This is a genomic window from Chryseobacterium sp. CS3K3.1, assembly GCF_059515165.1.
The window spans coordinates 1-115,343 of the sequence record NZ_JCAKRV010000015.1 but is presented as its reverse complement, the minus strand read 5'-3'; the positions used below and the strand labels follow the sequence as shown (position 1 = coordinate 115,343).

Genomic DNA, 115,343 nt, shown 5'->3' with positions numbered 1-115,343 from the left:
TAAGTAAACCAAATTACGAAATAATTTTGTATTCTATTACAGTAAATATGTTAATAAACCTATATGTGTGTTAATTTTTGATTATCTTCTAGGAATTCTGAAGTTATATGGAAGTAATAAGAATTATGAAACAAAATGCACCATATAGGAAATATGATGCTTAGTGGGTAGATCCGGATGAATATAAGATATTGATTATGTGTTTTCTTAAGGCCTGACGATTGATAAAAAAGTCCATTCCCTGAAAAATACGGAAATGGACTCACCACTTATCATCATCCAAATCACAACTATACTATGAACAGGGAAGCAATGGCCTGTGCATCGCTGCCGCTTAAAATTTCGTCGTACGCTGCAGAACCTGCTGCAGCACCAAATAAAGTTCCGGTATTATAACCTGCCTGGTTGGTATTTTCTTCTCCTGCATAAACAGGATTGGTGGCGGAAGGCATACTTCCTCCGTTGGCAAGCTCAATCCATCCTTTGTTCGCCCTCATTCTTCTTACCTGTGAGGCATGTCTGGCTTCAACGGAGTGAATCTGTAACGCTGCCTGCAGAACCACTTTGTTGGACATCACATTTCCTGCCTGCCCTTTGTAAGCCCTCACTCCGGTATCTTCAAAAGCCTGCGCAAGGATAAGAAACTGGTTATAATCTGTAAAAGGCATAAAGTTTCCGCCGGCTGTAAAATCAAAAATAGGTTTATTTCCGGGAGTTGTTCCTAAAGAAGTCAGTGTACTTTTCAGAAAACTTACATGAGCGGATTCATGCTTTGAAATCTGCATAAAGACGGTTCTGTCTCCATTGGGAATCAGTCCCGGGGTTGACAATCCTATGCTGTAATATTCATTTTCAAGATATTCCAGTACCAGCGCCAGTTGTAAAGCATCTGTAAGGGTACTTTTTAAAGCAGTACCTGTTAATGCTGTTTTGGTAGTTTCTGCTTTGGCAGGGGTGGTCATCATAGCTCCCAAACCAAGGGGTACAGCTGCTGTCGCTGCTTTTTTTCCAAATAATGAAATATCAGTAATCGTTTCTAATCTTGATGCTTCCCTGGTGAAAAATTTATCATCAGAAAGCTTATCCAGTAATCTAAGAATATTCATAATGTGAGTTTTTAGGGTGATGTTTAGTTGATTCCTCTTTCTTTCCAGGTAAATGGTGTCTTGATAAAAGCTCCGGCAGCCATTACGATATCTTTGGGCTCTTTGGCAAGATCAAGTCCGTTAGCATCGATCACATCATCTCCTGAAAAATCTGCAGATCCGGGATTGATTAAATTTCTGATGGCAGAAGCATGTCTGGCTTCCACAGAAACTATCTTACCGGCAATCACGAGATAAGCGGGATTGGAAATGTATTTTCCTGCTCCATTGTACGCTGCAACACCGGTGTCTTCCAATGCCTTTGCTGTAGCCAGTACTGAATTTCTATCATTAAAATTTACATTCGGATACTGGAATTCAAGCTTAGGAAGCACATGATCTGTAGCACCACTAATAGCAACTTTGAAAAAATCCCTGTGAATCACTTCGTGATGATAGAGGTCTGTAAAAATCTCTTTTTCAATACTGGAAATTCCTGTATAAAAATTGTTCACCACTTTTGTATAAAAATCTGCTTCAAGCTGTTCCAAAGCATAGGCATAATTTAATACCCCTACATCTCCGGTTCCAAGATCATACTTTGATTCTTCTATAATCTGGAAGTCATCATCATCATTACATCCGATGATGGTAAGGCCTGCAATAGCCAATCCTACTCCACTTAGTTTTAAAAAGCTTCTTCTGCTGGTATCAAGGGTTGCACCCTGATTAGAAACCTGAATTGTTTTTTTCATAGTATTTATTTTTAGTGTTGGATAAAAAGGAGATAAAAACAGCACATTGGAATATGCTGTCTGAAACTTAGAATTTGTTATGGCATCAATACTGTATCGATTACATGAATCACTCCATTAGACTGGTTTACATCAGCAATCGTTACTTTGGCGCTGTTTCCTTTTGCGTCTTTTATGTAAAGATTTTTACCTTTTGTCCAGAATGTAAGATCTTCACCCTGTACAGTTTTCATCATGCTTTTTCCGTTTCCTGCTTTTACAGCGGCCCATATTTCTTTAGTGCTATACCTTCCTGGAAGAACATGATAGGTTAAAATAGAAGTAAGCATCGCTTTATTTTCAGGTTTTACAAGGTTTTCTACGGTACCTTTCGGAAGTTTGGCAAAGGCTGCATCTGTAGGTGCCAATACGGTAAAAGGTCCTGCACCCTGTAATGTTTCTACCAGACCGGCAGCTTTTACGGCAGCTACAAGGGTTTTATGATCCTTTGAGTTGACCGCATTCTCAATAATGTTCTTAGAAGGATACATGGGAGCTCCCCCTACCATTACTGTTTTTTCTTTCATCGTTTGTGCAGTTACCTTCCCACTGAAAGCAAATGATAAAACTACCATTGCTAAAACTGTGATTCTTGACTGTGTGTTCATTACGTTGATTTTTAGTTAATTATATTGAATGTGTTTTTAAAATCATTTACGAGGCCGGTTTTGTTTTAGATTGAAAAAAAACAAAATAAATTGTAACTATATGATTTTCAGTGTATTATTTTTACTATAAAATAAAATTAACTCCTGAAATATAATTTTCGTATTGAATATTTTTCAATAATTTTCAGGAAAACATGTACGAAATAAATGATGTATTGGATTTTGTTGATTATGTCTTTTATTTTATTACATTTGAACAGAAAAATAAATATTATTAAAACAACCTATTCTGAAGAGGAGCTTATCGTTTTATTAAAAGAAAAAAACGAAAACGGTTTTCATTATCTGTATGACCACTATTCCGGTGCGTTGTATGGAATTATTCTTCGGATCGTTCAGTCTAAGGAATATACCGAAGAAGTGATTCAGGATGTTTTTGTTAAAATATGGAACTCTATCCATCAGTATGATGCTTCCAAAGGGAGGTTTTATACCTGGATCATCAATATTGCCAGGAATACAGCCATTGATTATTTAAAATCAAAAGCTTTCCAGAATGAGCTTAAAAACCAACCACTTCCGGATTTCGTATATAATACTGCCGAGCTTTCAACGACTAACCATTCTTCCGATTATATCGGATTTAATAACGTGCTGGAAGGTCTGGAAACAGACAAACAGGAGCTCATCGACCTTGCTTATTACCAGGGATATACCCAACATGAAATATCAGAAAAACTGAAGATACCGCTGGGAACGGTAAAAACGAAAATGCGGAATGCACTGATGAAATTAAAGGATTTGCTAAAAGATTATCAATAAATTGAACACTAAAGAATACATATCATCCGGAATTATAGAATCTTATATTCTTGGCCATGCTTCTCCCGAGGAAGCAGGGATTTTGGAGTGTGTGATGAAGAATAATGCTGAAGTAAAAGAAGCTTTTGAAGAAGCGCAGAAAACTTTGGAACATCTTGCTACAGCTCAGGCTGTAACACCTCCTGGTGATTTGAAATCGAAGATCTGGAACAAAATTCAGCAGGAACAGGTGGTTGAAGAAATAACTCCTGCTCTTTCACCAGATATTCCTGAAGTAAAAAGAGAAACAGAAAGTGCTATAGAGAGAAATGATTTCAGGAAAAATACTCCTTGGAAAACCTATGCTATAGCAGCTTCGGTATTATTTCTGGTAAGTGTTGCCGGAAATGTATTCTGGATGAACAGCCAGTCTGCCAGCCAAAAAGAAATAGCTTTAATGATAGCTGATAAAAAGCAGAAGGATCAGGCTATGGAAAAAATGAATCGAAAGATGGATATGATTTCTAATCCCGATATGCAGATGGTGATGCTGAAGGGCGTAGAAAAGCATACAGACGCCAAAGCCATGGTTTTCTGGGATAAAAAAACAAAAGAAGTGTATCTGAATGCGGAAAAACTTCCTAAAGCCCCTGAAGGTATGCAGTATCAGCTTTGGGCCATAGAAGATGGAAAACCGGTCAATGCAGGAATGTACACCGAAGATAAAGACAGCAGAATTGCTCTGGCCAGTATACCGGAAGCTCAGGCTTTTGCTATTACGCTTGAAAAAGAAGGCGGAAGCAGCGTTCCGACTATGGAAAATATGTTTGTAATGGGGGAAATCTAAACCCCTGTTGATACAAAACAAGGCGGACACAATCAATCCGCCTCGTATCTCCCAAATAATTAAATATGAAAAAATATGAATGTCTATACCAGACAGACCTTCAGCATCAGATCATGAAGGTCTGTATTTTTAATAAACGGCTGTAAAAGCTCGTTTCCGGGGCCATAAACCGCTACTTCCACGTAATCTCCGGAATGATCCATGCTGATCCACCCCACAGAATTCCTGCTTTTCTGAATTTCTGAATACAGTTTAAAAGGCAGTTTTTTGTAATTATAAAGTCCTGCTTCCTCTTTTTCAAGACCGTTGTAGAAACTTAGCATATGCCTGGCTTCATCGTCATTCAGAGTAATCTTGTTGCCTTCATAAATCCAGTCTTTAATATCTTTTACCGAATCATCTTTGTTAATCTTGTTCAGAATGTATTCATTGGTGTATTTGTATTCTGAAATGCTGTTAAAATGTGTAGTAGCCTCTGCTCCGTAAATAGTTCCCGGATTAGCATTTCCATGGTCTGTAGTGATGATGACTAAAGTATTTCCGTCTTTTTCGGCAAAATCCATGACGGTTTTCACCGCTTCATCAAATGCCAGCTGATCATGGATGAGTGCCGCTACATCATTGGCATGGGCAGACCAGTCTACTTTTCCGGCCTCGATCTGAAGGACAAAACCTTCGGGATGATCTTTCATCTGACGGATAGCAGTATTGGCCATTTCAGCAAGAGTAGGTGTATTTTTATATTCCGGAAGATGAGTTCTGTCGATGCTGTAAGGAAGCGCTCCTGTATTGAAAATACCTAGCAGCTTCTCTCCTTCTTTGATTTCTTTCAGGTCATTTTGTGTTTTCAGAATTCTGTATCCTTTTTTGCTGTAAACAGAATAGAGGTCTTTTTTGTCTTCTCTTTTGGAGGGATTAAAAAATTCATCTCCACCACCTAACAGCACATCGAGTTCAAGTTCGGCGTACATTTCAGCAATTTGGGGTTCAGCATTTCTTTTCGAAGAATTTACACAGAATCCGGCAGGAGTAGCATGAGTAATGGTTACCGTAGTCACGCAGCCTGCTTTTTTTCCTGCTTTTTTATATTGCTGCCATATCGGAAGATGTTTCTCTCCGTTAGCTCCGATGTTTAAAACTCCGTTTTTCACTCGGATTCCTCCTCCAAAGGCTGAACTTGCGGCAGCAGAATCTGTTACAACAGAACTTGCTGAAGCGGTATCCATCAAAGCACGGGTTACCTTTTTATCATGATACAGATTAAGCCAGTTACTTCCTTTTCCTAAAATATTCCGTGAATACAGATCTGCCATTGAAAGCGTTCCAAGGCTCATCCCGTCACTGATCATAAAAATAATATTCTTAGCTTTTCCTTTCCTGTGCAGTTCGGTATTCTTCCCGAAGCTCCAGAGATCAGATGGCGATAAGGTTAATAATCCTGAAAGTATTGCAGATCCTTTTAGAAATTTTCTTCTGTCCATATTGTTTTTGAAATAATGCCGAAAGTTATCATATTTAATTCTTTATCGTAACTTTGTTGCATTAATTAAAAGTTAATTTTAAATATTCTTTGGGAACGGATCCTCAAAACTTAGTTTCTTATCGAATTGTTCCTTTTCTTTTTCATTAATAAGACATTGCTGAAGATCTGCCAGCATCTGATCTTTGTCCAGATTCTGGCCGATAAACACCAGTTCGTTGATCCTGTCGCCCCAGTTTTTATCCCATCTGCTTTCTATAAACTTCTGATTGTCTGAAAATGATGAATACTGAACCCTGTGGCTCATCGGCATGCTGCACCACCAGACTCCTGCTTTTTCAAGTCTGAAAGAACCTCCTGCCTGAGAAAAATTCAATGCATCATCAGGTCTTGAAGCCAGCCAGAACAGGCCTTTTGCTCTGATGGTTCCTTCCGGATAATGATGATTCAGATATTCCCAGAGTCTTATGGGATGGAAGGGTTTTTTATCTCTGAAAACCAGTGAACTTATTCCATACTCTTCAGTTTCCGGGGTGTGATGATCAGCCTGTAATTCTTTTTGCCAGCCAGCGGATGACTTTGCTTTTTCGAAGTCAAAAAGCTGCGTATTCAAAATCTTTTGAGGATCAATTTTTCCAAACTCCGATTGTAAAAGGGTCGCCTCCGGATTTAACTTCCTGATTGCTGCTTTTAAAAAGCCCAGTGTCTCAGTATTGATAAGATCTGTTTTGTTTAAAATAATCACGTTGGCAAATTCAATCTGATCAGTCAGAAGATTAACAATCGTTCTGTAGTCGCCTTCCATATCAGTAAGATCGCGGTCCATCAGTAGTTCATTAGATCCAAAATCTTTCATGAAATTGAAACAATCGACCACCGTTACCATTGTATCTACATAGCTGAAACGGGAAAGATCTATTCCGCTCTCTTCATCAATATAAGTAAAGGTCTGGGCTACAGGAATCGGTTCACTGATTCCCGTACTTTCAATAAGGAGGTAATCAAAACGGTTTTCCCGGGCAAGACGTTCCACTTCTACCATAAGATCTTCACGAAGTGTACAGCAGATGCATCCGTTACTCATTTCTACCAGTTTTTCTTCTGTTCTTGAAAGGGTATTTTGATTTTCAACCAGGCGTGCGTCGATATTAATTTCGCTCATATCGTTCACTATCACAGCTACTTTTAAACCTTGTTTGTTATGCAGAATATGATTCAGTAGTGTCGTTTTACCCGCTCCCAGAAATCCGCTGAGTACCGTTACAGGAAGTTTCTTAGTCATGTTTTAATGTTTATGATTTTTAAAATTGATGATATGGCCTGTAATCAAACCGACAGCTCCGATATAGATCAGAGGAAGATGAACTTCAAACAGAAAATCTGTCAATATAGACATGAAAATAAGGCTTAATGATATCCAGAACAGAAACTTCAGCCACCGTTTTTCCATTTTCTTTGTTATTCTCAATACTACAACGGCTCCAATAAAAAGGAAAGCAAGGTCAATATAAGGATTATGGGAAATTCCCAATGGAACAATTAATAGCAGTGGAAAGACAATACAATGAATCAGGCATAAAACAGCAGCGGAGATTCCTACAGCATCAAGAATTTTTGATTTCATAATAGTATGGATTAATTTTCTTATCGTAACTTTGTTGCAAAAGTAGAGATAAAAATTTAAATAACGCAACTTTGTTGCACTAAAATATGAAACAGGTCAGAAATACTCACGCCAAAACTGAAATTTTAAACCTTATTAATAGTTCGGATGTTGCCCTTACCCATTCTGATATTCAGAAGAAACTGGGAGATCTGTGCAACAGAGTAACCATCTACAGGGTTCTGGAAAGGCTTGAAAACGAAGGTGCAATACACAAGATCGTCAATATTGATGGTGTAGTGAATTTTGCAAAGTGCAGTGGAAAATGTACCCATGAACAGCATTTTCATAATCATGTACATTTTAACTGTAAGGAATGTCATTCCGTGACGTGTATTGAAAACGCTATTCCGGAAATCAGTCTGCCGGAACATTTTATCGCGCAGGAATATAATTTTATCATCAGCGGGATATGTCCGAAATGTGCCGATGCTTAAAAAGTAAAAAGGCAGAAAAGCGAATATGCTGATCTGCCTTTTATTGTATTGAAATATAAATTCTGTTATAAAGAAGAAATATAGACTTCTATCTTGGTACCATCATAATTGAAGGTTCCGTCAGAATTCTTTTTACCCAGTACCCATTTCATATCTACAGGTACATTCCATGCTGATCCCAATGAAAAACCGTTAACAGATCGGATTTCATTACCATTTCCCGTAGTAATAGCCGAATGAAAGAATGTTTTGTCGATAAGCCTGTAAAAACCAATGGCTTTTCCTGCCGGAATAGGGGTATATCCATCCCACTTTTCTCCCGCCGGATAATTGAATAAGGTTAACCATTTTTGTCCTGCCGATTCTGCAAGCTGAGTAGGACTTATGCTGGCACCACGCATATATAATGCATAAGCAACCACATCATGACATACTCCACTGTTGTATTTCGAAATGTTCTCTTTCCCAGAGAGAATAGCATGAGCAACGGGTGCTCTTTCAGATAGGGATAGCTGAGCCTTCCTGGCTCCTTCCGGTGTTATAAATGACATATTGTAATATTTTGTTTGGTGACGTAAAGATACGGCTTTAAAATTTAATCACTTATGTTAGAAAATATTTTAAGTTTCGGCTAAAGCCAATGGAAGGATACTTTATAAAATAAGCGGGCTAAAGCCCGCCTCTATTGATATATAAATCAGGGATTAGCCCGCCTCTATGATAATAATAATTTAAAAACTTTTAACAATAATACATGCATTCATAGCTGAAAAGCTTCCCCTCTTTAAAAGTAAAAATAAAGAGCCCGGCATCTCCATTCTGAATGTGATATTCGTGCGGAGAAGAAATCCAGCGTGTTGAGAGTAAATTTCCAAAATGGTTGACAAAGTCCTTTTCGTTATAATTAGAATCCATACGTTCATTTCCCAGAATCACAGCTTCGCCATTGTTGAAGGACATTTTGTAAATGCTTCCGGAAACTTTTCCTTTATATTCTTCAAAAGCAACCATCATATCAGAGGTTCTGTAAAAATATTGAGGTTCCCATCCGCATTCAGGGGTATTGGGAATGTCTTTTACCTTCTGCATCTCCAGCTGTTTCATCTGCGTATCAGTGATTTTGCCGTCAAAAAGCTGGGTTTCTTTCCACACAAAATGCATGTTTAAGGCTTTCAGCTTTTTTTCATAAGCTTCAGTTTCTGGTTTTTTTGCCAGTTGATCTGCCAGAAGAAGTTCAAAATCGATATCTACTTTTGGATTTTCTATGCCGGTATTGGATTCTTTCCAGTACTGTAATGCTTGTTTAAGGTTTTTATCTTCCTGCCATGCAATTTCACGTAATCTTCCCACCTGAGCCAGTTCTTTTTCCTTGTTTTTACCTTTAACTGCAAGATAATCTTTCAGAATCCTGTCGTAAGTAAGTCCGGTTCCCAGATATTTCATTTGAATATATTCCGGATTGTCATGAAAGTGATCCCCGATATAAATCCAGCCATCCTCATATAAAGGAACATAATCTATACAGACAAGTTCGTTTAAAGCAGCCCTGCGTATGGCTTTACTTTCTGTGGTAGGCGCTTTTCGTACACGCAGCTCAGATACCTGCACATAAAAATGCGGACATTGATGTCCTTCTGTTCCTCTATAAAAATACTGAGCGGGTTCGCCGGCAGACTTTTTCCCACGCATGCTTTTTTGTAACGGCTGACGGTCTATAAAACCAATATCACCGTTGCTTACCTGTACTTTGTATTGTGTTTGGGTAGAATCCAGAACATAAACAGGTGCTTCGGTAGAAAATATTCCTAAAAGATCTTTATTTTTTCCACTTTCACGAAAGAGATGTCCCCATTCTGACGTATAAACAGGGCGTTGGCCAGGGCTTTGTGCCATGGTATTATAAAAGCAGCACTGAAAAATGCCGGCTGCCAATAGTATCTTATTCAACATATTGTAATGGGTATCCACAAAAACGATCCTGTTTTTTGCAGATGGTTCATAATGGTTTCTGTGGTTATTCCTTCAAAAATAATGAAAAATCAGGGTTTATGCCAAAGTTATTGTTATTCAGAATGGGTATAAATTCCATCCTATTCATCTGTTCCCATTGGGTAAAGTAAATAAAAATACTATTTTTATCGGCCAAAAAAGTAAAAACTCATTATGCCCACTGATGCTTCTCTTAAGCTGATTCCGATGACAACTTTCGTGCTGGAATATTATTCACACGAAGGATATGCCGATCTTCAGATTTTGAATCTGATGAATAATTATGCCAATTTCTTAAAGAAGCGTTTGACTCTTGGAATGTTTGTCCCTGTAGACCGTAAAGGGAATATTCTGAAAGAACCGAAAAATTATACCGCATGGAAATCTCTTGACCATAACGATGGAAGAAGAACGGATATTGTAGGTTTCGAAGAATATGCAGAGTATCAGAAGGCCGAGCAGAACTGTATGTTTGAAGGCTTTAAGGTAGATTATAATGGATATTCAAAAGTGAGAATCATTGCTTCATACGACCCTTCTATTGAATTGTCTTTTAATAAAAATGACCTGATTCCTACAGGCTTCAATGATGTGGAATCACTGACGGTGTTTGATGATATCTTTTTAACATCCAGTGCATTAAAAGCGATTGGGATAAAACGATAAATTATAGTTGTACCATATAAAAAACCTTTATCAGCACTGATAAAGGTTTTTTTGTTTTCTTATTTTATCTGACACATTCTCCCGAATGGCAGTGGTAGCCTGATGGACAAAGCCCGTTGATGCAGGGGCCGGCAGCATCAGGATAGCACCTTTCATCTGCACGGCAATGAGAGTGAGGAGGGCAAAGAGAAAGCAGATTGCCAAGGCAAACGCCTACAGGAAGAGGAAGATTCAGTTCTATTCCAATGGCTCCGATCATGTTTTTTAATGTTTTTCTGTTTAATTTTTTCATGGTTTTTGTTGTTAGGTGTTAGTGATTTTTTAATATACTTTCAAGTTCTGTGATGAAATCTTTCTGTGCCGGATTGATCCGTTTTTGAGCTTCTTCTGAAGCAAACCATTCCCATTGGTCCACTTCGGGAACTTCAATTATTTTGCCGGATTTGGGCGGCCATTCTAATGGAAAACTATTGCTGTAAAGGTCTGAAGTATCAATATCTCCTTCCAGGGCCCATGCATAAACTGTTTTTCCTCCTTTTTGTCTGATGGGTGATAATTCTATGAATTGGCCTTCTGCTGTTGTACCTGTTTCTTCTTTAAATTCCATTAATGCCCTCTCCAAGGGATCTTCATCGGGAAGAATCTCTCCTTTGGGGATAGACCATGCGCCAGAATCTTTATTTCTCCAGAAAGGACCACCGGGATGAACCAGAAAGTAATACAGACTGTCTTTTTCTTTTTTAAAGAGCAGAATCCCGGAACTCGTTTTCATGGGTTTAAAGATTTGATTATTAAAGATATGAAAAATATATAATCAGATGATCAATAAGATCAACCTTTCTTTTTAAACTGAGAGGGTGACATTTGTTTGTACGTTTTGAATATTTTATTAAAATGGCTGGCATCATTGAAACCCAGCCTGTCGGCAATTTCACTGATATTATAATGGCTTTGCAGTAAAAGCTTTTCAGCAGTCTTCAGCTTATGCTGTATGATGTGCTGTTGTATCGAGAAACCTGTCTGTTTTTTAATATAAATGCTGATGTAATTTGGAGAAAGCATAAATTCTTCAGCCAGGTTATCAATTTTCATTTTATCAGCATCCAGAGCATTGACATTGATATAATACAGGATCTTTTCAATTCTGTTTAGATTTTGAGTGAGCCGGTTTTTGGCATTAGCATTTTGCATCGTATTCCGGATCAGAATAGTCATGATACCCGAAAACAGATCAGTAGTTATCTCTTTGTTATAGGTGTTTTTATGGCTGAATTCATACAGAAGAATCCGGGCAAGCTGTAAAAGATGCTCCCTGTCTGTTTTACTCTTAATCGCTGATTCATAAACGAAGGAATGATCTTCCATCAGGAGCTGTACAGCCTTTTTAAGTTCATTCTTTTTGTTGGGCAGTAAGTTTTCCCAGATATACTGTTCTGTGAATTTTATATAAATGAATTTCGTTTTGTTTTTAATTGAAAATTCATGACCGTCACTTGGTCTGAGCAGAAATACATCCCCCTTTTTATACGGGAAAGTAATGCTGTTGAGGTGATGAAATCCTTTTCCGCTTTCTATAATGATCAGTTCATAAAAATTATGATTGTGATACTCAACATCCCAGTTTTCCTTTTCAATACTGAAAACATTGAAAGAGTTGAAATTAACGATTCGTTTCATAGAAGAATGGATTTTTACAAATTTACCATTAATTTTTACAATATATGCCAATGGATTATTGATGAATTTTGCCTTATCAATACATTCAAAATGAAATATATAAAACAATCAGTATTGCTGCTTGCCTCAGCAATTGTTCTGATGTCCTTTTCTGATCATGAAAGGGGTACAACAGAAAAAAAGCAGCAGCATGAAAGACAGACCCAAACAAAAAAATACTGGCCCAATGGTGCTCAATTGGTTATTTCCGTTTCCATGCAGTTTGAAACGGGTGGACAACCGGAAGGCGCTGAAAGTCCTTTCAGTGGAACTCCTCTTCCCAAGGGACAGCCGGACCTTCCCGCAGAAAGCTGGTACCGCTACGGAGGAAATGAAGGAATTTACCGTATGCTGGATTTATGGAAAAAATACGACATTAAAGTTACCTCTCATGTCGTAGGAAGTGCTGCTGAAAAGTATCCTGAAGTCGCCAAAGCTATTGCAAACGGAGGTCATGAAATTGCCGCTCATGGTTTTACCTGGGATAACCAGTGGAATAAAAATTATGCTGACGAACTGAATTTCGTAAAGAAAGGTGTGGATGTTGTAGAAAAGATTACAGGACAGAAAGCTGTTGGTTATAATGCCAACTGGCTGAGAAGAAGCCCGAATACACTTAAAGTATTGCAGGAACTGGGTTTTCTGTATCATATCGATGACCTGAGCCATGATGAACCTTTTATAACTAAAGTAAAAGGAAAAAACTTTGTGGTCGTTCCTTATACGCTTCGTAACAATGATATTGTCAATATTGAAGGGAAACACTGGAGCCCGGAGCAGTTTTTGGCCCAGCTGAAATTTGAATTTGACCGTTTGTATGAAGAAGGAGCTTCCAAAAGGAGAATGATGAGTATCAGTTTTCATGACAGAATAGGTGGAACTCCTGCAATGGTACATGCCATGGAGGAATTTATTCAATATACACAACAAAAACAGGGAGTCGTTTTTATGAGAAAAGATGATATTGCTAAAATGGTGATGAACGATCCCGATACTCCGGTTGACAACAGCGAAGAAAAGTTTAATAAGTAAGGAAGCGGGAAGCTGGAGGAAGGAAGTTATCGAAGTCTGTAAAAACAATTACAGAATAATTGAATAATGATGAACACAATAAAAGTGTATCCCAACAGATTTATATCTTCCAGCATCCGGCTTCCCGCTTCCATCCTAAAAAAAATACCTTTATGAATAACACAAAAACAGCCTATTTTTTCCTTCGTGTGTCGATGGGAATCAACTTTTTGGGACACGGATTGGTTCGTCTCGTGAAATTGCAGGACTTTGCATCAGGAATGATGAAGGGTTTTGAAACAAGCTGGCTTCCGCAGCCATTGGTACACCTGTTTGGTGTCACTCTCCCCTTTCTCGAATTTATAATCGGCCTTCTGCTGATCATTGGTTTTAAAACCCGTATTGCGGCGATGGCCGGAGCTTCTCTCATTATTCTGTTGCTTTTTGGAAGCAGTACTGTTGAAAACTGGGAAGCAATGGGCATTCAGATGATCTATGCAGGTCTGTTCTACATTCTGATCAGCAGAATTGAGGATAATTATCTGGCATTGGATAGAAAATAAAAACAGTAAGGCTGAAAAAAGTAAAGAATTACCTGATTATTATAATTTTTTTTACTCTTTATCCAACCACAAAAGTCACAAAAGGCTTCATTTTAATACACTTAAGTTTATTTAGGTAAAATGATATCGCAGTAAAGTTCACATAAGATGAAAATCTTTGATTTCACAAAACTTTGGTGTACTTATTACGCACAATGTTTGGCTCTGAAAAAATTGAAGTATTTAAAACTTTTGTGCCTTTTGTGGTTAAGAATGATTCAATGCTGTATTTTTATTTTCTCAGCCTAATTATTTTCTGCTTTTTTACATTGTTCAGAGATTATGTTACAACTTCCTTAGATTCAGTTACTCTGTTTTTATAGTTAAAGCTCGCCTTAAAGATTCCCGGAATTTAATGTAACTACCTACAGACAGGGAATTGAACAAATTAAAAAAGAAAAACAATCTGTAAAATAAAAAGTGCTTATAAAAAACGCAAAGTTTTAATGGTTCAGATTTCTACTAAAATGAGTAATGGTAGTGCCCATAAGGTGCATCATTAATTTTCCCCCTGATGCCTCAAAATAAAGTAAACATTAAAATCTCTGCGTTTAATACTTTCTGATGTATACTTGTTCTTATGAGAAGATCGATTTTGTTATCGTAATAAGGCTCATGGCAATAACCACCATTCCTACCACCACAAACATTTTCTTTGTTGGAAGTTTTGCCGTAAGCATCGCAGAAAACGGGGCGGTAAAGACACCACCCAATAAAAGTCCCAGAACAATATTCCAGTGGTGGATACCTATGGTAAAAATAAAGGTAATGGCACTGGTAATGGTTAGTAAAAACTTGGCAACAGTAGAACTTCCCACTACATATCGGGGAATCCTTCCCTCTTTGATCAGCGTTCCGGTTACCAAAGGTCCCCAGCCTCCGCCGGCAAAAGAATCTATGAAGCCGCCTGCCAATCCTAATATTCTGAGATTGGTTCTACGTTTGGCTTTCGCTTGTCCGGATTTTTTATCTTTAAATGCATTGTTTAAGATATTAATTCCAAGATAGAGCGTGTAGCAGGCAATAATTGGTTTTACGATGTGAGCATAATGTTCACCATAATGAGACAGTGTTAAAGCACCGATAACAGAACCCACAATAGCCAATGGAAACAGCACCCAGACCATTTTTTTATTCACATTTCCCAGTTTATAATGACTGAAACTCCCGGCTGCTGTGGTAAACGATTCAGCAGAGTGAATGCTGGCACTTACAACGGGAGGCGGAACATTCAGCAGTAAAAGGATGGTAGTACATATCACTCCGTAGCCCATTCCCATTGATCCGGCGACAATTTCTGCCATAAAGCCCGCAAACAGCATCCAGTAAAAAATATGGCCATCTTTGTTCAGAAAATGCTGAATATCATCAGATAAACTGAACTGATATACGACAAGGCCAAATAAGCCGAAAAGAAGTAAAACACCAATGATGGCCAGATAAATATTGGCTTTTCTCTGGGCTGTTTTGGTGATACTGATCAGCTTTTGAATTTCCATATCCGGTTTTGCAGCAACTTTTCCTTCGGACAGATATTCTGTTGTAATCTTATTAAGTTCTTTTACTTTATAATTAAAATCGCCTGTCAGTTGATTACGGATATGCTGCATGTTGTCCAGTACATGATCCATTTCGTCAGGAATCACTTCGGTAAAGGTTTCTCTTAATCTTTTAGCGATAGTCGGAGATTTTCCGTTGGTGGAAATAGCTATTTTAAGACTTCCCTTTTTAACAATAGATCCTAAATAAAAATCACAAAGATCAGGTTTATCCGCAATATTGACCAGTACACTTTTTTGTTGGGCTTTTTCTCTGATTTCCCCGGCCAGATCAATATCATTTACTGCAATAATGGCGAGATCAGTATCGTTAAAATCGTGGTCATGATATGCTCTTTCATGAATAGTTATATTGGAAAACTGATTTTGTAAAATTCTGACCTCAGGAATAATTTCTTTGGCTACCAGTTTGATAGATGTTTCCGGTGAATTGCCCAGAACAGATTCAAGTTTTTCAAGGGCAACCTTGCCTCCGCCAATGATCAGCAGCGACAGGTTTTCAAGTTTTAAAAAGATGGGATATAAAGAATTGCTCATCCTGATTACAGTTTTAAGTCATACGTAAAAGCGAGATAATACAGTCCTCCGATTTCAGGGCCTGCTGCATACTGGAAGTAACGGCGGTTCAGTAGATTGGTAGCTCCGACTTTAATATGGGCATGAATTTCAGGCAGTTTCCATGTAGCCTGTGCATCAATGGTGTAATAAGCAGGAATTTGGCCTGAGGCTAAAGGACTTTCCCACATAAAGCTGCTCTGCCATCTTGCGACAATGGTAAACCCTATGTTTTTAACAATTTCTCTGTTTCCAACACTTACATTCACCATCCATTTCGGGGTGTTGAAAGCGGTGATAAATAAGTCTGAGTTATTATTGGAAGCCAGATCATTATAAGAAACATTAGTATTTACATTATAATTTCCTGTGATATTATAACGAATTCCTAAAGAGGTTCCATAACTTTTATACGTACTGTTGCTGTTCGTATAAACCCTGTATCGGTCCTGTTTACTTCTGTCGAGCATTGCAAGTACGGCTGCACTGCTTCCTACCTGGCTGTTTTTAGGAACAGCCACCTCTACCTGACCAAGGAATCCTTCGTAGATATTGTAATAAAAATCCCAGTCCAGCACCAGTTTATTATTGAAAAAAGTAGACTTATACCCTACTTCAAACGAATTGATTTTCTCCGGCTGTAACTTCTGCAGATTGGCTACCGCTAAAAGCTGCTTATTATCCTGGGCTGCCTGAGCCTGGGTTTTTCCTGCGTCAACATCAGCGTTTACTGCTGAGGTGAATTTATCAATGGAAGCCAGCGTATAGGAGTTTTCCAGATAACCTAATCCGTCATTTACTTTGGACAGACCTCCTACTCTTCTTACATTTCCGTTATTCACGAATGAAAGGGCTTCAAATAAAGATGGAAAACGATAGCCGTTCTGGAAAGATGCCCTGAAATTATGCTGTTTTACAGGGGAATACACTACACTTATTCTTGGATTGAGTTTAGCTTCAAATTCCGGGTTTCTGTCGATCCGTAAAGCGGCATTGATTTTTAATTTATCATCAAAGAAAAGCCTGGTAATCTGTGCAAAAGCCCCATATTTCTGATAGGTAACATCTTTCCCGAAAGTACCATTGGCTAAAGGAATGTTTCTTTCATTCACGGGACGATTGAAATCGACAAAATTGTTTCCATCCGGAGTAATGCTGTACAGGCGGTAATCTACACCAGCCAGAAGGCTGAATATCTTCACAAACCTGCTGAAATCATAGGTCAGTTCTCCCTGATAAAAGCGGGATTTCTGTTCCAGTTTTGCCCCGCCTGTTGCCGGAGCTCCTGCTACGCCTCCATTGGCCGAATCCCAGTTATTAATTCCGATAATGGTATTTTTTAGCTGTTCAAAGGCTGCGGTTCCCGGTACAACCCTGTTTTTATCAGCTTCCTGACGGGCGAGAGTAAATGCTTCATTAAGATTGGTTCCGGCATTCAGGCTGTTCTGAAGCGCGGTCTGGAATATATTTTTCCAGTTGGTATTGGAAAGATTCGTCAGATCAAGATTATCTGCCAAAGGTTTGAGATTATAGGAATCTCCTGTATTTTCTATCGATACATAAGCTCTGAAGGTTAATTCTCTTCCTGTGAGTTCTACTTTATGATTCTGAACCGTAGCATTCTGCAGACGGATTTTATTTCCTCTCTGGAAAGTTCCGTCCAGCAAACCATAACGATATACATAAGATGTTCTCCACTGATCTCCGAAACGGTAATATAATCCAGCATCGAACTTGATGTTCTTCACATCAGGACTTACCAGATCTTTTTCCAGATATCCGGTTCTTGAAACATTGAATGTGGTTGGTTTTCCGTTATAATCTACTTTTACGGCAACACGGTTGTTTCTTTCATCTCCATACTTATTCCAAAGATCTTCAGCCGGATTGTTGGCCAAAGCAAAATTAGGATTGGCTGTAACCAATGATCCCGGATTCTGATCGGTCAGATTATTCGATATCCAGTCGGTTCCACTGAAATAAGAGGCATTGACTTTCACTGCAAAGTTTTTATTGATCACTTTTGCAAAACGGATAGCACTTTCTCCCAGAGAACTTATTTTATGGTTCACATTGTCTACATGATTTACTCCGCCACGGAAATAAACACTTATCCCCTCAGAGGTAAACGGATCTTTAGTCTGTAAACTTGCCAGTCCGTTGATGGCATTCATCCCGTATAATGCAGATGCTGCTCCCGGAGTCACTTCCATAGATTGGATATCCAGTTCCGTAGGTCCTATCGCATTTCCCAACGGTACTCCCAACGTTGCCGATTGTACATCTACGCCATCTACCAGCTGCATAAAACGGAAATTATTAGGTGAGTTGAAACCTCTTGAATTAGGGATTTTCAACGTAAGGCTTGATGTTAAAAGCTGAAGCCCTTTTACATTTTCCAGTGTTTCATAGAATGAAGCTGCCGGACTTTCCCTGATGGTTTTTATATCAATTTTTTCAATGGCGATCGGCGATCTTAATATTTTTTCAGGCACTCTGGAGGCTGAAATCACAACATCATCAATAATGGTATTCTGAGGATTAAGACCTACCGTTATTTTGTTGGAAGGTGAAAGTATTTCAACTGTCTGACTGGTAAAGCCATCTTTCCGAATCACCACCCTGAAGGGAATGGTGACCCTTGTTCTGATTTTAAAATTACCTGCCTGATCCGTTAATGCGGTATCCTGTGTATTTTCGATCTGTACTTTTACGGAGTCAAGACCTTTGCTTGTTCCTGTGTTTTTGATGCTTCCACTAAGCTCTATAAGTTGCTGCTGAGCTTCTGCCAGGTTAAAAAATAGAAATGTAAATGCAATAATACCTGCTTTTGGTAGAAAATTTCCCTGCTTTTTGTTTTTCATTTTTTCTTCATTTTTTAGGTTGAAAATGAAGCTGTTTGAATTTTTACATTGATTATTTTTACCACAAAAGGTACAAAAGTTTTCATTTTAAAACACTTTAGTTCAATTATGTAAGTTTAAAATGACACTGTAGAAAAGTTTACATTAGATGAAAATCAAAGATTTTACAAAACTTAGGTGTACTTATTATGCACAAAGTTTGGCTCTTAAAAAGCTTAAGGGTTTAAAACTTTTGTGACTTTGCGGTTTTGAATCGAAAAACTTCAAACAGCTTTGTTTGTATTGTTATTTAAGAATCAACAACACATACACATTCGTCCGCTTAAATGAAGAGGTTGAGCTTTTTTGTTTTTTTTCAGATCATAATGAAAATCAGCCATATAATTAATTTAAGGTAGGTAAATAACGGTATGAAAAATCACCAAATGTTTCCTCTGCAAGTCTTTTCTGTACATAAATCCCGAAAAGTTCATCCAGGGTGGTCAGAATTTCTTCTTCACCAATATTTTCTTTAAATTTTGTATTCAGTCGCATTCCTAAGCGGTCTCCACCAATGTGAAGATTGTATTTCCCATAGGCTGTTCCCACAAATCCGATTTCAGCATTGGGAGATCTTCCGCAGCCGTTAGGACAGCCGGTCATACGGATCGTGATATCTTCTTCAAGTAGGCCATATTTTTCAAGAATAGGTTCTATTTTGGTGACCAGTGAAGGCAGATAACGCTGTGCTTCTGCCAGAGCCAGTGAACAGGTATTCAAAGCGACACAGGCAACAGAGTTTTTACGTAAAGCACTTGCTCCGTCGGTATGTTCTGAAATTCTGTACTCTTTTAAAACAGCTTCAATTTCAGCTTTATCCTTTTCATCAATATCAGCAAGAATAAGGTTCTGGTTGCAGGTAAAACGGAAATTGGCTTTCCCTGTCTGTGCAATTTTTAACAGTCCTGATTTTAAAGGATATCCTTCAATATCAAGGATTCTTCCATGCTCTACAAATACGGTGTAAAACCACTTTCCTTCATGATTCTGTATCCAGCCGTAGCGGTCTTTTCTTTGTGTAAACTTAAATTCACGGGCCGGCTCAAAACTGAAGCCTGCTCTCTTTTCTACTTCAGCTCTGTACTGATCGATACCTAATTTATCAATGGTGTATTTTAATCTTGATAATTTCCGGTCGCTCCTGTTTCCAAAGTCTCTTTGTACCGTGATAATTTCGTAGACGGCTTTCAATACTTTTTCTTCGGTATCCACAAATCCAAGGATAGAAGCAAGACGGGCATACGTGGCTTCATTTCCGTGAGTGGCGCCTAATCCTCCTCCGGCAGCAATATTATATCCTACGATTTTATTATTTTCGATAATCGCAATTAAGGCAATATCATTGATGAATACATCCACATCGTTATTGGGTGGAACGGCAATTCCTATTTTCAGTTTTCTTGGAAGATATCTGTCCTGATACAATGGATCTTCCTCTGCTTTACGGTCTACCAGAAGTTCATCATCAATCCAGATATCATAATAAGCTTTGGTTTTCGGAAGACACATTTCACTGATTTTTCCGGCCAGTTCATAAGCTTCCTGCTGTAAAGGCGATTCCGAAGGATTGGCTGTACAGGTTACGTTTCTGTTGACATCTCCACAGGCCGCAATAGAATCCAGATGCTGCAGATTGAAGCTCTGGATGGTAGGTCTTAAATGAGATTTTAAAATACCATGCAGCTGAATGGTTTGTCTTGTCGTTACTTTAATGGTTCCTGTGGAATGATCTTCAGCGGTTTCATTCAATCCAACCCATTGTTCCGGAGTTAAAAAACCGCCGGGAAGTCTTAATCTGATCATATAAGAATACAGCCACTCCAGTTTTTTGGAGACACGCTCTTCCCTTCTGTCTCTGTCGTCCTGCTGGTACATTCCGTGAAATTTGATCACAGTCTGGTCATCTTCTCTGATGGCTCCGGTGAAGTTATCTGCAAGACTTTCCTTTAAAGTTCCTCTGAGTCCGTTACTGCCGGTTTTAATTTTTTCTACCGGTGAAAGGTTCTCTTTATTGTTGTTCATAATTGTTTCCTTTAATTTTTACGGGTACTTCTTTTTAATACACATCTTTAGCATATCTGCCGCTCAGTTCCATTTCTTCCAGGTAGGTTACAGCATCTTCTTTGCTGCGTTTTCCTTCATTCTGTATAATGGTGAGAAGCGTTTGTTCTACATCACGGGCCATGGGTTCTTTAGCACCGCATACATACACCGATGCTCCGCCTTCCAGCCAGTAAAATACTTCCTGGGCTTTTTGTTCCAACCTGTGCTGAACATATACTTTTTCAGCTGTATCTCTTGAAAAAGCGAGATCTAAATGCGTCAGACTGCCTGTTTTGAGAAAATCCTGCAGCTCTGCCTGGTAAAGGAAATCGGATACAAAGTTCCTGTCCCCGAAAAACAGCCAGTTTTTTCCTCCTGCTCCTGTGGCATCACGTTCCCAAAGGAATGACCTGAAAGGCGCAATCCCTGTTCCCGGACCAATCATGATGATATCTTTATCCGCTTCCGGCAATTTGAAATGTCCTGCTTCCTGAATATAAAATTCCAACGCTTCCCCTTCTTTGAATTCACTCAGAAAACCACTGCATAACCCATTATGTTTCTGATGGTCAATAAAGAACTCAGATTTAGCAACCGTAATATGAATTTCCGTATCACCATGCGCTTCCACAGAGGAGGAAATGGAATACAGACGCGGCGCCTGAGCGGTTAATATCTGTATGATTTCTTCAAATTCATCTGCATTTTTTACAGGGTAAATCCTAAGCAGATCAAGAAGGCTTAATCTAACTTCCGGAATGGAATGTCCTGTTATTTTTGCATATTGAGCCACCACAGATTTAAGTAAATAGCTGATGTTAAGATGCTTGTGCAGGAGTTCTTCCACAGTGTCTGTAACTTTTGCTGTTTCAACCTGTTTTTTAGGATTAATTCCTGTGAGTGTAATAATCTCATCTACAACCTCTTTTGAATTGAAAGGGATCACTCCCAAAGCTGCACCGGGGCGGTAACTAAGCGCTTCTTCAGTTTCAATTTCAATATGATAGGTTTCTTTTTCTGAGGTAATATCGTTAAGGTTGATGATGGCTGAAACTTTTCCCTGATATTTCTTTCTTCCGGTAGAAACCTTTGGAGCTGAAGCATTTTTTGTACTCTGACCAGCACTTTTATGCACTGTTTCAAATACATGTTCTATCCAATGAGAAGCTTCCTGTTCGTAATCAATGTCACATTTCTTTAATGGAATAATACGGTGGGCACCTAATATTTCAAAACGTGAATCCACATCTTCTCCGGTTTGGCAGAACAGAGGATAACTGCTGTCTCCCAATGCCAGAACTCCGTATTTAAGTCCGCTGAGATCAATTTCATTTTCATGAATATAATCGTAGAATTTTTTAGCAAGAGCAGGCGGTTCACCTTCTCCCTGAGTGCTGATGACAATAAAGAAGAATTCCTCTTTTGTAAGATCTTTAGGCTTGTATTGGGAAAGGTCAGCCAGCTTTACCTGAAGTCCCTTTTTCTTCACTATACCGGCCAGTGCAGTAGCCAGTTTCTTACTGTTTCCGGTTTCTGTACCGTAAGCCAGCGTTATTTTCTTTACAGCATTCTGTGTAGTGGTATTCGCTTCCAGTGGTGGCAGAACGGCCGTAATTGAGGACCCTCCGGCAATACCCGCAAGATATCCGCTTGCCCAGATGGCTTCGTCTCTGGAGAGGTCTCCGGAGATTTGTTTTAATACATTTAATTTAGATTCAGACAGCATATTCAAAGAAATTTTGAGTGGTAGGGATTAGAGTTCCGTTTTCTACTGATTTAAAATAAAGACCTTCCTGCTCGGCATTTTCCAACCATGAAAATTTTTCATGCAGATTGACAATTTTGCCAACCACAACTAAAGAAGGAGATGCAAAGGTTTTATCTCCGAATTTTTCGTTAAAATCATCAAATGATGAAGTGTACACCTTTTGGAAAGGCGTTGTAGCCTGTTCAATGACTGCAATTTTTTTATCACCTGAAATCTGAAGTGCTTTCAGCTTTTCCACAAGAGGAGTAAGATTTCCTTTAGACATGTAGAAAACAAGGGTATCATTGGTTAAGGCAAGCTCTTGCCAATACTCTTCACTCACGATTTCCGATTTATAATACGTCAGAAAACGTACAGATGTAGAATATCCTCTTGCCGTTAAAGGCATCCCTGCAAAGGCTGCTGCCCCTAAAGCCGCTGTAATTCCCGGAATGATTTCGTAAGGAATATGATTTTCTTTTAAAGCCTGTAATTCATCAAGAATATTCGAGAATATGGAAACATCCCCTCCTTTGAGTCTTACAATCGTTTTATTCTGACGGGCATATTCCACCATCAAAGTATTGATATGAGATTGAGGGGTGGAAGCATTTTTGCTGCATTCTTTGCCTACATAAATGATTTCTGTGTTTTCATTAACGTAGGTTTCCAGAATTTCAGGACTTACAAGGCGGTCGCATAAAACAACGTCAGCTTCTGCGATTGCTTTTACAGCTTTTACAGTGATCAGTTCAGGGTTGCCGGGCCCTGCACCGATAAGGAAGACCTTTGGTGATTTTATATTTGTTTTCATTGAAGTAGTTGTTAATTAAGGAATTAGAAAAGTCCTTCTACCGACAGATATCTCTCTCCGGTATCGTAATTAATCGTCAGGATTTTAGCGTTAGGTGGTATTTCCGGTAAATGTTTGGCGATGGATGCTAAAGCGGCTCCTGTGGAAACTCCGACAAAAAGACCTTCTTTTTTAGCTGCGTTAAGGGCATATTCATAAGCTTCTTCTTTGCCTACTGTAATCACTCCGTCTAAAAGAGTAATATCCAGAATGGAAGGTACAAAGCCTGCTCCTAATCCCTGTAACGGGTGTGGTGCCGGGTTTCCTCCACTTAATACAGGAGATAATTCCGGTTCTACAGCAATTACTTTTACGTTAGGAAATTTTTCTTTAACCACTTTTGCTATTCCGGTGATATGTCCTCCGGTTCCTACTCCGGTAATGATATAATCAAGTCCCTCAGGAAAGTCTTTTAAAATTTCCTGTGCTGTGGTTTCTACATGTACTTTTACATTGGCTGGATTGTCAAACTGTCTTGGAATCCATGAATTGGGTGTTTCTTCAGCAAGTTCATTAGCTTTTTCAATAGCCCCTTTCATTCCTTTTTCTCTTGGAGTAAGCACGAATTCTGCTCCATAAGCTTCCATGATTTTACGGCGTTCTATACTCATGCTTTCCGGCATGACAAGGATTAGCTTATACCCTTTTACGGCAGCGGCCAGAGCGAGTCCTATTCCCGTATTTCCGCTGGTAGGTTCTATAATAACACTGTCTTTATTTAATAACCTTTTGGCTTCTGCATCTTCAATCATCGCCAGTCCGATTCTGTCTTTAATGCTTCCCCCCGGATTGTTTTTTTCAAGTTTGATCCAGACTTCATGATCTGAACCGAAGAGTTTGTTGATTTTCACGACGGGTGTATTCCCAATCGTTTCTAATGCATTCTGAAATTTCATATCAATGTACTTTTTATTTTTGTTTTTTTAGATCACAAAGGTTAATGATTCCGGTAATGAAGAATTATCCTTTATTTTTATTTCACTTTTGTGGTACACCAGAGAGTTGGCAGGAACATCCTGTGTAACCCAGACATTTCCTCCGATAATACTTTCTCTGCCTATGGTAGTTTCGCCTCCCAGAATAGTAGCTCCCGAGTAGATAATCACATCATCTTCAATATTGGGGTGTCTTTTCTGATGGGCTTTTTCTTTGGAAACATTCAAGGCTCCGAGGGTTACTCCCTGATAGATTTTGACATTGTTTCCGATAACCGTTGTTTCTCCGATCACAATTCCTGTTCCGTGATCAATGAAAAAAGACTTTCCGATGGTGGCTCCCGGATGAATATCAATTCCCGTTTTACTGTGGGCATATTCTGAAATCACACGGGGTAAAATCTTTACCTCCTGACTCCAGAGCTGATGCGAGATACGATAAACATACGTGGCAAAAAAGCCGGGATATGCCAGGTATACTTCTTCCAGTGAGTCAGCGGCAGGATCAAATTCCAGAATGGATTTTGCATCCAGTACCAGCTGATCATAGAGTTGTGGTAAAGCTTCAAAAAAACGATTAACCTGTTTTTCGGTAATAATTTTATCTCCCGTTACCGTATTGATAAGGTCTGAAAGTGTTTCCTGGAGCACTTCAAAATTTCTTTTCAGCTGATCTTCAGTATTGTCATCCTGAGGAAGGAAAAGTGTTTCGTACAAATCCTTCACCCATTTTTTTGTCTTTATTTTATCAAAGAATCCATGAATATTATTTTGCTTGGTCTGATGAATTCTCTCTGTTAATTGATCGGAAATTGCCATTTTTCTATTGAATTATACAGGCTGCTACCGTTGAATTGGACGTCTCATCCACCAGAATGGCAGAGCCCGTTGTTTTGTTATTGGTAAAGCTGTCATAGACCAAAGGCTGTGCCGTTCGCAGGGTAACTTTCACAATTTCATTCAGTTTGATCTCTCCATCGGCCTGTTCTCTGATAAGGGTATTGACATTGATCTTGTAATCTACCTCTTTTACTACTGCTTTTATCAGTCTGCTGTTCTGCTGCAAAAGGTATTTGTTTCCTTGCTGCAGCGGTTTCTGATCAAGCCAGCATAAAAGGATTTCAAGATCTTTTTCAACGGTGGGAACATGTTCTTCCGTAGCAAAAATATCTCCTCTGCTGATATCTACATCATGAGCCAAATGGATAACGGCTGGCTGGCCTTCAAAGGCTTCTTCTTTTTCAATGCCATTGATCTCAATTTTAGTGATTTCAGTGGTCAGGTCCGCCGGAAGAATGTGAATTTTATCTCCTTTGGTGAACTTTCCGCTTAATATTTGTCCGGCATATCCTCTGTAATCATGCAGTTCTTCGGTTTGAGGACGAATCACGTACTGAACCTGAAAACGGCTTCCGTTATTTTTTTCTTCATTGATTGTTACTTCTTCAAGATATTCCAGTAAAGAAGCTCCTTCATACCAGTCTGTTCTGGAAGATTTTGAAACAATATTATCTCCTTTTAATGCTGAGATGGGAAAATAACTTACGTCATTCAGTCCAAGATTTTCAGCAATTTTTGCATATTCTGATTTTATATTTTCAAAAACTTCTTCGGAATAATCCACCATATCCATTTTATTGATGGCTACAGCAACTTTCTTTAATTGTAATAAAGAAGCGATGATAGAATGTCTTCTGGTTTGTTCAATCACTCCTTTTCTTGCATCAATCAGAATAACCATCAGATCTGAGTTGGATGCTCCGGTGATCATGTTGCGGGTATATTGTACATGCCCGGGAGCATCGGCGATGATAAATTTCCTTTTTGCCGTTGAAAAATAACGGTAGGCAACATCAATGGTGATTCCCTGTTCTCTTTCTGCACGGAGACCATCTGTTAAAAGCGCGAGATCTACCCCGTCTTCATTTTTGTTTTTAGAATGTTTTTCAAGGACTTCCAACTGGTCCTGTAAAATGCTTTTGCTATCGTAAAGCAATCTGCCGATAAGGGTACTTTTACCATCATCCACGCTTCCTGCTGTTATAAATCTTAATATATCCATCCGATGTTAATTATAAATGATAAGTGATAAATTATGAATGATAATTGATGAAATACTTTGTGTAATCATTGATCAATTATCTTTTATCATTGATTAAAAATAGCCTCCTTTTTTTCTGTCCTCCATAGCGGCTTCTGTTACCCTGTCATCAATTCTGGTTTCGCCACGCTCAGAGATTCTTGTGGCTACAATTTCTTCGATGACAGCATCTATCGTTAAAGCATTAGATTCCACAGCTGCAGTACAGGTCATATCTCCTACGGTACGGTAACGTATTTTTCTGGTGGTAATAATATCTTCCGGTTCCAGTACAACATGGGAAGAATTGGCCAGCCACTGTCCGTTGAAGTCAATGACTTCTCTTTCATGCGAGAAATAGATGGAAGGCAGTGCAATTTTCTCTCTTCGGATATAATTCCAGATGTCAAGCTCTGTCCAGTTGCTGATTGGGAAAACTCTTACATTTTCTCCTTTGTGGATTCTTCCGTTGAAGATATTCCACAGCTCAGGACGCTGAAGCTTAGGATCCCACTGCCCGAATTCATCACGAACGGAGAAGATTCTTTCTTTTGCTCTTGCTTTTTCTTCATCTCTTCTGGCTCCTCCGATGCAGGCATCGAATTCAAATTCTTCAATGGTATCAAGAAGTGTGTAGGTTTGAAGCCAGTTTCTGCTAGGGAATTTCCCTTTAGCCTCGGTTAATTTTTTACTTTTTATCGTGTCCTCCACTTTCCTCACTACCAGATTGACATCTAGCTGTTCTACCAGCTGATCACGGAAATCCAATACTTCCGGAAAGTTGTGGCCTGTATCTACGTGAACAAATGTAAACGGAATTTTTCCGTGGAAGAATGCTTTTCTTGCAAGATGAGCCAGTACAATACTGTCTTTTCCTCCACTGAATAACAACGCCGGACGTTCAAACTGGCCTGCGACTTCTCTTAATATATAAATAGATTCGGCTTCTAACTGATCTAAATAATTTAAATGATGTATTGACATGTTTTTCTTTTTTATTGATGAATATGCAGACCGCATTCTTTTTTATTGGCATCTTCCCACCACCAACGGCCTGCTCTGAAATCTTCTCCTTCCTTGATCGCTCTGGTACAGGGCTCACATCCTATGCTCACAAATCCTTTTTTATGAAGGTGATTGTAAGGTAAATGATGATCTTTTACATACGTTGTCACCTGTTCTGTCGTCCAGTGAAGGATGGGATGAAATTTGATGATTTTATTATCAGGATCCCACTCCAGCTGAGGCATATTCTGTCTGTTGGGAGAATGTTCGGATCTCAGACCTGTGATCCAGACTTCATAGCCTTCCAACGCTTTTCTTAAAGGATGAACCTTTCGGATGGTACAGCATGCTTTCCTTTTTTCTACAGATTGATAGAATGAATCAGGGCCGTTTTCTGTGACAAATTCTCTGAGCTCGTCCGTATCCGGATAATAGGCTTTGATGTTCTTTTTAAAAAATGCCTTCGTAGAGGTCCAGGTTTCATAGGTTTGTTCAAAAAGTCTTCCCGTATCCAGAGTGAATATTTCAATATTTAAATCTTTAATCAGATGAGTGATAACCTGATCCTCGTAACTGAAACTGGTTGAAAAGATCACTTTACCCGGGAATCTTTCAGTCAGTATTTGCAGTGCATTGGTTTGAAAAGAAGCTTCATCAGCCTCTTTTACAAGATTTTCGAATTCATTTTTCAGACTGTTTTCCATTTTGAATTGAGATTTAAGTCTTGCAAATATATATAAAATTCTATAACTCCTATCAAAATAGTAGAATTTAAATAAAAAAAATTTTATTCTTTATTGATGAACTTGGTTAAGGTAGCTTCCATCATGCTTTTTCTGGTCTTTTCACGAACGATCATTAATTCTTTCCTAAGATAACATACCGCTTCATCCACACAATCATCACATGCTTCGTAAAAATTTAAAGAAACGCATGGTGTTAGCGCAATAGGACCGTCGAAAATACGGTAAATATCTGCTAATGAGACCTCATCAGGTGATTTTAAAAGGTAATACCCTCCTACTTTGCCTTGCTTGCTGTTGACAAGTTTTGCTCTTTTAAGTTCAAGAAGGATTTGTTCCAGAAATTTTTTGGGAATGTTCTCGTCCTGTGCAATAACGGAAGTTGGCAGAAAGCCCTGGTTATAATTCCTTGCTAATCTGACCATTGCTTTAAGCGCATATTTGCAACGTTTCGACATCATAATTCCTGCAAGTTATGATAAATTATCTGATAAATGAAATGTTTTTATAGCTGAAAACTTTGTATTTTAACCACAAATCGAAGATTCGACGAAGTCAAAAGCCACAAAAGATAAAAACACTTAAGTTGATTTTAAGTACAGATAAACTGCTGACAAGTTCACTTAAGTTTAAAAATCGAAGATTTTTATAATACACAAACATCTGTGTAAATCCGTGAAATCTGTGGGAAAAGCTAACCACCCCGTCAAAAATTCTTTGAATTTTCGCCATCCCTCCACAAGATGGGAATTCTAAGTCCTCCGTTTGTAATATGAGCCACAAGTTTACTCTTTCTGTAAAACAAAATACGCCAGTTCCCTATCTTCTCGTGCAAGATTTTCAACTCTTTTAAAGCCGCTTTTCAAAAGTACTTTTTGGGACCCGATATTATCAAGATCCGTTACTGCTACGATATCTTTCTGATGATTTATTGATAAACAGTGGTCAACAAGTGCTTTACAGACTTCGGTTCCGAGACCTTTACCCCAGTATTTTTCATCTAAAGTATAGCCTATTTCCATCTGATCAGGATTGTCAAGAAAGGTTCTGGCAAGGCACATTCCTACAAAATCATTGTTCTGGGGATGGAAAATTCCCCATCTGCTGAATGGTCCCTCTTTATAATCTGCCAATGCTTTGTCAAACATTTCCTTATATTCTTCCGGGGTTTTATAGGGCAGATATCGGGTTACATTTTCATTTTCAAAAAGAGTGGAAAATAATGAAAATTCTTCAGGGGTAAATTCACGGATAATGATCCTGTCGTTTTTATAATGCATGGAATATTGTTATCAAAGAATAAAATTACATAAATAAATGAAGAACTGCTCATAAACAGGATAAAAAAATTGGGCTTACAATGAAGCCCAATCAACTGTATATGAATACGAAACTATTTTTTAATGAATTTTTGGGAAGATTTCCCTAAAGAAGTTTCAATATCAATTAAATAAGTTCCGCTCAGGAAGTGTTTAACCTCAACCTTATCACCAATAACTTTTGCATTCATTTTTCTTCCAAACATATCATAAACAGAAATTGATTTAATTTCCCCTTTTGTTTTAATATTCAATACATCAGAAACCGGATTTGGATAGATGGAAGTTTCTGAGTTGGTTGTATCAACGTCTGCAGTGGAAAATGATAATGCACAAGGTGTTGTAATACTGCCATTTGGTTGTGTATTATATGCAAACTCAGTGACAGAATAATTTGAACCATTGGCCCCAACGCTCACTTTGAAATAGCCGTTAATATCGTAGCCTTCGAATTGGTTTCTAAAACCAACATAAGCGGTTTTACCAGACCAGGTAGTATAGGTAGGAGTATACACATCCAGTTGTCCGGGAGTCCAAGTTGGATACCCTATATTATTTGCATTCGTTATAGTGGTGCAGGCTGGAATTAAACTAATATTTCTTGTTCCTGTTTGGCACACTAATCCTTTCCAATAAGTTTCCAATTTTAATTGATTGGCTCCATAGTACCAGGCGCCATATCCAGCATCATCACTAAGCTCCGGGTTAATGATAAAATATTTCCAAGTTGCCCCTGAGTTGGTGGTTACTGTTGTTGGTGTTGGGTTGGCATAACTTTCCAGAGGAGTTCCTGTAACTATTTTGTAAGGATCTTTATAAGAAAAAGTTAATGCCAAAGCTGTTGTTGATCCTAGTGAAGTTGTTCCTCCTGCTATAGCCGGATTCAGGAATGTAATTGATGAATTCAGGACCTGGCTTTTAGAATGACTGGTTGCAGCACCATTGATGGTAAGTGTAGCTGTAGTAGGGCTTGTAACTACTATACTTGCAGTTAATCCTGCTGGCAATGAAGACGTGAAATGAGTTCCTGAAGTAAGAGTTGTTCCATTTGGCAGGGCAAATGTTGCTCCGTTTAGCGTAATCTTTGATGCAGGGGCAGATGCTACTGTTCCATCTAATGACACGGCTCCATTATTGTTTAAATTCTCTGTAAATGTACTGTTGCTAAGGGTTAGCCTAGGTGGCGTATTGGCAACTCCGGTTGCGGCTAAGTTGGCAGGCTGCCATAAATTTATTCGCGAAGGATGGTTTAATGCTGCCAGCATTCTGTTAACCTGTCCGTTGGTAAACATTTTATAACAGCCGGAAGAGCCGTTGTATCCCATATAGTTTTCAACGTTTACTTTTTGTCCAAGACAATTGTTACCAGCGTTACATCCCAATCCGGAAGATGCATTTTCTACAGGGGTGTCAGCAACTCCATCCCCATCATTACCAGGGTTTGTAGTTGAACACAGAACATTGAACGTGTGCTGAAGATTTAGCCAATGCCCGAATTCGTGAGTGAATGTATCAGAAAACTCGTTTGAAGCTACTGTTCCTGCAGCATTAAATATATAACGTCCGTTATAAACAACTCTGGCTGTATTTACTGAAGTCATGTATGAATCCGGATACCAGGCAACTCCTGACTGATATAAATCTTTATTAGCATACAGGTCATTTTGGATATACACATTCATATACTTTGTATTATCCCAGGCATCCGTTCCAATTTGTGCATCATATCCGCCTCCGTTGCCATATCCGCCTTTGAAGGGGTGAAATACCACTCCGCTTGTTGCTTTTCCGGTTGGATCAATTTTAGCTAATCGAAATTCAATGCTTAATGCTCCTCTGATAGATTGAAAGTCAGGATCTACAGTATTTGAATCAGTGTTGATTCCATTGAAATTTAAGTTGATCTGTTCCAGTAAGTCAACTACTTTTTGGTAATTTACTTTTACATTGCTCTGAGATTCTCCATACACATGAAAAACCACAGGGATGATGTAAGTTGGATTGCTGATCCTGCTATTATTCAATGAATTTTTGTCCGATCCCATTTTTTTTATGAACTCTTTGGTGTATTTCTCAAAGTTTTCATATTCAGCCTTAGATTCAGGGTGCAGTTCAAAATGTTGTTTCATCATTTCATCTGCTTTACACTCACGAGGTCTGTTTTCCTGAGCAAAACCTATTGCTGGAAATAGGGAAACAAGTAATAGTAATTTAAATTTTTTCATAATTTTTTGGATTTGGTGGTTAATAAATTATTTAAATGATCAAATTGTTTTGGGTTTAACTTGGTGTGTTATGTGATGTTTTTTAACTAAATCTCTCAGGGTTGAATATCTTTATATCAACCGTTGCCTTTTGGTCATTGGCAAGTTCTGAAACTGTTTTTCCAAAAATGGGTCCCAAGCTTAGTCCCATCATACCGCCTCCGCCTGCGATAATCAGGTTCTTCAATTGGGAAGACCGTCCTAAATACGGAAGTCCATCCGGGGCACAAGGCCTGTATCCGAACCAGATTTCAGATTCTTTTGGGGTTTCAACCTTGAAGTCGGGTAAATAGTTGGGAATAGACCGGATAATTCCTTCTACCCTTTTCATATTAATTGTATCCTGATGGGAAGCCAGTTCCATCGTTCCGCCAAAACGGATCTGTCCGTTCATTGGAGTTACTGCTACTCTGGCTTCGAGTAATAAAGCGGCATGCTCCAACCTATTAAGTGGATTTTCCGGTTGGTGCATCAACGAATATCCTTTTCCAGGCATTAAATGGATTTTAAGACCTGCTTTCTGAGCAAGTTCAGGCAAGAATGAACCTCCCGTCATGATAAATTGGTCTGCAGTAAATTCTTTACCATTTGCTATGACCGTTTTAATCTTGCTGCCGGAAGTTTCAAAGTCTGTTACCCGATGATGGGTATGAAAAATGACATCATTATTTTTAAGATAAGAAATCATTTGTTTCATCAGTTTCATGGGATTCATGTGGCCATCGCATTTATAATTGATTCCTCCGATAACATCCAGTTGAACATTGGGTTCAAGTTCCTGAATTTCTTTTTTACCCAGAATATCAACGGGTAAACCCATACTGATTGCCTTGTGGGCAAGTTCTGTTTCTTCTTCCGCAACTTTCTCGGTTTTATAGAGCATTAAAATACCATTCTGATTCAGCTCAAAATCAAATTCATCTTTTTGCGCGATCTCATTATAAAGCCTGCTGCTCGCCAGGTTAAGATCCCTGATGGCTGCTGCAGAATAGTCAACATGTTTCTGGTTGGAATGTTTTAAAAATTTCAATCCCCAGGATATAAGTCTCGAATTGAGTGAAGGTTTTACATAAAACGGACTTTTACTGTCGAACATCCAGCGTATTCCCTGTGCTACAACTCCCGGTGCTGCCAATGGGGTAAAATGACTGGGTACAATCATGCCTGCATTGCCATAAGAGCAGTTGTTGGTGAGGTCATTCTGCTCAAGAATTTCCACCTGCCATCCTTTTTGTAAAAGGTAATACGCTGAGCTTAATCCTGCTATTCCTGCACCGATGATGAGTGCTTTTCCTTTATTCTGTGCCATATGCCTGTTACATTACCTGAAAACCCTGCCAATAAGGATCTTCATCATCAATAATTATATGATTGTATCCGGTAATTCTTGCCCAGCCTTCTACTGACGGAATAATGGCTGCTTTTCCATCAATAGTTGTGGTTTCTTCAATTCTCCCGATAAACCGGGAACCGATATAGCTTTCATGAATGAATTCTTCCCCTTCCTTCAGTTTTCCCTTAGCATACCATTGGGCCATTCTTGCCGAAGTTCCCGTACCGCACGGCGAACGGTCTAAAGCATTTTCACCCACCAAAACTGCATTTCTTCCACTGGCTTCGGGATCTGTGGGTTTTCCCGTCCACTGAATATGGCTTAATCCTTTAATGTGTTCAATTTCAGGATGAATGAATTCATATTTTTCATTGAGTAATTTTCTGATAATTTTTCCATAATGAATGAGCTGGCTGGCCGTAAAATCAGAAATATCACTGAAATTTTCCTGAGGATCTATAATCGCATAAAAATTTCCGCCATAAGCAACATCGGCTCTTATTAATCCCAGATCCGGACATTCCACTTCCAGGTTTTCAGCATACAGGAAAGACTTTACATTCGTCAGCTTTACAGACTTTACTTTTTTCCCTTCCTGTACATAATCGATGAGGATAAGTCCTGCAGGGGTTTCAAGACGTAATTTTCCCGGAATTGTAGGTACGACAAGTCCTTCCTCAATGGCAATGGTAACCGTTCCGATGGTTCCGTGCCCGCACATGGGAAGACATCCGCTGGTTTCAATATATAAAACTCCGATATCGTTATTTTCATCTACAGGAGGATACAGCATACTTCCGCTCATCATATCATGGCCACGGGGCTCAAACATTAATCCCTTTCTGATCCAGTCGTATTCTTCCATAAAGTGCAGCCGGCGCTCCATCATGGAATTTCCTTTTAAAACAGGGGCACCTCCTGCCACAAGACGTACAGGGCATCCACAGGTGTGAGAATCTATACAAAAAAATGTTCTGTTCATGTGGTCTGTAATTTTAATGATCCTGAATTCACTGTTCCATCCACCATTCTGCTGATCTGCAATGGATTTGCATTCTTCAACTCATCCGGTAAGAATTCATCCGGCCAGTTCTGAAAGCAAATCGGACGGACAAATCGTTTCACAGCATCCGGCCCAACGGAGGTAAAACGGGAATCGGTAGTAGAAGGAAACGGACCTCCATGCTGCATGCCATAGACCACTTCTACTCCTGTAGGCATTCCATTGAATAATAATCTTCCGCATTTATCTTTCAAAATAGTAATCAATGTACTGTTATCGCGAACATCTTCACGGGTCGCTGCGATGGTGATGGTTAATTGCCCTTTTAGCTGTTGGGCAATTTCAATGAGTTCTTCATCTGTTTCACACTCCACAACAATACCAAATGGGCCAAAGACTTCTTCACTTAATACCGGATTATTCACGAAATTTCCGGCACTGGTTTTTATCACGGTTGCGTTGCCAGAAGAATTTTCTGTTTCTGCTGATGCAATGATTTCAACATCAGGCTGTTTTAATGCAATGCTTTTGTTTTTTTCGAAATTATCTAATATTCCTTTGTGAAGCATTTTAGCGGGAGCCACTTTTTGAATTTCTTCTTTTAATGTATTGATGAAACGGTTAAACGACTCTCCTTTCAATGCTATAAACACTCCCGGATTGGTACAAAATTGTCCTACACCCAGCGTTAAAGAACCGATATATTCCTTTGCCAATGCTTCAGCTTTGGTTTCAAGCAGGTTTTGAAAGGCAAATACCGGATTGATACTTCCCATTTCTGCAAATACAGGAATAGGATTTTCACGACGGCTGGCAATATCAAACAATGCTTTTCCGCCATTAAATGAACCCGTAAACGCAATAGCCCGGATGTCCGGATGCTGAGTCAGATAGGTACCAATCTCATAAGATGATCCGGTAATATGGCTGAAAATTCCTTCAGGCCATCCGAAAGCTTTAACAACAGCGCTTATCGCATCCGCCATTATCTGTGAAGTCTGTGGATGTGCCGGATGCGCTTTTATAATAACAGGACAGCCTGCCCCGATTGCACTGGCAGTATCGCCTCCTGCAGTAGAAAATGCAAAAGGAAAATTACTGGCTCCGAAAATAACAACAGGTCCGATGCCTACATTGTATTTCCTAAGATCTCCTTTTTGTTTTTCAGGCTGGGCAAGATCAATTCGGGCTTCTGTATAGATTCCGTCAGCAACAGCTTTTGCGTAGCTTCTCCATTGTCCTGCTGTTCTTGCCTTTTCTCCGGTAAGTCTGGCTAATGGCAATGCCGTTTCGGTATGAGTAACTGTTAAAAGTTCTTCTCCCAAGGCTTCAAGCTGATCCGCTACAGCATTCATAAATTCAGCCCGATCATTGATGGTGGTGTTTTTCAGAAACCGGAAGGCTTCAACCGCCATCTGCACTCTTTTGTCTATATTTTGAGTTGATGTTTCTTCCATCATAGCTGTATTTCTGGAATTAATAATACGGGACGATTCGCTCTTCCTTCTTCAATAATTTTTTGAATTCTTTGAGCTTCCTCTCCATGAAGTTCAAGACGTGGAGCTCTCACATAAGGATTGCTTATCCCTTCTGCTGATGCAGCAAGCTTGATATACTGGATAAGTTTAGGGTGAATGTCAAGTTCAAGCAATGGCATAAACCATCTGTAGATGGCAACCGCTTTGTCGTATTCGCCTGTTTTAACATAGTTGTACATGGCCATGGTTTCATTAGGAAAGGCATCTACAAGACCTGCCACAAGGCCGTCAGCTCCAAGCATCAGGGTTTCCAGGCAAATCGTATCTACACCTCCAAGAATTTTGATTCTTTTCCCAAAACGGTTAATCATTCTGGTTACATTCGCCAGATCTCTTGTTGATTCTTTGACAGCCTGAATGGCTGGATATTCAATAAGCTCCTCAAACATGTCAAGGGTGACATAAATTCCGTAATCTACAGGATTATTATAGATAAGGATCGGAAGATCCGTAGCGGAAGCCACTGCCTTGAAATACTCAACCACTTCACGGTTATCAGCTTTGTAACGCATTGGAGGAAGAAGCATCAGGCCGTCTGCACCCAATTCTTTTGCTTTCTTAGCGAAGTTGACAGCATTTTTGGTGGTATTTTCAGAAAGATTAAGAATGACAGGAATTCTGCCCTGCGTTATTTTTTTTGCGTATTTCAGCAGTTCAAATTTTTCTTCCGTTTCCAACGCACTGGCTTCCCCTAATGTTCCTGCAAGGATAATTCCATGAACTCCTGCTTTAATCTGGGCTTCTGTATTGACAGCAAACATTTCAAAGTCTATCTCACCCTCTTTTGTAAAAGGCGTTAATACAGCAGGAAAAATACCTTCCCAGTTTAGTTTTGTACTCATATCAAATAATATTTATTCAAAACTAGGTGAATTTTAAAACGGTAAATGTTAATATTTTAATGTATTCTAACCGTATTTTAACATGTTGTTTTTTATTGCTGTATGGTAGCCTCTTTGTAATGTTTCAGGTATTCTTTAGGAGAATATTTCATGATGGATTTGAAGACCCGGTTAAAATTGGTAAGGCTATTGAACCCACTGTTGAAGGCAACAGAAGAAATACTGTACATATTGCTGGCAGTCAATAGTCTGCAGGCCCGCTGTACCCGAAGCTCATTAAGATATTCAATATAAGTGATGCGGGTACGTTTTTTAAAAGAACGGCAAAAAGCCTGAGGCGTCATACAGGCTTCTTTGGCAATCAGATCAAGGGTAAGCTTATGTTGGGTGAAATTTTTCTTGATAAAAGTCTGGGCATCAATAATTCTTTTGTCTGTATCTGAAATATGATCAGGCAGTTTCTTTTCCGGAGATAAGGGAATATGCAAATGCCTGTTTTGCATAAGATGGTTTAAAATTCTTATAAAATCTATGATCTGATCTACACCTTTTGTTTTTTGTAAAGCCGCAATATTTTCTCCGATACTTTTTGTCAGCCTTGAAGCCACCTGGAAACCTACATCTGAATGACTGATAAAGTTTTTAAGTTCCTCAAATTCCGGTAAGTCGAAAAATGCAGCGATCTTTTTATGAGGATCAAAAAAAATAGAGATGGAATGAACCTTCTGTTTTTCATTTTTTTCAAAATTACCTCTGAAAACATGGGATTGATTTGCTCCGAGATAGAAAATATCACCCGCCTCAAAATTAAAGAGCTTCTGTTCTATGGCCAGTGTTCCATGTCCTTTAAGGATCCACATGATCTGGGTTTCGGTGTGGCGGTGGAAATAAGGATAGAAATTAGGCATTATATCTTCCTGAATACGTATACTTTTGTTGGTATCGGCAGGAACAGAAAACTGGAGACTCTTCATCATACTATGAATGCTTTACCGGGTTATTAGATTAGCAAGGTTAAAATATTGCTGAAGGTAAGCAAAATATGAACATTAAATATCATATTAAAATCCAAATTTTACATATTCTTATTTTTAATGAATAAAGTACTATAAATACTACAAAATCGTAACTTTAAAGTTTTAAAATAAAAACTATTCATAATATGTTTTCAGCACAAACTTATCAAGACAGAAGAGCAATATTACAGAAAAATGTATCCAATGGAATCTTATTATTTCTGGGAAATATAGAGAATCCTGTAAACTTTGAGCACAACCCTTATTATTTCCGCCAGGACAGTACCTATTTATATTATTTCGGGATTCAGGAACCCCGCATTGCAGCTATTATCGATATTGATGAAAATAAAACCATCATTTTCGGTGATGAGCTAAGTATAGATGAAATTGTATGGATGGGAAGGCAGGAAACCCTTAAGGAAAAAAGCCTGAAGTCCTGTGTTCAGGAAACGTTACCTTACGCAGAACTTGCCCAATATATTGTAAAAGCCCAGGCTTCCGGTAGAAAAGTGCACTACCTTCCTCCCTATCAGTCTTCCAATAAAATTTTGCTGGGAGACCTTCTTGGAATTAAAATTAAGGATTTGCAGCCTTCTGTCGAAATGATCAAAGCGATTGTCAAACAACGTTCTGTTAAAGAAGCTCAGGAAATTGTACAGATCGAACAGGCTGTAAATGTATCCAATGAAATGCATTTGCTGGCCATGCGTCTTGCGAAACCCGGAATGAAAGAATATGAAATTGCCAATGCGATCCAATATCTTGCCGCCAACCAAGAATGCCAGATGTCTTATCCTCCCATTGTGACGATCAACGGAGGTATTCTGCATAATCATTTTCGTCTTAATACCATGAAAGAGGGAGACCTTTTCCTGAACGATTCCGGAGCAGAAACTTCAATGGGATATGCAGGAGATCTTACCAGAACCTTTCCTGTAGGTAAAACATTTACAACAAAGCAGAAGGAAATGTACGAAGTGGTTCTGAATGCTTTTAATCAGGCCCAGAAGCTTTTAAAACCGGGAGTACGGTTTAAAGATATCCACCTGAAAGCAGCACAACATCTGGTAGAAGGACTTGTCGATCTTGGACTGATGAAGGGAAATCCCGAAGATGCTGTAAAGAATCATGCTCATACGTTGTTTTTTCAGTGTGGACTGGGACACATGATGGGACTTGACGTACATGATATGGAAGACCTTGGAGAACAATATATTGGCTATACTGAAGAAGAACCAAAAGATACCAAAACATTCGGACTGAAATCTTTACGTTTAGGAAAAGCTTTGGAGTCCGGTTTTGTAGTGACAGTTGAGCCTGGTATTTATATGATTCCGGAATTGATAGACATGTGGCAGGCCGAAAATAAAAACGCAGACTTTATTAATTATGATAAAGTAAATGAATACCGGAATTTCGGTGGAATCCGTGTGGAAGATGATTTCCTGATTACGGATGACAGTTACAGACTTTTAGGTAACGGATTGATCAAAACTGTTGAGGACATTGAAAATTACAGAGCTGAACATCTGGCTTAATCCAAATTATATTTATGAAGAACATAAAAAAACTAACAGCTATTGCATTGTATTTTCTGTGTTTGTCACCATTGGCGGCACAGAAGACACAATGGACTCCCGATGGCAACGCTTATTATTCATTTACTAAAAAAGGGGTTGAAATTGTTGATCTATTGCATCCCGGAAAAGATCAGACGCTCTTAAACAGTAGTGAACTGATTCCTGCCGGAAGTTCCAATGCTCTGCAGGTACAGAGTTTTCAGGTATCTCCTGATGGAAAAAGCCTGTTGCTATTTGCCGATACCAAAAAAGTATGGAGGGATAATACCCGTGGAGATTACTGGATTTTCGACAAAAACACCAAAAAACTGCTCCAGCTTGGAAAAGGTTTGCCGGCTTCATCGTTAATGTTTGCAAAATATTCACCTGACGGAAAAAAAGTAGCCTATGTTTCTAAGCATAATATCTATATTGAGGATCTTTCAGATAATCAGATCAGTAAAATTACGAATGATGGTACCGACAGAATGATCAATGGTACTTTTGACTGGGCATATGAAGAAGAATTCGGAACGCAGGATGGTTTCAGATGGTCTCCGGACGGCAGGAAAATTGCCTACTGGAAAATGGATGCCCGAAGTACCAGGAATTTCCTGATGATCAATAATACGGACAGTCTGTATTCGTTTACCGTTCCTGTAGAATATCCGAAAGTTGGAGAAAATCCTTCAGGATGCAGCATCTGGTTTTATGATCTGGCTTCCCAATCGACAAAAAAGGCTGATATAGCAGGTGATGAAGTACAAAACTATATTCCCAGAATGGAATGGGTGCTGGATTCCAGATCGGTCATTCTTCAGCAGCTGAACAGAAAACAGAACCAAAGTAAAATTATTGTTGCTGATGCGGATTCCGGAAGCAGCAAGACCATTCATACAGAAACAGATGCAGCATGGATTGATATAAAATCCCGATGGAATGATAATGATCCAAGCGGCTGGGACTGGATTGAAAATGGGAAAGAATTTTTGTGGCTGTCTGAAAAAGACGGATGGAGACATATTTATAAAATAGATATGAGCGGTAAAGAAACATTGATCACAAAAGATGCTTTCGATGTTATCAAACCTGAATTTTTTGATGTTCCCAATAAACTGATCTACTTTTTGGCTTCTCCAGATAACGCCACTCAGAAATATCTGTATAAAGTAAGTATGAAAGGCGGAAAAGCTCAAAAAGTAACGCCTGAAGCTTTTAAAGGTTCTAACCAATATACGATTTCACCCAATGGAAAAATCGCTATGTTTACCAATAACAGTGTGAATGCCATTTCCATTGGATCTGTGATATCGCTTCCCGATCATAAAGAACTGGTTGCTGCCAAAAGATCTGCAAAAGCCGACCCGGCAAGATCTAAAGCAGAATTCTTCCAGATTACAACACAGGATGGCGTTACAATGGACGGCTGGGTAGTAAAACCTAAAAATTTTGATCCCAATAAAAAATATCCTGTTGTTTTTACAGTGTATGGAGAACCGGGATCTCAAACCGTTACCGATAATTTCTACACAGGCTGGAATTATTTATATACAGGTGATATGGCAGAAGACGGCTATTTATATGTGTCCCTTGAAAACCGCGGAACTCCTTCTCCAAAAGGACGGGAATGGAGAAAATCTATTTACCGGAAAATTGGGCAGCTCAATATCCGCGATCAGGCAATGGGAGCTAAAGCCTTATTCGCAAAATGGCCTTATATCGATACTTCAAGAGTTGCCGTGTGGGGCTGGAGCGGCGGAGGTTCTTCTACCCTGAACCTTTTAGGACAATATCCTGATATTTACCAGACAGGAATTGCCATTGCACCCGTTGCCAATCAGTTATTCTATGATAATATCTACCAGGAACGCTATATGGGTCTCCCACAGGAAAACAGAGAAGATTTTGTCAACGGTTCTCCGTTGGCCTATGCTAAAAACTTAAAAGGAAATCTTCTGCTGGTTCACGGAACGGGAGATGATAATGTACACTACCAGAATACGGAAGTATATATTAATGAACTGGTAAAATATAACAAACAGTTTCAGCTGATGTCTTATCCTAACCGTACCCATTCTATTAATGAAGGAGAAGGAACATCGCTGCATCTGGCTACCATGTTTACAAAATACCTGAAAGAACACTGCCCTCCGGGAGCAAGATAAAATTGAAAGTCTCACATGGATGTGGGACTTTTTTTATTTCAACATACTTGGACCAATAAAAAATTCCCCGGATTACTCCAGGGAAAATAAGTGTCAAAACCTATAATTTTTTATAGTGGTGTGAAATGATGTACCTGGAAAACAACAATGGATGTGCCAAATTAGTCACTGTTTTATGAAATCTGACTTTTTGTGGTACCTTTTTAATTTCACTTTAGTATTCTTCTGTTTTTACAGGATTATCATTACATTTGAATGAATAATTTCCAACATCATTCATGAAACTACCTCTCTCCTACTATTCCAATCAGGACGTTCTTTTTCTGGCCCGGGATCTTTTGGGAAAAGTACTTTTTACAGATCTCAATGGTGAAAGAACAGCAGGAATCATTGTAGAAACAGAAGCTTATTTTGGCGTGAAAGATAAAGCTTCGCATGCCTATGGCGGCAGACGGACAGACCGTACTGAGACGCTCTACAGCCATGGCGGAGTTTCTTATGTTTATTTATGCTATGGAATTCATCATCTCTTCAACATCGTAACATCCGTGGAAGATGAGCCTCATGCAGTACTCATCAGAGCTGTTGAACCTTTGGTAGGAAAAGAAATTATGGAGCATAGAAGAAATATGCCTGCCTCTAAACCTGCTATTTCTGCAGGTCCCGGATCAGCTGCCAAAGCATTAGGTATTGACCGGTCTTTTAACAAAAAAGAGCTTACCGGTCATGAAATCTGGATTGAAGATCACGGTATTTCATATCCTCCAGCTGAAATCATTGCAGGTCCCCGGATAGGTGTTGCCTATGCAAAGGAGGATGCACTTTTACCCTGGCGCTTTTTTGTGAAAGGAAATAAATATGTAAGCAAGCCCAATAAGTAGAATTATGCACTTCCATATGATACTATCCTATTGAAAATGTAAAACGTTTCATCTTCTCTAAAGTACATTCTATCTCTGTTTTTTGTCGGGTCACAAAGTTTATAGTGTTGATTATAAATGGATAATGGTAGCTTTGTACTGTAGTAGCAATGAATTTTCTTTAATAGATTTTCATTCGAAATATCATTAAAACAAATAGTATGAACTGGATTGCATTAATTATCGCAGGAATTTTTGAAATCGGATGGCCCTTAGGGCTTAAACTTTCTCAACAGCCGGAAAATAATAAGTGGAGCTGGATTATTTTTTCAATTCTGTGCATGTCTGTTAGCGGTGGATTTCTCTGGTTTGCTCAAAAAAGCATTCCTATCGGAACTGCTTATGCAGTATGGACGGGAATTGGTGCTGTAGGAACCACTATTGGTGGGAGTTCTCTTTTTTCAGGATTCAGCAAGTATTCTAAGATTATTATCAGCATTACTGATTGTCGTAGGAATCGTTGGCCTTAAATTATTTTAAAAAATTGGCTTAAGACTATCATGAGTCATAAGCCAAAACATTATTCAACATTCGAATAATAAACCAACCACATTTTATTGTATTATTGCTTTTCGCCTTCAAAATAAAAAGCTACCTCATTTTCGGATGCTTTCTGAGTGCTGATCTGAAGTGATTTTGATGAAATCATGTAGTTAAAACTACCCTGGCTGTCATTGCCCGAAACACTTACTCCGGCAGAATTGGTAACATTGAAGGTTTTAGAGGTTGCTGCTGAATACGCTTCACCTGATTTAGGCTGTACTTTAACATAGGAATCACCTGTCTTTGAAACATTAACTATTGCATTGTAATAATCTTGCCCCTGGATTTTCATAGTCCCTTTGAATACTCCTGTTGCTACTTCAATGCCATGTGAGCCGGGAGCCGGATCATCATTGTCACTGTTTTTACAGCTGAAGAAAATACTTCCTAAAGCCAACATTAAAAAGAATCTGCTCATTAGTTTCGAAATTCCGATTACTTTCATAATTCAAATATTTATTATTTACAGTTTCAAAGATGTACAAATGAATATGAACCGGAAAAAAATAGCTATAAATGGGCAATTCCAATCTATCAACTTCTTTTTGATAAAAGTCTGTATTGCAAATACAGGTTTAATAATGGATGAAAAATAAAATAATAAGGATATTAAATTAAAATAGTAAGACTAAAGCTCTATCAATGGTTTATAAGTTCTCCCCACAGGCAGATTTTTTCCATTCACCTGAATAATATTGGCAGATTTTACCTCTATTTTTGACCGGGAAATAATATAGGACTTATGGATGCGGGTAAACATTTTGGGGTTTAAAACTTCTTCTATTTTGCTGATGGGCATTTTAAAAGTGAGAGTCTCCGTTTTTGTATGAATATTAATGTATTCTCTTAAACTTTCGATGTAAAAAATATCCTGGAGAATAATTTTAACCTTCTTTTTACCACTGTTCAGGAATATAAAATCACGTTCAGAAACTTCGAGTAATGCATCTTCTGCTTCCATTAAATGCTTGAATTTATCAATAGCAGTCAGAAAGCGGTCATATGGAATGGGTTTCATCAGATAATCCGTGATATCAAGCTCATAGCCTTCTACTGCATATTGATGATAAGCTGTTGTAACAATGACAAAAGGAGGATTTTTTACTTTCCTTAGGAAATCAAAGCCTTTTACAACCGGAAGATGAAGATCAAGAAATATTAAATCTACATCATGAATACTTAAAAGACTGCTGGCATATACTGCATCTGCACATTTTCCTACCAGATTCAGTTCCTGATCCCGTAATATAAAATTTTCTAGAATTTCTGCTGCAATAGGTTCGTCTTCTACGATAATGCAATTGTATTTTTTAGGAGCTGATGGTGTCATGAAAATCAATGGTTAAAGTTATAGTATAGCGGCTGCCCTTATCTTCCACGGAAAGCGTATGTTTTGGATAAAGAAGTTCAAGTTGTCTCCGGATATTTTTCAGGCCTATTTTTGTGGAATTTTCATGAAATTTTTCCTGCCTGGAATTTTCTACAAGGTAAGTAAGCTTTCCGTTCTTTAAATGAATATCAACGGTAATAAATGCTTCTCCCAGGCTTTCGGAAACGCCATGTTTAAAAGCATTTTCTACAAACTGTATCAATATCAGGGGGGAAATTTCCTGTGAAGGATTATCAATATCTTCAGCAAAATTCACAGTCAGCTGATGGTATCGGATCTTCTGAATCTGTATAAAATCTTTAATATTTTCAATATCCTTGGCTATAGAAATGTTTTTTTCTGCAGCTTCATAAATATTATACCGCATTACTTTGGAAAGCTGCAGAATAACATTGGGAGTTTCGTCTGCTTTTTTAAGAGCCATTCCGTAGATATTATTGAGGGTATTGAAAAGAAAATGGGGATTGATCTGTGCTTTCAGCATGGTAAGTTCCTGATCCAGTTTTTCTGACTTTAATTGAGATATCTGTTCTTTGAGTATATTCTTCTGCCGGGTAATTTCAACCCCGAAAATAAGACCTGCCATAAAAATTAGATCCATAAAAGAATTGAAAGCCACATAACCATTGATAAATCCGGAAACCTGCTTGCCGTCCAGTGTTTCAATAACACCATAGATATCTGGATATATGATAAAATGCGTTACAAACCGGTGACCAAAAACAGCAGCTGTTACCGTGAAAATATAGAGAATATATTTAATGACTAATTTAAGATCAACCCTATCGTATATATACAGCAATACATAGGCTAACGGAATTTTAACCAGAAAATAACAGAGTTCCAGCATAAGGGCATTCTGGAGCCTTATCTGCCATTTGAAATCAGGAAACTGATACCTGGACCAGTAAAAGTCAAGGTAAACTTCCAGCGTATAATACAAGATCCAAAAAAGCAAATGAATCCGCCATTTAGATTGACTGTCTGATTTCAAGCTTATGATGATTTAAAAGTACAAAGTACGATTTGTTAACCCAAATATAAACATATAAGTCTATCAAATGAAGCCCAAAATCTACAAACTGTTTCTTCTGAATCATCTTACGTGGCAAAGATTCTTGAATAGCTTAACTCTTATTTTTATTCATAAAATGTAAAGAGACTTCAGGATACAAGAGATTGAAAAAGCAGAAGATCAGCAGGACATTGAATTCAATTCCATTGGTTCCGCCTCCTACTACAAACCAACCATTTTGCCAGTGAACATAATAAATCCCGGAAATAAAAATGAGAATATTACAGACAGCTACAGGCTTGATACATTGGTCAATCCACAGTAAAGGCACTGATAAAAGATGAGTCAGTTTTATGGCCCATGCTATATAAATTCCTGCAGGGCTGAAACCCAATCTGTCCAGATACGCATGTCCGAAATCATTCACATCCCCACTGAAAATAGAAATCACACTATGCATCAGTAATATCACTGAAAGTGCCAAACGAAGGTAAAAACTCTTTTTCATAAAACAAAATTAGTATGCGAAAACATACACTTATCATTTTGTATATCAACAACTTTGAAAAAGGTATAAAAGTTTTAGTTTCAGCACAAATGGCAATTTTTATTATTGAGATCTATTGTATGCAATATTAAATCTTTTTAATATTTCAATATAAAGTGATTTAATAAATACAATTTAGTATATTTACATTCAGATAAGACATAATAATGAATTTCCCCATAATCAGTAATCGGTCTTCATAAGATATTTTACCTGGTTATAAAAACGATTCTAAGACACAAATGCTTCTATCTTTTTCAACTAAAAAGAGTGGTACAATAACTTACCACTCTTTTATATTATCACCGGAAAAATAACTTGTTTTAATTCTGTATCAAATTTTTCTTAATAAAATTTTCCAGTTCCTGGCCATGAAGGTTTTTAGCTATAATCGTTCCCTGTCCGTCAATAATAACATTAAAGGGAAGCTCATCTACTTCATACAGCTTTGCTACAGGGCTTTTCCAGAATTTTAAATCGCTGATCTGTATCCAGTTGATCTGAAACCTGTCGATTGCTTTCTGCCAGCTTTCCTTATTCTTGTCTAAAGAAACGCCCACTATTTCAAACTGATTTTTTTTAACCTGCACGGAATAAGTGTCATACATTGTTTTCAGTTGAGGTTGTTCTTCTACGCAGGGTGCGCACCACGTTGCCCAGAAGTCGATCAGAACCAGTTTCCCTTTTAATGCTGAAAGAGAAAATGAAGTTCCATCTGCCTTGGTCATTGTTATTTCAGGAGCTTTCTTCCCTACTTCTATGGTGTTCTGGGCAGAAATATACCCTGAAAACAGTATGAAAAATAATATTGTTAAAGAGTTTTTCATATTAATCATTTGTAGGATAATTTTTATCCAGCCAATCTGTTTTGATGTTTTTCGGAAGATTTAAAAGCTTTGCATTTTTGAAGCCTAATTCCATTAACAATGCAAATGCAGGACGGATATTAGGACATTTTACAAAAGGACAGCAGCCGCAATAAATCACAATTTCTCTGTTCTTAGGAATATCTTTAAGATAATTTCTCAGTTTTTCCAGATTTTCAGGTTCATGAGTCGGTCCGATGTCTACAGAACCTTTCACAATAGCTTCAGGTCCTACTGAAATGATGACCAGATCTTTTGTTTTTTGATTTTCAATTCTGGAAGCCAGTAACGCCGGGTCCATCAGCTGGCTGTCTTTCCATGGATCCTGTTTTTGCTGTGCCTGACTGAATATGGAAAAAACCAGGCAGGCAATGATAAACAAATACTTCATACTTCTATTTTTCACAAAGATAAGTTGAAAAGTTCAGAGTTCAGGGCTGATTACTCAAAGCAGGCTTATTTAAATTTTTAATTTTAAATCCGATTCCGAATAATTTTATACATTTATCTACAACAAATACTTTTAACAATGGAAGAAAAATTCCAGCCCGATGCAATTATTATCGGAACCGGACTTGCAGGGCTTACCGCGGCGATGGAAATTACCAATGCCGGAAAAAAAGTATTGCTTCTGGATCAGGAAACAGAGCAGAATATCGGTGGACAGGCATTCTGGTCCTTTGGAGGATTATTTCTGATTAATTCTCCCCAGCAAAGAAGAATGGGAATCAAAGATTCTTATGAGCTGGCACTGCAGGACTGGAAAGGTACCGCTGGTTTTGACCGTCCGGAAGATTACTGGCCCCGCCAGTGGGCTGAAGCTTATCTGAAATTTGCTGCCGGTGAAAAGTATGATTACATTTCCAAACTGGGAATCAGGCTGATGTTTATGGTGGGCTGGGCAGAGCGTGGCGATGGTTCGGCAACGGGCCATGGAAATTCCGTACCCCGTTTTCATGTAAGTTGGGGAACAGGCACAGGCGTGGTAAAACCCTTTGTAGAAAAAGCTTACAAAGCTCAGGAAAAAGGACTGCTTCAGATGAAATTCAGACATCGGGTAACTGAATTGATAGAGGAAAACGGCAAAATGAAAGGCCTTAAAGGAGATATTCTGGAAAATGATAACCAGGAAAGAGGTGCTGCAACGAATAGGAATATCATCTCTGCATTTGAATATACAGCTCCTAATATCATCATCGCTTCAGGAGGAATTGGTGCCAATCATGACCTGGTAAGAAAAAACTGGCCGGAAAGATTGGGAAAATCACCTGAAAATATGGTCTGTGGTGTTCCTGCTTATGTGGATGGAAAAATGATAGGCATTGCAGAAAATGCTGGAGCTCATATCATCAATCCGGACAGGATGTGGCACTATACGGAAGGGTTGCAAAACTGGAATCCTATCTGGCCCAATCACGGAATCCGCATATTGCCAGGGCCTTCATCATTATGGTTTGATGCGAAAGGAAAACGTCTTCCCGCTCCTTTTCTTCCCGGTTTTGATACATTGGGGACTTTACAGTATATCCAGGAAACCGGATTTTCTTATTCCTGGTTTATTCTTACCCAGAAAATTATTAAAAAAGAATTTGCTCTTTCAGGTTCGGAACAGAATCCCGATATCACCAATAAAGATTATGCTCTTTTTCTGAAAAGGATTTTTGGTAAAAAAGCACCCGGACCGGTAGAGGCTTTTAAAGAGCACGGAAAAGACTTTATTGTATCAGATAACCTGGAAGATCTGGTTAAAAGAATGAATGAACTGGCAGGAAATAACCTGTTGAAATATGAAAAGATAAAATCACAGATTGAAGCAAGAGACCGGGAATTAGACAATAAATTTTCAAAAGACACTCAAATTAATTATATCAGGAACACCCGGAATTACTTAGGAGATAAACTCGGGCGTGTAGCGGCTCCTCACAAAATTTTAGATCCTGAAAACGGGCCTTTGATTGCGGTACGTCTTAATATTTTAACCCGTAAAACTTTGGGCGGAATAAAAACCAATCTGAATGGTCAGGTGCTGAGAGATGATGACAGTATTATTGAAGGACTGTATGCTGCAGGAGAAGCTGCAGGCTTTGGAGGCGGCGGAATGCACGGTTACAGAGCTTTGGAAGGAACATTTTTAGGAGGCTGCATCTTTTCAGGAATGAAAGCCGGACAATATATTGCCGGACTTTAAAATTGAATAAAAGTATTAATTATGAGTAGCTATTTTGATCATAAAGTCATCTGGATTACAGGAGCATCCTCAGGCATTGGCGAAGCTTTGGTAAAAGAGCTTACCAGAAAGAGTAATGCCAAAATTATTCTTTCTTCCAGAAAAGAAGGCCAGCTTCATTCCGTGGCTGAAAATGCCGGCCTGAGTACAGATCGGTATGCGGTCATTCCTTTAGATCTTAAAAATTATAAAGAAATGCCAGCCATTGCATTGAAGGCAGCTGAGAAGTTCGGAAAGATTGATATTCTGATTAATAATGCCGGACTGTCACAACGTTCGTTAGCCATGGAAACAGATATTGAAGTGGACAAACAGCTGATCGATACTGACTATATCGGAACTGTAGCACTTACTAAAGCAGTTGTACCTTATATGATTGAAAATAAAGGAGGACAGATTGCTGTTGTATCCAGTCTTATGGGAATTTTTGGAGCTCCTATGAGAAGCGGATACGCAGGTGCAAAACATGCTTTACACGGTTTTTTTGATGCATTGCGGGCAGAATTATTCAGCCAGAATATTAAGATTACGATGATCTGCCCGGGTTTTATACAGACTGATATTTCTATTAATGCAGTCACCGGAGATGGTTCGACGCAAGGCACGATGGATGATGCTACGAAGAATGGCATGCCCGTAGATATCTTCGCAAAAAAAATGCTTTCTACCATTGAAAAACAGAAAAGACAGAAAGCGATAGGCGGTAAGGAAGTGATGGCTGTTTATCTGAAACGATTTTTTCCAGGCTTATTGGTAAAAATAATCCGTAAAGCAAAGGTGGTATAAAGAAAAGCCCGATTCAGGAAAGAATCGGGTCTTTGAGTTAATTAACGATAATGGTTACCTTTATTTACCCAGGGACCTGCGCCTTTTCATAAATCAGTCCTTCATTTTTCAATTCTTTCCAGAATTCAGAAGGAACGTTGGTTTGCAAGGCATTCATATTATCTTTCACCTGCTCAGGCTGGCTGGCACCGGGAATAATGGAAGCGAATTCGTCAGCGGCCAGTACAAAATGCAGCGCGGCATCAATAAGGCTTATATTGTATTTTTCGGCAATGGAAGTCATCCTGGCTCGCTTTTCATGCATTCCTTTCGGAATTACATCTTTATAATTATAGCGTTCTCTTCCTGCTATATAGCCTGAATTGTACCCAGCTCCCGAAACCAGTTTTACCCCTGCTTTTTTGACTGCAGGTAGAAGACGGTCCACAGCATCTTCATGTTCCAGAATGGAATATTGCGTGGCCGAAAGACAGATATCCGGATCAGCAGATTCAATACAGTCTAAAATAGGTTCTATTTTATTAACACCCATTCCCCATGCTTTTATAACTCCCTGGCTGCGAAGTTCAGAAAGAATTTTAAAAGCTCCGTTTCTTGCCTGTTTCAGAAAATAAGGATAACGGTCTCCTACCTGATCTTCAGACAGATCATGAATATAAACAATATCAATATGACTCAATCCGGTTCTTTCCAGGCTGTGTTCAATAGATTTTTCTACGGCGTCGGCGGTATAATCATGGAAGAAGTCGTAGTTAAGTGGTTTTTTCCACATCGTTGGAGGAACTTCAGATTCCGGGACCTGTTGAAAAAGTCTTCCTACTTTGGTTGAGAAAATAAAATCACCCCTGTCTTTATCTTTAAGAAAATGTCCAAATCTTCTTTCACTTTTGGTTAATCCGTACCATGGAGACGTATCATAATACCGGATTCCGGTTTCCCAGGCTGTCTGTAGAATTTCCTGAGCCTGTTCATCTGTAATATTTTCAAAAGCTGTTCCTATTGCTACACCCCCTATTCCCAGTCGGTGCTTTTCTGTTAAAATGTCTGATTTCATATGTTGAATATTTAAAGTGTTGGATGATTTTTACAGTACAAACATCATGCTGCCCTCCATAGAAATGTTAAAAAGAAAATTGTAATGAAACACTGAAATCCGTACCAGCTGCCAGAACAATAACAATTTCAGTATTTTGAATATTATGTTAAATATTTATTTCGCAGCTCCTTTGGTCTTGTTATTGAATGAATCTCAGTACACCATTTGAAATAATCACATACTATGAAAAAGCACATTCTAATCGTAGGAGGAGGATTTGCGGGTATTAACCTTATCAAGTCTCTTAAGAATGATAAAAGGTTCAGAATAACGCTGGTCGATAAAAACAATTATCATTTTTTCCCGCCACTTATCTATCAGGTAGCTACTTCGTTTATAGAAGCTTCCAATATCAGTTATCCTTTCAGAAAATTGTTTTCAAACAATAAAAATGTGAAATTTCACATGGGCAGCCTGGTCAGGGTAAATCCTGAAAATAAGACCATAGAAACTGATACGGGAAATCTCAGCTATGATTATCTGGTGCTGGCATTGGGCACAGAGTCCAATTTTTTCGGAATGGAAAATGTAAAGAGATGTTCGCTTCCGATGAAAAATATAGAAGAAGCCCTCTATCTGAGGAATCATATTCTGCTGACTCTGGAAGAAGCCGCTAGAAATAAAGACATTAAAGAAGCCGAAAAACTTCAGAATATCGTGATTGCCGGAGGCGGACCTACAGGAGTAGAACTGGCAGGAATGCTTGCGGAAATGGGAAAATATATTGCCCAGAAAGAATATCCGGAAATCAAACTGGGACTTTCCAATCTTTATCTTATTGATGCTTTGCCTACTTTACTTTCGCCTATGAGCCAGCTGGCCCAGAAAACGGCCTATGAGAAGCTGAAAGAATTAGGTGTAAAAATCCTTTTGAATGTATCTGTAAAAGATTATACAGACTGTAAAGTCATTCTGAGCGACGGAAATTCTATTGAAACAGAAACCCTGATCTGGACTTCCGGGGTCATTGGAAAAGAAATCCCCGGATTACCGGAGGAAACCATCGGAAAAGGCAGACGAATATTGGTGGATGACTATAATAAAGTAACCGGAACTACCAATATTTATGCATTGGGAGACATATGTCTGATGCTGACAGAAGAAAAATATCCAAAAGGACATCCTCAGCTGGCTCAGGTTGCCATTCAGCAGGCTAAAAATCTCGCTTCCAATTTTAAAAGGATAGAAGACGGAAAAGTCCTGAAACAATTCCGGTACAACGATAAAGGAAGTATGGCCATCATATCAAAATACAATGCGGTAGTAGATCTTCCGAAAAATTCCTTTAACGGTTTTATAGCATGGCTCACCTGGCTTTTCATCCACATCATTCCTTTGGTAGGGTTTAAAAATAAACTTCAGCTGGCCATGGACTGGTTCCGGCTATTCATCACCAATAATCCATCCATCCGGCTTATTCTCTTTCCGAAAAGAAATACAGGAAACGGATCATGATAAAAAAATAAGAACACTTAAATCCATCATATTATGAAAAATCAAAGAAGACCTCCGTTTTTTGGAGAAACAGTCGTCATCACCGGTGCTTCAAGCGGAGTTGGTAAGGCTACGGCAGAAGCTTTTGCCGAACAGGGAGCTGATCTGGTATTGGCAGCAAGAGGAGAAGAAGCTCTGGCAGAAACTGCAGAATTATGCAGAAAACTGGGTGCTACAGTGATTGCTGTTCCCACCGATACTTCTGTTGCAGAAGATGTTCAGAACCTTGTCAGAGAAGCTTTGGAATTCAGCGGGAAAATCGATTACTGGGTCAATAATGCCGGAGTGCTTGCATTTGGAAAGTTTGAAGAAATTCCGGTAGATATCAGCGATCAGATTGTGAAAACCAACCTTTTGGGGTATATGCATTCGGCACATGCAGTGCTTCCTGTTTTTAAAAAGCAGAAAAAAGGAGTCTTACTAAATAATATCTCTATTGGCGGATGGATGCCTGCACCTTATGGAACAGCCTATACGGCCTCGAAATTTGGCGTTCGCGGAATGGTAGAAACCCTGCAGGGTGAAGTTTCAGACTTTCCTGATATCCATATTTGTGCGCTTTATCCCGGTTTTCAGAAATCATCAGGAATAGAACATGCAGCCAATTATTCGGGAATAAAGCTCAGTACGCCTCCTCCATCGTTTGATCCTCGTAAACTGGCAGCTTCAATTGTAAAAACAGCTAAAAATCCAACTGAAGCCTCTTATCCGGACTGGTCAGCTGTTGTTTTTAAAAATTTATATGAAATGTTTCCGGGAATCATCCGTTATGTATCTTCTGCAGGAATGAGAATGATAATGAAGAAAGCCAGTAAGGCAGAAAATACAGGTGGAAATGTCCGCCAATCTTCCTCAGGAAATATGGGAATTGATGGGAAAACACTATTATCTGTTTCTACAAAACCATTGATCTTGGCAGGCGCAGGAATCATTGGAGCATTGGCTGTTGGGCTCATCTTTTCAGGAAAAACGAAAGAAATAAGGTAAGATTAATAGAAATAAACAGTCATCGCTATAGTTTGAAAAAGGCTCTTTACTATATTTTTTGTGATATATTTCATAAATTTACAAAACTTTATCAATCTGATGATAGTGTAAAATATTTCGGCGGTGAAAATTCACAACAAAAAAAAATACCTCAGTTTCCTTAAATTTAAAAGAGATTTCCAGAAGTACGGGCTGGAAAAAGCACGCAGTTACGAGCTTATCCTGCATTGGCTGAACAACAGACTGAGCAGAAATCAGTTTCTTGTTCTTTCCGGAATTCTGGTAGGCTGCACGGCGGGTCTGGCGGGAGTTATCCTGAAAACACTGGTGCACAATATCCATTATTTCATTACCAATAAGGTTCATTTTGAATATCAGATTTTATTCTATATTGTTTTTCCTTTCCTAGGAATCGTTCTGACAACGATGATTGTTCTTACCTTGTTTAAAGGTCAGGATCGTAAAGGAATCGGGGCTATTTTATACGAAATTGCACAGAATTCCAGTATTGTGGCCTCTGTTAAAATGTATTCCCAGGTGATACAAAGTGCTGTTACCGTAGGATTGGGAGGTTCTGCCGGATTGGAAAGCCCTATTGCCGTTACCGGAGCTGCTATCGGTTCCAACTATGCACAAACCTACAGGTTAAGTTATAAAGAACGTACGTTGTTACTGGCTGCCGGAGCAACTGCCGGGATCGCTTCAGCATTTAATGCCCCGATTGCAGGGATTATGTTTGCCTTTGAAATTCTATTAACCGGAGTGGTTTTCACCGATTTCATTCCGTTGGTTGTAGCTGCGGTTTGCGGAAGTCTTTTATCAAGAATTTTACTTCAGGAAGATGTTCTTTTCAGGTTTTATACCAGGGATCCCTTCAACTATAAAAATGTTCCGTACTATCTTATTTTAGGGATTGTTACGGGATTGTATGCCCGTTATTTTGTGATTATTTCTCAAAAAGTAGAACATTTTATAAAAGGACTGCAGCTTTCGAGAATGCGTAAAGCCATGTTTGGAGGCGCCGTACTTTCCCTGTTATGCGTTCTTTTTCCACCGTTGTTTGGGGAAGGCTATGAAACGGTAAAAGCTTTTACGAATGGAAATACCTACTCCATTATTGAAAACAGTTTTTTCAGGTATTTTGAGATTGGAGACTGGACTATTATCATATTTCTTGTACTAGTATTGCTTTTAAAGGCATTTGCTACTTCATTTACGATCTTTAGCGGCGGAAACGGCGGTAACTTTGCCCCTTCGCTTTTTGCCGGTGGAACTCTGGGCTATCTGTTTGCCTTGGTATGCCAGCATTTAGGGTTTACAGATGTTCCGGTAACCAATCTCGTTTTGGTAGGAATGGCAGGAGCAATGAGCGGTGTTTTGTATGCTCCTCTTACTGCAATTTTCCTGATCGCTGAATCCAGCTTCGGATATGATTTGTTTATTCCTCTCATGATTGTATCCATTATATCTTATCTCATTGCCAAATGGTTCTCCCCGATTTCTCCGGAATTAAAATCCTTGGCTGATGAAGGAAAAATTTTCACAAATAAGCATGATAAAAACCTTCTCTTTGCCTTAAGAACTGAAGATTTTATTGACAAATATTCCCAGACCATTAATGAAAATGCTTCTGTTACAGAATTGTTTGAAATGGTAAAGAATGGTAATAAAAATATTTTCGCTGTTGTGGATGAAAACAGAAAACTGAGAGGAGTTCTTACGTTAGATGATATAAGACCTTACCTTTTTAACAAAGAAATGGAAACTTCGCAGACGGTTGCCCAGATCATGAAAGCTCCACCAGCTGTTCTTCACCGCGAAAATAAACCCCTGGATATTCTCCAGACCTTTGATGATACGGGAGTATGGAATTTACCTGTAGTAAGTGAGAATAATGATTTCATCGGTTTTATCTCAAAATCTTCCATATTAATGAGCTATAGACAGCTTCTGAAAGAATATTCCGATTAATAGTAATAACAGAATATAACAACCGAAGACCTCAATTCTCCCTCCTACGGAGGGTGACAAAAATTCAAAGAATTTTTGACGGGGTGGTTATCATCGTATACTCATAAAAAATCCGTTCAGCAATGAACGGATTTCATTTTTAATCTGTAATGAAAGTTGAAAAAATTAGTTGCTCGCCTTATTCAGCAGCTCAATATCCTCCTGATCCAAAATAAGTTTTGGCACATTGAACATTGTTTCAAGCTGGGAAGCACTGGTAGCACTTACAATGGGTGCTGTAATCAGAGGATTAGATAACAGCCATGCCAGAGAAACGGTTCCCTGTGTTGTATGATGCTTTGCACTTACCTGATCCAGCGCTTTTAATACTTCCAGTCCTTTAGGATTTAAATATTTTCTTACGCCCTCACCTCTTGCACTTTTTGAAAGATCTGCTTCATCACGGTATTTACCGGTTAAGAAACCAGCTGCCAAAGACCAATAAGGAAAAACACTTAAGTCAAACTGCTCTGCCAGAGGAGCATAATTTTGTTCAAAACCTTCTCTTTCCATGAGATTGTAATGTGGCTGTAGAGCGACATATTTGGGCAGGTTATTCTTTTCTGCAACTTCAAATGATGCTTTCAAACGTTCCGGTGATAAGTTGGAAGCCGCAATATAACGTACTTTCCCTGCCCTGATAATCTCATCATAAGCAGAAAGAGTTTCTTCTACAGGAGTAATGTTATCATCAAAGTGTGTATAATAGAGATCAATATGATCCGTCTGAAGTCTTTGCAGTGATTCATCTACAGACTGTAAAATATGTTTTTTGCTGATATCATAGCCATGTTCCTTTGTTTCTGAGCCTACTTTCGTAGCTAAAACGATATCATTATGGTTAGATCTGCTCTTCATCCATTTTCCGATGATCTCTTCAGACTGTCCGCCTTTTCCGTTCACCCACCGTGAATAGGTATCTGCAGTATCAATAAAATTGAATCCAGCTTCTGTGAAGCGGTCCAGTATATCAAAAGACTGTTTCTCGTCCAGTGTCCATCCAAAAACATTTCCTCCGAAGTTGATTGGGGCAATCGCTAAATCGGTGTTTTTGATTTTTCTTTTTTCCATAAAAATAATTTTACTAAGTGATCTCTAAGGTAGGGAATATTAAGCCTGGAGAATATTCAAAATGACCATTCCAACAATAGGTATTATAAATGGGAATGCTGATGTTTCCTCAGTTTTTTTGATTACTTGAATGTGTTGGAAAAGCGCAAAGGCGCAAATAAATTAAAAGCTAACTGTTTTTAAGACGCAAAAATTTTATCTCCGATAAAATTGAATGCTGCTTATTTTATGCCTTTCGCAAAAAAAATGTAAAATCTTTTAACATATCATTTTCTGAAAATCTTTCATTGAATGAAGCCGAAATGTTCCTGCTTCTTAAAAATATATATGGTAATAAAACCTTACGTCCTTGCATCTTTCTAACAAGAGATATACTCTATAATGTTAAACGCAAAGTTGATAAGAAAATATAATTATTTTTAAGGAAGCAAAAGGAGCGACTTTGTCGTTGAATAAGCTTTCTGCATATGCATACGCTTAGAGAAGATCAATTTTATTGATCATTCTTTGCTCCCTTCTTTATATCAGTTGAAATTATGTTCCTTTGCGTTTTAAAATAATTAGGTAGACCAAGGCGCAAATAATTTAAAAGCTAACTGCTTTAAGACGCAAAGATTTTATCCCTGATAAATTTGAATACTATTTATTTTTATATCTCTTTTCTGAAAATCTTTCATTGAATGAAGCCGAAATATTCTTGCGCCTGTGCACTTTTCCAATAAAAATAGGTCAAAAAAATAAAAACAGCCATGTAAAAGCTGTTTTTATTATCTATCAATTAAAAATACGGTTATTTTTCAACCTGAGGAATGTCAATAGCGATAAGCTGAAGTTTGTATTCCTGTAACTGATGATGAATGGTTGACGAACCGTTGCTGAAGAATGGTGATGCTTTAAAAAGCTCATGATAATATTCGATACCCTCAAGAACATTTTTCCTGAAAGCATTCCATTTTTTTGTCTGCGAATGGGTAATCTGTGCAGTGGATTCGGTGATTTCTTTTTTCAGATAATCCACATACATTTTCAATTCATTAATAAACATATTCGGACGCTGGTTGTTGGAAAGAATATTGGTGTTTCCGTAAATATGTTTTACCATTTCCGAAAGAGAAACTTCCTTATCAAAAAAGGCAATATTCGGTCCGGGACATATGACAACGCCTTGCTTTTCCCCTTTGATTTCAAGATTCTGCTCCATGTATGCCGCATTCACAAGTCCTACACACAGACAGGCTTTATCCGTAATTTCGGATTTTCTTTTATTAAATTCCTTTTCTGTAAGGGTTTCCTTATTGTCGTACAATTCTTTGAGTTTGATATCCTGGTATTTTCTGGAAGCGGTACAGGTTCCTTCAGGTGAAAATTCTTTGCTTAATGCCAGAAGTTTTTTGGGGCACGAGCTTCCATATTTACCTTTTGCTTCTTTTTCAAACTTTAACCGTTCATTGGATGTTCCTTTTACTGTGTTGAAAGGCACTCCTAAAGGCGAAATATTACTCAGATAGAAATCCTGTTCTTTTGATTGTAAAAGTAAATTTCTGGTTTCTGCATCTACCGATGTTGCTTCGGGTACCAGCAAAAACGGAGAACCCCATCCTACGCTGTCTACATTATAATTTGCCAATAAAAACCCGTGTTCTTCAGCAGTTCCTACTCCACCCTGAACGGTAATTTTCATTTCTAAAGGTTCGGAAACTGCATGCTTTCCTTTTTGTTCCAAAGCAGCTGTCATTAAGGCGTGAGCTGATTGTATCAGATCATTTTTTTTCTGCTTGAATTCTTCCATGATGGGCCCGAGAAGCATTCCTTCAGTAGCAAATGCATGGCCTCCGCAATTCAATCCGGATTCTATTCTGTATTCAGAAACCCATAATCCTTTTTTGGCCAGAAAGTTCCCCTGAATCATAGCCGAACGGAAATCGCTTACTTTAAGGATAATTTTCTTTTTGATGTTTCCGTTTTCGTCAGGGAAAAAATCTTCAAACTCCTCCATATAGCTGTACAAACGGGGATTCATCCCTGCAGAAAGAACCATTGATGATGATAATTTGCTTTTGGCAAACCCGCGCAGTGAGGCATGGGCATCGTTATACATCACAGGAAGCTGTTCATTATTCTGATAGTTGTCTTTATCTACTTTCGTCATGATATTGACATCAATACTTCCCGGTTTTAAATTCGATTCAATGAAGTTTTTAATATTGGAACTCCAGTTATCTTTTTGATTGATAAGGTTTTGAAGGCTGTTTTTGAGGTCTGATGTATTCGGAAGCATGGCCATGAAGTCCTTCAAAGCTTCCTTGTTTTTGCTGATTTCCTGTTTGAAAGATTCAAATTTTTCATTCACGATATCATCTACCATATCCAGGTAAGCGGTAACTCTTTTTGCTCTGTAATCTTCTGTTTTTGTTGAGATCCCGAAATAGTCAAGATTGAACTTTTTGTTGTAAAAGTTCTTCATTTTTTCCAGGATTTCATCATCAATAATAGAGATGACGGAAGAAATTCCATATTGGGCAACACGAATCGGGCTGTCTATAGTGTAAGCCAGTCCCATTACCGGAATATGGAAATTGTGCAAAGGTTTTTGTGTCATAAAGTTTTGATAAAGTTTTTTATTGTTCATCTAAAAATCCTTTACAACTATTCACTTCTTAAAAATATTATTTTAAAATGAATTATGCTTCAAATAGTATTTTAATTATTGAAAACATGTCAAATGTCATTTTTTTTAATTGTTTGAAATAAAAAAGATCAGCTGAACAACTGATCTTTTCTTCTTGTCTGTTTTATTCTAACCGCAAAAGTCACAAAAGTTTTTGACACTTAACTTCTTTTCATAAGAACCTTGCTTAAACATAATAAGTACACCGAAGTTTTTGAAAATCTTTGATTTTCACTTATGTGAAATTTTTCTACATCATTATTTTCAGCTTAGTTAAGTGGGCTAAAGTGTTTCAAAATAAAAGCTTTTGTGTCTTTTGTGGTTTCACTTTACTTATTCTGCTTTGTTTTTAAGCATCATCAGAAGACTGTAAGCCCCTTTCTGCACAATTTTCTTATTCTTTAAAGCATCTGCTTTTACAATCTCCGTAAACTGATCGTCAGAAATTCCGGTCACCACAGGAATCATTTTGTAATTGGATTGTCCAAGGTCTTCAAAAACATAATTTTTGTTTTCAAAAGACACTATCGCTTCGTTGGGAAGTCCTTGGGTGTAACGGCCGCTGATCTTGACTTCAGCATTTACATACATGCCTTTTACCAATTCAGTATTCACAGAAGATAATCTGGCAATGGCGGTTGCAGAACCACCGTTTTCGATACTGGGAACTACGCTGACAATTTTTGCATTGGATTTCACATCCGGATTCTGATTGTTGTACACCAAAATTTCCTGCCCCACTTTTACATCATTCACATCATTTTCAAAAACCTTCAGCTCTAAAAGTAACCCTGCCGGATTGATCAGCTCAAATAAAGTATCTGCCGGGTTGATATACTGTCCGTTATTCACCAGAATTTTGCTTACAAAACCTGTAAAAGGAGCATAAATGTTGATTTTACTTCTGATATTTCCGGTACTCAGGCCTTTGGCATTAATTCCGATGATTCTCAGTTTTTCTTCCAACCCTTTTAAAGTGGCGTTCAAAGTAGAATAATCTGCCTGAGCAGTCTGCAGGGTTTTGTCACTGCTGGCTTTGCTTGTATTCAAATCTTTCTGACGGTTGAAATTCAGTCTTGCCGCTTCGAACTGGGCTTTGGTCACCAGATAATCCTGCTGTAATTGTATAAACTGAGGGTCTTCTACTACTGCAAGCACTTGTCCTTTGCTGAAATGACTTCCATTAATGACATTAATCGATTTGATATGTCCACCCATAATACTGGAAACCAAACTGATATGAGATGGTGCAATTTCTGCCTTTCCGTTTAATTTTACCAGTTTTTCCATATTCCTGTTCTGAATACTGGTTGTTGTTAACCCTACAGACTGAAGCTGTTTTTCTGTAAGATGAACAGAATTTTTGTCATTCTTGGAAAATTTGGTGTTTTCGTAAACCGTTTTTTCTTCGTCTTTTTTACCGGAACATGAAGATAAAGTAAGGATGAAAGCAAGGCTGTATAGTGGTATATTCTTGAAATGCATGATGTATTATTTTGAAATTAGGAATTGAAGTTCGGCTCCCGTTTGATTAAGCTTTTCCAGCTGATCAATATAATCTGCTTTGGTTTTTACGGCCTGATTCACCAGTATTACCCAGTCCAGATAATCTATTTCCCCCACTTCCATCTGTTTCTGAGCCGTTTTTAGAATGGTTTCGGACTTCGGAAGCTGTTTTTGTTGATAATTTTCAATGATCTGCTGTTGGTTCATATAATTAGCCAACTGTTGTTTCAATCTGTTTTTAAGCTCAATTTCTTTTCTCTGATACTGATTTTCAGAGATGGCAATTTTTGCCTGTGCTGCCTTTGCCAAAGCTCTCTGTCCTTTGGTAAACAGTGGAATTCCTACGCCCACCTGAACTGAATTGAAACGGTTGTTATTGATGTTTTTCATACTCTGATTGGTGTATCCTATAAGAAGATCCGGAAGCAGTCTGCTTTTCTCAAGCTGTACTTCGGCCTCACCTACTTTAATCTGCTGCTGCAGATATTGAAGTTCGGGATGCTGTTGTACCATTTCTTCTGAAATCTGAAGTCCGATATCCATAGTGGGATGATCGGCCACTGGTTGGTACGGAACCTCTGACTGAAGTAATAACTGAAGTTGAAGTTTTGCAATATTCAGGTCGTTTTCTAACGTATTCAACTGTACTTTGATCTGTTCTTTCTGGATTTCGGCGGTGGATTCTTCCAGAATATTGGCTTCTCCCTTTTTTAATCTTAATCCGGCTTTGTCTGCAAAATTATTGTAAAGCTGGCTGATGTATTCAAGCACTTTTTTCTTTTCCTGAAGCACCAGTATCCTGTAGAAAACGTCTGTTACTTCCTTGGTAAGCTGTGTTTTGGTAAGATTCTGACTGATGACACTGGCAGACCATTCGGCATCCAGCATCTGTTTTCTTTTTGAATACACCGTTGGAAAACTGAACCTTTGAGAGATTCCGAATGAATTATCCGTTTCCTCACCCTGAATTTGCCCAAATCCTCCGGTAATTTCCGTCTGGGGAATATCCAGATAACTGGCTTTCAGTTTTTCCTGATAATCTGAGACTAATTTTGAATTTTTAAGAGTACCATTCTGCTGGTATGCTTTTTCCAAAGCCTGATCATAGGTAATATTTTCCTGAGCCTGATAAGTTCCAAAGGATATTAACAACAGGAAAACAGACAATTTTTTATAGTTGAGTTTTTTTGAGAATTTCATTTTATCTTTATTAATATGTTCAAACAGGACGTATAAAATTGGAAGGACAAACAAGGTTAAAAGAGTGGCAAGCATTAATCCTCCGATCACCACCGTTGCCAAAGGTCTCTGTACTTCAGCCCCCGCACCGCTGCTGATGGCCATAGGAAGGAATCCCAGAGAAGCCACAAACGCAGTCATTAAGACCGGACGAAGCCTGATTTTTGTACCTATCAGTACAATTCTGCTGGTGTTGTTTATTCCGTTCTTTTTCAATCGGTTAAATTCTGATATTAAAACAATTCCATTAAGTACGGCAACTCCAAATAAAGCAATGAATCCTACCCCGGCGCTGATGCTGAAAGGCATTCCTCTCAACGCCAGAAAGTACACACCTCCTATCGCAGATAAGGGAATCGCAGTATAGATTAACAAACTGTGCTTTACTGAACCGAAAGCAAAGAATAGTAGCAGGAAAATCATCACCAACGAAATAGGAACAGCAATTCCCAATCTGGCCTTGGCTTCATTTAAGTTTTCAAAAGCACCTCCATAAGAAATGGTATATCCCGGTGATAGTTTCAGGCCCTTATCTGCTTTTTGCTGAAGTTCTTCCACAATACTCTGAACATCCCTTCCTCTTACATTAAAACCTACAATAATCCTTCTTTTGGTATCTTCTCTCTGAATCTGGTTCGGACTGTTTTTAAGTTCCACTTTCGCCAATTGTGACAAGGGAATCTGCACCCCTGAAGCAGTAGGAACCAAAAGGTTCCGGATGCTGGTAATATCTTTTTTATGTTCATTATCCATGCGGACAACGATATCAAACTTTTTCTCGCCTTCATACAAAGCACCTGCGGTCTGCCCTGCAAAAGCCATATTGATTACCCTGTTGATTTCTGCCACCGAAATATTATACCGGGACAGTTCCGAACGGTTATAATCGATCACAACCTGAGGAGCTCCTACTACCGGTTCAATATAAAGATCCTGGGCACCTTTTACGGTGTTGATGATGCTTCCCATCTTTTTTGCATAGCTGGCAAGGCTGTCCAGGTCTTCACCATAAATCTTGCAGACTACATCCTGTCTTGCTCCGGTCATCAGCTCATTAAAACGCATCTGTACAGGAAACTGAAAACTGGTTGTCAGTCCCGGAATAACGCTTAATGCTTTGCTCATTTTGTCAGAAAGCTCAGAAAATGTTGTTGCAGAGGTCCATTCCTTTTTAGGCTTTAAAACAATGATCATATCTCCGGAATCCATTGCCATAGGTTCCGTGGGAATTTCTGCACTTCCAATTTTCATGACCACTTTTTGTACTTCAGGAAACTGTGTTAAAAGGATATTCGCTGCCTGAGTGGTCGCTTTTTTGGTTTCATTAATATTACTTCCCTGAAGAATCCTCATTTCAACAGCAAAGTCGCCTTCCTCCAAAGATGGAATAAATTCTCCACCCATTCTGGAAAGGGTAACAACAGCACCAGCAAACAGGATTAATACACCAATGATTATGGTTTTTCTGAATTTAAGAGCTTTCATCAGTAATCGCTGATGTCCGGTTTCCACTTTACCCATGACGCGGTCTGAAATAGTCTCTTTTTCTTTTTTCTTTCTGCTTAATACCAAAGAGCTCATCATCGGGATATAAGTAAGGGAAAGAATAAATGCTCCGATCAGGGCAAAGGCAACAGTCTGGGCCATAGGCTTGAACATTTTGCCCTCAATTCCATGAAGGGTAAAAATCGGAAGATATACAATTAAGATGATGATCTGTCCGAAAACCGCACTGTTAACCATTTTAGTGGCAGAGCCTGAAACCTGATCATCCATTTCTTTTTTGCTGAGCATATTATCTTTTCCAAAATGCTTCTTATGCGCAAGCTGATGCAGTACGGCTTCCACAATAATAACGGCACCATCTACAATCAGACCGAAATCCAGCGCGCCGAGACTCATCAGATTTCCTCCTACCCCGAAAATATTCATCATAATAATGGCAAAAAGCATGGCCAAAGGAATAACTGATGCTACCAGTAATCCTGCTCTGAAATTCCCCAGAAATAAAACCAGAATAAAAACCACAATCAAAGCCCCTTCCATCAGGTTTGTTTTTACAGTGCTGATCGTATTGTTCACCATTTTGGCACGGTCAAGAAAAGGTTCAATCACGACTCCTTCCGGTAATGATTCCTGGATTTTCTCCAGTCTTTGCTTGATATTTCCGATCACGACATTGGCATTTTCTCCTTTCAGCATCAGGACAATTGCTCCTGATACTTCTCCTGTATCATTATAGGTCATGGCGCCATACCTTGTTGCATAACCGATCTTGACAGACGCTACATCTTTGATATGTACCGGAATACCTTCTTTGGTTTCCGCCACCTGAATATTTCCAATATCTTCTGTACTTCCCAGCAGTCCTTCGCTGCGGATAAACAGAACGGTTTCTTTCTTTTCAATATAAGCTCCTCCGGTATTCTGATTGTTTTTTTCGAGAGCCGCAAAAACATCATTGATATTGATATTAAATGCCTGTAGCTGATTAGGATTGATGGCAATCTCATACTGTTTCAGTTTTCCTCCGAAACTGCTGACATCCGCAACACCTTTGGTTCCGAGAAGCTGTCTTCTGACCACCCAGTCCTGAATAGTTCTCAGTTCTGTTTCATCATATACATTTTCGTATCCTTTTTTGGCCCTTACCACATACTGGAAAATCTCTCCCAATCCGGTTGAAATGGGACCTAATTCAGGCTTACCGATTCCGGCAGGGATATTGTCCTGAACAAGCTGTAAACGCTCCTGAACCTGCTGTCGGGCCCAATACACGTCAGTCTTATCATCAAAAACTACCGTCACCAATGACAGCCCGAAACGTGAAAAGCTTCTCAATTCTGTGATTCCGCTGATATTGCTGGTAGCCTGTTCGATAGGAAACGTAACAAGACGTTCTATATCTGCTGCACCATAAGAAGGAGCAGTCGTAATAATCTGAACCTGATTATTGGTGATGTCCGGCTGGGCATCAATGGGAAGTTTAGTGGTTTCATAGACTCCAAAGAGGATGAGAGCCACTGTAAACAGAGCAATGATGAGTTTATTCTTTACAGAAAACTCAATAATTTTATTTAACATGGAAAAAACGATTAATGGTAATCCAAAATGCTTTATAAAAGCTGAAATTCTCCCAAAACTTAAAGCATCAAAATAAACGTTTGTAACTTCTCAGGTCAAGGGTTAAGCATTAATACAATGCATTACGGACTAATTGATATGTAACAAGAATTCACTGCTTTAAGTAAGAACATAAAGCATTAATTTTCAATGTGAAGTCAATTAAGAAAGCCGTGGTGGCTGGAAAATCTGAGAAAGGTATTGGTTGGAAAAATCTTTTTCCTTGTAGATACTGCTTTTCATTGAAACAGTAATTTCTTTAGGCTTTTTTATTTCAAATGAAAGTTCCGGAAGCTGGGCATGTACAGTCAATACAATAGGTGGATTGATAAACGGCAGTTTCTGATCCGTATCCCAGTCAGAATCCTGTTTATGATTATCATAATGCTCCATTACAAATTCTGAAAGACTTCCGTGGTATTCCATGAAATGTTCCACAAACATAGGTACTTTCAGTACTTCCCCCGCATTGGTGGTAGCCAGCACATACATCATTGAACATAATATGGAAAACCATTTTAACATGAGTACAAATATAAGGCTTAAATTTTTCCTGAGAAGGCTGTAGTATTAATTTTTTGAGAATTTTATCTAGTTTAAAAATGGTTTAAATAAATAAAAGGTCTTCATCATAATGTTCGATTGATCAAACAAAAATCATAGCCTTGACTTCAGTCTGCTCAGTGTCTCCTGTGAGATATTCAGATAGGAAGCCACCAGTTTGTTGGAAAGCCGGCGTACAATAATCGGATTTTCTTCCAGTAACTGTCTGTATTTTTCAAGAGCATCCTGCACCATAAAAGACATCAGCCTTTTAGTGTTGGCAATACAGGCGATTTCAATATAAATTCTGTAAAATTTTTCCCATTGAGGGATAATGTCCAATAAATGATAAAAATCCTGATGGGTAATATAATAGACCTCTGAATCTTCTACTGCCTGAAGAAGTTCATCAGAAGGTTCCGAAGTAATAAAGGTATGAAGCGCTGTAGCGAACTGATTTTCAAAAGCAAAATATCTTGTAGAATCCTGTCCTAGCTTATTAATGTAAAATATCCGTAAACAGCCTTTTACAACAAAGAATGTTTTTTTGGGAGAATGAACATTGGTGACGAGAAGCTCGTTCTTTTTTAATTTGACAGGTTTGAAATAGGAAAGAATAACTTTCAATTCTTCATCTGTTATTGATATTTTGCTTTTAATATATGAAACTAATACGTCTTCCATTTATTTAAATCAGTCACCGCAAATGTAGCAATAAATATGTTAAAAACTTATTGCTGTTCATGCTTCTTAAGTGCTTTCAGAAGTTTTTCCTTCCGGTTGCCCTGCTCTCCAATAGGAACAGGCATATAGGGCTTGGGTGTCCCATTCCAGGTTTGTTTTAAAATAGGTGCGAAGCTCATGTACCGTGGTATATTCTGCAGCGATGTAAACATATTCTTTCAATACACCTGATGGAAACTGAACACATTTCACCGCTTCGGCAAGCCTGCTTCCCTTTTCGGGATGAGGATTGTGCAGCCATTCAACCGAAATATCTGCTGCAGAACAAAGCATAAGCTCATCCTCTTTATCTGCCACTTCCAATATTATTTTTGCTCTTACATAGGAAGGAAACTGTTCTGTGATGGCGCAAATAACAGGCAGTGCAGTTGCATCTCCCACAATCAGGTAAAAATCTGCATCAGGAATTAAAGGTCTGCTACTTTCTTTCATCCCTACTTCCAATACATCCCCTGGATTGGCCTTCAATGCCCATGCAGAAGCTGGTCCGTTGTCACCATGGGCGACAAAATCAATGCTTAATTCCCGGTTTTCCAGATCAATCTTCCTGTTGGTGTAGGTTCTGATAAGTGGCGTACTTCCCTTTTCAGCCGGGACAAAAATTTTATTATTAGAACCAGAGCGTACATGAGACAGCAATTCAGCCTGGCTATCATCAATATCAAATATCACACGGATAAGATGTGGTGTAAGATATTGTTTGTTTTTAACGATAAATGCAGAACGGATTTTTTTCGTTTTTTCTGCGTGAATTATTATAGAATTTTCCATTTTTTATTTTTTATTAAATAGTAAAATAATGAAAGACACTATACAGCTGATGCCTCCGAAGAGATAAACGGTCTGGTAATCAAACCAGCCTGCAATTAATCCTGCAATGGGCCCCGCGAGACCTAATGAAAGGTCAACAAATGCTACATAGGCTCCTAATGCTGTTCCTCTCATCTGCGGCTTTACTTTTTGAATGGCAAGAACTCCCAAAGCCGGAAAAACCAATGAAAATCCTCCCCCCGTTAATCCACATCCGATAATGGCCAATGTTTTGGATGTAGAGGTCCAGATCAGCATTTGTCCGGCCACTTCGATAATCAGAGAGATTAAGGCTATTGTAAAACCACCGTATTTATCCGGAAAAGAAGCAAAGAAAATTCTGGTCAGCACATAAGATGCTCCAAAAACCATAAAGGGCAGTGAAGCATCACCCCAGTTTTTTTGGGAGAAAAACAAGGCAATAAAAGAAGCAATACATCCAAAAGCCATTGAGGAAAAAGCAAGGCTCAGTCCCTGACCGGAAATGGCACCAATTACTTTGTAGAAAGGTGTTCTTACATGATCTTTATCCACGGGAATAGAAGGAAGTTTTGCTGTAGAAAGCCAGCTTACCAGCGGAAGTAAGGCAATAAGAAGAAAAGCAGGCAGAATATGGTATTCTTTACTTAACCAGATGCTTAGCGGAGCTCCGATTGCAATTCCTGCATACATCGCGATACCATTCCACGTCATTACTTTGCCTGAGCTGGAATGACCTGCTAGGCCTATTCCCCAGGTTAATGCACCGGTAACCAGGAAGCTTTCGCCAATCCCATGAATAATTCTTGCTATTAAAAGGAAGGAAAGGGCCAGGAAAGGATGCGCCTGAAATAATACAGCCATCACATAAACAATCCCCGCTGCAACGGCTAATACTACCCCCGACATTTTACTTTTCTTGGCACCTCCGGTATCTGTAATTTTTCCGGAATAGGCTCGGGTTAAAAGTGTAGACAATGATTGCAGTCCGATGACAAGACCTACAATAATGCTGTCAAAACCTAAAGTGTTCTGAACAAATCCGGGAACTACTCCCAAAGCAATTCCTATGGTAAGATAAACTCCAAATACTGAAATGATAATAGGAACAGTAGCCTGATAGAAAGTAATAGTTGGTCCCTTTTCTAATGTTGTACTCATAAATTTTGTTTTAAAATATTCGGTGCAAAGGTCTCCGAACAGTCAATACAAAACTTTGATCTAAGTCAAAAAAGGTACAGCTATTTAATCAAAATCCAGAAAACTATCAGTAAGCTGCTTCCACTGTATTTTTGCAATTCCCATCATTCCGCCAATAGCAATCACAAGATTTCTGATGACATCCAGAAACTTAGCGTTTCGGTTAGGTCTTTCATTTCGGCCGTATACCGCTGCTTGCAGATGATCGGTACTTCTGGATATCATGAAGGTTGAGCTGGCTGCAGAACTATAAAAATGAGCAATGTGACGGCTTTTCTTATTTTGAGGATTTACTGAAGGTTCGCATGTGATAGACAGGCTCTCGGAAAAGCTATCCTCATAGAAACAGATATCTGTTATTTTTACCCAATCATACCCTTTTGCCTCTGCTTCTCCCGGGCCAGGAATATCAATCCGGATAAAATCTCCTATCAGAGGTTCGCGGTCGACAGGATCACCATTAAAATTATGCAATTTAAATGCGGCAAACGCTTTCCCGCTGTAACTTTCCCATTGATTAACTGAAAAAAATCTTTTTTTTAATATTTCAAATTTTTCCGGAATCAGAGCCTGGTCAAATACTTTTCTGCTTTCCGTGTCATGAAAGCCTCCTGATTTTTGTGCAGGAACACCCTTAAGTATTTTTGGAATCATATTAGATTTTTAAGCAAAGTAGTATAAAAAACTTATAGAATTTATGCGCAGGATCATATAAATAGTTAAACGATTGTTTGAATACCAACCGGGATAAGACCAAATTTTGATAATAATTCACTTTTTGACATTTCTTTATTTTGGTTAAAAATCGTGTGTACAATTCCTCAGATGGCGAATTATATTTATTAGCATAGATTTTTATGTTGTCAATTTCGGAATCTCAAAGAAAACGAAGAAGATTTAGGAAATAATTATTTTTATATCAAATCAATAATTTTTAAAAAAAATAAGCTTATGATGTTTTACATAACATGATTTTTGTTTATATTTGTGAATCGAAATAATTTTTTTTCATCATTTGTGTTTTTTTAAGGTCTCCATTCGTGGAGACCTTTTTATTTTTAACAATATCATAATTGAATATTGACTGTTGAAGTGGAAAAATGATCAAAATGTGAAATATTTTCTTTTTTGAGCCAGATCACTGCTTTTATTTAAAGGAAGTCAAGAAGTTTTGTAATGTTAATAATTCCCTTTTTTAATATATTCAAACTGACATTCTACAGGTTAAAAACCTATTGAATGTTTCTCATAAAATCAGTTGGCCTGAACTTCATCACAGACTGAAAACTTCTGGTATAAGCCTGAACACTTTTATATCCTACTTCATAAGCTGTCTCTGAAATCGTAAGATTTCCGGAGCTCAAATGTTCCAGACTTTTGATGATACGAAGCATTTGCTGATACTTGCTTAGGGTAAGACCTGTTTCCTTTTTGAAAATACGTTCCAGTGTACGGAAAGACAGAAGAACTGTATCACTCAGCTTTTCCATGTTGATTTCATGACGATAATGATTATGCAGATGTTCTATAACTTTATCAAGACGCTTATCTTTCGGAAGGCTGATATGAAAAGTTAGAGAATGTTCTACAAACCGTGGAAGTTCGTTGAACATTGCTTTCAGGAACAGGTTCTCATGATGATCCGAAGTCATCAGCTTGGATCATTTCTCTGCATATTTTATCATTTCCTTCAAAACAGGCGGAACAGAGAATACGTTCACTTTATGATAAAAAGCTTCTTCGGTCCTGATGTCCGCAAACATGATCATCAGTTTGATTTTTTCAGAATGGGAATTGGTTTTATGGACAGCATTGGGAGGTATCCATACTGCATGATTCTGGGGAAGGAGATAGATTTTTTCTTCAATGGTAATATACTGAAAACCGCTCTCTACATATACAAGCTGACCTTTCTGATGGTGATGAAGTACGTTATCGTGAATCCAGTTTTCTTCAAACCATACAAAATATGGTTTTTTGAGGTCATCTATTTTTATACTGTCATTAACGTTCATGTCGTTTTAGGTTAAAACTTTGGCAAAATTAAACAAATTTACTATGTTAATTTTGTACAAAAGTTTTTATTATGATGAAGAGTGAAGTAAAGAAGAATGCTTCGTATGTTTTATTAATCATTAATGTTCTGGTTGTTATCTTGATTTCCAGCAATCTCCGCTCGCCGATTGTCGCGGTGGCTCCTGTTCTCGGAGAAGTAAGAGATGCTTTACAACTGGATAATTTTCAGGTGAGCCTGCTCACTTCTATTCCACTGTTTATGTTCGCTGCCTGTTCTGTACTGGTGAGCAGGTTTTCTAGTAAATTTGGAATCAGTAAGCTTCTGATGTATTCCCTGATTATTTTAAGCTTCGGATTATTTTTGCGAATCACCGGATCTCTATGGCTTTTGTTTTTGGGTTCTATCTTCATTGGTTTGGGAATATGCATTGGAAATGTGGTTACTCCCGGATACGTTAAAAATAATTTTCCAAAGCAGATTGGTCTTATGACAGGAATTTTTGCGGTATCTATGAATCTTACAGCAGCTTTAGCTTCCGGATTCAGCGTGAAAATAGGAGAACTCACAGGTTTTGGATGGAAAGGCTCTCTGGGAATATGGCTGGTGATTACCGCATTGGGTTTCCTTGTTTTATCATTGGAATTCATATGTAATAAAAGAAATCCGGCTCCATCTAAAATGGCGCTTAGTACTTCAGATTTTAATATGTTCAAATCTGCCCAGGCATGGAACATCAGTACTTTTATGGGATTGCAGTCTTTATTTTATTATTGCCTGGTAGCATGGCTTCCTTCCTTTCTTGCTGACTTTCATATGCAGGGAGAAAGTTCGGGCTGGGTATTTTTTGTCATTCAGATTACGATGATTCCTGTGACATTCTGCTGTCCGATTATTGTCAGTAAAATGAAAGATCAGAGACTTATGATCCTTTTCATCTGTACCCTGATGTTCAGCAGTACAATGATGTTTATCTTTCTGAAATCTCAGTGGATTTATGTGAATGCTGTGATTATCGGAATATCTAATGGATTGTCTTTCAGCCTGTCGATCCTGTTTTTTTCCACGAGAACGAAAAACAGCAGCAATGCGGTTAAAATATCAGGAATGGCACAGTCTGTAGGTTATCTGATTGCTGCATTCGGGCCTCCGTTGTTTGGAAAACTGCATGATTGGGATATTTCCTGGAACAGTTCATTCTATCTGTTAAGCTGTGCCGTACTGCTGATGCTGTATTTTGGAATGAAGGCGGCAAGAAATAAATGTGTTGAGGATTAGGGAAGTTAAAGGTCAGGTTACCCGTCTTTTATTGCTGGACGCTACCCATTCTTCTTTTTGGCATCTTGGGCAGCTTCCGGCATTACCTGCTTTTTTATGCTCTGTGTATCCACAGAATATACAAGAATAATGTTTGTCTTCATGAATATATTGTAACGGATTATTTAATGAGTCTGGCATAATAGGAAGCCCGTATCTTACAGATTCATTTTCAAAAAAGAATACGCTGATCTCTCCAGATATTTCTTCTATGGCCATTTCAATCTGGCCAAGCTGAGAAACTCCTTTTAGCCTGAGTTCTGCAAAGAATTCGTCACTTCCGAGATTTTCTTTTTGAAAGTTTTTAATGGAGAATTCACCATTTTCTATCAGGCAGATGGACTTTCCTTCCACCAGATTTTCAAATTTTTTACTTTTTCCGATAAAATGGGTCACAATAGAATACAGGAGAATGATAACAATAAAAACAATAAGGGAAGAAATAATTCCGACATCCTTATTAAACATAGGATCTCCTGCTGCTGATCCCAGGCCGATAATGACTACCAATTCAAAGATTGAGAGCTGTTTTACCCCTCTTTTTCCCAAAATTCTAAGCCCGATAATAATAGCCAGAAACATAATCATGGTACGAAGAATGATCTCTAAAAGAAAAGACCACTCTTCATGCCCTAATAATAATTCTTTCCAATCAAGATTTAAGAGAAAAACTGACAGCATACACATTATTTATCAGGGAATATTCAAAAAATAAGCCAGAACTCCTGCTATTTATTTCATAGATATTTCAGGCTTACCTCTTCACCGTCATCAAGTATAAAACATCTTTCCGCTAATCCGTTTTCAAGGATCTTTTTCTGAATAAATTTTCTGTCTTCCCTACAGTGGCTCAGGGCCTCCAGATGCGTTACCCAAACAGTGGCTTCCGGAGCAGATTCACATACTTTTATGATATCTTCACTGGTCATAATAATAGGATCTCCTACGGAAAAAGTGGCCGCTCCACCCGCTACAATGATGTGCTGTGGCTGATGTTTTTCAATTTCTGCAGCAATTTCATCATACCAGATCGTGTCTCCTGCGATGTATACGGATTTATGGTCTTTTTTAAAGACAAAACCATTCACGATTCCCATTTTCTCTCCGATTTCCCCGGTTCCGTGCCGGCCTTTGGTTTTAGATATTTCAATAGTATTCCATTGAAGATGATCCTTCAGAACAATGATATTGGTGAAGCCTTGTTCTGCAATCTGTCCTGAAATAACATCGGAACAGATGAGCGGAATATTCTTGTCAAGGAGTTCAATGGCGGCATCATCCCAATGATCAGGATGAAGGTGGGTTACGGCAACGGCGTCTACTCTTTCTAACTTTTTATTTAATTCTTCTTTATCAAAAGGCAGGTCTACGAGAGGATTGAGTAATTCACTGTCTGTCATGGGCATTTTTCCCCTGAAACCTTTGTCACCGAGCATCGGATCTATCAGGATAGAAATTCCATCAATATTCAGTACTAATGTTGCATTGCGCCATAATTGTAATTTCATTTTGGGTATTTTTGTTTAACAAAGGTATTACCTAATAACAGCAAAACAATCGAAGGTTACCAAAAAGTTAACCATATATATTCAATTGACTTATGAATTTTGAGGAATTTAAAAACTGTGGATTAAGACGAAGCCTGGATATTCTTTCAGGGAAATGGAAACCATTGATTCTGCACAACCTTTTTGAAGATGACCGGGTCCGCTTTGCCGAACTTTGGCGTACTATGCCCCGTGTTTCCAAGAAAGTACTGTCAGAGCAATTGAAACAGTTGGAAGAAGATCATATTATTGAAAGGATTGAAGTTTACAATTTCCCACCGGAAGTGTATTATAAACTGACTGAAAAAGGCCGGAAGCTGGGCCCTATTCTTTTGGAATTGCATTCATGGGGAAATGAACAGGGATAAAACATTTATTTAATATTTTATATATTGTTAAAAATTACCGTGTAATTTAAATAGTATAAAACTAATAACTTTTTACAAATGAAAAGAATCATTATTTTGATCTCCTGCGCAATAGGCACATGGGTAACTGCACAGATAGTGCCTCCGCCAACGATTCAAAGATCTAACACAACATCCCGCGGACTAACTGTCAATTCAAGAAAAGGGACATTAATTGAAAAGAAAATCATCAATTTAGGTAAGTTTAAAAATTTGAATATTCAAAAAATTGTAACGAAAGATGTTTCGGAAAATTCTTCGGATACTCTATTGGGAATCATGTATGAATATGAAACTTTTGATGAAGTCTCCAAAAAGACACTCACCATTGATAAAAATGAATTGGGAAAACTGATCAAGGCTCTTCAGACGGTAGAACAGAAAGAAAACGAAAATGCTGGCCAGGAAACCAAATATAAGTTTGTAACGATGAGTAATATTGAATTCGGAAGTGTTTACCGTGAAAAATTTTCTTCGTGGGTGAATTATATAAAAATTCCGGGCAATCATTTTAATCAGAACTTGCTGGAATTCAATAAAGATGAATTAAAAGAATTGATTGCTATTTTGAAGAAAGCAGAACAGGAAATTTAAAAAATACAGGTGCTTACATTCAACATAAAAACCTTATAGGTTCTGGAAACCTATAAGGTATATTAAAAAAATTAAAAATAATTATTACCGGAACGGATCGTTTATTCTCTAAACTGATCCAGCACCTCCGTAATATTCTGATAAACGAAATCCAATTCTTCTGATGTAATGCAATATGGTGGAACCAGGTATATTACATTTCCCAACGGCCTCATGATAATCCCTCTCTGTAAGAATTCATTGTAAAGCTTCTTCCCTATTTCATTGAAATAAGAAGTATCATTCCCGGTTTTGAAATCGAACGCTAAAATAGTTCCGATCTGACGAACCTTTTCTACATGAGGATGCAAAGCAAGTGCTTTCACAAACTCTGAATGTTGATGAGTGATGCGGTTGATATTCATTTGAGTTTCATTTGTCAATAGTAATTCCATACTGGCAAGAGCCGCGGTACAAGCTAAAGGATTAGCTGTAAACGAATGCCCGTGAAATAAGGTTTTATAGCGGTCTTCAGAAAGGAAAGCATCATAGATTTCATTGGAGCAGGTCGTAATTCCCATAGGCATGGTTCCTCCTGTCAATCCTTTTGAAAAACACATAATATCCGGCTTTTCCGTAAGATAATCTGCTGCGAAAAGCTTACCTGTTCTTCCAAACCCTGTAAAAACTTCATCCTGGATCATGAGAACGCCTTCTTCTCTACAGAATTTCATCAGCTGACTAAGGTCTTCAGCTTTATACATCAGCATTCCGGCAGCTCCCTGAACTAATGGCTCATAGATAAAACAAGCCACTTCATCAGCTAATTCTTTAATCTGTTTCTGCAGGCTTTCCAGATTTTCTGCATTGGGCGTATCTATAAAAACAACTTCAAACAGCATACTTTCAAAAGGTTTTGTCCAAAAGCTTTTTCCGCTTACAGACATGGCTCCGAAGGTATCTCCGTGATACGCATTTTTAAAAGCTAAAATCTTCGTCTTCTTTTTCTCTTTATTGTATGCATATTGAATACACATTTTCAAAGCAACTTCTACTGCGGTAGAGCCATTATCCGAATAAAAGACCTTTTCCTGGCCAGCAGGAAGAAGTTTCAGTAAATTTTCTGAAAGCTGTACCGCAGGTTCATGGGTAAATCCGGCGAAAATCACCTGTTCCAGTGTATTCAACTGTTCAAAAACACGTTGAGCAATATAAGGATGAGAATGGCCGTGCAATGTTACCCACCATGATGAAACAACATCCAGATATTTTTTTCCTTCGGTATCATACAGATAAATTCCTTTTCCTTTTACAATAGGAGTGGCATCGTCAGCTGTTTTCATCTGGGTGTACGGATGCCAGTTGACCGCTTTATCTCTTTTTTGAAGGCTGATTTCTTTTGTTATTGTATTCATATTTTGATGTAAAAAGTAATAATCAGTGATAAATTGTTTAAGTTTTAGCGCTATGGTCGCTAGGTTTTTCACTTTGCATACTGTTGTTCTGAGTTCGCAAAGGCGTTTCACTCAGCAATTAGAAACATTCTGCCTTGCTGAATAGAATGCCTTTGCGAGCGAAATATTTTCAGAATTACTCTGCGAACCTTAGCGTTAAAAACTAATATTAGTATTGATGAAATCAGATACCAATGTTGCGATAAAAATTATAATACTCATAATCCAGCTCATCACTCATCATTTATAATTCATAATTATCTAACAGCATGTTTCTTTTTTCATCATAGGTTTCAATCCTAAGGTCTGAAGCATCTGCATGTCTTCAGAAACTCCAGGATTAGGCGTTACCAATAAGGTTTCTCTTTCTCCCGTGAAAATGGAATTGGCTCCTGCCATAAAGCACCATGCCTGTTCTGTTTCAGACATTTCTATACGACCTGCACTCAATCTTACCATAGAAGAAGGCATTACGATTCTTGCAGTCGCAATCATTCTGACCATTTCCCAGGTATCAACTTTTTCATTATCTGCTAACGGAGTTCCCGCTACCCTTGCTAATGCATTAATTGGAACGGATTCAGGATGCTTTGGCATTGTTGCCAGTGTCAGAAGCATTGAAATTCTGTCTCTGTGGGTCTCTCCAAGTCCGATAATTCCTCCGGAACACACGGTGATGCCAGCTTTTCTTACATTGTTGATCGTATTGATCCTGTTATCGAAAGTTCTGGTAGAGATGATCTCTTCATAATACTGTTCAGAAGTATCCAGATTGTGATTGTAAGCATATAATCCGGCTTCCTGAAGTCTGATCGCCTGTTCTTCGGTAAGCATACCCAGTGTACAGCAAACTTCAAGGCCAAGTTCGTTTACTCCCTTTACCATATCAATTACCCTGTCAAAGTCGCGGTTATTACGAACTTCACGCCATGCTGCCGCCATACAGAATCTTGAAGACCCTGAATCTTTTGCTTTCTGAGCATGAGCAATTACGGTTTCTGTAGGTAATAAAGCCTGTACTTTAATATCCGTGTGATAACGGGCTGCCTGTCCACAATAAGAGCAGTCTTCAGGACATCCACCTGTTTTGATGGATAATAAAGTAGATATCTGCACTTCGGAAGGATCATGCCATTCGCGGTGTACGGTGGCTGCTTTATAAATAAGTTCCATCAGGGGAAGGTGATAAATTTCTTCGATCTCTTCTTTAGTCCAGTTGTTTCTCAATGTTGTTGTATCCATTATCATAATTTTGTTATTACTAATTGTTTTGCAGCATGTTGTATAGATTCCCTATCCGTATTTTTGATTTCAGGAATCTTTATAATTTTTGTTTCTTTTTCAATAAAACTGCAGATCACTCTTTCTGTATCTTCGGGAAAATCTCCGTTAAGAATTAAATATTCCAGCTGAATTTCTCTCTGTCGTAAGGCTAAGATTGAAAGCAGGCTATGGTTGATACAGCCCAGGTAGTTTCTTACAACCAGCGCTGCCGGAATGTTTAACTCCTCAATCAGATCGATCATAAATGTTGTGTCTGAAATCGGTACCATAAGACCTCCGGCTCCTTCTACAATGAGTGGATTTGCTGTTTTGGGGAGTTGAAAATCATTCAGATTGATGGTGATATTTTCTTCTCTTGCCGACTGATGAGGTGAGGCTGCCAGCTGTAAACGGTAAGTTTCCGGATGACAGACATTTGTATCAGTCCATGCTTCAATTTTATGACTGTCTGTATAGTGCAGATCTCCGGATTGTATGGGTTTCCAGTATTCTGTTTTAAAATGCTGAACCAAGACGGCTGAGCAGACTGTTTTTCCTATTTCGGTTCCTATTCCTGTTATAAATAATTTCATGTTTTTCGTGATGCGGGGTTCGGGATTCGTGATCCGGCTGTTAAAAGTTTATTTTTGTTTTAAATAAATTCTTTAATAATTCCTGTCAGTTTTACGATTTCTTCCTCCGTATTGAAGCTATGGAGGCAGATTCTCAATCTTTCGCTTCCTTCTTTTACTGTGGGACTGTATATAGCATAGGTCAAAAATCCTTCTTCAGATAAAATATCCTGTAATTCTTTCAGTCTTTGATTGTCGGGGATCACAATAGCCTGAACCGGACTTGTTTCTGCCGATGGAGACTGTAATTTTCTGCTTCGGAAAACTTTGATATTATTCTGAAGTTTTTCAGCCGGTTCATGATTTTGATCTAAAAATTCATATCCTGTTTTGATGCTCATCCATTGAAAATCCTGTGCTGATGTGGTATAGATGAACGGACTTGCAAAATTGACCAGATAAGATTTCACTGTTTCATTACAGAGAATTGCTGCTCCGTGGCTTCCAAGAGCTTTTCCGTAAGTTATAACTGCTGCTGAAACCTGATCATGCAACTGGTATTTTTCAATCAAACCATAGCCAAAAACCCCAAATGCATGGGCTTCATCTACAATCAGAGAGGCTTTGTATTGACTGGCAAGCACAGCGATGTCCTGAATAGGAGCAAAATCTCCTTCCATGGAGTAAAGACTTTCTATCGCGATATAACAATGTCCTTTCTGTCTTTTTAAAATATTTTCAAGATCTTCGATATCATTGTGTTTGAATTTCAGTTTTTTAGCATTGGATAGTTTGCAGCCATCATGTACTGAACGATGGATCTGTTCGTCTACCATCACAGTATCATGGCGGTTGGGAAGCGTAGAAAACAAAGCCAGATTTGCATTATATCCGGATGGAAAAAGTAATGCAGATTCAAACTGATGTTTTTTGGCAATATCCTTTTCCACGGAAACTGCAATATCACTGTTCCCGCTAATCAATCTTGAACCTGTGCTTCCGGAAAGCAATTCAGGGCTATCTGTAACCTTTTGCAGCAGTAATTGTTGAAGGTCTTTACTTTTTGCAAATCCCAGATAATCATTGGAATAAAAATCAATTCCATCTGGTTGAAGTTTTAAACGTCTTAATGTTCCCTCCTCTTTTCTTTTGTCAAGAGATTCCTGAAAAAGAGAAACATTATTAAGCATAATCCAACTGTGTAACTTCCTGTGTAATGGCATTGATCCACTCTTCATGCAATTCTTTTTCTATGGTCAGAATTTGGTCTGCATGGTGTTTCCAGTCTGGTGAAAATTCATTGAGCTGATGAATCATTTCTTCCAAATGTCCTTCTTCTTCCAAAATAATAGATTTTACCATAATTTTAGAAGAAGCTTCGGTAAGTGCCTGCTGATATACGGGATAAAGCTCATCTGCCCGAACTTCAATCGCATAGGTTACGAAAAGATAAGCGGCATATTTAATATCTGTTTTGTCAAGATTGAAAGCTTTCTGAAGATAACGGCAGGCTTTAATATCCAATGAGTGAAGATATTGGCTTGTGGCGATAGGTGCCAGAAGTTCTGTGCTTTCATAGGTTTTGCAAAGCTCTGGATTTATTTTACCAATTTGTTTTTTTAAATAATAAGCATGACGGTGTTCCTCAGCAGCATGTTTCAGCTGGATCTGAGAAACCAGGGTTGGATGTTCACATTTTGATATTTTTCTTGCACCGGCATTTTCCATAAAAGAAAGCGTGTTCAGCCATTTGGCGTGGGTACTTCCTTCCTGTACAATTCTTTTTAACAGATGATGAAATTCCATAGATTTTTATTTTGATGTCAAAAGTAGTATATTGCCGGATGGTTGTATGGTGCCAGTTTTGATATTATGGATAGTCCGGTTAAGATTCCTTACGAAAGTTTTATAAAAATTGATAGAAAATCAGAGACTTCTATCTATCTACAAATCGCCAATCAGCTGATCAATGCGATTCAGAGAGGGTTTCTTCCTTTTGGAACGAAGCTGCCGGGGACAAGAACGTTCAGTGAAATGCTGGAGATCCACAGGAATACAGCGGTTGCGGTGTACGATGAACTCTCTGCCCAAGGCTGGACGGAGAGTTTCCCGAACAAAGGAACTTTTGTGATTGGAAAAGATCAGGAAAAACCCGTTAAACTGAACGATTTTAAGCAGAATAACCTTCAGAACTACCCTGTTTCTACTGGTTTTTCATTCAAAACATCCAATATTTTAGATAATCCTTTTGAGCATTCAAACTGTGAGTATGTCTTTAATGATGGAGTGCCGGATATCCGCTTAACGCAAATCGGACAGCATTCCCGGTTTTACAGTTCTATCCTGAAACGCAAATCAAGCCAGAAAGCTTTTGGCCATTATAATCATGACGGGAGTGAATTTTTTAAAGAACATTTATCCCAATATCTGAATCTTTCCCGCGGGCTTCCTATTTCCAAGAACAATCTGTTGATCACCCGAAGCACGGAAATGAGTATTTATATTGTTTCTGAAATTCTTCTCTCGGCTGGTGATACCGTATTGGTAGGAGCTTTGAGTTATTTCTCCGTCAATATGATCTTTATGAAAGCTGGTGTTGATATTGTTTCCATTCCCATTGATGAGGAAGGAATTATAGTGGAAAGCGTAAGAGAAGCCTGTAAAAAGCAGAAAATACGGATGCTTTATCTGACCCCTCATCACCACTATCCTACTACCGTTGCTTTGAGCGCTCAGAGAAGATTTGAGTTATTGGAATTGGCCAATGAATACGGATTTATTATCCTGGAGGACGATTATGACTATGAATTTCATTATGATAAAAGTCCTATTCTTCCTTTAGCCAGTGCGGATACCAACGGAATGGTGATCTATATCGGATCTTTCGGGAAATCTCTGGCTCCGGGATTCAGGACAGGATTTATTGTGGCTCCTGAGAATCTGATGACAGAAATGCGTAAATACCTGGGAATTATTGACCGCCAGGGCGATATTCTGATGGAAAGAGCCCTTGGAGAAATGATTGCGGAAGGAGAAATCAACCGTTATCTGAAAAAATCTTTAAAAGTCTACCAGGAAAGGCGTGATTATTTTTCCGGATTGCTGGAAGAGAATCTTGCGGATTTTATTACTTTTCAAAGACCTTCCGGAGGGCTTGCCATATGGCTGGAATGGAATATTCCACTGAATCTGATGCAGTTGAGCAGGAACTGTGCAAAAGACAATCTTTTCATTCCAAAGACTTTGCTATATCAGAATAAAGGGCTTACGGCTATGCGTCTGGGATTTGGTGATCTTAATTTTGAAGAGATGAATAAAGGAATTGAAGTTTTTACTAAAAATGTGAAGGGATTGCTTGGGTGATGAAATATCACACTGAGTGAATAAATTACGGTTTCTCTTGCTAAAAATCTTTGATTTTCTTGCATCTTAAAAATGCATGAATATTAAAAAACTTGCACCTTTGCGATTTTCCAAAAAAAGAGATTATTTAATTTTTTGAACGCAAAGGCGCAAGTAAGATTATAATAGTTTGTTTTTAAGGCGCGAGGATTTTATCTCTGATAAAATTGATTGAGAATATTTATAAATAGAAATTGTATAGCATTCTACATAATTGTTTTTAACCACAAAAAGGCACAAAAGTCTTGATCACTTACAATTTTTAAGAGCCTGCTTTATGTTTAATAAGTACACATAAGTTTTTAGAAAATCTTTGATTTTTATCTTATATGAACTTTTCTACATCTTCGTTTTCAACTTAATTAAGTGAACCAATGTATTTTTAAAATAAAAGCTTTTGTGACTTTTGTGGTTTTAAAAAGAGTAAAGCCCCTTTCCAGAGGCTTTTATTAATGATGAGAAGGAAAAATTACTTTGTTTTTCTTATGGTTTGGTTTCTTCTTTTTCTTATTCAAATAGATAATAAAACCGGTAATCGGGAGTGATAATGCGATAATGGCTGCCAGAAAATAAATAATTCTGGTGGTCAGTCCCAGGATACTTCCGGTGTGAAGATCATAATTTCTTTCTCTTAATGCGGTTCCATATCCGGTATTTTTGTTTTTATATGATTGAGATTTTAAAACTTCTCCTGAATATTGATCAAAATTAAAATGTTCATTTCTGTATTGCCTGCCGCCATAAGTCAGTTCAGCATAATAGGTTCCTTCTTCCGATCTTGGAAAATTAACAAGTGCTGATTTTTTGTCCTTCAACCCTCTTTCCATGGTATTTCCAATGAGATTGAGGATATTTTCACGGTTTGAAAATTCTTCGGAAGGAATTGTACTTTTTGCTTTCTTTTCTGTGGGAGTATTTCCGTTCAGTGTGTTCTTTACCCATTGATCTATATCTTTAAAGCTCCATATCAATGCGGAATAAGAGATTAAGAGTAAAGGAATAATGGCATAGAATCCCAGCACATTGTGAGCATCATAGTTGATTCTTTTCCAGTTGGCTGATATTTTAATGAAAAACATTCCTTTTAGCATGGCTTTACTCATTTTTCGGGGATACCATATCACAAGCCCTGATAGAAGAATCACAGCAAATATCAATGTGGAATAACCGGTAATTGCTTTTCCGATTTTCTCCCCCAGCAGAAGTCTTCTGTGAAGGTCCAGGACAATTTCAAAGAAGTCTTTTTTGGCGTCTACTACTTCCTGCACTTTTCCGGTGTAAGGATCTACATAAATTCGATAATAATAAAGATAAGTTCCCCAATACGTCCATGCTTCGTTATCCATTTTTAAGGTACGGAATACATAGGTCCGTGAGGGATCGGAAGGAATGACTACCCTTTTGACTTTTAAACCTTCTGGAAGTGCTTTTTCTGCTTTTTCCGTAAGTTCAGACAATGAAAGTTTGTTTCTTCCGATGTTTTCAACGTAATATCGGTTGGGATGAACAATATGTTTTAATTCTTCTTCAAAAGCCAGGATACATCCCGTAGCGGCCATGATAACAACTATAAGCCCGGACGTTAGTCCGAGCCATAGATGTAACTGATAGGCAATTTTTCTAAACTTCAGCTTCATTCTTAAAATTTAAAGCTTACCTCAGCAACAAAATTACGAGGCATCTGAGCGACTACCACTCCCTGCCCTGCAAAATATTGTGCATTGCCCAGGTTATTCATTTTAAATCCTAATCTGTATCTTTCTTTTTCAAGGGAAATGGAAGCATTCACTAAAGTATAGGCAGGAAATGCAAACTGTCCGGTAACGGTTTTATTTCCGGTAATCTGTTTTCCCACACGGTTTACTCCGAAACCTACTCCTAGTCCCTGAAGTCCTTTGATCGGAAGAATATAACTGATCCATGAATTGAATACATTGGCAGGACCTGCAGATTCCGGACGGCGCCCATCTACAGCAGGATCAGCTTTTTCATATCTGCTGTGATTATAGCTATATCCGGCCATAATGTTTAATCCCTGAACAGGATTCATGATGGTTTCGATTTCAATCCCTTTACTTCTTTGCTTTCCATCCTGAACAACAATATTGTATTCTTTTCCGTCACGGATCACTCCGGTTCCTCTCTGGATATTATCAACAAGGATATCGTAGTATCCAACTGTGAAATTCACTTTATTTCTCCAAAGATTTCCCTTGATTCCTACTTCCCACTGATTGGCCATCTGTGGTTTCATATCTCCGCTATAGTCGGGTAACTGCTGGGTAACAGGAGCTGTATAGCTGAAGCCGTTCATATAATTACTATAAGCAGATAGCTGATCTTTAACGATCTGATATACAATTCCTACTTTTGGAGACCATGCGGTCTGACTGAAATCACCGGTACGTTTGTTATCATTCAGATTAAGCTGTCCTTTACTTTCGTAATGATCCATACGCAAGCTTAAAAGCGTAATCAAACGGTCTGTAATATAGGTTACGTTTGAAATATAAGCTCCGTAAAGATTGGATGAATTGCTATTTCTTACCAAAGGCGTTTTACCTGCCACAATAGCAGCCTGAGTTGCAGTCTGAATTTTCTGAAGTGCCAGATCTCTGGATATATTACCATAAACTCCGGTTACCGGTGCCACTACCGGCCCCGTAGGATTTGTCCCATCAATGTAATCATATACTACAATCGGAGAATGATTATTGTTGATCGATTGATTTAAATAATCTAATCCGATCAACACTTTATTTTTAATTTTTCCGATATTAAATTCTCCGTTGAAGTTCTGCTGAACACTTGTAGAAGAAGCTTCCGAGTTCTGCCACTGTACGTTACGTTCCAGCAAAGCATCACTGGTTGTCCCTCTGATAAACTGATATTGATATAATCCTTCCGTTTTTCTGAAGTTTCTTGAAAGCAACGTTTGCGAAGTCCATTGATCCGAAATTTTGTAATTAGCCTCTGCTTTTACATTGATAGACGGAGCTTTTAAAGTCATATCATTGTTGGAGTAAGATCTTTTCCAGTCGAATCCAAGTTCATCTGGTGTATGAGCAACATAGGGTCTTGTTCTGGTCAGAAAAATAATCGGAGTATTGGTTCCTTCATAATTATAAATCTGAGCTCCTAAGTTAAATTTCAACCTTTCATTAACCTGGTAACTTACTGTAGGGGCTACAAAGAATGATTTTCTGAATTCGGAATCCCTGAAACCATTCTGATACTGATACGCCGCATTCAAACGGAATAACATATTTCTGGATTCTGTAATCGGTCCGTAAACATCTGCGGTAACACGGTTCAGGTTGTAGCTTCCCATCAGATAAGAAGCTTCTCCTCCGAAATAATCTTTCGGTTTTTTGGTTACTGCGTTAATCAAACCTCCAAAGGAAGTTACCGCACCTCCATACAATGTTCCGGAAGGACCTTTGATGACTTCAAGACGCTCAAGGTCGGCAGGATCTATTTCTCCGTTAGTGGTTGCAGGCACTCCGTCTACCATCGATACTTTGGTAGGAAAACCTCTAAGGCTGTAGTAGAAACTTCCGTCTCCGGAACCTCTTCCCGGGCTACCCTGCATTTTTACCATACCCGGAACGTTTTTCAATACTTCTGAAATATCGTAAGTAAGCTGTTCCTTCATAATCTGTTGGTTGATACTTGTGTAAGCCTGTGGATTTTCAAGAACTTTCAGAGGCATTTTAGCCACTGAAGTACTGTCTTTATCCAGAAATTTATTTCTGCTCACTGCATATACGGTAATTCCTTCAATCACATTGTTGTGTAAAGGAGCGTAGATCGCAGGGATTTCATAGACATCTTTCTGAATGTGGATGGGCTCTCTCATCAGTTCGATGTCATTTAAAACCACCTGAAGCGTATATTCTCCAGGTGGCACATTTTCAAAGTAATATTCTCCTAAATTATTGGTTTTTGCCTGATAAGACGTGTTGACAAGTCTTAAAATAGCGTTTTTTACCGGTGCTTTTTCAGACAGCATGATTTTGCCATGAATTCTGTCGCCCTGCTGTGCAGAAAGCGAGTTGGAAGATAAAGCAAGACCAAGAAGTAATATAAGGGTTTTAGATGTTTTCATGCTGTAAGTTTTGTAACAGGGGATAGTTTATTTTACCGTTTTGTGATAATGGGAATGACTCTATACGTTCTGTGCGTACATATTGGGGATTAATACGCAGTTTATTTTTAATGGTTTCGGTAATGATCTGAGGATCTATTTCCGGATTGTCATACAATACCACGATTTTTTTATCATTGGCATTCAGACATACGAAAGTATTGCCCTGCATTTCATTTTTAAGGATAAATTCTACCTCATCCAGATTAAGACGTATTCCGAAAAGCTTCATGATACGTTTTATTCTACCTGTGATATAATAAATTCCGTTTTCACCTTTTCTGGCGGTATCTCCGGTATGCAGTATGGAAGGCTGCTCATACGTAGCAAGATCTTCCAGTTTATTGGCATAGCCTCCGAAAATACTGACATGAGAAAACAGCAATTCATCAGTTTCAGGATCAATTTTGAAGCTTCCTCTTTCTACCACATTTCCGATTGATGTTTCTTCTTCCAGCAATCCTTCTGTGGTAAGGTAAGCCATTCTTCCTCCTGCTTCCGTTTGTCCGTATTGTGCAAAGAAATCTTTTTTAAACTCATGACAATAAGAGAAAATCGTTTTTCTCAATTCAGCGTTGATCACTCCTCCGGTATGGGTAAAATATCTCAGGCTTGGAGAGTCTTTTCTGAAGAATCCTATTCTGTTCAGGTTTTCATAAAGAAAGGGAACTCCACCCAAAGTACTGTAACCGTATTCCTCCATTTCATCCCAGAATGCTTTCTGCATAATGTCTTTATCCGTACACACGATTCTTCCGGCACGCATACAGTTGGTCGTGAAAATAGAGAATCCGTATACAAAGTTGATCGGAACATTTAAAGGAACTACATCTGTTCTCTGAACCGGCATGTACTGAAGAATGCTCAAAGCATTCTGATAAAGACTTTCATCAGATAACTTAACCAGTTTCGGAACACCTGTTGTCCCTGAAGTGCTCAAAAGAATTTTGATGTCAGGATGAATGGTAACTTCACTCTTATAATCATCCTTTGCGAAGATACTGATGTTGTCTGAGAATACTTTAAGAGTATATCCTTCAATGGCTTCTCTTTGCGGATCAAAGATGTATTTCGGACGGTATTCTGCCTCAATACGTTCTTTGAATTCCTCATGCAGTTTTTGTCCCAGTACCGCAATGGTGTGTGCTGTTCCGTAAAAATTGAGCAGCACTTCAATACTTGACAACTGATTGTCATTGTATAAAAAGAGCAGTCCTTTTTCTACGGGGTTTAAGCCTAAAGACCGGTACAGCGTTCCCACCGCTATTGTTGTACCGGTGGAAGCATCTGTAAACCCCAGGTTCTTATTGGCAATTACATTTTCTAAAATTTTCATAGGCTTAGTTTTCTACGAATACATCGTATTTTTTCATTTTTTCGCGAATCTTTCCGACGGTTCCCATCTCCAGAATATCGTTAAAATCAAACTTGATCTGATAAAACTGTTCAAGCGCTTCTACGATCAGAAGGTGAGACATGGAATCCCATTCCGGGATTTCCTGATACGTTAGTTTTTCATCTACCAATTCTTTTTTGATGGCGATGGCAGAGGCGATAATTTCATAAAATTCTTCTGTAGTGTTCATTTTAAATTTTTATAGTTTTCCATTTTCCATTTTTAAAAATCATGAGGAATAGCACAGCCAAAACTATTTCCGAAGAAACGATAGCGGTAAATATTCCTCTCAGTTCCCACTGAAATCTTACTCCTAAGAGATAAGCCAGCGGAAGCTGAATCACATAAAACATCACGAGGTACAGCAAAGTAACCTGCAGAATGTTTCCGGCCGCATTCAGAGCACGGCTGATTACCATGGTGAATCCTAACAGCAGATACGCCATAGAGACCACATGGATGTATTGAACCGCATATCTGGCGACTTCCGGTTCTGTTGTGAAAAATTTCACCACATATTCCGCAGCAATCTGCCAGAATAGGGCTACGAGTACCAGATATGTCATGTTGATCGTTCCGGCTCTCCATACTGTTTTTTCAGCACGTTCCGGCTCTCCGGCACCCAGATTCTGTCCTGTAAGCACTCCTGCTGCGTTTCCTATTCCCCAGGCAGGCATCGTAGCTACCGAAGCAATACGCTGGGCAATAATATATCCTGCAAGCGCAGTGGTTCCGAAAGTGGAGATGATCTTCACCATAATCAGCCAGCTGGATGTTGGGATGATATACTGAACCAATCCTCCAAAGGCGAGTTTCAGAATCTTCTGCAGCAATGGAATATCAAGTTGTAAAGGAACTCTGATACTGATGCTGGTTTTTCCTGTGGCAAATACAAAAGCCTGGTATAAAACCCCTAAAAGCCTTGATAAAACTGTAGCATACGCCAATCCCATCAATCCAAAAGCAGGTATAAATCCTAATCCGAAAACAAGGATTACTGCAAAAATGATATTGGAAATATGGCAGATCCAAAGTGATTTCATGGCAATATCGGCATCACCAGCCCCTCTGAAAAGTCCATTCACAGAAAGACGGAGAATCACCAGCCCGATACTCAGGAAGACCAGTCTCGAGAAAGAAACACCTTCGGTTACCGTACTGGCATTGATTCCCAGAAAATCAACAATTTCTGATGCGAAAAAGCAGGAAACCCCACCAATAAGCACTGCAAAAAACAGGGCCAGCAAGATGATATATTGAGCTGTTCTGCCCATTCCTTCTTTATCTTTTTCACCTGCTCTTCTTGCGGTAAGGGTTGCTGCTGCAATTCCCAAACCTACTGCGATGGCATAGGCGAAGTTGATGTAGTTATCAGTAATTCCCACAAGCCCAAGAACCTTGTCGCCTAATTTTGCGATAATCAATAGATTGACACTCACAAAAACAGATTCCATGACAAGTTCCATCACCATGGGAATGGCAAGACTAAAGATGGAACGGTTGATACTTCCGGAAGTCAGTTCAACTTTCTTTCCGGCTATGGCTCCATACGTAAAAACCGCTCCTTCTTTTAGTATATGCAGGAATTTCCTCATACTGCTGCTACTGAATTTTTATTGGCAATCTGATACAGCGGGTTAGGCAGTGCTCCGTCTTTTCTCGGAATGGCAAATGCCTTGTTTTCACTGTAACCGTTATTTTTCAGACGCAGACTGTTGATATAGAATCTTTTGAATACCGGTACGTACAGGTCATACTTTTCGTATCGTTCCTGAAGGTGGGTATTCTCAGCTTTATAATTTTCTACACAGTTGTGAACTAGTTCCCAGAATGTTTCTTCATTAAAGTTGGAGTACGTGTGTAATGCATTCGACAGATATCTGAAGAAAGCGTCAAAAACTCCAAGTAAAATAAATAATGGAATGTTTTCTTTGTTGGAAGACTGGATCAAACCGTCCGCAAGGTGTGCAGGAAGTTTTTCTCTGGCTTCTGTGGTAAGTACAATATCATCCACAAAGTCTTTGATGACAATTCTCTTCGGAACTCCGTTCTTCAGAACCACCATAATGTTTTCTCCATGCGGCGTTACACATAATGAATGTGTGTAATAGATATGCAGCAAAGGTGTAAGATAGGCATCAAGATAGCTTTCAATCCATTCTTTGATACTTACACCTGCTTTTTCAGCAAATGCCTGAACCAATGGAACTCCACTTTCGTCTACATAAAGTAAAGAAGCCATGGTTACCATTTGCTCGTCTTCTTTCAGATAATTTTCAGCACTTTCTCTCCATAATGCGCCAAGGAATTCATTATATTGGTAAGGTACGCTCGCAATAGCTCCATATTGTGGATGCAGGTAGGTGATTGCAGCCTCTTCTCCTAAGAAAATAGTTTCTTTGTTCTCAAGGTAAGCGTCATCTTTAATCAAGCCTTTTACCCAGTCTGTAATGGCCGGAGCAATTTTCATCTGCTTGGGTGATAATCCTCTGATATTTCCCGTGCTCAGAATAGAAACAGCCGTTTTCAGGTATCTCTTTTCAGGATAATCTACGTTGAATAAAGTACGGATACTCTGCTGCGGACTGTACGTATCACTACCCTCTCCTAATTGAATTAAAAGTCCTGAAGCAATATCTCCCGCAAAATGTATCTGAAGCTTATGCTCCCACTGCCATGGATGTACAGGGATAAAATGATAATCTTCAACAACTTTTCTTTTGTCTAACAACTGCTGCTGAAAATCATTAAATAAATCCTCTCCTATTTCAGAACGATAAAACTGCTCTCTGTCAATATGTTCCAGAGACTGGAATGAAGATCTGCTTTTATGAGAAGCCAGCCAGATTACTTTTAAATTTTCATCGGCTTCAGGGGCAAATGTTTTAAGATCTCTTGGAGAAAAACCTAATCGACTTTTGTTCACAATTACCCATGGATGTCCCGTCATATTGTGCTCTACAGTTTGATAATCCGCATCCGCAAGTTCTTTTGAAGACATTACTCCTCTTGATAAGATTAAAGCATCACAATACAAAGTATGCAGTAACTCTTCCGTGTATCTTGCAATGGTATAAGGATCTAAATCAAAAACAGACTGCATTTCCAGGAAGAAAGCCGCTACATCTACAGAAGACAAATCTTCACCGTTTTCTGTTTTTGCAATGCTGTTTTTATCGATGTGCCAGTAATCCATCATTCTTTCTTGTCCGCGGAAGCTGTATGAAATATTTTCAAATCCTGTTTCGAGCTTGAAAACTGTATATCCGTCCTGATCTTCAAAGGTTACCACAGGTTTCAGAAGCTCTTCGTGCATCAGTTCTGCGATGGTTTTGGCCATTAGGTTTCTGTTGGCCTGATTCCAGTTTTCCTGGCTTATTGTATTTTTTAAGTTGGTGTTCATTTTTTGATTAAATTTTGGCAGTTGGTAAATCAGCATATTTTTCTACATCGAAATCCTGGAAAGCAATTTTCTTTTCAATTTTATAATGCTCTCTTCCCAGAATATCATTGATGATGTAGGAATTACGGTACGCAGCCATTCCAAGATCTGTAGAAATGTAGCTGTGGGTATGAACTTCAGCGTGAAGCACATAGATTTCGCCTCCGTTGTGGTCTATTGAATAATTTCTGTTGACATCAAACAATCCGCTGGAATCTCTTTTGATTCTATCCTGAATATTTTGTAAGAATGCAGGTTCATGATAGCGGTATCCGGTTCCAAGAATCAGATAATCGGCTTCCTGGTCATAAGGTACTTCCTGTTCCAGCTGGGTAAATTCAAGATTGATGAAATCCGGATTGCTGTTGTCTACTCTATTCAACTGGCTGTTAGGGATAATTTTAAGATTAGGATCAGCATTATCAATATTCAGATCATAAATAAAATCATAGATATCATTGATCAGATCGTAATTGATTCCTTTAAACTGAGCCTGCTGTTTGCTTAAAATGGTTTTCCTTGCAGATTCACTTCTGTTGTAGAAATAGTCTACATAATCAGGTGAAGTAAGCTCCAGTGTCAGTTTAGAATATTCCATAGGGAAAAATCTGTCCGGACGGGAATACCATCCCAGTTGTGTTTCTTCATTTCTGTTTTGAAGCAGATCATAAAAAACTTCTGCTGAACTCTGGCCAGAACCGATAATCGCAATTTTTTTACCCTGAGATAAAAGCTCTTCTTTTCTGTACAGATAAGAACTGGTATGAATAACACGGGAATCATCTTTCGGAATGAAAGAAGGAATATGAGGCTGTGTTCCTGTTCCTAAAATCAGTCTTTCCGTTTTGAAAACCGTAGTTTCTTTGGTTTTGGTGTGAATCGTAGTCACATGATATAAACCTTCTTCATAAGTAATATCCACTACCTGAGTAGAAAAACGGCATTGCGGAAGCTGTTCGATGACCCATTGGCAGTAACGGTTATATTCTTTTCTCGGAATGAAAAAATCTTCTCTGATAAAGAATTTATACAGTCTTCCGGTTTCTTTCAGATAGTTCAAAAGGCTCAAGGGATTTGTTGGATCGGCCATGGATACGCAGTCACATAAAAATGGAGTCTGCAGGGTTACATGGTCAATCATCAGTCCCGGATGCCAGTCGAAACCATCTCTCTGGTCCAGGAAAAGGGTTTTCAGTTCCGGAATCGGATTGGATAATGCGGCAAGTCCCAGATTAAAAGGGCCAATCCCTATGCCTATTACATTGTATATGGCTTCGTTAGTCATTTTTTGTGATGTTTGTGGTGATTTGTACCTCTTTATTTAGTGGGAATTTTTCCCAGTACCATTCTCTGTAACAGAAGTTCAGATTGGCTTTTTTATGAGGCATTTCTATTACTTTATCTACTTTGAAGCCTACATGAGCTTTATTCATCATAGACGCAAGAGAGTCTACAGATCCTTCTCCTACCATTTTTCCTACCTGTGGCTGTGCAAAAACATAGTCAACCATAGACTGCGTGGATGGAGATACAAATTTCTTTTTAGGATCTGTAGGTGCAATGAACTGGTGCGTTCCGTAATCGGTAGGCAATACTTCGTAGTAATCGCCTACAATATCTCTGCAGGCCCAATACACCTCTATATTGCATGAAGGTTCATCGTTTCCTGCGATGATATAGCTGTGGGCTTCATCACTTGGAAGCATCAGTCTGTAGTACGTTTCCAGCTCATCAATAGGCCAGTTCATCTGCCAGATTTTTACGGCATGTTCACGGTTGAACCATTCGTGAAGCATTTCAAGGTCGTTTTCAAGATCTATAGGACGCATACTCATGGTTACATCCTCTTTCTGGAAATACCTTTTAAAGAAAACTTCTGTTCCCTGCGGATTGATCAGCTGATCCGAGAAGAAGTGCTTGTGAAGAAGGTTCGGAACTTTAGCATAAGAAATTGAAGAAGCATTCACGCCTCCGTCTACATCAGCAACCGCAGAATGAAGATTTGATTTTACGGCCCAATATCTTTGATTCAAAGCATAATCCGTTAATGAGGAAGGTTCAGTTTCATGAAGATTTTCAAATTCCCTGTACAGAATATGGATTAGTCTTCTTTCTTTAACCAGACCTGTTTTACCTATTGAAGCAATAAGTGCGCTCAGGTTACTTACCAGAAGATGGTGAGAAATAATATCCAGAAGACGCTCATCCCTGATGAAAAGGTCTTCCACTTCAGGATAATCTTTGATCAGAGATTCATATTGTCCTTTAAAGCTTTCTTTGATTAAATAACCTTGTCCGTCTCTCACATAAATAGATTGAGGAAGCAATTGATTATCCAATTGTACAAGCAGATTCTGCTGATGAACTTCAGGAGCCATCCCTAATTGATTGTACAATCTGTTCAAAGGGGAAAGCAATAGGTTTACATACTTTTCAAACCAGATTATAGTTGCTTTTTCTGCATCTACACCCAATTGATTCGCAACATTCTTAAAGAAATGCGCTGTAAAATTGAAACCATCTGTAGATTCATCCTGACAAAGCCTTGCCAATAGAATCACTTTATCTTCATTTGAAAAAGGATTTTCACGGAGCAGAATATTCAGGCTGTCCATATTCTTCCCTTCATAATGAACGCTTAATGTGGAAGGCTCCAGCAATAGTTTAAAATTCGGAAAGTCATTTTCAAATGAGGCTTTTTGATGCTGCCACCAGATTGCGGAAGCATAACCTCTGTTGAGATCTTTTAAGCTGTTTGTTCTCACAGAGCCTGTCATTAAAACATGCAGAGAGAATTTCAACATCCAGCTGAAGTCCGGATTGTATACCGTTCTTATGGAAGATGTTGCATAAAAATCCTCACCTAATGGTCCGATGTGAATGATTTTCCCGGAACCCAGCATTTCAGGGTATTCTGCTGTTGATAAAAGATATTGTGCCTCCCATGGATGGCATGGAACGATGTAAAAGTCATTGATGTTTTCAAAATCGTAGCTTTCTGGCAGTGAAATCCATTTTTCAAAGATTTCTTTGGCCGAGATTCCCGGAAGAGATTTTTCTGTAATGCAGTCTTTATGAATCAGAAAATAATCCAGCTGAAATCCTTTTCCGAATTCTGGGCCGTATAAAAGCTGTTCTTCCTCAGAGAATCCCATTCTTGATTTGGTGAAAGGATGCAGATTGTGGCCTGCAGGAAGCATTTGCTCAGATTCAAGGAAAGAATAGGTCAACAGCTGATCATCCTGAAGACAGGCTTCCGTTGTCTGTTCCAGATTTCTTAAGCTGCTTTGAATTCTTTCCACAAAGTTTCTGAAACCCGTTTCGTTGGTAGACTCAGAAAGTTCTTTGTAAACCAGTTCAGTAAGCTTTTGATCATTCACTTCAAAAACTTTTTGATTTTGATGATCTACCGCCCATAAAACAGGTCCGTATTCATGAAAAAGAGTTTCTGAACGATAGGAAACCGGAGCAAATAAAAACAGTCCGCTTTTCTTCATTTCAAACCTCATAAACAATGAATAATCACTGTTCTGAAGAGCTTTTGCCGTTAGAAGATCATATTTCGGAACGCCTTGGTAGAATTTTCCGTTTCCCAGTTCTCTCAGCATTCCGTTCAACAGAATCCTGAAAGTAATTTCCCTAGCTTTTTCTCCTGTTCTATTTTTCTGAATTAAAGTCTTTTCCATGGTTTTTGATTGTGGTGAGAATTTGATGAATGTCTTCCGTAGTCGTAATCGGATTCAGGAACGTAAACTTCAGATAGAAGTTGCCATCCACTTTTGTACTGGCTACAAGGATTTCTCCGCTGTAGAACAGTTTCATCTTGATGTACTGATTCAAGGCATTCAGATCACTGATTTCCGGATCTACATATCTGAAAACAAGAACACTTAAGTCGGAATCTGAAAGAAGTTCAAAATCAGCATCTTCAGAGATCATCGCTGCAGCATCTTTGGTAAGATCGATCACGGTGTCTGTATATTCTGACAACTGTTCTTTACCCATCATCCTTATAGTAAACCAAAGTTTTAACGCATCAAATCTTCTTGTACTCTGGGTAATGGATTTATTGATCTGTGCCGGAATTTCCTCCTCGTCCATTTCCTTCGGATTCAGATAATCGGCGTGGTGTTTAAGGATCAACAGTTCTTTTTTATTTTTAACAATGAAAGCACTGCTGCTGATCGGCTGGAAGAATGATTTGTGGTAATCAATCGTTACAGAATCTGCTCTTTCAATACCATTGATCAGGTCACGGTATTTCTCGCTTAATAATAAAGCACAACCGTAAGCGGCATCTACATGCATCCAGATGTTATAGTGTTCTGCAATATTGGCGATATCATCCAGTGGATCGATATTTCCAAAGTCTGTGGTTCCTGCGGTAGCCACAATACCGATAGGAATATTTCCCAGTTGCTCTTCCCTCTTAATGTATTTCTTTAAAAGAGAAATATCCATACGGAAACGTTCATCGGTCGGAACTTTAACAATACTTTTCTCACCCAGTCCCATAATGGACGCATTTTTCAGATTGCTGAAATGAGATTTATCGGAAACAAATATCCTGAAACGGCTTGCCTCCACTGGCAGACCATCCATTTTAATATTGTGGTTATATCTTTTCTGAGAAAAACAGTCACGCATCATGACCAATCCCATCAAATTACTCTGTGAGCCTCCTGCGGTGAAAACACCATCGCTTTCATTCGTATTATATCCGATCTGACTCGCAGTCCAGTCGATCAGTTTTCTTTCCATAAAGGTTCCTCCCGCACTCTGATCATAAGTATCCTGCGAAGAATTGATGGCGCTTACAAGGATTTCTCCTGCCAATGCAGGAATTACTACAGGACAGTTAAGGTGAGCTACATATTGTGGTAAGTGAAAAGCGGTGGCATGCTTTACATAAATATCATCTACTTCAGCAAGCAGCTCATTATAGTTGGATAGTTTTTGATTAAGATCAATCTGTTGTACCATTCCTTTCATTGTTCTGGCTTCGATACCACTGAAAGGCTTGTTGTTTCTGTGAAGAAATTCCTGAACCAGGTCTAAAGTACTGTTGACAGCATTACGATAATGATCATAATTGTCAGGATGAAAAATATTCCCAAAATTCCCCGAAATGTGAGGTGAAGTGGTGCTTGCGAGCGCTTCTAGGGATATTAAATTGTTGTTCATAAAAGTTTTGTAATGTGATTTTTTAAATCTGTAAGTTGTTGTGGTTTTTTCGATATATGGTTATATATATCTGATAGTCAGGTTTTTAAATTTTGCATTTTTTATTATATTTTATTTGGTGATTACGTAATTATTACTAAATTTGACTCTGCTATTGTTATTTAGAATAATTAAAAACAAAGATAAAAATTATTACTTAACACCAAATTTTTTTTAATGAATTCTACAGAAATTTTAGATAAAGACTGTTTAACAGCTGTAAAACTGCTTCCTACGGTCATAGAAGTCACCTCTCAGGAAAGAAGAATGATAAAAGATGCGGCTTTGCATCTTCAGAAAAAGTATGACACTTATGAAAACCGTGATTTTATAAAACATGTCCATCAGCTGGCGTCTTATTTTTTACCAGAGAGAATCTTAAATATAGCGGCTGATTTTGCGAGTGACTTTTCAAAAAATCAATATGGTGCACTGATCTTTACCGGACTCATGGATATCGATCAGGAGAATATAGGTTCTACTCCTCCCAACTGGCAGGCAGCCGATTATTCAAAATTTAATTTATATGGCTTTGCATGTGCCCTTATCCATGGTGCACTTCCATCAAAACCGGTACAATATTATTCGCAGCGTAAAGGCGGCGGACTGATCCATGCCATCATTCCTGATGAAAAAATGAAGGAAACGCAAACCGGATCAGGATCTTCTACAGATTTATACGTCCATACGGAAGACGCTTTTCTGAAACATCAGGCTGATTTTTTAAGCTTTATGTATGTGAGAAATGAAGAGCAGGTCCCTTCAACGTTATATTCCATCCGTTCTCATGAGTCTATCGGGGAAAAGTACAGAGCACTTTTTGATCCTATTTATAAAATTCCGAAAGATGCCAATCTGGAAACGGGAAACAGTGAAGAAGAAACCCTGGATTCTGTATTGTATGGCAATTACAGCCTTCCTTTCATGAGATTCGATGCTGCTGAACAGCTTTTCAATTCCAGCATCAGACAGTCGGAGGAGGCACAGAATACACTGCATGAGTTCTGGGAAGAAGCCAGACATTTGATTTATTCAGGATTCACGCCTCAGGCAGGAGATGTTATTCTGGTAAATAATCATTTATGTGCCCATGGAAGATCTGCCTTCCGTGCGGGAGTAAGAAATATTGATGGTGTAGAACAGCCATGTGAAAGAAGGATTATGCTTCGTATGATGAGTAAAGTAAGCCTTATTGATATGAGAGCACACACCCTTACAGAAGATCCGTTCTTTGTGATAGAGGAACATTTGGGTAAAAACTTTCAACACTTTTAATAGAATGCCTGGTTAGTTGGCATTTTTGAACATTCAATCAATAGTAAATCCTTTTTGGGCATGGCTCAAAAAGGATTTTTTCTGGTTAATCCTTGTCAAGGTTTTAAACCTTGACAAGGATATAGGGGTATTAAGTTTCGGCTAAAGCCAATATTACACTAACAATAAAAAACAAGCGGGCTTTAGCCCGCTTCTATTGATATAAAAACTAATCAATATTCAATAGGAACGGGCTTTAGCCCGTTTAATAATTAAATATAAATTCAAAATGGCTTTAGCCGAAACTTAAAAATGGGTTTATTGTTTAAAAAACCTGTCAAATAAAGACAATTGCTCAGACAATGATCTGCTCCAGTATTCCGGAACGTGCCCGCCTAAAGATTCTGTGTAGAGATGCTGGATCTTCATTTCAGTCAGCTTTTTATGAAAATTCCGGTTCATGGTGATCATTTGGGTATCTTCTGTACCACAGTCGAAAATATATTGCTGATCTGCTCCGGCCATCAGTTTTATTTTGCTGTCGGTAAGGAAACTGGGATTGATGGATTCGAGTGGTCCTAAAACCTTATTCACCATATATTTCTGATATCCTTCCCCGAACGAGTTGAAATCCAGTGCTCCACAAGAACTGCCTACGATACCAAATGTCTTATTATAAGTCACTCCGATATTGGTTGCTCCATAGCCTCCCATACTCCATCCCAGAATTCCGCGGAATTTTTTCTCAGCTTTCACAGGATAGTTTTTATCAATAAATTCTACCAGCTCTTTTCCAATAAAGGTCTGATACTGGGAATCCTTAACAATCGGGCTGTCTACATACCATGAACTGTAGTTTCCATCCGGAAGTACATAAATGGTTTTAAATTGCTGAGCCTTTTTAACCAGATCAGGAATATCCTGTTTGATAATCCTGTCCGGATTACCGCTAAAGCCGTGAAGAATATAGACAGACGGATACCTGGTATTAGGCTGTAAATTGGGAGTGATGATCACTGTTTTGATTTTTTTATTCATTTTCGGACTGAAAATTTCCTGATGAATAATTTTTTGTGCTGATAACTGTACAAATGCAGTCAGTACAAATACAATGTTGATAAGCTTCTTCATGCTGAAAAATTTTTAATTAATCATAATCACTGGTATCATATTTCTTTAAACATATTGTGTACCAATGCATCTTTGACAGAGCAAAATTGCAGTATAAAAAAAAGAAAAGCCTCAACCTATGTTGAAGCTTTTGTTAATTCTTTTAATAAAATTAGATCAGTCAATGATTAATATTTCCAAAGCATTAATCCTGCCTGATAGCCTGTTCCCAGTGTCCAGATAAGAATATAATCTCCTTTTTTCAATGATTTTACTTCTTTTTGATATTGGTCTAAAGCTAAAAATGGACTGGATGCTCCGGTATACCCAAGCTCTTTAGAGTAAAAAGGAATTTTTCCCTCCGGTAACTGAAAGTAATCACGGATCGTATTGATATTCTTGATAGAAAACTGTGAAAATAAAAACAAATCAATCTGCTCCAGACTTATCTGATTGCGCTTTAAGAACAGAGGGATATTTTCCAGTGCAAAATTGACACTTCCCATTCCGTCGAAAATACGATCCCAGGTTGCCAGATCGCCATGATGATGATCCGAACTTCCTTTAGGCGGATAAAGTACGGTATTACAAAAGCTGCTGTCTGTATGATATAATACATCTATTAACCCTGACGTGTCGTCTCCATCATTTTCTACGATGAAGGCAAAAGCAGAATCTGAAAAACCAAAAGCTGTCGTAGGATTATCAGGATCTAATATCCCCGAAAATTTTTCGGCACAAACTACCAAAGCTTTTGTTCCGGACCGCGTTCCTTTTAAATATTTTGATACCTGATCCAGCGCTATAAATGCTCCAATACAGTTGGCATTAATATCATAACATAAGGTATCCGGTTTTCCCTCTAATGCATGATGGATCTGGATGGCATCACAGGGAATATGATGTTCAGGAGAGCTGCTCACAAAAATAATAATATCTATATCGAGGATAGAAATATTACTTTTATTAAAAACTCCTTTTGCTGCTTCAATTCCCATAGAAAGTGTAGTTTCATAGGAATCCTGTGGAACAATAAAACGTTCTGCCCTGCCTAAGGCATTCTGGATTTTTTGCATTGAAATTTCCTGGTTTTCAAAGTATTCAATAACAGCTGTATTATTTTCTACAAAATCAGGATGATAGAAATACGTGTGGTGTAACTTCATATTTGGTTAATATTTTAATTATATCTCTTATTTGTGATATAATGTAAAGTTAACATAATAACAGAATATATCCCGGAAACATGAAATAAATCATTTTAAGGCTGATTATTAAAAATGGATGGTAATGTAATCAGTACTTATCTCCATTAATTTCCTTTTTGATCCGGCTAAGCTGTGTAGGTGTTATGCCCAGATAAGAAGCGATATGATGCTGTTTCAATCTGTTATAAAGAGATTCTTTGTCAAGCAATTGCAAGTATCTTTTTTTTGCTGTTTCATACTTCAGAGAGACTTCCAAAGGTTCTTTTTTCACCACCCAGTTTTTTTCCAGATAATACAGGTGAAAAAGAGCCAGATCATGGTGTTTTTCCAGCAGCTCACGGTAAGCTTTTGCGGGGTATTGTATTACTGAGCAGTCTTCCAGTGCAATAATATTGAAATCGCTGGGTTCGTTTTTAATAATGGCTGCTGTAGAAGCTACGAAGCTGTTTTCTTCAAAGAAAATTTTATATATATTATTTCCCTGTTCATCTACTGTGTAATATCCTATTATTCCCGACTTTAGAAAGTAATAATATCTCGCCATAGAACCGGATTCCAGCAGAAGATCATTTTTGCGGTAATATTCTTCTGTACAGATATCCAGTAAATCTTTAATCGTTTCCTCAGATAAAGGATAATACTGATTAATATGTTTTACAAATTCTGAATGCTTCATTCTGGTATTTGGAAAGTATAAAGGATTGTATTATATGAAAATCTGCGTCATCTGTGGTTAAAAAGGTTTAATCCAGTATTTTTTTCATCATCAGATCCGTCTGTTCCTCTTCTCCCAGTCTGAAAATATGCTTATCAAACTCAACAAATCCGTTTTTTCTGTAAAATTGTAAAGCTCTCAGGTTTTCTTCCCAAACCCCAAGCCACAAATAAGATTTCTTAAGTTGCTCAGCCGTTTCCAAAGCCTGGTTGTAAAGAAGCTGGCCTACTTTTTTACCGTGATGGCTTTTCTTTACATAGATTCTTTCAATTTCAAGGGCGGTATCATCCTGAAGTTCGGTCTGTGCCTTTCCGGCATTGACTTTCAGGTAACCAACCGGATTGTCTTCTTCCCAGGCAATATAGAAAAATGAATCAGGATTATTCAACTCTGACTTTATTTTTTCCGTATTAAAGCTTTCTTCCAGATACTTTTTCATAGCCTCTTCCGTATTATTTTCTGCAAAAGTTTCAGTGAAGGTTTGTATACCAATATTCTGAAGTGTTTCGAGGTCTTTTTCGCTGGATGTATTGATAATAATTGATGACATAATTAGGTATTTATTGTTCTAATTTATAAATAAGATTTTTTATTTCAGGTAAGGTTAGTTCTGTTTTTGTTTCTGATGTTATTATATTTTTTAAAATTTTAATGTGAGCCGTCTTTAAAGCATCTTCGCTTTTCACTTCCTGATCGGGGATCACTCCTATATGTTCCCAGTTCTTTTGAGTGGTTAAAGCTGTTATTTTTCCTGCCGGAACAAGCAGTAAATATTGATTTTGAACCATAAAATGATCCACAGGATTGGCGGCACCCCCTGTTTTTTCACCAATTACTTCGGCAAGTTTATATTGCTGCAAAAAATAGGCTACAGCTTCTCCGGCCGAAAAAGTTTTTTTACTGGTAAGAATATAGATCTTTTTATGAAGATATTTCTGTCCGAGAACTTTGGGTTGAGTACTGTCTACAACCGTTTTCTGATTATGTCTGAAATACGTGGTATAAAGATCTTTTTTCTGATCAAAAAAATAGCTTAAAAACAAAAGAAGCATCCCGTTTTCTCCACCACCGTTTTCTCTGAGATCAATAATCAGAGAATGGGTATTGGCAACAAAGTCCATGGCCGCTGCTAATGTTTTTTCACTGGCTTCAGGAGAGGCAAAACCTTTATAATTGATGTACCCAATATTCCCAGAAAGTCGCTGAACTGTTTCAAATCCGAAATTTTCAAGACTATTGTGTTCATTGTTCAATTTCTCTTTCTCTTTTTCACTCATCTGTTTTTCAGGCGTATAGTTTTCGAGATATTTTACAAAAAAATGTTCGTCTTTAATAGTTGTTCTTAACTTCTGAGTGAGAAGATTTGCAAAATCTTTTTTATTGAGGTCTTTAAAAGTTCCTTTTTTCAGTTCATTTTGAAATAAAGAATCCACTTTTTTATAAGTTTCTTTATCAATATAATGACTTTTTACTTTTTCTGTAATATCAGCAAACACTACTGAAATATCATTTTTTTGGGCACTCGAAAATAAGAAAGTGAAAAGGGAAATTCCAACATATAATTTTTTCATTGAAATAAGGATTTAATATTTCAACAAATGTATTTTAATGAGTTCTGTATGAATTGTAAAAATGGAAACTCAGATGAATAACCAAACATTATTCTGATCAGTATCTACATTCTCAAAGAATTTCCCGGGGCTTATTCTGGTGAGTTCTTTAAAATCTTTAATAAGATGGGATTGATCATAAAACAGATGTTCGTAGGAAAGTTCTGTAAGATTTCTGGATTTTTTATTTGAAATCAAGACATTACGAAACCGCTGTATTTTTCTGAATTCTGAAGCAGGTTTAGCCAAGTATCGCTGAGAGATCTTGTTGACATACTGTCTTGTGATTTTATTTTTTGCAGCAATTTCTTCAATACTCAATTCTGTTTCAAAATCATTCAATATTGTATAAGCCATAGGTAAATTCCTTTGCCGGAACTTGGAAAGACAATAATTTTCCAGTATTTCAATTTGTATTCTCCTGTCAGACTCTTTTAAAACAGTGCCCATAATGTCTGTAAAGTCTGAAAGAAGGATTTCCTGTTCCAGATCTTCGCTTTTATCAGCATTAAAAAAATGATAAATACCTAAGGGTTTAAAGTAAACGGTAACTTCATTAACCGATTGCCGATAAAAAATTTCAGTAGGAACAGAACATCTGAATACAAAATCAACCACGATATTTTCAGAAGAAGATCTGGTAATTTCTACCCATCCTTTATCCTGTGTAACAGCAACATCCTGACATGCTGATACAATAAAGTAATTGTCCGGAAATGTAAGATATTTTACAGGTTTCTGATGGTCATCTTTTTCTATAAAATAATATCCTTCAATATAATCTTTCAAAACAGGATGCATCGGTTTATAAAAAGTAACTTTCATATGCTTTCATATGAGTGATGAGTTGAAAGTAAAAATACAAATAGAAAACAAAATCCTGAAACTTTGTTCAGGATTATATTGTTTATAAAAACAGTATTTTTTTAAAGGCTTCGGAAGCCAGATGTACCTGTACGCTCCAATCATCTGCTGCGTCACTTCCTGCATCGTCAGAAATATATTTCAGGCATAAAAACGGAATGTTTTCCTGTTGGGCAATCAATGCCAGCGGATAGGCTTCCATGTCTACAATATTGTAATCTGTTTCGGAGTGGTTCATTTCAAAACTATCACCGCTACCACAGATTCCTTCTTTCAAAGTATCCATTTTAAGACCATATTCCAGTACAGGTGGTACTCCTGATAATGGAGTTTCATATAATTTAAAACCAAGCCCTCTTACATCCATATCCCGCTGGATGAATTTTGTGCAGCATACCACTTCTCCTTTGTGAAATCCCTTACTTCCGGCAGAACCTAAATTCACGATCAGCTTAGGTTTTCTTGTGTGAATTTCTTTGGTTAATTCAATCGCCGCATTTACTTTTCCGATACCGGTAATCAATTTGTTTTTATCGTCGAAAACAGTTCCTGCTTCGGAATCTAATGCAAAAACAAAAAGGGTATCATCAATTGAGTAATGGGTGTTGTTGTTAATTTTTATCATTGAGAAATCAGATTTATACAGCTTTTATTACTGTATTACAAAGATACAAGACTCTATTCAATTAAAAACCACAAAATAAAACTATTTTGGGGTTCTGATATCTTAAATACTGCATCCGTCTGCATCACAGGAAGCTCCGTTCTCACCGGAAAGATCCTTAAACGGGCTCACCGTCTCTTTATAAGTCTGCCGGAGTGCATTTTCAAATACTTCTGCAGGCTGAGCTCCGGAAACAGCATATTTACCGTTCAGAACAAAGAAAGGAACCCCGGAAATGCCATTGTTTCTTGCCTCCTGAATATCCTGATTCACTTCATAATCCAGTTGATCTGTCGTAATAGCCTGCAGTGCTTCTTCTCTGTCAATCCCTAAGCTTTCAGCAAGAGCTGTCAAAACTTCAGTATCTCCAACATTTTTGCCGTCAATAAAATGAGCGATAAATAATGCCTCTTCCATTTCATTGGATTTGTTGTGTTTTTTAGCCAGATGAAGTAATTTATGAGCACTAAATGTATTGGTGATCAATGTTTTTCCGAAGTTGAAATCAATTCCGGCTCCTTTTCCCATTTGGGTAACCTGTCCCAGCATTTGAGCAGCCTGAGCTTCGGCAATTCCTTTTTTCTCTCTGAAATATTGAATGGTATCCTGAGTTTCTTTCGGATCTAAAGTTGGGTCCAGCTGAAAGCTCTTCCACTCCACTTCTACTTCATCTTTAAAAGGAAGCTTATTCAAAGCCTGTTCAAAATTATTTTTTCCGATATAGCAAAACGGACACATAACGTCCGACCAGATTTCTATTTTCATTGTATTTAATTTTACATCAAATTAAGAGTACAAAGATAGGATATTTTACTTAATGTAACAAAAACTATTACAATTTAATTCTGACAGGTGGAAAGAACCTGGCTGCGTTCTGCAGATCCGCAAATTGAATAAGCGTGAAAATAGAAGAAGCGGGATTTTATCAAAGATAAAATCCCGCTTCTTAAACGAATCAGAAATAGTAAAATTTACATCTCTGCGTTTGCTTTATTTACTTTTTTTGAAAACAAAATATGGGCAATCAAAGCCAGTACTCCGAATACAGTTCCTACAAGACATACGCCGGTCCACTGAGCCTTTTGCCAGGCAATAGAAGCCAGCCATGTTCCCAGTGATCCTCCAATGAAATAAGATACCATATACACGGTATTCAGTCTGTTAACAGCATTGGATTTAATCAAAAAATAATTGGTCTGGTTCATAATATGGCTTGACTGTACTCCCAGATCTACAAGAATTACTCCTACAATCAGTCCCCAATAGGTTTCACCTGCAAAGTAGGTAAAGCCCCAGCTTCCGATGACAATCAGTAAAGAATACAAGATAATTCTGTTAATATCCAGATACTTTTGAAGTTTTCCCACCTTAGCAGCAGCTAAAGCTCCTACAGCCCCGGCTAATCCAAAGCTTCCCACTACAGAAGAACCTGCATTAAAAGGTGGCTTTTCCATATGAAAAACCAATGTGGTAAACAAAGCACACATAGAACCGAATGCCATTGCCCCACGGAATGATGCCAGCTGAAGAACAGGCTGTGTTCTTGCAAGATGAGCTACAGACTGCATCAGCTCTTTATAGCTCCCTTTAAAATTGGGCGACATTTCCGGAAGCATTTTATAGACAGCTAACCAGACAATGATCATCAGTCCTGCCGCAATTCCAAACATGGCTCTCCAGCCCCAGACTTCTCCTACAATTCCTCCCACAAAGCGGGAAAGAAGAATCCCGAGCAATAACCCGGACATTACCAACCCGATGTTGGAGGATTTTTCTTTATCTGAAGAAAGCTCCGCTGCAATAGGGACAAATAATTGTGGAATAACTGAAGTTGTCCCGATGAGTAAGCTGGCTGCATACAGCATCCATAATTGAGTAGCAAAAGTCATCCATAAAAGTGATCCGAAAACAAGAAACAAATCAATTAAAATTAATTTTTTGCGGAAAAATTTGTCTCCCAACGGAACAATCAGCAAGAGTCCTAACGCATAACCGATCTGAGTCAGTACAGAAATTTTACCTGCTGCACTCTCAGAAACCTGTAGTTCCTCTGAAATAAGGGCCAGTAAAGGCTGATTATAATAATTGTTGGCCACCACGAGTCCGGAAATAACGGCCATAAGCCAGATAACAGTCCGGGAAATACCTTTGGAAGAATTCTCCTGCATTACGTATAAAATTTTTATTTGAATTGAAAGCAGTCTGAAAGCAGATAAAGATGTATACTGTCAGATTTTTAAGAGATCAAAGATAATCATTAAAAAAGGAAATAATATTCTCTTTTCTTTTACATTTTTATGAATGCTATGTGATTCTGAGATAAGTAGAATGATTTCAGTATTCTGCCTGCCTGATTGTTTTTATGGATAATATATATTGACGAAAAACTTTTTGAATCTTGGAAATAATAAGGAAATTTGCAGCATGAAAATCATTCCACTTAAAGAAGGCAATTTTTCGGCAAGCAAAACCAAGGATTTTACGCTTTTAACAGAAGAAAATTTTGATAAGATTGGAGGAATCAAAATGTCGGTTCAACCGTTCCTTATCATCACTGAAAATGACTATATCCTCCTGGATGCCGGAATTGGATGGAAAAACAGTACCGGAACAACTGTGGTTTCAGAGATTCTTGAAAAGGAAAACATCCGTCCTGAACAAGTTACCAGGTTATTGCTGTCTCATCTTCATAAGGATCACATTGAAGGAGCTGTGAAGCTTACGGAAAATGGTTTTGAAGCTGCTTTTCCAAACGCCCGGATTTACATACAGAAACGTGAACTGGATTTTGCAATGGAAAATAAAGGCAATCCTTCTTTTGATTTTGAGATCCTGGAAAAACTGATTCAGCTTCCGAATATCACGTGGATGAATGATGATAAGGGAGAGATCACAGATGAAATTTCCTATGAAGTTGCAGGCGGGCACACACCGTTTATGCAGGTCTTCTGGATCAGAGAAAATGATGAAACTGTTTTCTATGGTGCTGATGACCTCCCGCAGGCTTCTTATTTAAAATATCATTTAGTGTACAAAAGTGATTTTGATGGTAGAAAGGCGATGGAATTACGGCTGAAGTGGGAAAAAGAAGCAAGAGAAAACCGTTGGAAAATTCTTTTGTATCACGATTTGGATAAAACTATTGTAGAAGTTTAAACAAAAAATGGTTTAAATTTCATTAAACCATTTATAGATATCAAATTCCGAAGGAATATTCAGTTTTTTCCTGATTCTGTTTTTCCTGTTTTGTATCGCTTTTGGGGTTACAAAAATGCAGGTTGCAATTTCCTTTGTGGTCATATTGAGCTTAAGGTAAATGCAAAAGATCAACTCAGAATTTTTTAGTGCAGGCTGTATAGCAGATAACTTCTTAAAAAAATCGGGATAGACGAGTCTGAATTTATTCAGCAGTCGGGGAGAATTTGCTTTAGCAAGAGCCATAATTTCGTCTTGTACAAGAATCTTTTGATTCAAATCCTCTATGTTCGGTTCAGGTTTTTTATTTTTCATAATACTTTCTCATCTCTACTTATTTCAGATACGGCATCTTTTGCGCATATCAGTACAAAGTCTTTTTTCTCTTTTCTATCTGTATTTTGCTGATTTACTATTGGGAGCAGGTTGATTTTTATGTATTCAAAATTCTGATGTTTTTAATTAATATAATGTAATGTTTCATAGCGTATAGGTTATATTTATTAAATAATCATGTTAAAAAATTCCACATGTGAATTTTATATCAATTTTACATTGGCAAAGAAAGAAAAAATGATTAAAATTTTATTAAAAGCGTGTACCACATAGATACCACGTTATTTTTTTAATAAAAATTTCCTAACAGCTTTTATCAGCCTGTTTCCCATTGTTTGCACTGTTACTTTTTAGTGGGTTGTAAATGTAATGGATTATCCAAGTTACTTTTTATGATCTGGATCAATATTAAAACAAAAGAATTACTCAGAAAAAAGTGACTATATGTGGTACATGAATGGTACCACATTGCATGGGAAATAAAGAAAATCACAGTTCCTTTATTATTATAAATTTTAAAACATTAAAAGTCTCTTAAAGAGTATTTAAAATTTTAGCTGAAAATAAATAAGAACTATGATCACTGAAAATTTGCTCATCTCATTTGGAGCCAAAATTAAAAACTATAAAGCAGAAGATATTATTTTCCGGGAAGAAGATTCGCCAATGTATTATTTCCAGATTGAAAAAGGAAAAGTTAAGCTTAATAATTATATGGAAGACGGGAAAGAGTTTATCCAGAATATATTATCAGACGGCCATAGCTTTGGAGAATCCTTACTTTTTGTAGACCGGCCCTACCCGATGAATGCCATTGCAATGGAAGATTCCAGTATTTTCATCATGCCGAGACAGAACTTTCTGAAGCTGATCCGGGATAATCCCGAAATTTCATTAAATATCTATCAGTGCCTTGCAGAAAGAATGTACTATAAATATATCATGCTCTATAACCTTTCTTTTCAAAATCCGGTTTCCAGGCTAAAACTACTGATGGATTATCTGAAAAGTTATCATGATGATAAAAAGCCTTATTCTTTCCAGATTCCTCTTACCCGGCAGCAGCTTGCTTCATTGACCGGATTACGTGTGGAAACTGTTATACGGACCATAAAACAGATGGAAAAGAATCAGATCTTGAAAATAGAACGCGGGAAGATTTATTATTAAAACAAAAGCCGGTTTTAAGTCCGGCTTTTTTATTATTGCTTTTTATTCTTTATCATTTTCAAGTCCTGAAGATAAATCCTACAGCCTTCAAAATCGAAATATTTTTCTTTTAATAATTTCACCTGATAAGACATAGGAAGATATTTTCCCCATTTAGAAAAATCAATAACTTCGGTTTTGCTTTCTATTAAACCTGTTAGTATTTCATCAATATTTTGTCCTATAACAGAATTAGTGAAAACTGTTTTTAGTTCTTCTGTGGTATAGTTTTCTATTTCAAAAGCACTCTTTTGAGGATCCAGCGTATTTTCTATATTGAGGCTATCCAATATCAATTCTATAGTACGGTTAATCCTCGAACTTGTAAAAGAAAAAAAAGTAAGCTTTTCGTTATGCTCCAGCAAAGGCCTTTCCTTTTTGAAATCATTGATGGTAAAAAAAGAAAACTCACTTCGTAAAAGAATAATTATTTGCCGAGCCACATCATCCAAAAATTCATATTGTTCATTGGAAATAAGTATTTCAAACATTTTTTCTCTGATCTGGTGCGCTGTATCCGCTGCATCTCCGAAAAATTTAGGTTTCTTACCATCTCGGGCAGGGATTACCTCTATTTTTTTTGTCTGATAATCAATAGCTTTTATACTCCATATTTTAGCAGAAAGGTAAATGTTTTCGTTCTCTTTGATTTGTGGAGATAAGGGTAATTCTCCAATTTTCACTCCATTACTGGATACTTTAAAAAACACAGGAGTATTAAAAAGACTGTAGAAATCTTTTGTATTTACAACCTCTTCTCCATTGATACCAATGATCAGTTCATTTCCCAGTTTTTCAAAAAAATCAATAGAGGTAAGATGACATATGATTTCTTCTGTTTCTTTCAGACTGATCTCCGAAAATGTAGGGTTTCCTACAATTTCTTCCACAAGTTGAGGCAAAGAAATTCCGGAAGAGCTTTTAACAATAGATAAAAGCTGATGAACCATAACATCATAAGGCTTTTTGTTAATATAAACAGGTTCTATGTAATGTTCCTGATAGAGCATCCAACATGCCAGAGACTGTAACAGGCTCCATGCTTCCGTCGCATACAGGAATAAATTGCTGGCTTTTCCTTCCCTTCTACCACTTCTGCCTACACGCTGAATGAGTGAAGCAATGCTATGTGTAGCATCAATTTGTACCACTTCATCTACATTTCCAATATCAATTCCCAGCTCTAATGTTGAAGTACAGGAAATACAGAAATTCTGCAAAGTTGAATTTTTAGCAAAAAACTCAACATATTCACGGACTTCTTTATCTACAGAGGAATGGTGTGAAAAATAATTTTTGTGTCCTCCTACTTTTTCTGAAATTTGTTTCAGCTTTACAGCTACTTCTTCTACTCTTCCACGGGCATTGGGAAATATTAAAACTTTACTTTCTCTGGTTCGTATATAAAGGTCTTTTAATAATGGTAAAGGCAATTCTTCAACAGAGCCTGGAAAGTATTTAAATACTGCATTGATTGGTTTTGGAGTCGTATCCCTGATAATTTTGGTATGATCACTGTCTCCAAGAAATTCTTTCAGCTCACTATACTGATTCAGATCACTTACAGTTGCAGAAAGTCCTACAACACTGAACTTTTTACCATTTATTCTTTGAAGTCGACTCAATAAAGATTGCAAATGAGTTCCTCTGTCTGAACCTAGAAAAGAATGAATTTCGTCAATAACCACATACTCCAGGGCAGAAAATAAATGGCGTATATTATAAGGTTTATTTACAAACATCGCTTCCAGAGATTCCGGAGTGATGAGAACAATACCTTCCGGATTTTTCAGAAGCCTGTCTTTAACTCCTTTAGAAGCTTCACCATGCCATTTTGTGACAGGAACATCCAGATATTCACAAAGCTTTTCTACCCTGAGGAATTGGTCGTTGATCAAAGCAATCAGTGGTGATATATAAAGGACTTTTACTCCCTGTTCTTTAAAATTTACTTTAGAAAGGATAGGCAGAAAAGCAGCCTCAGTTTTCCCTGAAGCTGTTCTTGATATTAAAATATAATTATTATCTGTAGAAATAATTCTTTGAATAGACGCCTCTTGAATAGGTCTTAAACCCTCCCACTTTTTATCCCGGATATATTTCCTGATAGGCTCTGAAAGCAGATTAAACGCCGTCATAATTCTTCAATACTGTCTAACAGAATAAGATCATTCGGTCTTTCGTCTGTGATTTCAATTTCTCCGAAAAGTCTTTTTTTGTCCACTTCCGGGTTTTGTCTGATGATATTAAGCATATTCAAAAAGTCTCTGATCACTTCTCTTGGTGTCAGGAATTCTGCAGCCCCCGGTTTATTGAAAATTTCCTCCATAAAAGAAGAAATTTCTTCATCTGTTATATTGAGTTCTGTTTTATAATTGAAATCGAATATCAATTTCAGCTTTTTTAGAAGAACAAATATTTCATTATGATTCAATGGCATGAGTTTGATCACTGGCTGCGCAAAATCACGAAATTCAGAAGTTTCAAATTTATTAGCGTCAAGCCTTGACTTAAGAGCCTGATAACTGAATAATCCTCTCCTCTCATTTTCCAAAAAATCTTTTGTCCCCGCAAAATTGATAAAAAGATTGGCTACTTTCCCTTGAAAACAATCATTGTAAATTGATAAAATTTTCTCGTAGTTTTTCTCACGGGCAGTCATAGTAGAAATTTTATAAAGGTTGATGGCTTCATCGAGATTAATCATAAAACCACTATAACCCATACTTACAAAAAGTTTACAAAAGTTTTTAAGCATGTCATAATAATTGGAATCGTTGATGATTTCTCTGATTCCTAAATCCTGTCTTGCTTCTGTTTTTGTGCTATACTCTCCTTTCAACCATTTCAGAGCATTTCTACGCAATAATTCATCTCCTTTAATATAGCCTTCATAGTATTTAACAATAGCAGAACCGAAATCAAAACCGCCTACTTCTGTAATTTCATTTACCGTTTTCATGATAGAATTCTGAATCAGTAGTTGATACTGATCATTTCGGATCTCCATCAGAGAGATATGGTTTTCCTCCGCTGCTTTTGTAATCACCTGCTCAATCCATTTTTCAAGTAAAGTTTGCAGAGCACCTCCTTCCGGCTTCGTTTGGATGGCAATATTATCCATAATGGCAGAGTAAAGGATCACACTTTTCCCATCATTGGAATAAAGCCTGTTATCAGGGGTAAAATCAGCATTGGCTACAACAAATTTCTGCTTTAAAGCCACGGTATTCAGAAGGTGAAGCATAAAAGATTTTCCGCTTCCGAAATCACCAATCCAGAATTTCACAAGGCTGAGCCCGTTTTTGACATCTTCTAAGGCACTAATAAAAGCATTGATTTCTTCAGATCTCCCTACTGTAATATGTTGTACTCCTATTTTAGGAACTACACCGCTTATCAGAGAATTGATAATGGAAGTAGCTTCTTTAGGTTTAATATTGTCAATCATTGTTTAAAAGTTTTTTGTAATAATTTGTGTTAATAATTAAATATTCCTCTTCTTCCTCAATCAGAATATCATCAAGGAGTTCAAAACAACGCTCATTAATAGAATCTATTGTAGAGTCCATAAAGAGCCCTTTTGTTTTAATAAAATCCCGGAGATCCTCCTGTAGAATATTGAAACTATGTTTTTCAAATAAATCGAGAATATCCTTTTGAATATCTGTTAAATTAAGTTCTTCATTATATTTGGAAACCTGAATTTCTGATATCATTGGAATAACATTGGTTGTCAATTCTTTTTTCTTACCAACTTCTTCCTGCTGTATGGAAATCAATTCTTCTTCACTGTCATCACTCAGAATCTGTCCTAATATTTCAGCAGTTTCAGAATGTTGTGCCTGAATATTTTTAATGGCTTCAGCGTCAATTGTAATTCTCTTTCTTTTAGGTAGATAAAACTGATTGATTTTCTTAAGAGCAATTTCCAGATTTCTGTCACCAATAAAATCATTCATGATTTTTTCAAAATCAGAAAACAGTTCTTTGGTAGAAAACAGATTTTTCTGAATGTTTTTTGGAAATTCTCTTTTATCGAACTTAGGTGAATTAAGATCCTTTTCTAAGTAATGAATATAAAGCCTTAATGCACAATTTTTATCATGCTCTGCCACAAATTTTGAAGATTCAAAAAATATTGCGTCCACAGATGGGTTTTTGATATTTACATCTGCCAGTCTGAAAACCTCTCTTTCAAAGGCCAGTGGGTTGGAATAATCATTCCGGATTAATTCAAATTTTGTCTTCCATCGGTTGGTATTATTTTCATTAAGAATAATATTGGTTCTGAAATCAGCATCCAGAATCAGATACTGGTTTTCAATCAGAAAAGTTTCAAGCTTCGAAACAATTTTTTTATTGTATTGATAAAGAATATCCTGATCGGTATAATTGAAATCAGTGTTGATTTTCCTTTTGATACCATAGACTTCACGGACATTATTTTCACATAATTTTAAAATGTGGTTGAGAATTTCTGTCTGTACAGAATTGTAAGTATAACTATAATTCAGGCTGTCTTTTTTATAATTATAATGTAGACAGACGATGATTTCCGACAATTCATCAATGACAGTTGCATATGATTTATTGACTGGAATACAGTTGGAATAAAGGTAGTCTATTGATCTTAAGAACTGCTTTATAATTTGTACTCTGCAAAATTCAATCTCGTTGAACACATTATTGGATAAAGACATGGTATTGAGCATTACAGTTTGATTCTCATTAAGATTGAGTTTTCGACTGTATTTGGTACCTATTTTCCAAAAATCCGGATCATAGGACGAACTCCGGATATCAGAAGTATTCCCGGATATAAAATCTTCATCTCCAAAATCGATTGGACTGTCACAATTTCCGGATACATCGATAATAGAAGGATCGGTATTGAATGAAACTTTATTGTTCGGCATAGCATATTCTTTAGTTATCATTATTGCCTCTTCTGAAGAATCTTCTTTTCAAATAGCATCAAAAATATCAAATTCATGAACCAAAATAATGGTATGACCAGACTTTCTGAGGTCTAAGGCTTTTTCTACTTTTCTTCCATAGCAGGAATAGCTCCAACAGGCATTGTTGGTATCTCCAATAATCAGATAATCTGTTTTTTTAGAAATACTATTCACGGAAATACCTCCTTTATTTGTAATTGCCTCTTGTAATTCACTTCTGTTACCTCTGCTGAGAATTCCAGTGATACAGAAGGTTTTATTTTCAAAAATAATTTCAGGATCTACAGCACAGATACCAGAGATAGAAACACCTTCCGTATCTTTTTCTACTTTTTCAGCAATATCTGTATTTTTTAACTCAACAAACTGTTTGATAAAAGCAGTTAATACTGCTCTTTCTTCTTCTTCTATTTTTTTGTCGGCAACAATTGATAAAACAAGACTTCTGATTTCATCATAAGGGTAATGTGAATTCAGATGTTCATTATCTGACAACCATTCATGAAGTTTAAAAACTTCATCATTATTTAAAACACCATCTGCCAGGATACCATGGAAAATCCCCTGTAAAAGCTGTAAATCTGAAGTAATTCCATTGTAATAAATACTATCATGTTCATATTTCTGACACAGCCAATACAGATCTTCAACGGCTTCTTTAGCTGGAATTTTATTGGATGCTGTATTTTCAATCAAAAGCATAAATTCACGGAACGGGTTTCTGTTAATAAGATCATAATGCTCTTTAGCCCATAACCTAAGCTCATCCGTCTCCTTAACATCGATGATATCATCAGAAAGAATTCCTAATAAAAGCCCTTTCAGGGAATTGATTGCTTTATCAGCTCTTGCTTTGGAAGTAAGAATCTGTAGCTCTGGATTTTCAAAATTGCTCATTTTAATACAATTAAGTTATTGGTTTATTAGTTTTTTGACCGTAAATCAATTTTCTAATATAAGTAATATAACGATTCAAATGTATTGAAGATTTGAAAATATTTTTTACGGTTTCCCACAATGAGAGATGAGAAATCTTAACAATAGGACTGTTAGTATCTTTTTTTTTATAAAAGACACTTGAACTTCTGATAATTACATTGGTAGATGCTTCGACAAGCTCAGCATGACAGCTCTGATACTATCTGTTATATTTAATGTGTACAGAAATATTAAATAATATGGTAATCAATAGCGTAATATTATTTTATTTAAAGAAAGAGTCTTAATGGATTATACTGAGTGAAAATATCTTTGGTAGCTTAAAATGTAAGGAATTAAAGCATTTACTCAATCTAGAGATAGTAGAGACCATGATCATTGATCCAGTTCTTTCTGAAACTCTTCCAGGTATCTTGCTATATGAATACCGTCTGCCAAACCATGATGTGCTTCAACAGAAACCGGCAGATATTTTCTGCCTCCACGGATATTGAATCTTCCAAAAGCAATTTTTGGAACTGATTCTGCTGTATTAAAATCTGTAGGATGCAATATGGCACTGAATGAATTCCATGGAATAGTAGTATGTCTGATGTGGTCTTTTCCCAGCCTTCCGTTGCTTAATCTTAGTCCTGTGGTTTCATGTACTCCTTTTATTTCCTCCTGCAGTGCCGCATTGAAAGTTTCAAAATCTTCTGAGAAAGGAGTGAATGAAAATCCAAAAGTTCCATCCGGTCTTCCGATTGTACTGCCGGCATGGACGGTGTCAAACTGTATCACCTGTCCATCAATAATTCTGAGTTTCAGCTCATCTACTCTATTAACGGCCACCATAGATTTGTGAAAATAATAGGCAAAAAATGAATACCCTTTTTCTTTGGCGGTATCGTAAGCTTTGGTGCAGTCCACCTCCGTTGTAAATCCAAAATAAGGGCTTGCCATATTAGAAAAGAATTCAAAATGTTCTTTTCTGTTCCAGTTGTCTATATCTACGATCTTCATTACTTCTTATTTGCTGCAAATTTCTGAAAGTTTATCCGGTTTTAAAAGCTTATGGATAAAAATATAATTAAAACTTAATTGGGCAAATGGCTGTTTGGTCGGTATTTTGCTGCAAAACAAACGTATTTATATACTTCATTGATCTTCTTTCAGAGGATTCTCCTTCAATCAGGATATTAAGACTTACTCAATAAAAAATAGAAAACATACTATGGAAAAAATCGGATTCATCGGATTAGGAAATATGGGGCATCCTATGGCAAAGAATATCGAAAAAGCAGGATTGCCGCTTTCAGTGTATAACAGATCTTCTGAAAAAGCCAAAGATTTTGAGGAAAAATCTATAGTCTGCACCCAGATTAAAGATCTTGTACAAAACAGTGATATTGTATTCACAATGCTAACCAACGACACTGCTGTAAAAGCAGTATACGAAGAAATTCTTCCACTAAATATTCAGGGGAAGCTCTTTGTAGATATGAGTACGATCTTACCCGAAGCGTCTGCGGCAACATCTGCTGCGCTGAAAATAAAAGAGGCCTCCTTTATCGATGCGCCTGTAGCAGGAAGCACCCAGCCAGCCAAGGAAGGAACTCTGATCATTATGGCAGGAGGTGAAGAAAAAGACCTTCAGCGGGCCATGCCCTACCTTTTGAAAATGGGAAAATCTGTTAAACATTTAGGTGAAAACGGAAAAGGTATTGCGGGAAAATTATCTGTCAATTATTTTCTGTCTGCCATTTATCAGGGGCTTGCAGAAACAGTTTTATTGGCCGGAAAGCTGGGGATTGAAAGATCAGACATGCTGGAAATAATCAACGAAAGTGCCAGCGGAAGCGGGGCAACCAAAGTAAAAACACCTTTGCTGACTGCCAATCAGTACACCCCGGCATTTGCCCTTGACCTGATGCTGAAAGATATCCTTCTTGCCAAAAATGCAGGTGCCGATTATCCTCTGTCTGAAGCTCTGGTTCAAACCTATCAGAATGCGCATGATAAAGGCTTCGGTCAGGATGACGTTATAGGAATCATCAATTATTTGAAAACAATACAATAACATGGAAATCATGAATTATAAAGGAAACCATTGGTCTGCAAGGAAAGTGGATCATATTTACATCGTTAGTATTGAAAATCATTCCAATATTGTAGAAGCTTTAACCGACTTTATTCAGAATCAGAATATCCGGGCGGGAGAAGTAACAGGAATAGGAGCTGTGAGTGAAGCTACTCTCCGGTTCTTTAATCCGGCCACCAAAAAATATGTGGACAGGACCTTCAAAGAACAGATGGAAGTTACCAATATTTCCGGAAATGTTTCTGAAATAGAAGGAAAACAAACCTTGCACCTTCACATTACGCTGGGAAGAGAAGATTACACAGCTTTGGCCGGACACCTTCTGGAGGCAAAAATTCAGGGTGCCGGAGAATTTATTTTTTACCCTTTGGAAACGAGAGTTGTAAAAATTAAAAATGAAGAAACAGGAATCAATTTTTATGATTTTGAAAAATAATCCGGTTCCCATGTAGTATTTGTAATCAAATATTTATTGAATGTTTTATTCGTTACATAAAGGAAAATACAAAGACA

The 115,343-nt window shown here is 37.9% G+C and carries 102 protein-coding genes; 24 read left to right on the top strand and 78 right to left on the bottom strand.

Features of this window, described 5'->3' with window-relative positions; genetic code table 11:
• Positions 1-290: 290 nt before the first annotated feature.
• The 3 genes from AC5YGI_RS15175 to AC5YGI_RS15165 all read right to left on the bottom strand — a co-directional run bounded on the left by AC5YGI_RS15175 (position 291) and on the right by AC5YGI_RS15165 (position 2,487).
• Complete coding sequence (locus AC5YGI_RS15175; protein ID WP_454510504.1) at positions 291-1,106, bottom strand: ferritin-like domain-containing protein; 816 nt, start codon at positions 1,104-1,106, stop codon at positions 291-293.
• A 23-nt stretch (positions 1,107-1,129) separates the two neighbouring features.
• Positions 1,130-1,840, bottom strand: a complete 711-nt coding sequence (locus AC5YGI_RS15170) for a ferritin-like domain-containing protein (RefSeq protein WP_110011587.1) — start codon at positions 1,838-1,840, stop codon at positions 1,130-1,132.
• Between the two features lie 77 nt (positions 1,841-1,917).
• Positions 1,918-2,487 (bottom strand): fasciclin domain-containing protein, encoded by a 570-nt coding sequence (locus AC5YGI_RS15165; protein WP_496168900.1) that lies wholly within the window; start codon positions 2,485-2,487, stop codon positions 1,918-1,920.
• A gap of 252 nt (positions 2,488-2,739) precedes the next feature.
• Between AC5YGI_RS15165 and AC5YGI_RS15160 the strand changes: the two genes are divergently transcribed.
• Positions 2,740-3,309, top strand: a complete 570-nt coding sequence (locus AC5YGI_RS15160; RefSeq protein ID WP_330746465.1) for an RNA polymerase sigma factor — start codon at positions 2,740-2,742, stop codon at positions 3,307-3,309.
• A 1-nt stretch (position 3,310) separates the two neighbouring features.
• Positions 3,311-4,135, top strand: coding sequence for an anti-sigma factor (locus AC5YGI_RS15155; RefSeq protein ID WP_454510507.1), 825 nt, complete (start codon positions 3,311-3,313; stop codon positions 4,133-4,135).
• A gap of 83 nt (positions 4,136-4,218) precedes the next feature.
• On the opposite strand, the gene AC5YGI_RS15150 is transcribed toward AC5YGI_RS15155, so the two are convergent.
• The 3 genes from AC5YGI_RS15150 to AC5YGI_RS15140 form a co-directional block, all read right to left on the bottom strand.
• On the bottom strand, positions 4,219-5,616 hold the full coding sequence (locus tag AC5YGI_RS15150; protein ID WP_496168897.1) for an alkaline phosphatase: 1,398 nt from the start codon (positions 5,614-5,616) through the stop codon (positions 4,219-4,221).
• Positions 5,617-5,694: 78 nt separating this feature from the next.
• Positions 5,695-6,897 carry a GTP-binding protein gene (locus tag AC5YGI_RS15145; RefSeq protein ID WP_496168896.1) on the bottom strand — a complete coding sequence of 401 codons (1,203 nt, stop codon included), beginning with the start codon at positions 6,895-6,897 and terminating at the stop codon, positions 5,695-5,697.
• Positions 6,898-6,900: 3 nt separating this feature from the next.
• Positions 6,901-7,239, bottom strand: a complete 339-nt coding sequence (locus tag AC5YGI_RS15140; RefSeq protein ID WP_330746461.1) for a MerC domain-containing protein — start codon at positions 7,237-7,239, stop codon at positions 6,901-6,903.
• An 86-nt stretch (positions 7,240-7,325) separates the two neighbouring features.
• On the opposite strand from AC5YGI_RS15140, the gene AC5YGI_RS15135 reads away from it, so the two are divergent.
• Positions 7,326-7,715, top strand: a complete 390-nt coding sequence (locus AC5YGI_RS15135) for a Fur family transcriptional regulator (protein WP_110011593.1) — start codon at positions 7,326-7,328, stop codon at positions 7,713-7,715.
• 65 nt (positions 7,716-7,780) lie between these two features.
• Here AC5YGI_RS15135 and AC5YGI_RS15130 read toward each other — a convergent pair whose 3' ends face one another.
• Complete coding sequence (locus tag AC5YGI_RS15130) at positions 7,781-8,266, bottom strand: hypothetical protein (protein WP_330746460.1); 486 nt, start codon at positions 8,264-8,266, stop codon at positions 7,781-7,783.
• A gap of 190 nt (positions 8,267-8,456) precedes the next feature.
• A complete protein-coding gene (locus AC5YGI_RS15125; RefSeq protein WP_330746459.1) occupies positions 8,457-9,608 on the bottom strand; it encodes an SH3 domain-containing protein in 1,152 nt (383 codons plus the stop codon).
• Positions 9,609-9,878: 270 nt separating this feature from the next.
• Between AC5YGI_RS15125 and AC5YGI_RS15120 the strand changes: the two genes are divergently transcribed.
• The gene (locus tag AC5YGI_RS15120) at positions 9,879-10,370 is read left to right on the top strand and encodes a hypothetical protein (protein ID WP_062669418.1); all 492 of its coding nucleotides are present in this window, start codon (positions 9,879-9,881) and stop codon (positions 10,368-10,370) included.
• Between the two features lie 64 nt (positions 10,371-10,434).
• Here the strand turns inward: AC5YGI_RS15120 and AC5YGI_RS15115 are convergent, their stop codons facing one another.
• The 3 genes from AC5YGI_RS15115 to AC5YGI_RS15105 are packed head-to-tail and all read right to left on the bottom strand — an operon-like array spanning position 10,435 to position 12,047.
• Positions 10,435-10,662: a hypothetical protein gene (locus tag AC5YGI_RS15115; protein ID WP_062669420.1), complete on the bottom strand. Its 228-nt coding sequence runs from the start codon at positions 10,660-10,662 to the stop codon at positions 10,435-10,437.
• An 18-nt stretch (positions 10,663-10,680) separates the two neighbouring features.
• Positions 10,681-11,142 (bottom strand): NUDIX hydrolase, encoded by a 462-nt coding sequence (locus AC5YGI_RS15110; RefSeq protein WP_330746458.1) that lies wholly within the window; start codon positions 11,140-11,142, stop codon positions 10,681-10,683.
• Positions 11,143-11,201: 59 nt separating this feature from the next.
• Positions 11,202-12,047: an AraC family transcriptional regulator gene (locus tag AC5YGI_RS15105; RefSeq protein WP_330746457.1), complete on the bottom strand. Its 846-nt coding sequence runs from the start codon at positions 12,045-12,047 to the stop codon at positions 11,202-11,204.
• 90 nt (positions 12,048-12,137) lie between these two features.
• Here AC5YGI_RS15105 and AC5YGI_RS15100 point away from each other — a divergent pair, with 90 nt between their 5' ends.
• Together AC5YGI_RS15100 and AC5YGI_RS15095 are read left to right on the top strand one after the other, a co-directional pair.
• Positions 12,138-13,118 carry a polysaccharide deacetylase family protein gene (locus AC5YGI_RS15100; RefSeq protein WP_330746456.1) on the top strand — a complete coding sequence of 327 codons (981 nt, stop codon included), beginning with the start codon at positions 12,138-12,140 and terminating at the stop codon, positions 13,116-13,118.
• A gap of 152 nt (positions 13,119-13,270) precedes the next feature.
• Positions 13,271-13,660 carry a DoxX family protein gene (locus tag AC5YGI_RS15095; protein WP_496168891.1) on the top strand — a complete coding sequence of 130 codons (390 nt, stop codon included), beginning with the start codon at positions 13,271-13,273 and terminating at the stop codon, positions 13,658-13,660.
• 617 nt (positions 13,661-14,277) lie between these two features.
• Here AC5YGI_RS15095 and AC5YGI_RS15090 read toward each other — a convergent pair.
• From AC5YGI_RS15090 to AC5YGI_RS15005, 18 genes are all read right to left on the bottom strand, one after another.
• On the bottom strand, positions 14,278-15,795 hold the full coding sequence (locus tag AC5YGI_RS15090) for a TSUP family transporter (RefSeq protein WP_496168889.1): 1,518 nt from the start codon (positions 15,793-15,795) through the stop codon (positions 14,278-14,280).
• 5 nt (positions 15,796-15,800) lie between these two features.
• On the bottom strand, positions 15,801-18,677 hold the full coding sequence (locus AC5YGI_RS15085; RefSeq protein WP_496168887.1) for a TonB-dependent receptor: 2,877 nt from the start codon (positions 18,675-18,677) through the stop codon (positions 15,801-15,803).
• 384 nt (positions 18,678-19,061) lie between these two features.
• Positions 19,062-20,738 carry an NADPH-dependent assimilatory sulfite reductase hemoprotein subunit gene (locus AC5YGI_RS15080; protein ID WP_496168886.1) on the bottom strand — a complete coding sequence of 559 codons (1,677 nt, stop codon included), beginning with the start codon at positions 20,736-20,738 and terminating at the stop codon, positions 19,062-19,064.
• A 34-nt stretch (positions 20,739-20,772) separates the two neighbouring features.
• Entirely contained in the window at positions 20,773-22,485 is a 1,713-nt protein-coding gene (locus AC5YGI_RS15075) for a diflavin oxidoreductase (protein ID WP_496168884.1), read from the bottom strand.
• The gene (gene cobA, locus AC5YGI_RS15070) at positions 22,475-23,320 is read right to left on the bottom strand and encodes a uroporphyrinogen-III C-methyltransferase (protein ID WP_496168883.1); all 846 of its coding nucleotides are present in this window, start codon (positions 23,318-23,320) and stop codon (positions 22,475-22,477) included. The genes AC5YGI_RS15075 and cobA overlap by 11 nt, the downstream gene beginning before the upstream one ends.
• 23 nt (positions 23,321-23,343) lie before the next feature.
• Positions 23,344-24,255 carry a cysteine synthase A gene (gene cysK, locus AC5YGI_RS15065; RefSeq protein ID WP_496168882.1) on the bottom strand — a complete coding sequence of 304 codons (912 nt, stop codon included), beginning with the start codon at positions 24,253-24,255 and terminating at the stop codon, positions 23,344-23,346.
• Between the two features lie 27 nt (positions 24,256-24,282).
• Positions 24,283-25,113 carry a serine O-acetyltransferase EpsC gene (epsC, locus tag AC5YGI_RS15060; protein WP_496168881.1) on the bottom strand — a complete coding sequence of 277 codons (831 nt, stop codon included), beginning with the start codon at positions 25,111-25,113 and terminating at the stop codon, positions 24,283-24,285.
• Positions 25,114-25,117: 4 nt separating this feature from the next.
• Positions 25,118-26,356, bottom strand: coding sequence for a sulfate adenylyltransferase subunit 1 (locus tag AC5YGI_RS15055; protein WP_496168879.1), 1,239 nt, complete (start codon positions 26,354-26,356; stop codon positions 25,118-25,120).
• Between the two features lie 93 nt (positions 26,357-26,449).
• The gene (cysD, locus tag AC5YGI_RS15050; RefSeq protein WP_496168878.1) at positions 26,450-27,358 is read right to left on the bottom strand and encodes a sulfate adenylyltransferase subunit CysD; all 909 of its coding nucleotides are present in this window, start codon (positions 27,356-27,358) and stop codon (positions 26,450-26,452) included.
• 11 nt (positions 27,359-27,369) lie between these two features.
• Positions 27,370-28,083, bottom strand: coding sequence for a phosphoadenylyl-sulfate reductase (locus AC5YGI_RS15045; RefSeq protein ID WP_330746445.1), 714 nt, complete (start codon positions 28,081-28,083; stop codon positions 27,370-27,372).
• An 83-nt stretch (positions 28,084-28,166) separates the two neighbouring features.
• On the bottom strand, positions 28,167-28,583 hold the full coding sequence (locus AC5YGI_RS15040) for an RrF2 family transcriptional regulator (protein WP_062669451.1): 417 nt from the start codon (positions 28,581-28,583) through the stop codon (positions 28,167-28,169).
• A gap of 324 nt (positions 28,584-28,907) precedes the next feature.
• The gene (locus tag AC5YGI_RS15035; RefSeq protein ID WP_330746443.1) at positions 28,908-29,402 is read right to left on the bottom strand and encodes a GNAT family N-acetyltransferase; all 495 of its coding nucleotides are present in this window, start codon (positions 29,400-29,402) and stop codon (positions 28,908-28,910) included.
• 113 nt (positions 29,403-29,515) lie between these two features.
• The gene (locus AC5YGI_RS15030) at positions 29,516-31,666 is read right to left on the bottom strand and encodes a zinc-dependent metalloprotease (protein ID WP_496168876.1); all 2,151 of its coding nucleotides are present in this window, start codon (positions 31,664-31,666) and stop codon (positions 29,516-29,518) included.
• Positions 31,667-31,748: 82 nt separating this feature from the next.
• Positions 31,749-33,014 carry an NAD(P)/FAD-dependent oxidoreductase gene (locus AC5YGI_RS15025; RefSeq protein WP_496168875.1) on the bottom strand — a complete coding sequence of 422 codons (1,266 nt, stop codon included), beginning with the start codon at positions 33,012-33,014 and terminating at the stop codon, positions 31,749-31,751.
• Between the two features lie 7 nt (positions 33,015-33,021).
• The gene (locus AC5YGI_RS15020) at positions 33,022-34,020 is read right to left on the bottom strand and encodes a 4-hydroxyproline epimerase (RefSeq protein WP_496168874.1); all 999 of its coding nucleotides are present in this window, start codon (positions 34,018-34,020) and stop codon (positions 33,022-33,024) included.
• Positions 34,017-35,501 carry an aldehyde dehydrogenase (NADP(+)) gene (locus tag AC5YGI_RS15015; protein WP_330746439.1) on the bottom strand — a complete coding sequence of 495 codons (1,485 nt, stop codon included), beginning with the start codon at positions 35,499-35,501 and terminating at the stop codon, positions 34,017-34,019. Before AC5YGI_RS15015 ends, AC5YGI_RS15020 begins: the two co-directional genes overlap by 4 nt.
• On the bottom strand, positions 35,498-36,421 hold the full coding sequence (locus AC5YGI_RS15010; RefSeq protein WP_330746438.1) for a dihydrodipicolinate synthase family protein: 924 nt from the start codon (positions 36,419-36,421) through the stop codon (positions 35,498-35,500). Before AC5YGI_RS15010 ends, AC5YGI_RS15015 begins: the two co-directional genes overlap by 4 nt.
• A gap of 92 nt (positions 36,422-36,513) precedes the next feature.
• Positions 36,514-37,398: a helix-turn-helix domain-containing protein gene (locus AC5YGI_RS15005; protein WP_330746437.1), complete on the bottom strand. Its 885-nt coding sequence runs from the start codon at positions 37,396-37,398 to the stop codon at positions 36,514-36,516.
• Positions 37,399-37,583: 185 nt separating this feature from the next.
• On the opposite strand from AC5YGI_RS15005, the gene AC5YGI_RS15000 reads away from it, so the two are divergent.
• The 4 genes from AC5YGI_RS15000 to AC5YGI_RS14985 all read left to right on the top strand — a co-directional run bounded on the left by AC5YGI_RS15000 (position 37,584) and on the right by AC5YGI_RS14985 (position 42,554).
• Positions 37,584-38,978, top strand: coding sequence for an aminopeptidase P family protein (locus AC5YGI_RS15000; protein ID WP_496168873.1), 1,395 nt, complete (start codon positions 37,584-37,586; stop codon positions 38,976-38,978).
• Between the two features lie 14 nt (positions 38,979-38,992).
• The gene (locus tag AC5YGI_RS14995; RefSeq protein WP_496168872.1) at positions 38,993-41,164 is read left to right on the top strand and encodes a S9 family peptidase; all 2,172 of its coding nucleotides are present in this window, start codon (positions 38,993-38,995) and stop codon (positions 41,162-41,164) included.
• A 278-nt stretch (positions 41,165-41,442) separates the two neighbouring features.
• A complete protein-coding gene (locus AC5YGI_RS14990) occupies positions 41,443-42,045 on the top strand; it encodes a DNA-3-methyladenine glycosylase (RefSeq protein WP_496168871.1) in 603 nt (200 codons plus the stop codon).
• Between the two features lie 200 nt (positions 42,046-42,245).
• Positions 42,246-42,554, top strand: a complete 309-nt coding sequence (locus AC5YGI_RS14985) for a DMT family transporter (RefSeq protein WP_496168869.1) — start codon at positions 42,246-42,248, stop codon at positions 42,552-42,554.
• Positions 42,555-42,646: 92 nt separating this feature from the next.
• Here AC5YGI_RS14985 and AC5YGI_RS14980 read toward each other — a convergent pair whose 3' ends face one another.
• The 6 genes from AC5YGI_RS14980 to AC5YGI_RS14955 all read right to left on the bottom strand — a co-directional run bounded on the left by AC5YGI_RS14980 (position 42,647) and on the right by AC5YGI_RS14955 (position 46,836).
• Positions 42,647-43,072 carry a hypothetical protein gene (locus AC5YGI_RS14980; protein ID WP_446105825.1) on the bottom strand — a complete coding sequence of 142 codons (426 nt, stop codon included), beginning with the start codon at positions 43,070-43,072 and terminating at the stop codon, positions 42,647-42,649.
• A 183-nt stretch (positions 43,073-43,255) separates the two neighbouring features.
• Positions 43,256-43,957: a LytR/AlgR family response regulator transcription factor gene (locus AC5YGI_RS14975; protein ID WP_496168867.1), complete on the bottom strand. Its 702-nt coding sequence runs from the start codon at positions 43,955-43,957 to the stop codon at positions 43,256-43,258.
• Positions 43,938-44,975, bottom strand: coding sequence for a sensor histidine kinase (locus AC5YGI_RS14970; RefSeq protein WP_496168865.1), 1,038 nt, complete (start codon positions 44,973-44,975; stop codon positions 43,938-43,940). Before AC5YGI_RS14970 ends, AC5YGI_RS14975 begins: the two co-directional genes overlap by 20 nt.
• Positions 44,976-45,144: 169 nt before the next feature.
• Positions 45,145-45,540, bottom strand: a complete 396-nt coding sequence (locus tag AC5YGI_RS14965) for a DoxX family protein (RefSeq protein WP_446105828.1) — start codon at positions 45,538-45,540, stop codon at positions 45,145-45,147.
• A gap of 362 nt (positions 45,541-45,902) precedes the next feature.
• Complete coding sequence (locus AC5YGI_RS14960) at positions 45,903-46,406, bottom strand: TlpA family protein disulfide reductase (protein WP_496168862.1); 504 nt, start codon at positions 46,404-46,406, stop codon at positions 45,903-45,905.
• Position 46,407: 1 nt separating this feature from the next.
• Positions 46,408-46,836 carry a rhodanese-like domain-containing protein gene (locus tag AC5YGI_RS14955; protein WP_496168861.1) on the bottom strand — a complete coding sequence of 143 codons (429 nt, stop codon included), beginning with the start codon at positions 46,834-46,836 and terminating at the stop codon, positions 46,408-46,410.
• Between the two features lie 138 nt (positions 46,837-46,974).
• Between AC5YGI_RS14955 and AC5YGI_RS14950 the strand changes: the two genes are divergently transcribed.
• Together AC5YGI_RS14950 and AC5YGI_RS14945 are read left to right on the top strand one after the other, a co-directional pair.
• Positions 46,975-48,633 carry an FAD-binding dehydrogenase gene (locus AC5YGI_RS14950; RefSeq protein WP_496168859.1) on the top strand — a complete coding sequence of 553 codons (1,659 nt, stop codon included), beginning with the start codon at positions 46,975-46,977 and terminating at the stop codon, positions 48,631-48,633.
• A 21-nt stretch (positions 48,634-48,654) separates the two neighbouring features.
• Positions 48,655-49,458 carry an SDR family oxidoreductase gene (locus AC5YGI_RS14945; protein WP_496168857.1) on the top strand — a complete coding sequence of 268 codons (804 nt, stop codon included), beginning with the start codon at positions 48,655-48,657 and terminating at the stop codon, positions 49,456-49,458.
• 64 nt (positions 49,459-49,522) lie between these two features.
• Here the strand turns inward: AC5YGI_RS14945 and AC5YGI_RS14940 are convergent, their stop codons facing one another.
• Entirely contained in the window at positions 49,523-50,512 is a 990-nt protein-coding gene (locus tag AC5YGI_RS14940) for an aldo/keto reductase (RefSeq protein WP_496168855.1), read from the bottom strand.
• A gap of 225 nt (positions 50,513-50,737) precedes the next feature.
• Here AC5YGI_RS14940 and AC5YGI_RS14935 point away from each other — a divergent pair, with 225 nt between their 5' ends.
• The 3 genes from AC5YGI_RS14935 to AC5YGI_RS14925 all read left to right on the top strand — a co-directional run bounded on the left by AC5YGI_RS14935 (position 50,738) and on the right by AC5YGI_RS14925 (position 55,006).
• Entirely contained in the window at positions 50,738-52,009 is a 1,272-nt protein-coding gene (locus tag AC5YGI_RS14935) for an NAD(P)/FAD-dependent oxidoreductase (RefSeq protein WP_496168854.1), read from the top strand.
• A gap of 33 nt (positions 52,010-52,042) precedes the next feature.
• Complete coding sequence (locus AC5YGI_RS14930) at positions 52,043-53,035, top strand: SDR family oxidoreductase (RefSeq protein WP_496168852.1); 993 nt, start codon at positions 52,043-52,045, stop codon at positions 53,033-53,035.
• A gap of 123 nt (positions 53,036-53,158) precedes the next feature.
• Positions 53,159-55,006, top strand: a complete 1,848-nt coding sequence (locus tag AC5YGI_RS14925; RefSeq protein ID WP_454510541.1) for a chloride channel protein — start codon at positions 53,159-53,161, stop codon at positions 55,004-55,006.
• Positions 55,007-55,171: 165 nt separating this feature from the next.
• Here the strand turns inward: AC5YGI_RS14925 and AC5YGI_RS14920 are convergent, their stop codons facing one another.
• The 11 genes from AC5YGI_RS14920 to AC5YGI_RS14870 form a co-directional block, all read right to left on the bottom strand.
• On the bottom strand, positions 55,172-56,116 hold the full coding sequence (locus tag AC5YGI_RS14920; RefSeq protein WP_496168849.1) for an aldo/keto reductase: 945 nt from the start codon (positions 56,114-56,116) through the stop codon (positions 55,172-55,174).
• A gap of 790 nt (positions 56,117-56,906) precedes the next feature.
• Complete coding sequence (locus AC5YGI_RS14915; protein ID WP_496168906.1) at positions 56,907-58,715, bottom strand: hypothetical protein; 1,809 nt, start codon at positions 58,713-58,715, stop codon at positions 56,907-56,909.
• 402 nt (positions 58,716-59,117) lie between these two features.
• The gene (locus tag AC5YGI_RS14910; protein ID WP_496168847.1) at positions 59,118-60,269 is read right to left on the bottom strand and encodes an efflux RND transporter periplasmic adaptor subunit; all 1,152 of its coding nucleotides are present in this window, start codon (positions 60,267-60,269) and stop codon (positions 59,118-59,120) included.
• Between the two features lie 6 nt (positions 60,270-60,275).
• Positions 60,276-64,613, bottom strand: a complete 4,338-nt coding sequence (locus AC5YGI_RS14905) for a CusA/CzcA family heavy metal efflux RND transporter (RefSeq protein WP_496168845.1) — start codon at positions 64,611-64,613, stop codon at positions 60,276-60,278.
• 201 nt (positions 64,614-64,814) lie between these two features.
• A complete protein-coding gene (locus AC5YGI_RS14900) occupies positions 64,815-65,177 on the bottom strand; it encodes a hypothetical protein (protein WP_330746417.1) in 363 nt (120 codons plus the stop codon).
• 132 nt (positions 65,178-65,309) lie between these two features.
• A complete protein-coding gene (locus AC5YGI_RS14895) occupies positions 65,310-65,879 on the bottom strand; it encodes a Crp/Fnr family transcriptional regulator (RefSeq protein WP_330746416.1) in 570 nt (189 codons plus the stop codon).
• A 66-nt stretch (positions 65,880-65,945) separates the two neighbouring features.
• Complete coding sequence (locus AC5YGI_RS14890) at positions 65,946-66,710, bottom strand: siderophore-interacting protein (protein WP_330746415.1); 765 nt, start codon at positions 66,708-66,710, stop codon at positions 65,946-65,948.
• A gap of 3 nt (positions 66,711-66,713) precedes the next feature.
• Positions 66,714-67,889 (bottom strand): MFS transporter, encoded by a 1,176-nt coding sequence (locus tag AC5YGI_RS14885; RefSeq protein ID WP_330746414.1) that lies wholly within the window; start codon positions 67,887-67,889, stop codon positions 66,714-66,716.
• Positions 67,890-67,973: 84 nt separating this feature from the next.
• Complete coding sequence (locus tag AC5YGI_RS14880; protein WP_330746413.1) at positions 67,974-68,582, bottom strand: hypothetical protein; 609 nt, start codon at positions 68,580-68,582, stop codon at positions 67,974-67,976.
• A gap of 578 nt (positions 68,583-69,160) precedes the next feature.
• On the bottom strand, positions 69,161-69,580 hold the full coding sequence (locus AC5YGI_RS14875) for a helix-turn-helix domain-containing protein (RefSeq protein ID WP_496168843.1): 420 nt from the start codon (positions 69,578-69,580) through the stop codon (positions 69,161-69,163).
• A gap of 9 nt (positions 69,581-69,589) precedes the next feature.
• Positions 69,590-69,943: an AraC family ligand binding domain-containing protein gene (locus tag AC5YGI_RS14870; RefSeq protein ID WP_496168841.1), complete on the bottom strand. Its 354-nt coding sequence runs from the start codon at positions 69,941-69,943 to the stop codon at positions 69,590-69,592.
• Positions 69,944-70,014: 71 nt separating this feature from the next.
• Here AC5YGI_RS14870 and AC5YGI_RS14865 point away from each other — a divergent pair, with 71 nt between their 5' ends.
• Positions 70,015-71,220, top strand: coding sequence for a CynX/NimT family MFS transporter (locus tag AC5YGI_RS14865; protein WP_496168839.1), 1,206 nt, complete (start codon positions 70,015-70,017; stop codon positions 71,218-71,220).
• Positions 71,221-71,232: 12 nt separating this feature from the next.
• Here the strand turns inward: AC5YGI_RS14865 and AC5YGI_RS14860 are convergent, their stop codons facing one another.
• On the bottom strand, positions 71,233-71,940 hold the full coding sequence (locus AC5YGI_RS14860; protein WP_227942116.1) for a DUF421 domain-containing protein: 708 nt from the start codon (positions 71,938-71,940) through the stop codon (positions 71,233-71,235).
• A gap of 56 nt (positions 71,941-71,996) precedes the next feature.
• A complete protein-coding gene (locus tag AC5YGI_RS14855) occupies positions 71,997-72,767 on the bottom strand; it encodes an MBL fold metallo-hydrolase (RefSeq protein WP_446105844.1) in 771 nt (256 codons plus the stop codon).
• A gap of 92 nt (positions 72,768-72,859) precedes the next feature.
• Here AC5YGI_RS14855 and AC5YGI_RS14850 point away from each other — a divergent pair, with 92 nt between their 5' ends.
• Complete coding sequence (locus AC5YGI_RS14850) at positions 72,860-73,174, top strand: winged helix-turn-helix transcriptional regulator (RefSeq protein ID WP_330746409.1); 315 nt, start codon at positions 72,860-72,862, stop codon at positions 73,172-73,174.
• Positions 73,175-73,252: 78 nt separating this feature from the next.
• The gene (locus tag AC5YGI_RS14845; RefSeq protein ID WP_496168836.1) at positions 73,253-73,807 is read left to right on the top strand and encodes a hypothetical protein; all 555 of its coding nucleotides are present in this window, start codon (positions 73,253-73,255) and stop codon (positions 73,805-73,807) included.
• A 101-nt stretch (positions 73,808-73,908) separates the two neighbouring features.
• On the opposite strand, the gene bioA is transcribed toward AC5YGI_RS14845, so the two are convergent.
• From bioA to AC5YGI_RS14820, 5 genes are all read right to left on the bottom strand, one after another.
• Positions 73,909-75,201, bottom strand: a complete 1,293-nt coding sequence (gene bioA, locus AC5YGI_RS14840; protein WP_496168834.1) for an adenosylmethionine--8-amino-7-oxononanoate transaminase — start codon at positions 75,199-75,201, stop codon at positions 73,909-73,911.
• Between the two features lie 300 nt (positions 75,202-75,501).
• Positions 75,502-76,482 carry a biotin synthase BioB gene (gene bioB, locus AC5YGI_RS14835; protein ID WP_496168832.1) on the bottom strand — a complete coding sequence of 327 codons (981 nt, stop codon included), beginning with the start codon at positions 76,480-76,482 and terminating at the stop codon, positions 75,502-75,504.
• 2 nt (positions 76,483-76,484) lie between these two features.
• Positions 76,485-77,096, bottom strand: a complete 612-nt coding sequence (gene bioD, locus AC5YGI_RS14830; RefSeq protein ID WP_496168830.1) for a dethiobiotin synthase — start codon at positions 77,094-77,096, stop codon at positions 76,485-76,487.
• 59 nt (positions 77,097-77,155) lie between these two features.
• Positions 77,156-78,265: an aminotransferase class I/II-fold pyridoxal phosphate-dependent enzyme gene (locus tag AC5YGI_RS14825; RefSeq protein WP_496168828.1), complete on the bottom strand. Its 1,110-nt coding sequence runs from the start codon at positions 78,263-78,265 to the stop codon at positions 77,156-77,158.
• Positions 78,258-78,881, bottom strand: a complete 624-nt coding sequence (locus tag AC5YGI_RS14820) for a hypothetical protein (RefSeq protein ID WP_496168826.1) — start codon at positions 78,879-78,881, stop codon at positions 78,258-78,260. Before AC5YGI_RS14820 ends, AC5YGI_RS14825 begins: the two co-directional genes overlap by 8 nt.
• 66 nt (positions 78,882-78,947) lie before the next feature.
• Here AC5YGI_RS14820 and AC5YGI_RS14815 point away from each other — a divergent pair, with 66 nt between their 5' ends.
• A complete protein-coding gene (locus tag AC5YGI_RS14815; RefSeq protein WP_496168824.1) occupies positions 78,948-80,438 on the top strand; it encodes an aminotransferase-like domain-containing protein in 1,491 nt (496 codons plus the stop codon).
• A 488-nt stretch (positions 80,439-80,926) separates the two neighbouring features.
• On the opposite strand, the gene AC5YGI_RS14810 is transcribed toward AC5YGI_RS14815, so the two are convergent.
• From AC5YGI_RS14810 to AC5YGI_RS14770, 9 genes are read right to left on the bottom strand one after another with little or no spacing between them, the layout of a single operon-like run.
• Positions 80,927-82,114: a PepSY-associated TM helix domain-containing protein gene (locus tag AC5YGI_RS14810; protein ID WP_496168822.1), complete on the bottom strand. Its 1,188-nt coding sequence runs from the start codon at positions 82,112-82,114 to the stop codon at positions 80,927-80,929.
• A gap of 2 nt (positions 82,115-82,116) precedes the next feature.
• Positions 82,117-84,585 (bottom strand): TonB-dependent siderophore receptor, encoded by a 2,469-nt coding sequence (locus tag AC5YGI_RS14805; protein WP_496168820.1) that lies wholly within the window; start codon positions 84,583-84,585, stop codon positions 82,117-82,119.
• Positions 84,572-85,960, bottom strand: coding sequence for an AMP-binding protein (locus tag AC5YGI_RS14800; protein ID WP_496168818.1), 1,389 nt, complete (start codon positions 85,958-85,960; stop codon positions 84,572-84,574). Before AC5YGI_RS14800 ends, AC5YGI_RS14805 begins: the two co-directional genes overlap by 14 nt.
• Before the next feature lie 4 nt (positions 85,961-85,964).
• Entirely contained in the window at positions 85,965-86,210 is a 246-nt protein-coding gene (locus AC5YGI_RS14795; protein ID WP_002979498.1) for an acyl carrier protein, read from the bottom strand.
• Position 86,211: 1 nt separating this feature from the next.
• Positions 86,212-87,615, bottom strand: coding sequence for an MATE family efflux transporter (locus AC5YGI_RS14790; protein WP_430801573.1), 1,404 nt, complete (start codon positions 87,613-87,615; stop codon positions 86,212-86,214).
• On the bottom strand, positions 87,612-89,423 hold the full coding sequence (locus tag AC5YGI_RS14785) for an IucA/IucC family protein (protein ID WP_496168815.1): 1,812 nt from the start codon (positions 89,421-89,423) through the stop codon (positions 87,612-87,614). Before AC5YGI_RS14785 ends, AC5YGI_RS14790 begins: the two co-directional genes overlap by 4 nt.
• Positions 89,424-89,430: 7 nt before the next feature.
• Positions 89,431-90,747, bottom strand: coding sequence for a lysine N(6)-hydroxylase/L-ornithine N(5)-oxygenase family protein (locus AC5YGI_RS14780; protein WP_496168814.1), 1,317 nt, complete (start codon positions 90,745-90,747; stop codon positions 89,431-89,433).
• The gene (locus tag AC5YGI_RS14775) at positions 90,740-93,148 is read right to left on the bottom strand and encodes a GNAT family N-acetyltransferase (protein ID WP_496168812.1); all 2,409 of its coding nucleotides are present in this window, start codon (positions 93,146-93,148) and stop codon (positions 90,740-90,742) included. Before AC5YGI_RS14775 ends, AC5YGI_RS14780 begins: the two co-directional genes overlap by 8 nt.
• Positions 93,120-94,646: a pyridoxal phosphate-dependent decarboxylase family protein gene (locus AC5YGI_RS14770; protein WP_496168811.1), complete on the bottom strand. Its 1,527-nt coding sequence runs from the start codon at positions 94,644-94,646 to the stop codon at positions 93,120-93,122. The genes AC5YGI_RS14775 and AC5YGI_RS14770 overlap by 29 nt, the downstream gene beginning before the upstream one ends.
• A gap of 216 nt (positions 94,647-94,862) precedes the next feature.
• On the opposite strand from AC5YGI_RS14770, the gene AC5YGI_RS14765 reads away from it, so the two are divergent.
• Positions 94,863-95,960, top strand: a complete 1,098-nt coding sequence (locus tag AC5YGI_RS14765; protein WP_496168809.1) for a TauD/TfdA family dioxygenase — start codon at positions 94,863-94,865, stop codon at positions 95,958-95,960.
• A gap of 297 nt (positions 95,961-96,257) precedes the next feature.
• Here AC5YGI_RS14765 and AC5YGI_RS14760 read toward each other — a convergent pair whose 3' ends face one another.
• The 9 genes from AC5YGI_RS14760 to AC5YGI_RS14720 form a co-directional block, all read right to left on the bottom strand.
• Positions 96,258-97,070: an alpha/beta hydrolase gene (locus AC5YGI_RS14760; protein ID WP_454510565.1), complete on the bottom strand. Its 813-nt coding sequence runs from the start codon at positions 97,068-97,070 to the stop codon at positions 96,258-96,260.
• Between the two features lie 167 nt (positions 97,071-97,237).
• Positions 97,238-98,215 carry a 3-oxoacyl-ACP synthase III family protein gene (locus AC5YGI_RS14755; protein WP_330746391.1) on the bottom strand — a complete coding sequence of 326 codons (978 nt, stop codon included), beginning with the start codon at positions 98,213-98,215 and terminating at the stop codon, positions 97,238-97,240.
• Between the two features lie 130 nt (positions 98,216-98,345).
• Entirely contained in the window at positions 98,346-98,933 is a 588-nt protein-coding gene (locus tag AC5YGI_RS14750; RefSeq protein ID WP_330746390.1) for a Crp/Fnr family transcriptional regulator, read from the bottom strand.
• A gap of 67 nt (positions 98,934-99,000) precedes the next feature.
• Complete coding sequence (locus AC5YGI_RS14745) at positions 99,001-99,522, bottom strand: GNAT family N-acetyltransferase (protein ID WP_330746389.1); 522 nt, start codon at positions 99,520-99,522, stop codon at positions 99,001-99,003.
• A 10-nt stretch (positions 99,523-99,532) separates the two neighbouring features.
• Positions 99,533-100,543, bottom strand: a complete 1,011-nt coding sequence (locus AC5YGI_RS14740) for a S41 family peptidase (protein WP_496168807.1) — start codon at positions 100,541-100,543, stop codon at positions 99,533-99,535.
• Positions 100,544-100,612: 69 nt separating this feature from the next.
• Complete coding sequence (locus AC5YGI_RS14735) at positions 100,613-101,407, bottom strand: helix-turn-helix domain-containing protein (protein ID WP_330746387.1); 795 nt, start codon at positions 101,405-101,407, stop codon at positions 100,613-100,615.
• Between the two features lie 82 nt (positions 101,408-101,489).
• The gene (locus AC5YGI_RS14730; RefSeq protein ID WP_330746386.1) at positions 101,490-102,071 is read right to left on the bottom strand and encodes a 5'-methylthioadenosine/S-adenosylhomocysteine nucleosidase family protein; all 582 of its coding nucleotides are present in this window, start codon (positions 102,069-102,071) and stop codon (positions 101,490-101,492) included.
• A gap of 102 nt (positions 102,072-102,173) precedes the next feature.
• Positions 102,174-102,875 carry a DsbA family oxidoreductase gene (locus AC5YGI_RS14725; protein ID WP_330746385.1) on the bottom strand — a complete coding sequence of 234 codons (702 nt, stop codon included), beginning with the start codon at positions 102,873-102,875 and terminating at the stop codon, positions 102,174-102,176.
• Between the two features lie 206 nt (positions 102,876-103,081).
• Positions 103,082-104,278, bottom strand: coding sequence for an MFS transporter (locus AC5YGI_RS14720; RefSeq protein WP_330746384.1), 1,197 nt, complete (start codon positions 104,276-104,278; stop codon positions 103,082-103,084).
• A gap of 256 nt (positions 104,279-104,534) precedes the next feature.
• Between AC5YGI_RS14720 and AC5YGI_RS14715 the strand changes: the two genes are divergently transcribed.
• The gene (locus tag AC5YGI_RS14715) at positions 104,535-105,266 is read left to right on the top strand and encodes an MBL fold metallo-hydrolase (protein ID WP_496168803.1); all 732 of its coding nucleotides are present in this window, start codon (positions 104,535-104,537) and stop codon (positions 105,264-105,266) included.
• 12 nt (positions 105,267-105,278) lie between these two features.
• On the opposite strand, the gene AC5YGI_RS14710 is transcribed toward AC5YGI_RS14715, so the two are convergent.
• Positions 105,279-105,620 carry a helix-turn-helix transcriptional regulator gene (locus AC5YGI_RS14710; RefSeq protein ID WP_110008888.1) on the bottom strand — a complete coding sequence of 114 codons (342 nt, stop codon included), beginning with the start codon at positions 105,618-105,620 and terminating at the stop codon, positions 105,279-105,281.
• A 597-nt stretch (positions 105,621-106,217) separates the two neighbouring features.
• Between AC5YGI_RS14710 and AC5YGI_RS14705 the strand changes: the two genes are divergently transcribed.
• The gene (locus AC5YGI_RS14705; RefSeq protein ID WP_330746382.1) at positions 106,218-106,811 is read left to right on the top strand and encodes a Crp/Fnr family transcriptional regulator; all 594 of its coding nucleotides are present in this window, start codon (positions 106,218-106,220) and stop codon (positions 106,809-106,811) included.
• Positions 106,812-106,843: 32 nt separating this feature from the next.
• Here the strand turns inward: AC5YGI_RS14705 and AC5YGI_RS14700 are convergent, their stop codons facing one another.
• The 5 genes from AC5YGI_RS14700 to AC5YGI_RS14680 form a co-directional block, all read right to left on the bottom strand.
• The gene (locus AC5YGI_RS14700; protein ID WP_330746381.1) at positions 106,844-108,988 is read right to left on the bottom strand and encodes a DEAD/DEAH box helicase; all 2,145 of its coding nucleotides are present in this window, start codon (positions 108,986-108,988) and stop codon (positions 106,844-106,846) included.
• Positions 108,985-110,301, bottom strand: coding sequence for an ATP-binding protein (locus AC5YGI_RS14695; protein ID WP_330746380.1), 1,317 nt, complete (start codon positions 110,299-110,301; stop codon positions 108,985-108,987). Before AC5YGI_RS14695 ends, AC5YGI_RS14700 begins: the two co-directional genes overlap by 4 nt.
• Positions 110,294-111,790: a tellurite resistance TerB C-terminal domain-containing protein gene (locus AC5YGI_RS14690; RefSeq protein WP_330746379.1), complete on the bottom strand. Its 1,497-nt coding sequence runs from the start codon at positions 111,788-111,790 to the stop codon at positions 110,294-110,296. The genes AC5YGI_RS14695 and AC5YGI_RS14690 overlap by 8 nt, the downstream gene beginning before the upstream one ends.
• Positions 111,791-111,817: 27 nt before the next feature.
• Positions 111,818-112,708 carry a BRCT domain-containing protein gene (locus AC5YGI_RS14685; RefSeq protein WP_330746378.1) on the bottom strand — a complete coding sequence of 297 codons (891 nt, stop codon included), beginning with the start codon at positions 112,706-112,708 and terminating at the stop codon, positions 111,818-111,820.
• Positions 112,709-113,125: 417 nt separating this feature from the next.
• Complete coding sequence (locus AC5YGI_RS14680; protein WP_330746377.1) at positions 113,126-113,752, bottom strand: CatA-like O-acetyltransferase; 627 nt, start codon at positions 113,750-113,752, stop codon at positions 113,126-113,128.
• A 175-nt stretch (positions 113,753-113,927) separates the two neighbouring features.
• Between AC5YGI_RS14680 and AC5YGI_RS14675 the strand changes: the two genes are divergently transcribed.
• Together AC5YGI_RS14675 and AC5YGI_RS14670 are read left to right on the top strand one after the other, a co-directional pair.
• Positions 113,928-114,809 carry an NAD(P)-dependent oxidoreductase gene (locus AC5YGI_RS14675; RefSeq protein ID WP_496168904.1) on the top strand — a complete coding sequence of 294 codons (882 nt, stop codon included), beginning with the start codon at positions 113,928-113,930 and terminating at the stop codon, positions 114,807-114,809.
• 10 nt (positions 114,810-114,819) lie between these two features.
• Positions 114,820-115,266, top strand: coding sequence for a PPC domain-containing DNA-binding protein (locus tag AC5YGI_RS14670; protein ID WP_330746375.1), 447 nt, complete (start codon positions 114,820-114,822; stop codon positions 115,264-115,266).
• The last annotated feature ends 77 nt before the right edge of the window (positions 115,267-115,343 follow it).

What these genes read in the sequence shown, in the direction of transcription:
- AC5YGI_RS14890 (WP_330746415.1), bottom strand. Translation starts at nt 66,710, where the DNA reads ATGGAAAATTCTATAATAATTCACGCAGAAAAAACGAAAAAAATCCGT.
- bioA (WP_496168834.1), bottom strand. Translation starts at nt 75,201, where the DNA reads ATGAATACAATAACAAAAGAAATCAGCCTTCAAAAAAGAGATAAAGCG.
- AC5YGI_RS15140 (WP_330746461.1), bottom strand. Translation starts at nt 7,239, where the DNA reads ATGAAATCAAAAATTCTTGATGCTGTAGGAATCTCCGCTGCTGTTTTA.
- AC5YGI_RS14825 (WP_496168828.1), bottom strand. Translation starts at nt 78,265, where the DNA reads ATGCTTAATAATGTTTCTCTTTTTCAGGAATCTCTTGACAAAAGAAAA.
- AC5YGI_RS15135 (WP_110011593.1), top strand. Translation starts at nt 7,326, where the DNA reads ATGAAACAGGTCAGAAATACTCACGCCAAAACTGAAATTTTAAACCTT.
- AC5YGI_RS14750 (WP_330746390.1), bottom strand. Translation starts at nt 98,933, where the DNA reads ATGAAGCATTCAGAATTTGTAAAACATATTAATCAGTATTATCCTTTA.
- AC5YGI_RS14920 (WP_496168849.1), bottom strand. Translation starts at nt 56,116, where the DNA reads ATGGAAAAAAGAAAAATCAAAAACACCGATTTAGCGATTGCCCCAATC.
- AC5YGI_RS14960 (WP_496168862.1), bottom strand. Translation starts at nt 46,406, where the DNA reads ATGAAAAACTCTTTAACAATATTATTTTTCATACTGTTTTCAGGGTAT.
- AC5YGI_RS14850 (WP_330746409.1), top strand. Translation starts at nt 72,860, where the DNA reads ATGAATTTTGAGGAATTTAAAAACTGTGGATTAAGACGAAGCCTGGAT.
- AC5YGI_RS15175 (WP_454510504.1), bottom strand. Translation starts at nt 1,106, where the DNA reads ATGAATATTCTTAGATTACTGGATAAGCTTTCTGATGATAAATTTTTC.
- AC5YGI_RS14860 (WP_227942116.1), bottom strand. Translation starts at nt 71,940, where the DNA reads ATGCTGTCAGTTTTTCTCTTAAATCTTGATTGGAAAGAATTATTATTA.
- AC5YGI_RS15110 (WP_330746458.1), bottom strand. Translation starts at nt 11,142, where the DNA reads ATGAAAACGAGTTCCGGGATTCTGCTCTTTAAAAAAGAAAAAGACAGT.
- AC5YGI_RS14705 (WP_330746382.1), top strand. Translation starts at nt 106,218, where the DNA reads ATGATCACTGAAAATTTGCTCATCTCATTTGGAGCCAAAATTAAAAAC.
- AC5YGI_RS14955 (WP_496168861.1), bottom strand. Translation starts at nt 46,836, where the DNA reads ATGAAGTATTTGTTTATCATTGCCTGCCTGGTTTTTTCCATATTCAGT.
- AC5YGI_RS14985 (WP_496168869.1), top strand. Translation starts at nt 42,246, where the DNA reads ATGAACTGGATTGCATTAATTATCGCAGGAATTTTTGAAATCGGATGG.
- AC5YGI_RS14680 (WP_330746377.1), bottom strand. Translation starts at nt 113,752, where the DNA reads ATGAAGATCGTAGATATAGACAACTGGAACAGAAAAGAACATTTTGAA.
- AC5YGI_RS15170 (WP_110011587.1), bottom strand. Translation starts at nt 1,840, where the DNA reads ATGAAAAAAACAATTCAGGTTTCTAATCAGGGTGCAACCCTTGATACC.
- AC5YGI_RS14870 (WP_496168841.1), bottom strand. Translation starts at nt 69,943, where the DNA reads ATGAACGTTAATGACAGTATAAAAATAGATGACCTCAAAAAACCATAT.
- AC5YGI_RS15090 (WP_496168889.1), bottom strand. Translation starts at nt 15,795, where the DNA reads ATGAGCAATTCTTTATATCCCATCTTTTTAAAACTTGAAAACCTGTCG.
- AC5YGI_RS14720 (WP_330746384.1), bottom strand. Translation starts at nt 104,278, where the DNA reads ATGCAGGAGAATTCTTCCAAAGGTATTTCCCGGACTGTTATCTGGCTT.
- epsC (WP_496168881.1), bottom strand. Translation starts at nt 25,113, where the DNA reads ATGGCAATTTCCGATCAATTAACAGAGAGAATTCATCAGACCAAGCAA.
- AC5YGI_RS14770 (WP_496168811.1), bottom strand. Translation starts at nt 94,646, where the DNA reads ATGAACAACAATTTAATATCCCTAGAAGCGCTCGCAAGCACCACTTCA.
- AC5YGI_RS14895 (WP_330746416.1), bottom strand. Translation starts at nt 65,879, where the DNA reads ATGGAAGACGTATTAGTTTCATATATTAAAAGCAAAATATCAATAACA.
- AC5YGI_RS14695 (WP_330746380.1), bottom strand. Translation starts at nt 110,301, where the DNA reads ATGATTGACAATATTAAACCTAAAGAAGCTACTTCCATTATCAATTCT.
- AC5YGI_RS15025 (WP_496168875.1), bottom strand. Translation starts at nt 33,014, where the DNA reads ATGGCACAGAATAAAGGAAAAGCACTCATCATCGGTGCAGGAATAGCA.
- AC5YGI_RS14945 (WP_496168857.1), top strand. Translation starts at nt 48,655, where the DNA reads ATGAGTAGCTATTTTGATCATAAAGTCATCTGGATTACAGGAGCATCC.
- AC5YGI_RS14710 (WP_110008888.1), bottom strand. Translation starts at nt 105,620, where the DNA reads ATGAAAAATAAAAAACCTGAACCGAACATAGAGGATTTGAATCAAAAG.
- bioB (WP_496168832.1), bottom strand. Translation starts at nt 76,482, where the DNA reads ATGGATACAACAACATTGAGAAACAACTGGACTAAAGAAGAGATCGAA.
- AC5YGI_RS15120 (WP_062669418.1), top strand. Translation starts at nt 9,879, where the DNA reads ATGCCCACTGATGCTTCTCTTAAGCTGATTCCGATGACAACTTTCGTG.
- AC5YGI_RS14700 (WP_330746381.1), bottom strand. Translation starts at nt 108,988, where the DNA reads ATGACGGCGTTTAATCTGCTTTCAGAGCCTATCAGGAAATATATCCGG.
- cysK (WP_496168882.1), bottom strand. Translation starts at nt 24,255, where the DNA reads ATGAAATTTCAGAATGCATTAGAAACGATTGGGAATACACCCGTCGTG.
- AC5YGI_RS15150 (WP_496168897.1), bottom strand. Translation starts at nt 5,616, where the DNA reads ATGGACAGAAGAAAATTTCTAAAAGGATCTGCAATACTTTCAGGATTA.
- AC5YGI_RS14885 (WP_330746414.1), bottom strand. Translation starts at nt 67,889, where the DNA reads ATGAGTACAACATTAGAAAAGGGACCAACTATTACTTTCTATCAGGCT.
- AC5YGI_RS14780 (WP_496168814.1), bottom strand. Translation starts at nt 90,747, where the DNA reads ATGACTAACGAAGCCATATACAATGTAATAGGCATAGGGATTGGCCCT.
- AC5YGI_RS14685 (WP_330746378.1), bottom strand. Translation starts at nt 112,708, where the DNA reads ATGAGCAATTTTGAAAATCCAGAGCTACAGATTCTTACTTCCAAAGCA.
- AC5YGI_RS14800 (WP_496168818.1), bottom strand. Translation starts at nt 85,960, where the DNA reads ATGAAAATTTTAGAAAATGTAATTGCCAATAAGAACCTGGGGTTTACA.
- AC5YGI_RS15045 (WP_330746445.1), bottom strand. Translation starts at nt 28,083, where the DNA reads ATGGAAAACAGTCTGAAAAATGAATTCGAAAATCTTGTAAAAGAGGCT.
- AC5YGI_RS14855 (WP_446105844.1), bottom strand. Translation starts at nt 72,767, where the DNA reads ATGAAATTACAATTATGGCGCAATGCAACATTAGTACTGAATATTGAT.
- AC5YGI_RS15030 (WP_496168876.1), bottom strand. Translation starts at nt 31,666, where the DNA reads ATGAAAAAATTTAAATTACTATTACTTGTTTCCCTATTTCCAGCAATA.
- AC5YGI_RS14795 (WP_002979498.1), bottom strand. Translation starts at nt 86,210, where the DNA reads ATGAACACTACAGAAGAATTTTATGAAATTATCGCCTCTGCCATCGCC.
- AC5YGI_RS15075 (WP_496168884.1), bottom strand. Translation starts at nt 22,485, where the DNA reads ATGCTGTCTGAATCTAAATTAAATGTATTAAAACAAATCTCCGGAGAC.
- AC5YGI_RS15035 (WP_330746443.1), bottom strand. Translation starts at nt 29,402, where the DNA reads ATGCATTATAAAAACGACAGGATCATTATCCGTGAATTTACCCCTGAA.
- AC5YGI_RS14880 (WP_330746413.1), bottom strand. Translation starts at nt 68,582, where the DNA reads ATGATTCCAAAAATACTTAAGGGTGTTCCTGCACAAAAATCAGGAGGC.
- AC5YGI_RS15020 (WP_496168874.1), bottom strand. Translation starts at nt 34,020, where the DNA reads ATGAACAGAACATTTTTTTGTATAGATTCTCACACCTGTGGATGCCCT.
- cobA (WP_496168883.1), bottom strand. Translation starts at nt 23,320, where the DNA reads ATGAAAACAAATATAAAATCACCAAAGGTCTTCCTTATCGGTGCAGGG.
- AC5YGI_RS15085 (WP_496168887.1), bottom strand. Translation starts at nt 18,677, where the DNA reads ATGAAAAACAAAAAGCAGGGAAATTTTCTACCAAAAGCAGGTATTATT.
- AC5YGI_RS14735 (WP_330746387.1), bottom strand. Translation starts at nt 101,407, where the DNA reads ATGAAAGTTACTTTTTATAAACCGATGCATCCTGTTTTGAAAGATTAT.
- AC5YGI_RS14990 (WP_496168871.1), top strand. Translation starts at nt 41,443, where the DNA reads ATGAAACTACCTCTCTCCTACTATTCCAATCAGGACGTTCTTTTTCTG.
- AC5YGI_RS15055 (WP_496168879.1), bottom strand. Translation starts at nt 26,356, where the DNA reads ATGGATATATTAAGATTTATAACAGCAGGAAGCGTGGATGATGGTAAA.
- AC5YGI_RS14760 (WP_454510565.1), bottom strand. Translation starts at nt 97,070, where the DNA reads ATGAAGAAGCTTATCAACATTGTATTTGTACTGACTGCATTTGTACAG.
- cysD (WP_496168878.1), bottom strand. Translation starts at nt 27,358, where the DNA reads ATGTCAATACATCATTTAAATTATTTAGATCAGTTAGAAGCCGAATCT.
- AC5YGI_RS14805 (WP_496168820.1), bottom strand. Translation starts at nt 84,585, where the DNA reads ATGAAAACATCTAAAACCCTTATATTACTTCTTGGTCTTGCTTTATCT.
- AC5YGI_RS15080 (WP_496168886.1), bottom strand. Translation starts at nt 20,738, where the DNA reads ATGAACAACAATAAAGAGAACCTTTCACCGGTAGAAAAAATTAAAACC.
- AC5YGI_RS14930 (WP_496168852.1), top strand. Translation starts at nt 52,043, where the DNA reads ATGAAAAATCAAAGAAGACCTCCGTTTTTTGGAGAAACAGTCGTCATC.
- AC5YGI_RS15145 (WP_496168896.1), bottom strand. Translation starts at nt 6,897, where the DNA reads ATGACTAAGAAACTTCCTGTAACGGTACTCAGCGGATTTCTGGGAGCG.
- AC5YGI_RS15125 (WP_330746459.1), bottom strand. Translation starts at nt 9,608, where the DNA reads ATGGCACAAAGCCCTGGCCAACGCCCTGTTTATACGTCAGAATGGGGA.
- AC5YGI_RS14875 (WP_496168843.1), bottom strand. Translation starts at nt 69,580, where the DNA reads ATGACTTCGGATCATCATGAGAACCTGTTCCTGAAAGCAATGTTCAAC.
- AC5YGI_RS15100 (WP_330746456.1), top strand. Translation starts at nt 12,138, where the DNA reads ATGAAATATATAAAACAATCAGTATTGCTGCTTGCCTCAGCAATTGTT.
- AC5YGI_RS14845 (WP_496168836.1), top strand. Translation starts at nt 73,253, where the DNA reads ATGAAAAGAATCATTATTTTGATCTCCTGCGCAATAGGCACATGGGTA.
- AC5YGI_RS14900 (WP_330746417.1), bottom strand. Translation starts at nt 65,177, where the DNA reads ATGTTAAAATGGTTTTCCATATTATGTTCAATGATGTATGTGCTGGCT.
- AC5YGI_RS15105 (WP_330746457.1), bottom strand. Translation starts at nt 12,047, where the DNA reads ATGAAACGAATCGTTAATTTCAACTCTTTCAATGTTTTCAGTATTGAA.
- AC5YGI_RS14975 (WP_496168867.1), bottom strand. Translation starts at nt 43,957, where the DNA reads ATGACACCATCAGCTCCTAAAAAATACAATTGCATTATCGTAGAAGAC.
- AC5YGI_RS14715 (WP_496168803.1), top strand. Translation starts at nt 104,535, where the DNA reads ATGAAAATCATTCCACTTAAAGAAGGCAATTTTTCGGCAAGCAAAACC.
- AC5YGI_RS15015 (WP_330746439.1), bottom strand. Translation starts at nt 35,501, where the DNA reads ATGATGGAAGAAACATCAACTCAAAATATAGACAAAAGAGTGCAGATG.
- AC5YGI_RS15010 (WP_330746438.1), bottom strand. Translation starts at nt 36,421, where the DNA reads ATGAGTACAAAACTAAACTGGGAAGGTATTTTTCCTGCTGTATTAACG.
- AC5YGI_RS14910 (WP_496168847.1), bottom strand. Translation starts at nt 60,269, where the DNA reads ATGCATTTCAAGAATATACCACTATACAGCCTTGCTTTCATCCTTACT.
- AC5YGI_RS14730 (WP_330746386.1), bottom strand. Translation starts at nt 102,071, where the DNA reads ATGATAAAAATTAACAACAACACCCATTACTCAATTGATGATACCCTT.
- AC5YGI_RS14755 (WP_330746391.1), bottom strand. Translation starts at nt 98,215, where the DNA reads ATGAAGTTACACCACACGTATTTCTATCATCCTGATTTTGTAGAAAAT.
- AC5YGI_RS14820 (WP_496168826.1), bottom strand. Translation starts at nt 78,881, where the DNA reads ATGGAATTTCATCATCTGTTAAAAAGAATTGTACAGGAAGGAAGTACC.
- AC5YGI_RS15115 (WP_062669420.1), bottom strand. Translation starts at nt 10,662, where the DNA reads ATGAAAAAATTAAACAGAAAAACATTAAAAAACATGATCGGAGCCATT.
- AC5YGI_RS14765 (WP_496168809.1), top strand. Translation starts at nt 94,863, where the DNA reads ATGAATTCTACAGAAATTTTAGATAAAGACTGTTTAACAGCTGTAAAA.
- AC5YGI_RS14865 (WP_496168839.1), top strand. Translation starts at nt 70,015, where the DNA reads ATGATGAAGAGTGAAGTAAAGAAGAATGCTTCGTATGTTTTATTAATC.
- AC5YGI_RS15130 (WP_330746460.1), bottom strand. Translation starts at nt 8,266, where the DNA reads ATGTCATTTATAACACCGGAAGGAGCCAGGAAGGCTCAGCTATCCCTA.
- AC5YGI_RS14745 (WP_330746389.1), bottom strand. Translation starts at nt 99,522, where the DNA reads ATGTCATCAATTATTATCAATACATCCAGCGAAAAAGACCTCGAAACA.
- AC5YGI_RS14905 (WP_496168845.1), bottom strand. Translation starts at nt 64,613, where the DNA reads ATGTTAAATAAAATTATTGAGTTTTCTGTAAAGAATAAACTCATCATT.
- AC5YGI_RS14940 (WP_496168855.1), bottom strand. Translation starts at nt 50,512, where the DNA reads ATGAAATCAGACATTTTAACAGAAAAGCACCGACTGGGAATAGGGGGT.
- AC5YGI_RS14965 (WP_446105828.1), bottom strand. Translation starts at nt 45,540, where the DNA reads ATGAAAAAGAGTTTTTACCTTCGTTTGGCACTTTCAGTGATATTACTG.
- AC5YGI_RS15165 (WP_496168900.1), bottom strand. Translation starts at nt 2,487, where the DNA reads ATGAACACACAGTCAAGAATCACAGTTTTAGCAATGGTAGTTTTATCA.
- bioD (WP_496168830.1), bottom strand. Translation starts at nt 77,096, where the DNA reads ATGAAATTATTTATAACAGGAATAGGAACCGAAATAGGAAAAACAGTC.
- AC5YGI_RS14725 (WP_330746385.1), bottom strand. Translation starts at nt 102,875, where the DNA reads ATGAAAATAGAAATCTGGTCGGACGTTATGTGTCCGTTTTGCTATATC.
- AC5YGI_RS14670 (WP_330746375.1), top strand. Translation starts at nt 114,820, where the DNA reads ATGAATTATAAAGGAAACCATTGGTCTGCAAGGAAAGTGGATCATATT.
- AC5YGI_RS14815 (WP_496168824.1), top strand. Translation starts at nt 78,948, where the DNA reads ATGGATAGTCCGGTTAAGATTCCTTACGAAAGTTTTATAAAAATTGAT.
- AC5YGI_RS15005 (WP_330746437.1), bottom strand. Translation starts at nt 37,398, where the DNA reads ATGATGAAGAGTCTCCAGTTTTCTGTTCCTGCCGATACCAACAAAAGT.
- AC5YGI_RS14995 (WP_496168872.1), top strand. Translation starts at nt 38,993, where the DNA reads ATGAAGAACATAAAAAAACTAACAGCTATTGCATTGTATTTTCTGTGT.
- AC5YGI_RS14980 (WP_446105825.1), bottom strand. Translation starts at nt 43,072, where the DNA reads ATGAAAGTAATCGGAATTTCGAAACTAATGAGCAGATTCTTTTTAATG.
- AC5YGI_RS15000 (WP_496168873.1), top strand. Translation starts at nt 37,584, where the DNA reads ATGTTTTCAGCACAAACTTATCAAGACAGAAGAGCAATATTACAGAAA.
- AC5YGI_RS14810 (WP_496168822.1), bottom strand. Translation starts at nt 82,114, where the DNA reads ATGAAGCTGAAGTTTAGAAAAATTGCCTATCAGTTACATCTATGGCTC.
- AC5YGI_RS14690 (WP_330746379.1), bottom strand. Translation starts at nt 111,790, where the DNA reads ATGATAACTAAAGAATATGCTATGCCGAACAATAAAGTTTCATTCAAT.
- AC5YGI_RS14740 (WP_496168807.1), bottom strand. Translation starts at nt 100,543, where the DNA reads ATGAAAAAATTATATGTTGGAATTTCCCTTTTCACTTTCTTATTTTCG.
- AC5YGI_RS14915 (WP_496168906.1), bottom strand. Translation starts at nt 58,715, where the DNA reads ATGACACAAAAACCTTTGCACAATTTCCATATTCCGGTAATGGGACTG.
- AC5YGI_RS15095 (WP_496168891.1), top strand. Translation starts at nt 13,271, where the DNA reads ATGAATAACACAAAAACAGCCTATTTTTTCCTTCGTGTGTCGATGGGA.
- AC5YGI_RS15040 (WP_062669451.1), bottom strand. Translation starts at nt 28,583, where the DNA reads ATGATGTCGAAACGTTGCAAATATGCGCTTAAAGCAATGGTCAGATTA.
- AC5YGI_RS14950 (WP_496168859.1), top strand. Translation starts at nt 46,975, where the DNA reads ATGGAAGAAAAATTCCAGCCCGATGCAATTATTATCGGAACCGGACTT.
- AC5YGI_RS14775 (WP_496168812.1), bottom strand. Translation starts at nt 93,148, where the DNA reads ATGGAAAAGACTTTAATTCAGAAAAATAGAACAGGAGAAAAAGCTAGG.
- AC5YGI_RS14935 (WP_496168854.1), top strand. Translation starts at nt 50,738, where the DNA reads ATGAAAAAGCACATTCTAATCGTAGGAGGAGGATTTGCGGGTATTAAC.
- AC5YGI_RS14785 (WP_496168815.1), bottom strand. Translation starts at nt 89,423, where the DNA reads ATGAACACCAACTTAAAAAATACAATAAGCCAGGAAAACTGGAATCAG.
- AC5YGI_RS14790 (WP_430801573.1), bottom strand. Translation starts at nt 87,615, where the DNA reads ATGAGGAAATTCCTGCATATACTAAAAGAAGGAGCGGTTTTTACGTAT.